Consider the following 113,091-nt stretch of genomic DNA (forward strand, 5'->3'; position numbering starts at 1 on the left):
AACTGCGAAATTCTGTTGACGGATGAAAAAGGTGCGGAAAAGTTCCGCTACCGTGTCCCTTATGGTGCGCGTCTGCTTACCACGGAAGGGGCATCGGTATCACGTGGTCAGAAGCTGGCCGAGTGGGACCCCTACACCCTGCCGATCATTACCGAAAAAGCCGGTAAGGTCGAATATCTGGACCTCATTGACTCCATCACGCTTGTCGAGCGTATGGACGAAGTGACCGGCCTGACATCCAAAGTTGTGGTTGACTACAAGCAGGCAGGTAAGGGCGTTGATCTGCGTCCGCGGTTGCAGCTTAAGGATGCCAACGGCGAGGTGATCAAGCTGGATAACGGGGCTGAAGCGCGTTACTTCCTGTCGCCTGAAACGCTGCTGTCCATTGAAAATGGTGCAGAAGTGAACGCAGGTGACGTGTTGGCCCGCCTGCCGCGTGAAGGCTCCAAGACGCGTGACATTACCGGTGGTCTGCCACGCGTTGCGGAACTGTTTGAGGCGCGCCGTCCTAAAGACCACGCTATTATCGCGGAAATGGAAGGGCGCGTTGAATTCGGCAAGGACTACAAGTCCAAACGTCGGATTGTCGTTAAAAACGATGAGTCCGGCCATGAGCAGGAATATCTGATTCCCAAAGGCAAGCACATTTCCGTTCAGGAAGGTGACTTTGTGGAAAAAGGTGATCCGCTGGTCGATGGTCCCCGCGTTCCGCACGACATTCTGAAGGTCATGGGGGTTGAGGCTCTCTCTGACTACCTGATCAACGAAATTCAGGATGTCTATCGTCTGCAGGGCGTGAAGATCAATGATAAGCACATTGAGGTGATCGTTCGTCAGATGCTCCAGAAAGTCGAAATTCTGGAGCCGGGTGATACGACCTACCTGATTGGCGAGACGGTTGACCGGCTTGAGTTCGATGTTGAGAACACAAAGTGCCTCAATGCGAATGAACGGCCTGCGCTGGCCATGCCCGTGTTGCAGGGGATTACCAAGGCCTCTCTGCAGACTCAGTCGTTCATCTCTGCTGCGTCCTTCCAGGAAACCACGCGCGTTCTGACCGAGGCGGCAACAGCCGGTAAGGTCGACAAGCTTATGGGCCTGAAGGAAAACGTGATTGTAGGGCGTTTGATCCCCGCAGGAACGGGCAGTGTTATGAAGCGTCTGCGCGCTATTGCTGCAGAGCAGGACAAGCAGCGGGTAAGCCGTACGGCTGCGGAATAAACTCTACTACCAAACAAAAGAAAAGGCCGGGGCAAATGCTCCGGCCTTTTTTGTATGTTTATCAGGAGCAGAGTAGAGAATCGCGGGGTAAAGCTTGACTTCTGCCGGGGGGGGCTGTAGTTAGCAGCCCTCAGCTTTGCTTATCTTTGTGGATGAGTAAGGCACTCAGGTTCTCTGTATGAGTTTTAGCATGCGGTTGGCTTCCGGGGGGAAGCGGAACCGGATGCCAATATAGCCCCATTCGGGTTGTTACCTGATGGGATCTTTTTAATGAAAGTCGGCAGCCACAGAAAACGCGGCTTGCCGACCGAACTGTGTAAGGATCGGGAAAGGCGCATGCCGACCATCAACCAGCTCATTGCCAAGGGGCGTAAGCCTGCAGTTAAGCGGAACAAAGTGCCCGCTCTGCAGGGATGCCCCCAGAAGCGCGGCGTTTGCACCCGCGTTTATACGACGACACCAAAAAAGCCTAACTCCGCACTGCGTAAAGTTGCCAAGGTGCGTCTGACGAATGGCTATGAGGTGGTTAGCTATATTCCTGGTGAAGGTCACAACCTTCAGGAGCATAGTGTTGTGCTTATCCGCGGCGGTCGAGTCAAAGATTTGCCGGGTGTTCGTTACCACATCCTTCGCGGTGTTCTCGATACGCAGGGTATCGCCAAGCGGCGTCAGCGTCGTTCGCTGTATGGCGCCAAGCGTCCGAAATAAGAGGAAGTTAAGGTATGAGTCGCCGTCATCGTGCTGTTAAGCGCGAGATCCTTCCCGATCCGAAGTTCGGAGATGTCGTCATTACGCGTTTTATGAACGCGCTGATGTTCGACGGTAAGAAGTCCACAGCTGAAAAGATTGTCTATGGTGCGATTGACTCCATGGCCCGTCGCAATGGTGCTGCGTCCGATCCGATCGCGCTGTTCCATAATGCTCTGGACAACGTCAAGCCGGCTGTAGAGGTCCGTTCCCGCCGTGTTGGTGGTGCAACCTATCAGGTTCCGGTTGAAGTGCGTTCTGACCGTCGTCAGGCTCTGGCTATTCGCTGGGTCATCGACGCTGCGCGCAAGCGTGGTGAAAACACCATGCAGGATCGTCTGTCCAACGAACTTCTGGATGCCGTGAACAATCGTGGTGCGGCTGTGAAGAAGCGTGAAGACACGCATCGTATGGCTGAAGCCAACAAGGCATTCAGTCATTATCGCTGGTAATCCGTGAAAGTTCCGCTTTCCCTCTTGTCGAGGGATTGGGGCGCTTATAACAACTGCATCCCGGACATTTTTTGGGGCATGGAGTAAACAATGGCTAAGGCTAAATTTGAGCGGAATAAACCGCACTGCAACATCGGCACCATTGGTCACGTTGACCATGGTAAGACGTCTCTGACGGCTGCCATCACAAAGACGCTGGCAAAGACCGGCGGCGCTGTGTTCAAGGCATACGACATGATTGACGCAGCCCCTGAAGAACGCGCTCGCGGCATCACCATTTCCACCGCTCACGTGGAATATGAAACCGCAAACCGTCACTACGCGCACGTCGACTGCCCCGGACACGCTGACTATGTGAAGAACATGATCACCGGTGCAGCGCAGATGGATGGTGCCATCCTCGTGGTGTCCGCTGCTGACGGCCCGATGCCGCAGACCCGTGAACACATCCTTCTTGCTCGTCAGGTTGGTGTGCCGGCTCTGGTTGTCTTCCTGAACAAGGTTGACCAGGTTGACGATCCGGAACTGCTTGAACTGGTTGAAATGGAAGTTCGTGAACTTCTGTCTTCTTACCAGTTCCCCGGTGACGATATTCCTGTAATCAAGGGCTCCGCTCTGGTTACTCTGGAAGATGGTGATCCGGAAGTTGGTGAAAACCGCGTACGCGATCTGATGGACGCAGTTGATGCGTACATCCCGCAGCCTGAACGTCCGGTTGACCGTCCGTTCCTGATGCCGATCGAAGACGTGTTCTCCATCTCTGGTCGCGGCACTGTTGTGACCGGTCGTGTGGAACGTGGTGTTGTCAACGTGGGTGACGAAGTTGAAATCGTCGGCCTGAAAGACACCATCAAGACCACCGTTACGGGTGTTGAAATGTTCCGCAAGCTGCTTGATCGCGGCGAAGCAGGCGACAACATCGGTGCGCTGGTGCGTGGCACGAAGCGTGAAGACGTTGAGCGTGGTCAGGTTCTGGCCAAGCCCGGCTCCATCACGCCGCATAAGAAGTTCAAGGCAGAAGCCTACATCCTGACGAAGGAAGAAGGTGGCCGTCATACGCCGTTCTTCACCAACTATCGTCCGCAGTTCTACTTCCGTACGACTGACGTGACGGGTGTTGTGCACCTGCCCGAAGGCACGGAAATGGTTATGCCTGGCGACAACTGCGCTATGGAAGTCGAGCTGATTGCTCCGATCGCCATGGACGAAGGTCTCCGCTTCGCTATCCGTGAAGGTGGCCGCACTGTTGGTGCAGGCGTTGTTGCTTCCATTATCGAGTAATCGATAAGGGATTAGAGACTGAGTGGCCCCGGCCGATTATTCGGCTGGGGTCTTACTTGGCGGCCGGGATAACCCGGACAAGTAAAGTGTTGGACTAAGAAACAGATGGACAACCAGAACATCCGCATTCGCCTGAAAGCGTACGATCATCGGGTGCTTGATAACAGCACGAAAGAGATCGTGAATACGGCGAAGCGTACGGGTGCGCGGGTTCGGGGTCCTATCCCGCTGCCGACGCATATCGAACGGTTTACGGTTAACCGTTCTCCTCACGTTGACAAGAAGAGCCGCGAGCAGTTCGAAATTCGGACTCATCGTCGTTTGCTCGATATTGTTGAGCCCACTCCGCAGACCGTGGACGCTCTCATGAAGCTCGACCTCGCCGCTGGCGTGGATGTCGAGATCAAACTTTAAGGTCCAGACGATGCGCACCGGATTGATCGCAAAAAAGTTGGGCATGTCCCGACTGTTCAAGGAAGACGGCACACATGTGCCTGTCACCGTCCTGCATGTTGATGAACTGCAGGTGGTAGACGTTCGTACTCAGGAGCGTGATGGCTATGTAGCTGTCCAGCTGGGTATGGGCAACGCCAAGGTGAAAAACGTAACAAAACCCAACCGTGGCCATTTTGCCCGCGTGAAGGTCGAACCCAAGAAAACAGTGCGTGAATTCCGTGTGGCTGATGATGCCACGCTGGAAGTTGGTGCTGCTCTTTCTGCTTCCCATTTCGTTGTTGGCCAGAAGGTTGACGTGACGGGGACAAGCAAGGGTAAGGGGTTTGCTGGCGCCATGAAGCGCTGGAATTTTGCTGGTCTTGAAGCCTCGCATGGTGTGTCCATTTCGCACCGTTCGCATGGTTCGACCGGTAACCGCCAGGACCCTGGCAAAACCTTCAAGAACAAAAAAATGGCTGGTCATCTGGGCGATGAACGCGTGACCACCTTGAATCTGGAAATCGCAGCGGTCGATCCGGAAAAGAATCTGATCATGATTCGTGGCTCCGTTCCGGGAGCAAAGAATGGTGTCGTTCTCATTCGTGATGCGATCAAGAAAGCCCGCCACAGCGATGCGCCTTATCCGGCAGCACTTGTGAAGGCGGAGGCCTGAGATCATGGAAATCGAAATCAAGACACTTGATAACGGCACGGCTGGTTCAGCTACGCTTCCGGAAGAACTTTTCGGCGCAGCTCCCCGGGCGGACGTAATGGCACGCGTTGTGCACTGGCAGCTGGCAAAGCGCCGCGCTGGCACGCACAAGGTCAAGGGCATGGGCGAAGTGTCCGGCACGACCAAAAAGCCGTATCGCCAGAAAGGCACCGGTAGCGCTCGTCAGGGCTCCCTGCGTGCTCCCCAGTACAGAACTGGTGGCGTTGTGCATGGTCCTGTTGTGCGCGATCATGGGTATGACCTGCCTAAAAAGGTGCGTCGTCTCGGCCTGATCTCCGCTCTGTCACAGAAAGCGGCTGAAGGTAAACTGGTTGTTCTGGACACGGCTTCTGGCGTGACCAAGACCAGCGAACTGGCGAAGAAGCTGCAGGGTCTCGGCTGGGGCTCCGCTCTGATTGTTGATGCTTCTGTGGACGAAAACTTCGTACGCGCAGCGCGCAATCTGCCGAAGATTGACATTCTGCCGACCATTGGCGCGAATGTTTATGACATTCTGAACCACGAGGTGCTTGCCATCACGCAGGCAGGCCTTGAAGGACTGAAGGAACGCCTGGCATGACGAATATTCTTGCTATTCGCAAGAAAGCCGAGCGTCTTTCTCGGGAAGCTCTGTACGATATCGTACGGACGCCTGTCATCACCGAGAAGGCGACTGCGCTTTCTGAAAAAAATCAGGTTGTTTTCAAGGTCGCAATGACGGCTAGCAAGCCTGAAATCAAGGTTGCGGTGGAAACGCTGTTCGGGGTCAAGGTTGTTGGTGTCAACACCCTTGTCCAGAAAGGTAAAACCAAGCGCTTTAAAGGGCGTGTGGGTCAGCGTTCTGACGTTAAAAAGGCGTTCGTTCAGCTTGCAGAAGGTCAGTCTATTGACCTGACCGCGAAGCTGGCGTGACCAAGGGTAGAAACTAATGGCACTGAAGCACTTTAATCCTGTCACGCCGAGCCTGCGTGGTACGGTTCTGATTGATCGTGCTGACCTGTGGAAAGGCAAGCCGGTCAAGCAGCTCACGGAAGGTAAGAACAAGTCGGGCGGTCGTAACAATAACGGCCGTATCACGTCTCGTTTCCGTGGCGGCGGTCACAAGCAGTCCTATCGTTATGTGGACTTCAAGCGTCGTAAGTTCGACGTGCTGGGTACTGTGGAACGTCTTGAATACGATCCTAACCGCACGGCATTTATTGCGCTGGTGAAGTACGAAGACGGTGAACTGGCATACATTCTGGCTCCGCAGCGCCTGAAGGTTGGTGACAATGTCATCGCCGGTGCACGCGTGGACATCAAGCCGGGCAATGCCATGCCGCTGTCTGCCATTCCGGTGGGTACGATCATCCATAACATCGAGCTGAAGCAGGGCGCTGGCGGCAAGCTGGCCCGTTCCGCAGGGACGTATGCGCAGCTGGTTGGTAAGGATTCGGGCTACGCCCAGATCAAGCTGCAGTCTGGTGAATTGCGTGTTGTGCGCGGTGAATGCATGGCAACCGTTGGTGCCGTGTCCAATCCGGACAACATGAACCAGCATATGGGTAAGGCTGGTCGTTCCCGTTGGCTGGGTCGCCGTCCGCATAACCGCGGCGTGGTGATGAACCCGGTTGACCATCCGCACGGTGGTGGTGAAGGCCGCACATCTGGTGGTCGTCATCCAGTTACGCCATGGGGCAAGCCTACCAAAGGTTACAAAACTCGGGTCAACAAGCGGACGGACGGTCTGATTATCCGTCGCCGGAAGACCGGCAAGTAAGGGGCAATAGAAGATGGCACGTTCCGTCTGGAAAGGTCCGTTCGTCGACGGGTATCTGCTGAATAAGGCTGAAGTATCCCGCGCATCGGGTCGGAATGAAGTGATCAAGATCTGGTCGCGTCGTTCAACGATTCTTCCGCAGTTCGTTGGTCTGACGTTCGGTGTTTATAACGGTCAGAAGTTCCTGCCTGTGCAGGTGACGGAGAACATGGTTGGCCATAAATTTGGCGAATTTTCTCCCACCCGTACATTCCACGGGCATGGTGCTGACAAGAAGTCTAAGCGGGGCTAAGAGCAAAGATGAGCAAGCCGAAGCATCCGCGCACGCTCGCGGAAACAGAAGCGCAAGCTATCACGCGTAACATTCGGGTTAGCCCCCGCAAGCTGAACCTTGTGGCAGGCCTGATCCGTAATAAACCTGCATCTCAGGCAATTGCGACGCTGACATTCTCCAAGCGCCGTATCGCTCAGCAGGTTAAGAAAACGCTGGAAAGCGCGATCGCAAACGCTGAAAACAACCACCAGCTTGATGTTGATCAGCTGGTGGTGAAAACGGCCGAAGTGGGCAAGTCCATTGTCATGCGTCGTTTTCATGCACGTGGCCGCGGTCGTTCCGCACGCGTCGAAAAGTTTTTCAGTCACCTGAAGATTGTTGTAGCCGAACGGGCCGTTGTGTCCGACGCGGCTTCTTCCGAGCAGAAGGCGGCCTGAGGTATGGGGCATAAAGTCAATCCGATCGGGCTGCGGCTCGGCATCAACCGCACATGGGACAGCCGCTGGTACGCAGATGCGGATTATTCCCGTCTGCTGCACGAAGACCTCAAGCTTCGTGCATTCCTGCGCCGTAAGCTGGCAGGCGCGGGTGTTTCCCGCGTTGTCATCGAACGTCCGGCTAAAAAACCCCGCGTGACGATTTACGCAGCACGTCCTGGTGTTGTTATCGGCAAAAAGGGGCAGGACATTGATGCTCTGCGCAAGGAACTGACCCGTATGGCCGGTACCGAAGTCGCACTGAACATCGTGGAAATCCGCAAGCCGGAAATCGACGCGACTCTGGTGGCTGAAAACATTGCCCAGCAGCTTGAACGCCGCGTGGCCTTCCGTCGCGCTATGAAGCGCTCCGTGCAGTCCGCAATGCGTCTGGGTGCCCAGGGTATCCGAATCAATTGCTCTGGTCGTCTGGGTGGCGCTGAAATCGCGCGTATTGAATGGTATCGTGAAGGTCGTGTGCCCCTGCACACCCTGCGCGCTGACATTGATTATGGCACGGCAACGGCGAAGACCACCTATGGCACTTGCGGTGTGAAGGTATGGATCTTCAAGGGCGAAATTCTTGCTCATGATCCGTTGGCACAGGATCGCCGGGCGGCCGAACAGGCTCCTCAGCGCTGAGGAGAGGATAAAAAACAATGCTTTCCCCTAAGCGGACAAAATTCCGTAAAGCCCATAAAGGCCGTATTCACGGCCTTGCAAAAAGCGGTACCACACTTAACTTTGGTACGTTTGGTCTCAAGGCTCTGCAGCCGGAACGTATTACGGCGCGCCAGATTGAGGCATCACGTCGTGCCATTACCCGCGCCATGAAACGTGCGGGTCGTGTGTGGATTCGTATTTTTCCGGATATTCCGGTCTCGACAAAGCCCGCAGAAGTGCGTATGGGCTCCGGTAAGGGATCGCCTGAATTCTGGGTGGCCCGTGTGAAGCCAGGTCGTATCTTGTTTGAGATTGAAGGCGTTCCTCCTGAACTGGCGCGTGAAGCGCTGGCTCTGGGAGCTGCAAAGCTGCCGATCAAGACCAAGTTTGTGACCCGAATTGGAGATGCGTGAGATGGTAAAGGCAGTAAAGCCAGCTGATTTGCGCGCTAAAACGTCAGACGAGCTTGAAGCTCGTCTGGTTGAACTTAAGCGTGAACAGCTCAACTTGCGTTTCCAGCAGGCCACCGGGCAGACAGAAGCGCAGAGCCGTGTTCGTGCGGTCCGTCGTGAAATTGCGCGCATCAAGACAATTGCTGCGCAGAATGCAAAGAATGTAGCAGGTGCAAAAACATCTGCTGCCAATGCCTGAGGAGAGGTAGCCGATGCCGAGGCGCGTCCTGACCGGGCGTGTGACGAGCGACAAGATGGACAAGACCGTTACGGTTCTTGTCGATCGTCGCGTCATGCATCCAGTGTATAAAAAGTTCATTCGTCGCTCCAAGAAATACGCGGCGCATGATGAAGAAAACATCTGCAAGACGGGTGATTCCGTGCGGATTGTTGAATGTGCGCCTATTTCACGGCGTAAGACGTGGACCGTGATTTCCCGCAACGGTGAAGCCGTGGGCGTGGAAGCAACTGCGTCGGCCTAACGTAAGGATTTTAGGTTATGATCCATCCCGAGACCAACCTCGATGTGGCCGACAATTCCGGTGCACGTCAGGTGCAGTGCATTAAGGTGCTGGGCGGTTCCAAGCGGAAGTCTGCCTCGGTCGGCGACGTGATCGTCGTTTCCGTCAAGGAAGCCATCCCCCGTGGGAAGGTGAAGAAGGGCGATGTTCACCAGGCCGTTATCGTGCGTACCTCTTACCCGGTTCGTCGTCCCGATGGCAGCGCCATCCGGTTCGACCGTAACGCTGCCGTGCTGATCAACAAGCAGCAGGAGCCGATCGGTACCCGTATCTTTGGCCCGGTTGTGCGTGAACTGCGTGCGAAGAAGTTCATGAAGATCATCTCTCTGGCGCCGGAGGTGCTGTAATGGCTGCCCGTATTAAAAAAGGCGATACGGTTGTCGTCATCACCGGCTCTTCCAAGGGCGTGCAGGGTGAAGTTCTGGAGGTTCGTCCTTCTGAAGATCGCGCTGTTGTGCGTGGTGTTGCAATTGCCAAACGTCACCAGCGTGCGCGTCGTATGGGTGAAGAAGGTGGGATTATTGCCCGTGAGGCAGCCGTCCACCTCTCCAACCTGAAGCTGGTTGATCCTGCCTCCAAAAAGCCGACACGCGTTGGTTTCCGGGTGCTGGAAAACGGCAAAAAAGTTCGCGTTGCCAAGGCGACTGGCGAAGTGATTGAAGGTTGAGAGGCTAGGTATGAGTGCGAATCAGGAAGGGCGTTCCCTCCCGCGCCTTCACCAGCGCTATGAGAGTGAACTTCGTGCCAAGCTGCGTGAGCAGTTTGGTTATACCAACGAAATGCAGGTGCCGCGGCTTGAAAAAATCGTCCTGAATATGGGCGTTGGCGAAGCCGCTGGTGACCAGAAGAAGCTGGATGCAGCCGTTGCGGAAATGACCCTTATTGCGGGTCAGAAGCCGGTTAAGACGGTAGCCAAGAAGGCAATCGCGGGCTTTAAAATCCGTGAAGGTCTGCCGATCGGCTGTAAGGTTACGCTGCGTCGGGCTCGGATGTACGAATTTCTCGATCGTCTTGTGACGATTGCGATGCCGCGCATCCGTGACTTCCGTGGTCTCCCTGCGACAAAAGGCTTTGATGGCCGTGGCAATTTTGCCCTTGGTCTGAAAGAGCAGATCGTTTTCCCTGAAATCGAATACGACAAAGTGGACGAAGTCCGCGGTATGGACGTTGTGTTCGTGACCAGCGCGAAAACGGATGCTGAAGCTAAAGCTTTGCTGAAGGCATTTGATCTTCCCTTCTTGGGATGATACAGGCTGCTTTATTGTGTGATCTTGGAAAACCGTCGAAGGTTTTCGAAGGGTTCCGGAGGTAATGTTGTATGGCTAAAACATCTGCCATCCTGCGTAATGCGAAACGCAAGCGCATGGCGGCACGGGATAATGAGAAGCGTACCGCTCTCAAGAATATTGTAATGGACCGGTCTTTGCCCGTGGAAGATCGGTTTGATGCGTCTCTCAAGCTGGCAGAACTGCCGCGTAACGGTTCCCGTGTACGCGTGCGTCTGCGTTGCAAGCTGACAGGTCGTTCTCGCGGTAACTACCGTAAGTTTGAGCTGTGTCGTATCGCTTTCCGTGATCTGGCCTCTGATGGTCAGATTCCGGGAGTGGTGAAAGCTAGCTGGTAAGGGCTCGAGATGTCGCTTTCAGATCCTTTGGGTGATATGCTCACCCGTATTCGCAACGCTCAGCGTGCGCGTCACAACTCTTGCGTTGCTCCGGCATCCAATCTGCGTGTGAATGTGCTTGAAGCTCTGCAGCGCGAAGGTTACATCCGTGGTTACAAGCGTGAAGAAGTGCGTAAGGGCATTGCCCAGCTGCACATCGAGCTGAAGTACGCGGAAGGTGAACCGGTTATTCGTGAAATCCAGCGCGTTTCGCGTCCTGGTCGTCGCGTTTATTCCAAAATTAAAGAATTGCCGCGTGTCTGCGCTGGTCTGGGTGTTTCTATCCTGTCCACGCCCCGTGGTGTTCTGTCCGATGTAGAGGCCCGCGCCGCCAATGTTGGTGGTGAAGTCCTTTGCCGCGTCTTCTGAGGAGGGATAAATGTCACGAGTAGGCAAGTATCCCGTCGAAGTTCCGGCAGGGGTCACAGTTTCCATCGCGGACGGTGTTTTTAAGGCTAAGGGTAAGCTGGGTGAGCTTTCTCTGCCCATTTCCAGTCATGTTACGGCTGAAGTGAAGGACAATTCGGTTGTTGTGCAGCCGAATGGTACCGAATCTCAGGCCCGCATGATGTGGGGAACAACACGCGCGCTCATCGCTTGTGCGGTCAAAGGTGTTTCTGACGGGTTTTCCAAAACTCTGGAAATTACCGGGACGGGTTATCGTGCTGCAGTGCAGGGTTCTAACCTTGTTATGAACCTCGGCTTCTCTCACGATGTGATCTATCCAATTCCGGCTGGCATCAAAATTTCCACCCCACGTCCTACAGCGATTGTGGTGGAGGGGATTGATAAGCAGCGTGTTGGCCAGGTGGCTCTGGATATCCGTAGCTATCGTAAGCCTGAACCTTATAAAGGTAAGGGTGTGCGTTACGATACGGAAACCATCCGCCGTAAGGAAGGCAAGAAGAAATAATGAGCACTCAGCAGGAATTGCGGAACCGGCGGCGTGCGCGCCTCCGTTTTCAGCTCCGCCGCAAGGCTGGTGGCCGTCCTCGTCTGTCGGTTTTCCGGTCTGGTAAGAACATCTATGCTCAGGTGATTGATGATGCGCAGGGCGTTACCCTTGCTGCGGCATCAACGCTGGATAAAGAACTGCGTGAAGCCCTGAAAAATGGCGCCACGCAGGATAGCGCCGGTGCAGTTGGCAAGCTGGTAGCCCAGCGTGCTGTGGCTGCTGGTGTGTCTCAGGTCGTGTTCGATCGGGGATCTTATCTTTATCACGGGCGCGTCAAGGCCCTGGCGGAGGCGGCCCGTGAGGGCGGTCTCTCCTTCTGAGGAAAGGATCACGCAATGGCTCGTGAACCAAGAGAAGGCGGTCGAGGCGGCCGTGAGCGCGAACGCGAAGGCGATGAGCTGGTTGATAAGCTGGTAACCATCAATCGCGTTGCAAAGGTTGTTAAGGGTGGTCGGCGTTTTGCGTTTGCTGCTCTGGTTGTGGTTGGTGACCAGAAAGGTCGCGTGGGCTACGGTGCCGGTAAGGCTCGTGAAGTTCCCGAAGCGATCCGTAAGGCAACTGAACGCGCCAAGCGTGGGATGATTCGCGTTCCCATGAAGGAAGGGCGTACGCTGCATCATGACGTCGCTGGTCACTTCGGGGCTGGTAAGGTTGTGCTGCGCTCGGCGGAAGCCGGGACAGGGATCATCGCTGGTGGTCCTATGCGTGCGGTTTTTGAAAGCCTTGGCATTAACGACGTTGTGGCCAAGTCTTTGGGAACCCGGAACCCGCATAACATGGTCAAGGCAACATTCGATGCCCTGACGCGTTGTGCCAGCCCGCGTGCCGTGGCAAATCGTCGTGGCAAAAAAGTGGCGGAAATCTTTGGCAAGCGCGACCAGGCTGCTGGTGCGGAGGCTGCAGATGTCTGAGAAAAAAACTTTCAAGGTGATCCAGGTTGCGTCCGGAAACGGACGTAAGCCGGGTCAGCAGGAAACCCTGATCGGGCTTGGTCTGAACAAGATCGGGCGCGAAAAGGTTCTGGAAGATACCCCTTCCACGCGCGGTATGGTCCGCAAGGTGGCCCACCTGGTGAAGGTGGAGGACTGAAATGAGACTTAACGAACTTCGTGATAACGAAGGCGCTCGCTACCGTAAAAAGCGGCTTGGGCGCGGTATCGGTTCCGGCAAAGGCAAAACGTCCGGTAAGGGTGTGAAAGGCCAGAAAGCACGTGAGGGTGTGTCCCTCAACGGGTTTGAAGGTGGTCAGCTCCCGATTTATCGTCGTCTGCCGAAGCGGGGCTTTAAAAACATCTTCCGCAAGGTCTATGCTCCCGTTAATCTGGGTGCTGTAGAGCAGGCGTTGGTTGATGGTAAGCTGGAAAACGGCGTGACCATTACCGAAGAAGCGCTGAAGAAAGCTGGTCTGGTTGGGACTGGTAAGTACGCAGGTGTTCGTATTCTTGCTGAAGGCGAACTGACCAAAAGCGTTTCTTTTGAAGTGTCTGGTGTCTCTGCTTCTGCCAAGGTTGCCATTGAAAAAGCTGGTGGCAGCGTAAAGCTGCTGGCAGCGGCGCCTGTGGAAGCTAGCGCCTCCTGATTGCGTGGGAGAGAGAGCAGTGGGAGACCCTGTTCTCTCTTCCTTGCCCGGATCAGAACAGCTGTCTGATATTTTTCAGGCAATCATGCCAGCGTCTCCACGTTATGTGGCGGCGCTGTTTGTGTGAAAGGACGGATGCATGGCTTCCGCGGCCGAACAACTGGCTGCCAATTTTAACGTAGGCTCCTTTGCCAAGGCGACGGAACTCAAGAAGCGGATCTGGTTTACGCTGGGCGCGCTGATTGTTTATCGTTTGGGAACATATATTCCTGTGCCCGGTGTAGATGCTACGGTTATGGGGCAGCTTCTGGCGCAGCATCAGGGCGGCATTCTTGGTATGTTCAACATGTTCTCGGGGGGCGCTCTTGGGCGTATGACCGTGTTCGCGTTGAACATCATGCCCTATATCTCTGCGTCAATTATTGTGCAGTTGATGTCTACGGCGGTACCTTCTCTTGAGGCACTCAAGAAGGAAGGTGAGCAGGGGCGTAAAAAGCTTAACCAGTACACGCGCTACCTTACGGTCCTGATCGCTGTTTTTCAGGCTTACGGGATCGCAATCGGGCTTGAGAATGTTCAAAGCGGCGCTGCCGTGGTGAACCCCGGGCCGCTTTTTCTGGTGACCTGCGTTACGGCGCTGGTGGGTGGCACCATGTTCCTGATGTGGCTTGGTGAGCAGATTACGTCACGCGGGGTGGGCAATGGGATTTCACTCATTATCTTCGCCGGGATTGTCGCCAATCTGCCGCATGCCTTGGTAAGCCTTTTCCAGTTGGGGTATACGGGCGCACTGTCTTCGTTCTTTGTGCTGCTGTTCCTTGTGCTGGCTGGCCTGACCATCATGTTCATCGTGTTTATGGAGCAGGCGCAGCGTCGGGTTGTCATCCAGTATCCTAAACGGCAGATGGGACAGCGCATGTTTGGTGGAGACACCACGCATATGCCGCTCAAGGTGAACACTGCGGGTGTTATTCCACCAATTTTTGCATCATCAGTGCTGTTGATACCCGTAACACTTGCCGGGTTTATGAACGGTAAATCCCTACCGGGGTGGCTGTCATTTCTGGGTGAGGAGTTGGGGCAGGGGCAGCCTCTGTATCTGCTCTTTTACGCCTTGATGATTGTCTTCTTCTCGTATTTCTATGCGGCGGTGACCTTCAATCCTGCGGAGACCGCAGACAACCTGCGTAAGCAGGGTGGGTTTATTCCTGGTGTGCGCCCCGGCGCATCTACCGCATCGTACTTCGACAAGATCCTGACGCGTCTGACGACGATTGGCGCGGCCTATATGGTTGCGGTGTGTTTGCTACCGCAGATTTTGATCAGCCGTTACAATGTGCCGTTCTACTTTGGCGGGACGAGCCTGATTATTATTGTCTCGGTGACGATTGATACGGTGACACAGGTGCAGTCTCATCTTGTAGCGCATCAGTATCAGGGTTTGATGCGCAAATCTCGTGGTGGCAGGAAGCAGAGGATCATCAGACGATGAACATTATTTTTCTGGGCCCACCGGGAGCGGGAAAAGGAACACAGTCCAAGCTGCTGGAAGAGCGGCATGGACTGGTCCAGATTTCCACCGGGGACATGCTGCGTGCGGAAGTGGCGCGCGGCTCCGAGATTGGTAATCAGGCTAAGGCGTTGATGGTTGCGGGCAAGCTCGTGCCGGATGCGCTGATTATTGCCATGCTCAAGGACCGCATTGCCCAGCCGGACTGCCAGAATGGCTTCATTCTGGATGGTTTTCCACGCACTCTGGCGCAGGCCGAGGAACTGGATACCATGTTGTCGGTTGATGGAAAGAGCATTGATGTTGTGCTTTTTCTAGACGTGGATGAAGAGATTCTTGCCGATCGTATTTCTGGACGTTTCACCTGCGCCAACTGTGGGCAGACTTATAACGAAGCGTCCAACCCGCCTGCAAAGGAAGGGGTGTGCGATGCCTGCGGGAGTCATGAGTTCAAACGTCGGGCAGACGACAAGCGCGAGACAGTTGTTGAGCGCCTGAAAGAATACCGCAATCTTACCGCGCCGATTCTGCCGTTTTATGAAAAATCGGGTCGTTTGCGTAAGGTAAACGGCATGCTTTCGACTGCTGAAGTGACGGCAGAAATTGAAGCAGCGCTTGAAGATAGCGGCGTGATCACGAAGAAGTGATCAGTTTTCGTTGACTTGTAACGGTGGTCGGTATATTTCGCGGCCACCAAGTGAAATCCGCCCAGTCAAAGCAGGGCTATGAGCCGTTCGCTGTAAAAGCGGGCGAACAGGAGTATAAGGCGTGGCACGTATTGCCGGCGTGAATGTCCCGACAAACAAGCGGGTTGTGATCGGGCTTCAGTATATTTATGGAATTGGCGCAACTAAGGCGGCAGAAATCTGCAAGTCCTTGGAAATTCCGGAAGCAAAGCGGGTTAACGAACTCAGCGACGATGAAATCATGAAGCTCCGTGAGCTGATTGATGGCAATTATCGCGTTGAAGGCGACCTGCGTCGTGAAATTGCGATGAACATTAAGCGCCTGATGGACCTTGGTTGCTACCGCGGCCTGCGCCATCGTCGTGGTCTGCCGGTTCGTGGTCAGCGGACGCACACCAACGCCCGTACCCGTAAGGGTAAGGCAGTGGCGATTGCCGGTAAGAAGAAAGCAACGCGTTAATCCAATTCGCTAAGGCGACCAGCCTGCAAGCGCAGGCTGGATAGGGACTGAGGTAGAAAAGACATGGCGAAAGCCGCAACACCGCGTGTTCGTAAAAAAGAGCGTAAGAACATTATTTCGGGCGTGGCGCATGTGCTCTCCACGTTCAACAACACCATGATCACCATCTCCGATGCCCAGGGGAATGCTATTTCCTGGTCGTCCGCTGGTGCGCAGGGCTTTAAGGGCTCGCGGAAATCCACGCCGTATGCGGCGCAGGTTGCGGCTGAAGACGCAGGTCGTAAGGCCCGCGAACACGGCATGGAAACGCTGGAAATCGAAGTTTCCGGTCCTGGGTCGGGGCGTGAAAGCGCACTGCGTGCCCTTCAGGCTGTTGGTTTCACGATTACTTCTATCCGTGATATGACACCTGTCCCGCACAACGGTTGCCGCCCGCGCAAGCGTCGCCGCGTCTGAGCTTACGAGCGGAGAGATGGCCTGCGAGCAAGCCATCTTTCCATTTGTTGTGTCCACTTCAGAGAAATCGCTGTGAAAGCAGTGGTTTTTCCTATTGAAAGGCCGGTCCATTGGTCCTTCAGAAAAACTGGCAATCTCTGATCAAGCCCGAAAAGCTTGAAGTTGAATCCGGAGTGGAGCCCGCTCGTATCGCAACCGTAGTGGCTGAGCCGCTGGAACGCGGTTTTGGTATGACGCTTGGTAACGCGCTGCGTCGGGTTCTGCTGTCCTCACTTCAAGGTGCTGCGGTCACGGCGGTTCAGATTGACGGCGTTCTGCACGAGTTTTCGTCTGTTGCCGGTGTACGGGAAGATGTGACTGACATCGTCCTGAACATCAAGCAGCTGGCGTTGCGCATGCACGGTGAAGGGCCGAAGCGTATGGTGCTGACGGCCACCGGCCCGGGCGAAGTGCGCGCAAGCCAGATCCAGACCGGTCATGATATTGAAATCATGAACCCGGACCTGGTCATCTGCACGCTTGATGACGGCGTTAAGCTGGGCATGGAATTTATTGTCAACACCGGAAAAGGCTATGTTCCTGCGGCGGCTAACCGTCCGGAAGATGCGCCGATCGGCCTGATCCCGGTTGATGCAATCTATTCGCCCGTCAAGCGCGTGTCTTACAAGGTGGAACCGACCCGCGTTGGTCAGGTCACCGACTATGACAAGCTGCTCCTGACGGTTGAAACAAACGGTGCGGTAACCCCTGAAGATGCAGTGGCACTTGCTGCGCGCATTCTGCAGGACCAGCTGCAGCTGTTCATCAACTTTGATGAGCCGCGTCCTGTGCAGGCTGAAGAGCCTGAGGATGATCTGCCGTTCAACCGTAATCTGCTGCGCAAGGTGGATGAGCTTGAATTGTCTGTTCGTAGCGCTAACTGCCTTAAGAACGACAATATCATCTACATCGGGGATCTGGTTCAGAAGAGTGAGCAGGAAATGCTGCGCACACCGAACTTTGGCCGTAAATCCCTGAACGAAATTAAGGAAGTCCTGACCTCCATGGGGCTGTCCTTGGGTATGAATGTCCCGGCATGGCCGCCGGAAAATATTGAAGAGTTGGCAAAGCGGCTTGATGAGCCGTTTTGATCTGACTTTTCTCGATACTAGGAACTGAACCATGCGTCACCGGATTGCCGGCAGAAAGCTCGGCGTTACCTCTTCTCACCGTGCAGCCATGTTCCGCAACATGGCTGTGGCTCTTATCAAACATGAGCAGATCACCACCACGCTTCCCAAAGCGAAGGAACTGCGCCCGTTTGTTGAAAAGCTGATCACCCTTGGCAAGCGTGGCGACCTGCACGCACGTCGGCAGGCTTTTGCCGTGCTGCGTGATGATGTGATTGTCAAAAAGCTGTTTGCTGCCGTGGCTGAACGCTACAAAGCACGCAACGGTGGTTACACCCGCGTTCTGCGTGCTGGTGTACGTTACGGCGATGCTGCCCAGATGGCGGTGATCGAACTGATCGACCGTGATGTGAGCGCAAAAGGGCAGGACAGCGGTCCGCGCCCGGAAGTGGAAGATAAGCAGGATCTTGCTGCTTAATTTTCGCTTTATAAGCCGAAATGGAAAAAGCTGGCCCTCTGGAGCCAGCTTTTTTTATGTTGTTCGGCTTGATTGGTGGAACACTGGCATTTGATAAAAATATTTCCTACGGCATGGTGCGTGATTGACAAATTGGGGAATATATCCACTATCTTGTTTGATAATTTATTTAAGTGAAAGCGATATGGTCATGAAACGTGCGTTGTTAAAAATGTTAACGCTCACCGCCGTGGCATTTAGTTGGATTGCCAGCCCGTCTCAGGCGGCGGAGAGTATTCGTATTGGGTATATTCCCGTTCTGGGCTCATCCGCACTCTTTGTCATCGATGGAGAGGGTTGGGCCAAACAGGCTGGGCTGGATGTGCAGCTTGTGCGCTTTACGTCTGGTCCGCAGGCTATTCAGGCGCTGGTTTCGGGGCGGATTGATGGTTATGTAGCGGGTGTGCTGCCATTGTTGCAGGCACGTGCACATGGCGTAGACGTCAAGGTTGTCGCCACCGCCTCTATTGAGGAACTGTCCGTTATTGCCCGTGGTGCTCTGGCTGATGGTATCAAGGCTGGTTCGGCAAACGGACCAACGCCAGATGCGGTCAAGGCGATTTTTGCCCGCTTCAAGCAGGATCAGAAGCGCCTTCCGCGTCTGGCTGCACAGCCTGCGGGGTCGGTGCCGGATACGCTGCTGCGTTACTGGTTGCAAAAACAGCTTGGGTTTGAGCAGGTCAACACAGTTGCTTCCATTGTGGGGGTGGATATTGATGCAGCACAGCAGGCATTTCTCGCCGGTGCTGTGGACGGCGCAGTCTTGCGTGAACCTGCCCTGACGGTTGTTAAAACCCGTCTGCCAGACGCACGTATTCTGGCGTCCGGGCATGATATGATGCCAGACCAGCCCGGTTCCGTGCTGGCAATTGTTAAACCGGATGCGCCCGAGCACAAGGCATGGGCCGCCACGCTGACAACACTGTTCGTCCGTGCGACAACACTGCTGGCCCAGCACCCTGACGATGCCGTGCCATTTGTGCAAAAAGCGCTGGGTGGTGGTATGCTGAACGATGATGTTATGAAAACAGCGTTGGAACAGTCGGCCTCCCGTTTTGTCAGCGATCCGGCGCGTATTGTCGAAAGTGTTAAGCAGTTGCAGGAATTTGAAGTGTCTCAGGGCCTGTTGCGCAAGGCCGAACCCGTTGGAGACCTGTTTGACACGGGTCTGTGGCAGCAGGCCAAGCAGTGAGTAGAAAACTCTCTGGGTCTGTCCGCCTGGGGCTTGGGCTGGCAGGGCTTGTTCTGTTCTTTGGTTTGTGGGAGGCAGCAGTCCAGTCTGGGCTGCTGCCTTCTGGCATGGTGCCAGCGCCGTCGGCACTGGGTCCGGCATGGCTGGACGAGGTGCGTGGCGGTTTTTGGCAGCAGGCTATTCTGGACAGTCTGCACCACTACCTGCTTGGCCTGTTTATCGGCTCGGTGCTGGGGGCGGGGCTTGGCATCCTGTGCGGCATGCTGGATCTGCTTGATGGTCTGCTGGAAGGGGTTGTCCGCCTTTTGCGACCGGTGCCGGGTCTGGCGTGGGTGCCTTTTGCCATTTTGTGGTTTGGCCTGAGCACCGCAGGGGCAACCTTTGTTATTGCCATATCGGTCTTCTGGATCAATTTTTATGCTGCCCATAGCGCTGTAAAAAGCGTGGACCCTGAACTGTATGAACTGGCTTCGGCCTTTGGGCATGGCAGTTTTGTGGGGCGGTTGTTCAAGATTGTGCTGCCTGCATCGGCTCCGGGTATTATGGCGGGTCTGCGCACGGGGCTGGGGCAGGGGTGGATGTCTGTTGTGGCGGCGGAGCTGTTTGGTGTGCCGGGTATTGGAGCACGCATGATGCAGGCCTCCAGCCTTTTGGCAACAGACGTGGTGGTGGTGTACATGCTGACCATGGCCATGCTGTATGCCATTACCGATTTTCTTTTTGGATTTGTGCGCAAATGGGTTCTCAGATGGCAGCCATAAGTCAGGCAGATGTGGTTGCTTCCTTACAGGATGTGGGTCTCTCGCATGATGGGGGGGAACACTTTGTTCTGCGCCATGTCAGCCTGACGTTGGCCCGTGGGGAGTTTGTGGCCCTGCTGGGACCATCGGGGGTGGGTAAATCGACCCTGCTCAGGGTGCTTATGGGGCTGATGCACCCGACGGAAGGCCAGACAGGGGGCGCTGCCTGTGCGCCTGCCACGGGCAAGGCACATGCCACAGGGCGCAGTCGTGCCATGGTTTTTCAGGATGCGCGGCTGCTGCCCTGGCGATCAGTGCTGGGCAATGTCATGTTCGGGCTGGAAGGCCTGCATCTGAACAAAAGTGAAAAAAAAGCACGAGCGCAGGAAGCCCTGCGTCTTGTCGGGCTGGAGGACGCGGCAGACAGGCTGCCCCGCCGTCTGTCTGGTGGTCAGCGGCAGCGCGTCGGCGTTGCCCGTGCGCTGACAGTCGCCCCAGACCTGCTGCTTATGGACGAGCCTTTTGGTGCGCTGGACCCCATTACCCGCACAAGCCTGCAGGAGGAGTTGCAGCGGATATGGCAGCAGACGCATAAAACCGTCCTCTTTGTTACGCATGATATTGAGGAGGCTCTCCGGCTGGCGACCCGTGTTGTGGTGCTGGCGGGTGGCCCGCCTGCGGGCATTACGGGGGAAATTGTGCTGGATATGCCAGAGCGTAACCCGGATACCCCCGCTTTTCGCACATATGCCGCCCGCCTGCGCGCCATGATTGCAGGGGAGCCAGATCCGGGCGGGGAAGCCTACTGGCGCTCGGCTGAAATCTAGTCTTGCGCGTAAAAATCGTTCACATAGGCATCTTTATGGGGGCAACGCACGTTATCCCTTAATCCAGTATGGAGGACATCCTCATATGAGTGATGAGAGCAAGGCGGATTACGGTCTTGAGGACGGCATTGGCAATCTGAGCGATGGTGCGGATGGCCTGTTTGGCAAGTTGCCCAGCTATGACGCCCTGAATCCCGGCAAGCGGAGTGCCGCAGCCGAAGCATTGCGTGATGTTGTTATTGATCAGCCCTTATTTGCTGTGGCTACGGCAGGTCTGCTGGGGCTGGTACTGGGAATTTTTCTGCGTCGCAGAAAGTAAACGGGTCTAAAGCAGTGTACGCTTTGACCGGAGTAGAAATATAAGGGAGTGCGATATGCTGAGACTGGCGCTGTTTTTTCTGGTTGTTTCACTTGTTGCAGGGCTGTTTGGTTTTGGCGGCATTGCCTCGGCTTCTGCCGGAATGGCTAAAATCCTGTTCTTTATAGCCATCATGCTGTTTGTGGTGTTTCTGGTCGTGGCTCTTCTGGCGGGCCGTGCCATTCTCAAGTAACAGCACGTACGTATTGACCGGGTATAAAAAAACCTCCGGGGCAATAGCTCCGGAGGTTTTTTGTTGGGCTCCGCCCAGACCTGACTGAATGGGATCAGTTTTTGTTCTTCTGTATAAAAGAGGGCAGGAACGGGTTGTCTGTTTGCATGGACCCTTTGCTGGGCAGTTCGGATGCATCCCAGCCACCGCCAAGTGCCTGCACCAGACTGACAGAGTCCAGAATACGGCTCTGCTGGATTTGTAGGGCCGTCTGAGCGTTGGACAGGGCTGTGACCTCGGCAGTAATAACGGTTGTGTATATTTGGGTGCCAGCCATGTACTGGTTAAATGCGACTGTAACCGCCTTGTTTGAGGCCTCCAGCGCAACATGCTGCTGCTCCGCCTGATCGGCCAGAATACGCAGGTTGGAGAGTTGGTCTTCCACACCCTGCAGGGCGGTCAGCACGGTCTGGCGGTAGGTGGCTACGTAGGCATCGTAATTGGTATCGGCCTCACGGACCGCTGCGGTACGGGCACCACCCGCGAACAGTGTTTCCGTGGCCGATGCGCCAAGGCTCCATATCCGGTTTGCGACCTGCACAAGAGCGCCAACGGGGTCACCACTGTAAGAGTAGCTCGCTGTAAGTTTGACGTCAGGGTAAAAGGCGGCCATGGCCGCACCGATCTGCGCGTTGTATTCTTCCATCCGGCGTTCGGCGGCTGCAATGTCCGGGCGGCGCTGGAGCAGGGTGGCGGGCACCATAACTGGAATGGCGGGAATGGCGCGTGGCAGGGCACCATGTGGGATCGACAGGTCCGCAGGAGCCTTGCCAACAAGCACGGCAATCGCATGCTCGTACTGTGCGCGGGCGATGCCGGTAGCCGTAGTTTGTGCGCGGGTCTGCTCCAGTTGTGTGCGGGCCTGTAGCAGGGTGGTCGGGTCTGCTGTGCCGGCGTCATACTGGTTTTTGGTAATCTGGTAGGACCGCTCATAAAACGCCACGTTTTTGTTCAGCAGGTCGTACAGACTGTCCTGATAACGCAGGTTGAAATAGGCCGTGGCCAACTGCGCCTGATAGGAGAGGCGGGCATTGGCCAGATCTGCGGCGGATGCCTGTGCTTCGGTCACCTGTGCCTGGATCTGGCGGCGGATCTTGCCCCACAAATCCAGATCCCACGATGCCGTCGGCCCCATGGCATAGGTGTTTTCGGTCGAGTTGGACGGGGTTGAGGACGTGCTTGAGGTCCCATCGCTCCCGTAGTTGATGATGGTGCCACTTGAGCGCGACCCACGCCCGGAACTCTGGCGGTTGAACGAGAGGGCTCCGCTGAGAGTAGGGTAGAGTTGCGCCCTTACGGAATTAATGGTGGCGCGGGCGTTACGGTAGCGTGCCTCGTACTGCACGATGTTCTGGTTGTTAATGTCCACCTGTGCCTCAAGGTCGTTCAGCACGGGGTCATTGTAGAGTGTCCACCATGTGCCTTTGGGCAGGCTGGCCATGTCTGGAGCGGTATAACGCCACCCCACGGCTGGGCGCAGTTCCTTGAAGCCAGGTGAAATAATGGGGGTAGGTGCTTTGTAGTCAGGCCCGACCATACAGCCTGTCAGAATGACAGGGGCCAGCAGCAAGGACAGGTTACGGGAACGGGAAGGGCGAGAAGAAGGCATTCAGCTATCCTGCCTGAAACTGCGGAAAAACGGAAACGAGCGAATAAGGGAACCAGCACGTGCCTGCCATCTATCGAACATCAGATAAATAACAGGTGTTGTATAAAGCGTAAGCGCCTGACTGACGATAAGCCCGCCAACAATGGCAATACCCAGCGGGTGCCGCAACTCTGCCCCATACCCGTTGGCGACCATAAGGGGGGCCGCACCAAGGGCTGCTGCAACCGATGTCATCATAATCGGGCGGAAGCGGAGCAGGCAGGCAGTGCGAATGGCGTCATGGGGGCTCATGCCCTGTTCACGCTCGGCCATAATGGCAAAATCGACCAGCATGATGGCATTTTTTTTAACAATGCCAATCAGCAGGATCACCCCGATCAGGGCAATGAGGGAAAACTCCTCCCCCGCCAGTTGCAGGGCCAGCAGCGCGCCGACCCCGGCGGAGGGCAGGGTGGAGAGAATGGTCAGCGGGTGTACGTAACTTTCGTACAGCACGCCTAGCGTAATATAGACTGCCACAAGAGCTGCCAGAATAAGCAGCGGCTCATCATTGACGGCTTTTTGGAACTGCGCGGCATTGCCCGCAAAGCTGCCGTGAATGGTATTGGGCATATGCAGGGTGACCTGCGCCGTATTGATGATCTGTGTGGCCGTTCCCAGAGAGACACCCTTGGCCAGATTGAACGAGAGCGTTGCCGCAACCGCCAGCCCCTGATGGTTGACCGAAAGCGGTGTGCGGCTAGGCACCAGACGGGTAATCAGGGTCAGCGGGACCATGGCCTCCGATGCGGTGCTGACAGCCGAACCGTTGGAGGCTCCGGCTCCACCGGCCAGAGCGTTGGCTATCTGGTTTTTAAAAGATAGCGAACTCTGGGTGGTTGCTGTGCTGCTGGTCGCACCCGTGCTGGATGTGTTGCGGACCCGAACGGTGTTTGACTTGGTGCCCCCACCAGCAGACCCCCCGGCCACACTGACCCATACCTGCATCAGGCTTTGGGGGTCTGACCAGTTTTTGGGGTCGGCTTCCATGATCACGCGGTACTGGTTCAGCCGGTTATAGATCACGGAGGCAGCGCGCTGGCCAAATGCATCGTAAAGCGTGTTGGAGAGGAGTTGGGGTGTGATGTTGACGCGCGCAGAAGTATCGCGGTCGATTTCGGTGCTGATGGCAGAGCCGCCAAGCTGAACATCGGAGGAGAGGGATGTCAGCTCGGGGTGGCGGCGCAGTTCCGCCAGCAGGCGGTCTGTCCATTCGTACAGTTCGGAGGAGTTCTCCCCCTCCAGCGTGTACTGGTAGGCGGCATTGCTCTGCCGGGCACCAGCACGGATGGCGCCGGGCTGCATAAGAAAAAAGCTGGCCCCGACCAGATTGCGCAGCTTGCGGTTAACGCGGGCGATCAGGTCTGTCGGTGTGTCATTGCGCAGGGATTTGTCCTTGAGCTGCAAGAACAGCCCCGCCTCGTTGGAGGAGCCACGACCACCGATAAAGGAAGACACACTCTCCACGTCCCGGTCGTGCATGAGAATATTCTGCACATTGGTCAGTTTTTTGGCCAATGCTCCAAAGGAGACTGACTGGTCCCCCTGCAGGTGCCCCATAAGCATGCCGGTGTCTTCTACCGGAAAAAAGCCCTTGGGCATGAGCATGAACAGGGCGGCTATAAGGGCCAGTGTGCAGGGCAGGCTGAGCAGGACGGTCTTGTGGTAGCGCAGGGCAATGTCAAGCGAGCGGGCGTAGCCTGACTGCATGCGGTCCAGAAAGGTGGTTATGGCAGCAATGGCGTGGCGCATCAGCCCGCTGGAGCCGGTTGTGTGCGGGGTCGTACCATGGGGGGCCAGCAGGTAGGCCGCCATCATGGGTGTAAGCGTCAGGGAGAGCACCATGGAGATAAGGATGGTGATGGAGACCGTCATGGCAAACTCATGGAACAGACGGCCCGCAAGCCCGCCCATAAGCAGAATGGGCAAAAAGACGGCAATCAGGGAAATTGAGATGGACATAACCGTAAAGGCCACCTCACCACTGCCTTTAATGGCCGCATCACGCGGGGTAAGACCTTGCTCAATGTAGCGGGCAATGTTCTCCATGACCACAATGGCGTCGTCCACCACAAAGCCGGTGGAAACCGTAAGCGCCATGAGTGACATGTTGTCGAGCGAAAAACCAAGCAGACGCATGACGCCAAAAGTCGCAACAATGGAGGTGGGCACCACCACGGCGGGTATGAGCGTCATGCGCCATGAGTGCAGGAAGAGCAGCACCACCAGCACCACCAGCACGACCGAGATCAGCAACGTCAGCTGCGTATCAGTCAGGGCTGCGCGAATGGTCAGTGAGCGGTCCAGTCCCACGTGCAGCGCCACCCCACCGGGGAGTGCAGACTTGAGCATGGGCATTTCGGCATTGATCTGGTCTACCGTGTGGATCACGTTGGCCCCGGCCTGAGGGAACACAACGGCAATGACGGAGGCCTGACCGTTATAGTAGCCTGCGTTGCGCAGGTCTTCCACGCTATCGTGCACCTGCGCTACGTCAGCCAGCCGCACGGGGCGGTTTTTGCGCCATGCAATAATCAGGTCGCGGTAGTCCTGCGCGGTGCGGACCTGATCGTTGGTGTCCAATGTGTAGCGCGTGCCGTTCTGGTCAATAATGCCTTTGGGGGTGTGGGCATTGGCGGAGGCAAGGGCTGCGCGTACGTCCTCAAACCCGATCCCGTATTTGAAAAGGGGGAGCGGGTTTATTTCCGCCCGGATGGCAGGCAGCGCACTCCCGCTGATTTCAACCTGCCCCACACCCTGTATGGCGGACAGGTGCTGCACCAGCACATTGGTTGCGTAGTCATAGAGCTGGGGGCGGGTGTGGGTGTCTGACGTCAGGGTCAGGATAAGGATTGGCGCGCCATTGGGGTTGGCTTTGCGGTAGCTGGGGTTCTGCCGCAAGGAGGAGGGCATGTCCGCGTGGGCGGCTTGCAGGGCGGCCTCCACATCGCGCGCAGCGCCGTTAATATCGCGCGAGAGGGCAAACTGGAGCGTAATGCGGGTGCTGTTCTCGGTTGACTGGGATGTCATTTCCGTAACATCGGCAATCTGGCCCAGATGCCGCTCCAGCGGGGCGGCAACAGCGCTTGCAATTTCCTCCGGGGAGCCACCAGCCTGCCGGGCCTGAACCTGAATGACCGGAAAATCCACATTGGGCAGGTCGGCTACCGGCAGGCCGCGATAACCCAGAAGCCCCCCAAGGAACAGGGCTACGCTCAGCAGAATGGTGGCGACAGGCCGGTCAATAAAAATCCGGCTGATGTTCACGGCACAGCTTGCCCGTTAGGGGGCGAGCCTGTGCTGGCATGGCGTAACCTGCTCCATTTTTGCGCCCATGTATCCAGTGTCAGGTAAATGACCGGGGTTGTAAACAGCGTCAGCAACTGGGAGAGGGCAAGCCCGCCAATAATGGCCAGCCCCAGCGGGTAGCGCAGTTCGGAGCCTGTTCCGTGCGAGAGCACCATGGGCACAGCCCCCAGCATGGCGGCAAGCGTGGTCATGAGAATGGGCCGAAACCGCAATGTGGCCGCCGTGCGGATGGAGCGCAGGCTGTCCATCCCATGTTCGCGCTCCGCCTCCAGTGCGAAGTCGATCATCATAATGGCGTTTTTCTTGACAATGCCAATCAGCAGCACAATGCCGATAATCCCCATGATGTCCAGATTAACGCCCGCCACCATCAGGGTCAGCAGCGCGCCAATAGCGGCTGATGGCAAGGTGGAGAGAATGGTCACAGGGTGGATGAAGCTCTCATACAGGATGCCCAGCACAATATAGACGGCAATAATGGCCGCAGCGACCAGAAACAGCTCATTGCTGAGCGAGCCCTCGAATGCTGCGGCTGTCCCCTGAAACGAGGTCTGGAACGCGGAGGGGAGGTGAATGTCCTGTTCCGCACGGCGGATGGCGGCCGTGGCATCCCCCAGCGCGTAGCCCGGAGCAAGGTTGAAGGAAATGGTCGTAGCCGGGAACTGGCCAAAATGGGTCAGCAGCAGGGGGGCTGTCTCCTGCGTGACTTTGGTCACGGCGGGCAGTGGCACCAGCCCGGAGGTGGGCGAGCGTGTGGGGCCGGACGTGCTCTCCCCCGCATTACCGCTGATGCCGGGCAGGTAAAGCTGGTTGAGCGAAGACAGGTTGGACTGAAAGCGCGGATCAGCCTCCAGAATAACGCGGTACTGGTTGGACTGCGTATAGATGGTGGAAATCTGGCGCTGGCCAAAGCTGTCATACAGCACGTTATCCACCGTCTGGGGCGTGACCGAGTAGCGTGCCCCTGTGGCGCGGTCGAGAGTTACGCGTGCGACCAGCCCTTCGGCCTGAAGGTCTGATGTCACATCGGCCAGAGCGGACTCACGCTGCAAGCGCTCGATCAGCTTGGGAACCCAGACCTTGAAGGCGTTATAATCCGGGTTTTCCAGCAAAAACTGGTATTGCGTTGCAGAGACCGTGGTGTCGAGCGAGAGGTCCTGCACAGGCTGGAGGTAGAGCTTTATGCCTGTAACCTGCGCGGTCTCCTGCTCCAGTCGTGCGGCAATTTCGGTAGCGGAGGAGGAGCGGCTGTCATGCTCCTTGAGGTTGATAAGGAAGCGGCCCTGATTGAGCGTTGCATTCTGCCCATCCACCCCAACAAAGGAGGAGAGGGAGGCCACATCCGGGTCCTTGAGAATAACACTGGCCAGTTCCTGCTGATGCACCTTCATGCTCTCGAACGAGATTGACTGCGCGGCAACGGAAATACCCTGAATAACTCCCGTATCCTGCACGGGGAAAAACCCTTTGGGAATATACCAGCCCAGAACGCCGGTGAGCACCAGCGTGCCAACAGCAACGCCCAGAGTGAGCTTGCGCCATTGCAGTACCACATCAAGCATGCGGTCGTAGGCGGCAATCAACCGCTCGGTTGCGGTTTCCATCCGGGCAGACCAGCGCAGGAACGGTGTTGCCGCAGCCCCTGCGTCATGCGGGCGTTCGGAGAGAATACGCGCACACATCATGGGCACGAGTGTCAGGGACACTACGGCAGACAGGATAATGGTGGACGCCAGCGTTAGTGCGAACTCATGGAACAGCCGCCCCACCACATCGCTCATGAACAAAAGCGGGATCAGCACCGCAATGAGCGATATGGTCAGGGAGATAATGGTAAAGCCAATTTCCCCCGCACCTTTGAGCGCAGCACTCATGCGGTCCTCGCCCGCTTCCACATAGCGCGAGATGTTCTCGATCATCACAATGGCATCGTCCACCACAAAGCCGGTGGCGATGGTCAGAGCCATGAGCGACAGATTGTCGAGCGAGAAGTCCAGCAGATACATGATGGCCAGCGTGCCGATAATAGAGAGCGGTACGGACAGGCTGGGAATAATGGTTGCGGGGATATTGCGCAGGAATACAAAAATAACAGCCACAACCAGCACAAGCGCAAGGAACAGTTCGAACTGCACATCCGCCACGGAGGAGCGTATGGTTGTTGTGCGATCAGTCAGGGGGACAATGTCAATGCCCGGTGGCAGGGTCTGGCGCAGGGTGGGCAGGGTGGCCTTAACATTGTCCACCACGGCAATAACATTGGCACCGGGCTGGCGCTGCACGTTCATGATCAGGGCCGGGGTCTGGTTGGACCATGCGGCAAGCTGGGTGTTTTCCGGGCCGATCACCACGCTGGCCACGTCACGTATGCGCACGGGGCCGCTGCTCTGGTAGGCAATAACCTGATTAAGCAGCATTTCGGGGCTGGTAATCTGGCCATCTACCCGCAGCGTAGCCGAGCGTTGCGCACCGTCAAACGTACCCGTGGGGGAGTTGACGTTGACATTGCCAATTGTGGTGCGCAGCGTATCAAGGTCAATGCCGTAGGATGTCAGTTTGGGAACATTGACCCGTACCCGGTAGGCCTTGCGGTTCCCGCCCGAGAGCGTGACTAGCCCTACGCCCGAAATCTGGCTGATTTTTTGGGCAAGCCTTGTATCCACATAATCTTCCACCTCCGGTAGGGGGATGGTGGCGGAGGTAATACCCAGCGTCAGCACGGGGGTGTCTGCCGGGTTGACCTTGGCATAAACCGGGGGGGCAGGCAGGTCGGTCGGGAGTAGGGAGTTGGCCTGATTGATGGCCGCCTGCACCTCCTGCTCCGCCACGTCCATGGACATGGACAGGTCAAACCGCAAGGTAATGACCGATGCCCCGCCAGAGGAGCGGGATGTCATCTGGTCCAGACCGGGCATCTGCCCCAACTGGGTTTCCAGCGGTGCGGTGACCGAGGTCGCCATTACATCCGGGCCGGCACCGGGGTAGAATGTTTCCACCGTAATGGTGGGGTAATCAACCTGCGGCAGGGCCGAAATGGGCAGAAAATGGTAGCCCAGCAACCCGGCCATAAAAATGGCCAGCATCAACAGCGTGGTTGCAACGGGCCTGCGGATGAAAATGGCAGATGGGTTCACGGTGCGGCATGGTCCGGTGTGTGGGAGGAGGCCGCAGCGGGGATACTGACCTTGATGCCAGCCCGCAAATGGTCTGTGCCGTCAGTCACCACCCGGTCACCCTCTTTTAACCCGGAGGTGACAACGCTGAGCGTACCGTTGGAAATACCCGTGGTGACGGGCTGCACGCTCACTGTGTCATCATCCTTCACAACATAGACAAACAGGCCGGAGGGGCCGGTCTGCACCGCCGTTGTGGGCAGGAGCAGCACGTGGTCCAGTGTTTTGACCAGCAGGCGCGCATTGACAAACTGGTTGGGGAAGAGGTGTTCGTCCTCATTGGTAAAAATGGCGCGCAGGCGCACGGTACCGGTGGCTGTGTCTATCTGGCTATCCAGCGCGCTGACCGTGCCATCCGCGATTTTTTGTGTGTTGGAACTGTTCCATGCCGAAACAGACAGCGCTTTATGGGCCTGCAACTGTGAGAACACTTCTGGCAGTTGGTCCTGCGGCAGTGTGAAAATGACCGAGATCGGCTGCATCTGGGTCAATATTGCCAATCCGCCGGACTGGCCTGCGCTAACATAGTTGCCCTGATCGACGGCGCGGATACCAATGCGCCCATCCACAGGGGCAATGATGTGGCAGTAAATCAGTTGCAGCTTCTGGTTATCCACCAGTGCCTGATCGGCCTTGACCGTGCCTTCCAGCTGCTGGACCGTAAATTGCTGGTCGCGGGCAGTTTTGGCGTCAATACTGTCCTGTTTTATCAGGCGCTGGTAACGCCCGTTGTCCACGCGGGCCTGCTCAAGCTGGGCCTTGGCCTGCGCAAGCTGGCCTTCGTACTGTTCCAGTTGTACCTGGTAGGGGCGGGGGTCGATCAGGGCGAGCAGGTCGCCTTTGTGCACATGCTGCCCTTCCGTAAACAGCACCTGCGCCAGATAACCTTCCACGCGTGTCTGCACGGTTACGTTGGTAATGGGCACAACCGTACCCAGCTCAGTCAGTTCCACGGGCATGTTGCCTGCATGGACTGTCTGCACGGCTACGGGCTGATTCTGGTTGGAATCAGCAGCACTGTGGTGCGTTTTGTGGCTTGCGTGCGGGCGCAGAAAAGCAAAGCCCAGAATACAGGCCGCGACCAGTGCACCCCCCGTCAGGAGCAGGCGTTTTCTGGAAGAACGCGGTTTGGAAGGGGCGGTCGAGGGCGGAGAATTATCGTCCATGAGGTGCGCTGTTCGTTAACCTAAGTTGCGTCAGAAAATGCAGGGGAACGCTGTGCATAGGGGCACCCTGTTTTGTGGGAACCAACTGTGCGGAACTCTGCGCACAAGTGCAAGCCTCCTCATCGGAGCCGTGTATAAAATAACATTTCTTCATGTAATCTGTGCGTTAAATCCGCGCAGTTAGCGGTGGTTCCCGCTCATGTTGGCCCCGGCTGAAGGCGAAAGTGTGGCGCATAGGGGAACAGCAAGCAGGGAGATAACGCCGGTCACAACAAACCCCAGTGCAAAATCTGTCATGTTTGCAGGGGTGTTGTGGTGCAGCTTGCTCAAAAGCGTCAGTGTGCCTGCGGCGATGCAGATACCGGCAGAGAGCATGATCTGCTGCATGGTGGAGTACAGGCTGGTGGCCGCACTCATCCTGTCCGCAGGAATATCGGCATAAGCCACTGTGTTATAGGCCGAAAACTGGAGTGACTGCGCAGCCCCCGCCAGTGTGAGTACAAGAGAGAGCAGCCAGAGCGGGTAGGTGGGGCGGAAGGCCGCGATCATGGCAAAAACCAGTGCGGCGGAGGAGCCGTTGGCCATAAGAATGGTGCGGAAGCCCCAGCGTTTGAGCAGCGCTGGCACAAAGGGGCGCATGGCAATGGCCCCAAGGGGGGCGACAAATGTGACAAGCCCGCTCTGCGCCGCGCTCAGCCCCGCCCCGATCTGGAGAAATGAGGGGAGCAGAAAAGGCAGCGAACCCACGGCAATGCGCGATGCAGCGCCCCCAAACACGGAGATGCGGAAGGTTTGAAAGCGCATTAACCGCAGGTCCAGCAGAGGGAAGGGGGTGCGCCCCGCGTGGTAGGCATACATCCCGAGCAGGACCAGCCCCACGCCCAGAAAGCTCGCAACCAGAGCGGGCGAGCCCGTACCATGGCTGAACAGTTCGGCAAAAATGGACAGGACTGCCAGCCCGCCCCCGGCCAGCAGAAGGCCCTTGAGGTCAAACGGCGGGGGGCTTGGCTCGCGCACTTCGGGGATAAAACGATAGGTCAGGAACAGCCCGAGCAGGCCCACGGGGATATTGAGGTAGAAGTTCCACCGCCATGTCAGCCATGTGGTGATGTACCCCCCCACCACAGGCCCCAGCAGCGGGCCAAGGGTTGCTGGCAGCATCATCCACGTCATGGTGCGGACAAGCTGGTCTGTGGGGGTGCTGCGGATAACCGCAAGGCGGCCTACGGGCACCATGAGTGCCCCCCCAATGCCCTGAATTGTGCGCATGATGGCAAGGAACAGCAGGGAGTGTGCGGTGCCGCAGAAAATGGAGCTGCCCACAAAAATGCAGATCGCCAGCATAAGCAGCGTACGGCTGCCCAGACGGTCCGCCAGTGCGCCCGATGCGGGAATGAAAATGGCCAGCCCGATAATGTAGGATGTCAGGGCAACGGATGTGGCGACCGTATCCACGTGCAGGCTGTGGGCAATGGCTGGCAGAGCGGTTGCCAGAATGGTGCCATCAAGCTGCTCCATAAAAAACATGGAACCAACAATGAGTGCGGTCAGTTGTGTGGAGGTCGGAGAAGGCATGCCTAGTCAGAGACGCGTTTTTGCGGTCTGATGCAACAGGCGATCGTGCAGATCTCCGGTCGCTCTCATGCGCGGACCGTTACAAAACGGTTCAGAAAAGGAGAAAGTCGTCATGGCTAAAGATAAAATCGACACTATCGAAAACAAGATTGAAGCCAAAGTCAGGGACGTTCAGGGACATGTCAAGGATGCCGCTGGCGGTCTGACGGGTGACATCGGCCTTCAGCTTGACGGAAAGTTCGATCAGTTCGCAGGGCATGCGCAGGAAGATTTTGCCGACCTGTATGAGGAAGGTGAAAGCGCTGTAGAAAAAGCAGTGACCTTTGTGCGTGATAAGCCTTTGCTTTCATTGGGAATTGTTTCGGTTGTGGGGGTGCTCCTCGGCTGGCTTTTCTTCCCCCGTCGTAGCCGTTCCTGAAAAATCATTTGACCGGGACTCTTGCGCACCCGGGTAAAAAAATGCTTCTCCTTCCCTACGGAGTCGCAATTGCTGCGACTCGGTAATTTTAACCGAGTCGTTTCAAGCGGCAGGGAAGGGATGCAATGCCGGATTTCAGGCACGAACAACAGCATGGCGGCCTGGTCGCCGGAGTGGATGAAGTGGGCCGTGGCCCGCTTGCCGGTCCGGTTGTGGCTGCCGCCGTGGTGTTTGCCTGCGGCGTGCCTGCCGACCTTGCCGCCATTATTGATGATTCCAAAAAATTAAAACCCGCTGTGCGTGAGGCCATAGCCGAGCGCCTGCCCCATGTGCCCGGTGTGGCCATTGGCGTGGGAGCCGCCTCCACGGCGGAAATTGACCGCATCAACATTTACCATGCGTCACACCTTGCCATGCAGCGCGCGGTGGCGCGTCTGCCGGTCAGGCCGGACCATGTGCTGGTTGACGGTAACAAAATTCCAGATTTCGGGTGCAGTGCGCAGGCCATTGTTGGTGGGGACGGGATCAGCTTGTCCATTGCCGCGGCCTCCATTATGGCCAAGGTGGTGCGTGACCGCATTATGGCGCGGCTGGATATGCGCTGGCCCGATTATGGATGGGAAAAAAATGCAGGCTACGGCACGGCGGTGCACCGTCAGGCCCTGCTGCATGCTGGTGTGACCCCGCACCACAGAAAAACATTCGGCACAGTGCGCCGGCAGATGGAACATTCGAAAACGGAGATGCGGGCATGAGCGGCGCAAAAGCACTTTCCATGGACCTCCCACTGGACCAGATCCTGCGGGGCGAATGTGTGGAGACCATGCGCACCCTGCCTTCGGGCTCTGTGGACTGCATTTTTGCTGACCCGCCATACAACCTCCAGCTCCGTGGGGAACTCCGCCGCCCAGATGACAGCGTTGTCGATGGCGTGGATGATGACTGGGACAAGTTTTCTGACCTGCAGGAATATGACCGCTTCACGCGTGAATGGCTGAGCGAGGCCCGCCGCCTGCTGCACAAGGACGGCACAATCTGGGTTATTGGCTCGTACCATAACATTTTCCGCCTTGGCGCCATTTTGCAGGACCTGGGGTTCTGGATTTTGAACGATGTGGTCTGGCGCAAATCCAACCCGATGCCCAACTTCCGTGGGCGGCGTTTTACCAATGCGCACGAAACGCTCATCTGGGCCGCCCGCAGTCAGGACAGCCGCTACCGCTTCAACTATCAGGCCATGAAGGCGCTGAATGATGATGTGCAGATGCGCTCGGACTGGTACCTGCCGCTGTGCACGGGCAATGAGCGGCTACGTAATGAACATGGGCTGAAGCTCCACCCCACCCAAAAGCCCGAGAGCCTGCTCCACCGTGTGCTGCTGGCCTCCACCACGGTGAATGACGTGGTACTGGACCCGTTCTCCGGTTCGGGGACAACAGCAGCCATGGCCCGCCGTCTGCGCCGCCACTTTGTGGGCATTGAGCGCCACCCGGACTACGTGGAGGCCGCCATGGCCCGCGTTGCGCGTGAAGTGCCGCTTGATGATGACGCCATACAGACAACGCAGGACAAGCGCGAAGCCCCCAAACTTCCCTTTGGCAGTCTGGTTGAGCAGGGTACGCTTGTGGCTGGTACGGTCCTGAGTGATAAAAAACAGCGGATTCAGGCAACTGTTGCAGCCGATGGTACACTGGTCAGTGGCGCCAAGCGTGGTTCAATCCACAAAATGGGTGCCATGTTGACCAATGCCCCTTCATGCAATGGCTGGACATTCTGGCACTTTGAGCGCGAAGGGGTTTTGTTGCCGCTTGATGTGCTGCGGCAGGAAAGTCTGGCGGCAACTGCCAGCCAGTAAGGTATTATAAAACAGATCAGACGATTGAACGGGGGCGTATGCCCCCGTTGTTGTATCTGGCGTAAAGCGCCTTAGCTGCCGCCAAAACCCAGAAAGCCGATGGAAGGCTGCGCGGCACCACCCGTGCGGTCATAGCGCGGGTCATTTGCCTTGCTTTTTGTGTCGTCCTCAATATCCACGCTGCCGCTGCTGACGTGCAGGCCAGAGGTGCTGACAGTGCCCACGCTGTCATTGCCCGGTGTGTTGCTGGAGTTGCGCAGGGACAAAAGCAGGAAGGTAATGGGGTTGCGGTTCAGGTCGATGGACATGTCCAGTGGGGTCTGGCCCAGAATGTTGTGCCCGTTCAGGTCCGCACCACGGTTGATGGCATCACGCGCGGAGGAGACACTCCCCCGGTTGATGGCCTCAAACAGTGCAACCGTAGGCTCAATATCCTTGTTGGGGTGCCCGCCACCTTCACCTGCTTCATCATCCCCACCTTCCGCACCGGGAATAGCGGTGGGCGGGGCTGCGCGCTTGGCGGCCTTGGCGCTCTCCGACTTTTCAGCGGATTCCGATGCGGCGGCCTGATCTTCGGCCTCATCAGCAAAAGCCGGAACCGCCACAAGCAGGGTAAGGCTGCTGAAGAGCAGAGCGGATGAAACAAGGCGTGGAAAACGGGTCATTGTCTGTCCATCAATACAGGTAGTCTACAGCCTATCACACCCCATGGAAGGGGAAAAGACGGCCCTGCCTATCGGGTTCGGCCTTCACGCCACCAGGCGGCAAACAGCAGTATGAGTGCAAGCGCCATGGCAAGTGGGGCGGGGAGCAGGGGTATGGGCGTTCTGCCGGTAACCAGATGTGCGTCCCGCTTGGCAAAAGCCAGCCAGTCCGCCCCGTGCAGCGCGCCAGAGCCGGCAAGCCGAAGGGTAGGGACATGCATGCTGGATGGTGCGTCACCCAGCCAGAACACACCGCCTCCGGTTTTGTTGGCCATATCGGTTACACGGCTTGCTGTGGCGCGCAGGTCCGTCATTTCATGCGTGTTGTCCTGCTCGGGGGCGGCGTAGGTTGTGCGGGTGCCATCGCTAATGCGCCAGATGCCGGATTCTGTTGCTGGCACATGTGCTGTCTGCGTTCCTTCGTCCTCGCCAGCATGCAGGGCAATGGTGCTGCTCTGCCCTGATGGTGCTGTCAGCGTGACAGAGGCAGGGGCAGGCGCGCCAACACTGTGGCGGGTTATGCTCAGCGTACCATCGGCTATGCCTGCGCTCAGTTGCTCTTCCTCCAGCTCCGGTTCCTTCATCAACCAGTGCGAGATACGGCGGAGCAGCTCGGCCTGCGGCCCGCCTCCATCCTCCCCGCGTGACCAGAGCCATATCTGGTCGGAGAGCAGGAGGGCGATCCGCCCTTTTTCCACCCGGTCCAGCACCAGCAGGGGGCTGTTGTCGGGGCCGTTCATCAGCACCTCACCATGTGTGCTGTCAGGGTGGAGGGCGCGGTACCATGGCCCCCACAGGCCGGGAATGGACGCAGGGCTGCTCAGGTCCGCACCGGCTTTTGGTGCACCGGGGAGGGAGGCCGTAACCGGGTGCCTGCGCCCGGTGTCGGTCAGGGTCGGGCGGAAGCGGCTGACAAGCATGCTGTCCTGCCCCGGAGTAACGTGGGCTGGCAGAACGTCACCCACCGGTGTGTCCTGCAAGGAGCCGGGGCCAATAAATTCGGGTCCGGCAGTCAGCAGTAGCCCGCCCCCCTGCCGTACGAAGCTGGCTATGTTTTCCAGATAACTATGTGGCAGGATGTGCCTGTTTTCAAAACCATCAAGAATAATCAGGTCAAACTGGTTGATCTTTTCCTGGAACAGTTCGCGCACGGGAAAGGCGATGAGCGCCAGATCAGACAGCGGGGTGCCGTCGTCCTTTTCGGGGGGACGCAGAATGGTAAAGTGGATCAGGTCGACCGAAGGGTCAGCCTTGAGCAGCCTGCGCCACACCCGCTCTCCCTGATTGGGGGTGCCGGAAATCAGCAGAACCTTCAACCTGTCCCGTATGCCGGTAATATGGGCCACGGTCTGGTTGTTCAACTGCGATGTCTCTCCCTCCAAAGGGGAGGCGGACAGGCTGACAAGCAAAGGCCCCGGCTGTGCGACGGGGATGGTGATGTCCTGCGCAGTGCCACTCAGGAGCGGGATGTGCCGGGCCTCTTCCCCATTCACTCGTATGCTCAGGTCCACGGGGGTGCCAGCCTGTGTACCCGGCCCCGTGTCATCAACCTGCACGCGCAGTTTGGCGGTCTGGCCTGCTATGGCGTAGGGCGGGGCTTGCAGAATACTCAGCTTGCGGTCTTTTTCCTCCCCGCGTGCACTCAGCAGGATGTGCAGGGGCAGGAGCGCTCTGCTGCCATTGTCCTGCATGGGGCGCAGGCGTTCGGGCACTGTTGCTGGCACGTCCGTAATCTGGCCGTCCGTTACCATCATGGCGCCAGCAAAGCGGGCGGGGGGAATGTCTGCTGCCGCCTGCTCCAGTGCGTCAAACAGGTTTGTGCCGTCATGCGCGTTGCTGCGCACGGTTACGGTGCGTATGTCCAGCCCTGCAACCTTGTTCTGGGCCAGCACATCGGCCGCCTGCCGTGCAATTGCCGCGCGCTGGCCAAGAGACATGGAGGCAGACTGGTCCACCACCAGCAGGGCGGTTTGCGGGAGGCTGCGCCGCTGCTCATGGTAGCGCTGTGGCCCGGCAAGCCACAGCAGCACCACACCTGTTGCGCACAGGCGCAGGACAGTGCCGCGGCTCCGGCTGAACAGCCCCCATCCGCACAGGGCTACAGCCCCAAGGCCCAGTATGGCCAGCAGCCACAGGGGCAGCAGGGGGGCAAAGCCAATGGTGGTAAAGAGGGCGCTCATGGTTTGTCCTCCAGCCGTTTGAGCAGCATGGGAACATGCACCTGATCTGCCTTGTAGCTGCCCGTCAGGGCGTAGATAACGGTGTTCAGCCCAAACCTGTAGGCTTGCAGGCGCTGGTCGCTGCCGCCGGGAATAACGGCAAAAGGCGTATTGCCTGCGCTATCTACCGCCCATGCATGCGCCCAGTCTGCCGAGCCGATAATGACCGGGCTGACATCATCATTCTCCGCGTCTCCCTCCTTGGCGACCCATATGGGCTGCCCCGCATATCGGCCGGGAAAGTCATGCAGAAGGTAAAAAGTGTGGGCCAGCAGATGGTGGTCGGTCATGACCACCAGAGGGGGGATGACCAGACCAGCCGTAACCCGGCGCAGGGCTGCTGTGGTGCCGGGGGCATCGGCGGCAAAAGTTGTATCGGTGCTGTTTGTGCCGTCCTGCCCCTGTGTGTCTATCAGCAGGATGCCGCCATGGGCCATAAAGGTGTTGAGTGCTGCCGTCATGGCGGGTGTGGTGGTGGCGTCTGCGGTAATCGGCCAGTACAGCAGGGGGTAGTAAGTCAGGTCATCCGTGCCGGGGTGCACGCCATCGGGGTGGCCCATGACGGCGGAGGTGCGAGCATTTACAAAGTCGGACAGGCCCTGCAACCCCGCGCGGGAGGCTTCGTCTACATCCTCATGCCCGCTTACAATATAGCCCAGCCGGGTTTCCAGTGCGGCTGCAGGCACATGTGCCTGCGCCGTGGCATCCTGCGTTTGGGCGGTGGAAGGGGTTGCGTACAGTGCGCCGAGCAGCGCAAGCAGGGGGGCTGCCCTGCGTGGAGCAAAAAGCCTGCCCGTACGCATAAGCCCGACAAGCACACCGTCCAGCAGAGCAAGCAGAACAAACCCCAGCAGGCAGTAACGCCCAAGAGGCAGGTCTGGCCTCTGACCAGATGCATCTGTCAGGGTACCCACGGGCTGTGCGGCTTGCAGGCTCTGCATGCCAGCAGCAGCGTTAAGAGCCCGGCGCCCGTCCGGGGGGCCATACAGGCCCGGCGGATGGATGGGAGAGACTACGGTACCGGCCAGTGCCGTACCCTGTATGGCCCGCGCGGTGGGAGGGGGCGGCCCCGCCATGCCCTCACCATCCAGCGTTATGGCAGGGGCGAGCAGCGTTGTGTCGGCTGGGGTGCTCAACCCGTTGGCGTGTTCAGTCAGGCGTTGGAGCATGGCAACAAACAGGCCCGACAGCGGCAGGTTTGACCAGTCTGCCGTGCTGCTGACATGGAACAGAACAACCTCGCCACGCCCCAGTTCCATATGGGTGACAAGGGGTGTGCCATCGGCCAGCCGCGCCCAGACATGCGCCCCCAGATCGGCCGAAGGACTGGCCAGCACCTGACGGGAGACAGTGACATCTGCCGGAATGCTCAGACCGCGGAAAGGGGATGTCTGCTCAAACGGTGCCAGATGCTGCGGGGTGCCCCATGTCATGGAGCCACCAAGCTGACGTGCACCATCAAGCAGGGGAACGGGCAAAAGGTCCCGTGCTGCATCCTGTGGCGTGGGGGTGCTGGTCTCTGCATCACGCTGGCTGCCAGCCAGGGCTGGCCCTGCAAAGCGGATGAGCATGCCACCGTTTTTTATCCAGTCCTGTACGGTTTTCTGGCTTTGTGCTCCGGCCAGAGTACCATCTGGTGCAATCAGTACGGATAAGGGGCGGGCCAGCAAGGCATCCAGCGTTCCCTCATGCAGGTCGGAGAGCGGAGCAAGTGCGCGGCGGAGGTAGAAAATGGAGCCGATCAGCGGTGTGTCTGCTCCGCCGCTGGATAGCAGGCCAACGGGGCGCAGGCGCGTGTTTTCGTCCAGCAGCACGGTGGTGGCGGCACTGGCCACGCCCTGAACATTCAGCGTGTCTATGCGGTTGCGCACGGCTATGGGCAGGTTGATCTGCACATCTGCCTGTGTGGCGCTGGCGGCAACCGGCACGGGCACAACGGCAAGTGTGCCACCATCCGTTGTGCGGGCAGCAACATGCACAAGGCGTGGCTGGGGGGAGGGCAGAAGTAACAGACGCGCCAGTGCTCCCCCTTCCGCCGCCGGGGTGGAGGGGGCCAGCGCCATGCTGTTCTGTGGTGCAAAGCGGATTTCCTGCACCGTGCCGCGTGCGTGTAGGGCTTTGGCAAAGCTGTCCACATCGCCTTGGGCTATGCCGTCGGCCAGATAGACCACACGGGCAAAAGGTGTTTGGGGCAGGTGCTCAAGCTGCTGGGCCGCACGTGCCCGGTCCACGGGCCAGGAGCTGGGATGGAGGCTGTTGAGCATCTGCCGCACAACCGCTGCGGGCTGGAGTTCTGGTGCTGTGGATGGGGCCTCCGCCTGAGGGGCGGTGGTCAGCACAAGCAGGCGGGACTTTGTACGCTCAGCATCGTCCACAATGGATTGTGCCGCATTCAGGCGTTCGGTCCAGTCTTGCGCACTCCACATGCCATCATCCATGACCAGCAGAACAGAACCGCTGGCCACAGCCCCATTATGGCTGCCGGGAATGAAGGGGCGTGCAAACCCCACAATCAGCAACCCTGCGACCAGAAGGCGGAGTAACAACAGCCATGGTGGGGAGCGTGCGGCTTCCGTCTCCTTCGGGTGTAGCCGGGACAGGACGGTAACGGGGGGGAAAACCTGCTGGCGCGCGCGTGGTGGCGTTGCGCGGAGCAGCCACCACACCAATGGTAGGCAAAGCAGGGCAGAGAGCAGCAGAGGGAACTGGAAGATCATACGCGTTGGCTCATCTGGGCGTGGAGCGCCAGCAGCGTGGGGAGTGGTGCCATATCGGTCTGGTGGCGGGTGAGCGTGTGGCCAGTCCGGCCTGTGGTCTGTTCAAGCCACCGGGCGCGGGCGGTTACCAGATTTGTGTAGTCGGCCCGCAGGCTCTGCACATGCGGCAGTTCCAGCGTGGGTTCGTGCTCCAGACCAGAAAACTCGGTGCGCCCGGAATAGGGGAGTGTGTTCTCCGCCGGGTCACTGATGTGGAGCACATGGGCGCGGACGGGATGGGCCGCCAACTGGCGCAGGCAGTCATCCAGTGCCGTGTCGGGGCAGAGCAGGTCGCTGGCAAGCAGCAGGCGGGCGTGTCGGGGCATAAGGGCCGGGGTGGGCAGGGCAGCAGGTTGGGCGGGACTGCTGGCAGCCAGCCCGCAAAGCCCAAGGGCCAGCCGCTCCAGAGCCGAAGGTGCCGGGGGTAGGGGCACAATCCCTGCGGGGGACAGGAGCTGAACCCGCTCTCCATTGCGCAGCAGCAGGGCGGCCATGCCCAGTAGCAGCAGGGCGGCACGGTCAAGCTTGCCGGGCAGGGCCTTGGCTGAGCGCCACTGCATGGAGCCTGAAAGGTCACACCAGAGCAGGACTGTCTGCGCGGCTTCTGCCTCGGTTTCGCGCACATGGGCGCGGGTGGTGCGGGCGGACTGCCGCCAGTCAATCCGGTTGGCGGGTTCACCCGGCTGTGCAGGGCGGTACTGCCAGAATGTATCCCCCCATCCCGCACGGCGCTGTGGGTGCAGGCCGGATGCCAGTGTTGTGGCCATCTGGCTGGCATGGAGCAGCAGGTCGGGCATGCGCGTGGCCAGAGCCTGTGCCGCACAGGCTACATCCGCTGTGGCTACTGGTGGGCTGGTTGTGGCGCTCCCTGTCGTGCGTGGTCCACCGGCTGCGGGTTTTTCCACGCCGTAAAACCAGCGCAACAGGGTGTTTGGCAACAGTCTGGAGCGGCTCACGGGGTCAGCCCAGCGTCTTGACCAGCCGGGCCACAATATCTTCCGTTGTCACGCCTTCGGCCCGTGCGGCAAAGGTCAGCGCCATACGGTGGGCCAGTACGGGGCGTGCCAGTGCGGCGACGTCATCCAGTCCGGGGGAGAGCCTGCCATCAAGCAGCGCACGTGCACGGCTGGCCAGCATGAGCGTTTGTGCAGCGCGTGGGCCGGGGCCCCATGCAATCTGCTCACGCAAGGTGGCGTCGGGTGTGCTCTGGGGGCGGGCCGAGCGGACGAGGTGGAGAATGGAATCCACCACTTTTTCACCCACCGGCATGCGGCGGACCAGCGCCTGTGCGAGCATGAGCGTCTGTGCGTCCATGACCTGCTTGGCCTGCTGCGTCTGTGCGCCGGTTGTGGCCAGCAGCATGGCACGTTCGGACGCGGCATCGGGGAAGGTCAGGGCAATCTGGAGCATGAAGCGGTCAAGCTGCGCTTCGGGTAGGGGGTAGGTGCCCTCCTGCTCCATGGGGTTCTGGGTCGCCAGCACATGGAAGGGTTGAGGCAGCGGATACTCCACCCCGGCAACGGTCACGTGGTGTTCCTGCATGGCCTGCAACAGGGCGGACTGGGTGCGCGGGCTGGCCCGGTTGATTTCATCCGCCATCAGCAGTTGGGTGAACACGGGGCCATGCACAAAGCGGAAGCTGCGGTGCCCGCTGGCATCCTCGTCCAAAATCTCGCTGCCGGTAATGTCGGACGGCATCAGGTCAGGGGTGAACTGAACGCGCCGTGCGTTCAGCCCCAGTACGGTGCCAAGGGTGTTGACCAGCAATGTTTTGCCCAGACCCGGAGCTCCGACAAGCAGGGCATGGCCACCAGCCAGAACGGTGGTCAGGGTCTGGCGGATAATCTGCTCCTGCCCGAAAATGAGGGTTGAAATTTCCTGCTGGACGGCGGCAAGCCGTTCACAGATACGATCTGCCTCCCGCACTTCTGGGGGGGAGGAAGGTTGTTGTGCCGGAAACGGTGCGTCTGATGTGGTCATGGATCCAGTCTGAATTACATGCAGGGCTTACATCAAGCGGGGTAAGCTCCCTATATCATTGTGCACAACACAAGGACACGTATTAACAGGATGGTGAGTCAGTGAAAGGTGAACAGGCAGCCGGTGTGCAAGGCCTTTCGTGCCACGATAAGCATGGGACCGATACCCCCGACGGGGCGGAAAACAGGCGTCTGCCTTTTTTGATCAGGCGGGATGGCACATGGCTTTACCGTGGGTCCGAGATCAGGCGTAAGGCCATGTCCTGCCTGTTTGGCTCCCTGCTGACGCGGAACGCACAGGGGGCTTACCTGCTGCGTACCCCCTTTGAGAGCGGGCTTATTGAGGTAGAGGACGTGCCTTTTCTGGCGGTGGAGCTGGACTGGAGCGGCATGGGGCGCATGCAGCGCCTGAGTTTTCGTACCAATATGGACGAGGTGGTGGTGGCGGATGCCGAGCATCCGATTCGGACTGTGTGGGATATTCCCCCCGAAGCCTGCCCCGAGGGATGCCCCCCTTATCTGACCATCCGCGCAGGGGAGGGGGCATACCCGCTGGAGGCACGCCTGTCGCGCGCTGTGTGGTACGAGCTGGCGGCTCTGGCCGAGCCGGGGGCCTGTCAGGGTGTGCCCTGCATGGGGGTGTGGAGCTGTGGCAGCTTCTTCCCCATCGCGCGCATGGTGGTGGACAGTAGTGGCGGATAAACTGCTGATCAACCGGCTTGAACCGCGCCAGCAGGCGGCGCTGGCGCTGCTGTGGTCGGTACTGCCTGCCATGCGTCTTGTGGGTGGCGTTGTGCGTGACTTGCTGGCGCAGCGCCCGATAGCCGATATTGATCTGGCAACGCCCGAACCACCCGAGCAGGTCATGCAGGACCTGCGTGCGCATGGGGTGCATGTGGTCGCAACCGGGCTGCAACATGGCACGGTAACAGCCGTGCTGGATGGCGCACCCTACGAGATTACCACCCTCCGGTGTGATGAAAAAACAGACGGCAGGCACGCAGTTGTGCGCTGGACGCAGGACTGGCGGCAAGACGCAATGCGGCGGGACTTCACCATCAACGCCATGTCGTGCGATCGGGCGGGGGTTCTGTACGACTATTTTGCAGGGCAGGCTGATCTGGCGGCAGGGCGTGTCCGCTTTGTGGGCGATCCTGCCCTGCGTATTCATGAGGATGCTCTGCGTATCCTGCGTTTTTTCCGGTTTTATGGGCGCTATGGGCAGGGGGCGCCAGACCCGCAGGCGCTCGACGCCATAACCCGTGGCGTGGCTTTGCTGGATGGCCTGTCGGTCGAGCGGGTATGGATGGAACTGCGGCGGATTCTGGCAGGTCCGAATGTTGCCGCCATTGTGCGCCTTATGGAGCAGGCAGGGGTTCTGGCCCGTATTCTGCCCGAAGGTTACACCTGCGACAGGTTTATAAGACTGTTGGCCGCAGGTGCGCCGGACAATGCCCTGCTGCGGCTGGCCGGGCTGAGCCGGAATGCCCCTGCCACCGCCCGCCGCCTGAAGCTGTCCCGGGCCGAGAGTGGGCTGCTGGCCGCGTTTGCCATGCCCGCTCCCGTGCCGGACGTGGGCATGGGGGATGATGCCCTGCGCCGCCTTGTGGCGGTTGAGCCGCCTGATGTGCTGGTGGGGCGGTTATGGCTGCATCAGGCCGCACAGGCCCGTACGGATGCGCAGAATAGGGCATTTGCACAACTCAGGAGCAGGCTGCTTGGAATGGATGTTCCTGTTTTTCCTCTGGCCGGGCGGGACGTGGTGGCCATGGGGGGGCAGGCCGGGCCAGAGATCGGGCGTATTATGGGCCTTGTCCGGCAATGGTGGCTGGATGGAGGGTGCCTTGCGGGGGCGGCGGAGTGCCGCGAGCGGATAAAACACTATCTGAACGCAAAAACGGCACAAAGCGGACCCCGGCCCCTTACATGACCGGGCGGGAGGCTGGTAGAGAACAGGGTATGACATCCGTGCAAAATGCCGCTCCCTCCCGCTCTTCCCGCCAGATGCCGCCTGGTGATACGCGGCTCCTGCTCAAAAGACTGTGGCACACACAGGTCAGCCGCTACCCGGGCCGCATTGCGGGCGTTGTGGCGGTTACGGTGCTTATGGCGGTGCTGACGGCCCTGTACCCGCTGGTTATCCAGCGGGCACTGGATATGTTTGCCGCACATGACCCACGCATCCTGTATCAGGTGCCACTGCTGGTGGTGGTGATTACGCTGGCCAAGTCTGTGGCCCAGTATGGGCAGACACTGGCAACACAGGGGCTGGTGCTGCTGGTCATCCGGGGTTTGCAGGAGCAGATGTTTGACCATCTGGTCAGCACGGATATTGCCCATGTGGAGCAGGAGGCCCCGGCCAAACTGGCTGCCCGCTTTACCACAGATGCGGTCTGTATCCGTGATGCCCTGATCCGCGCCGTTAATTCCGTGGGTGATGTGGTGACAGTCGTGGGGCTGATTATTTCCATGCTGTATATGGACTGGGAACTCAGCCTGATCGGTGCGCTGCTCTACCCCATAGCGGCTGTGCCCGTGCAGCGGCTGGGCCGGCGCGTGCGCCGTGCATCCAGCGGCATGCAGGAACGGGTGGGGGATACCGCAGCCTTCCTGACCGAAAGTTTTGCACAGGCCCGCACGGTGCGCGTGTACAGGCTGGAGGATAGCGAGCGCGCGCGGGCCGCCTTGTCGTTTGACCATCTCTATCAGGCCATGCTGCGTATTACCCGTGGCCGCGCAAGGGTAGAGCCTCTGCTGGAGGCACTGGGCGGGGTGGCTGTTGCTGCCGTGCTCGGTTTTGCAGGTTGGCGTGCGGCCATGGGGGGCGCAACACTGGGTGACTTTTCCGGCTTTGTTGCGGCCCTGCTTCTGGCCTCACGCCCCTTGCGTGCCCTTGGCTCGCTTAACGCTGCCTTGCAGGAGGGGCTGGGCGGGCTTGTGCATGTTTTTGCCGTGCTGGATGACCCCCCGGCTGTCACTGACGGCCCCCACGCCCGCCCACTACCCGCAGGTGACGGGCACCTTGTGTTTGAGAACGTGAGCTTTGTGTATGGCGATGGCCGGGTAGGGCTGGAGCAGTTGAGCTTTGATGCACGGCCTGGCTGCACGGTGGCGCTGGTCGGGCCATCGGGCGCAGGCAAGTCCACAGCACTCTCCCTTGTCCCGCGCCTGCATGATGTCACATCGGGGCGTATTATGCTCGATGGGATGGACCTGCGTGACGTGCAGTTGCAAAGCCTGCGTGCTGGCATGGCATATGTCAGCCAGGACCCTTTGCTGTTCGACCTTTCGGTGCGGGAGAATATTCTTATCGGCAGGCCCGGTGCATCACAGGCGGAGGTGGCGGCTGCGGCCCGTGCGGCGGCGGCAGAGCAGTTCATACAGGCTCTGCCCAATGGGTATGACACGGTGGTGGGGCCGGGGGGGCAGCGCCTGTCTGGCGGGCAGCGCCAGCGTGTGGCCCTTGCGCGCGCCCTGCTGCGCAACCCCCGCCTGCTGTTGCTGGATGAGGCAACAAGTGCGCTCGATAGCGAGAACGAGGCACAGGTGCAGGATGCGCTGGCCACGTTGCGGCGTGGGCGCACGACTCTTATTGTCGCGCATCGCCTGTCCACCGTGCGCTCGGCCGATATGGTTGTGGTGATGAAGGACGGACGTGCCGTGGAATGTGGCACCCATGATGAGCTGATGCGCCATGACGGGCTGTATGCCCGGCTGGTCAGAACTCAGGGGCTGGACCGTTAGGCGGCAGATCGGCAGCGGTTTTCAGGTACATTGCGGGAAAAAACGGGCATGAGCCCATGTGGCGCTTGATGCAGGGGTATGAACGTGCCACATACTGACCGAACTGGTCGGTCAGCGCTGCTGGCCGTAAAAAACGCCGCGCAGGACGTGTGTGAGAGGGCAAGGAACAGAATGGCCGACGACCATAGCGAACAGTCTTTACCACCATCCTCTGCGCAGGAGCCCAGCCCCCCACGGGGGCCAGCCAAAAAAAGCAGTCGTGGCAAGGTCATCCTTTCCGGCGTTATTGGCTGTCTGGTAGTGGCTGGCGGGCTGTACTGGTTCATGACCCGTAATGAGGTGGAAACGGACGATGCCTTTACCGCAGGCCGCTCCGTAACCATTGCCCCGCATGTGGAAGGTTACGTGACCGAACTGCTGGTGAACGATAACCAGTTTGTGCGCAAAGGGCAGATTCTGGCCCGGATTGACCCGCGTGACTGGGTGGCCCAGAAGGACCGCGCCGCGGCACAACTGGCCAATGCACAGGCTGCCGCACAGGCAAGTGACATGATGCACCGCGTAGCACTGCTGGAATTCCCCGGTAGGCTGTTGCAGGCGCAGGGGCAACTGGCCGATGCCAGAGCCCAGCTCTTCAAGGCGCAAACGGATTTCCGCCGCCAGCGTGGTGTGGAACGTGCAGCAACCTCCCAGCAGGATATAGATTACGCAAAGGCTGCGCTGGAGGCGGCACAGGCACGGGTCATGGCGGCCGAAGGTACGGTGCAGATGGCTCAGCCCGTCCAGCCGAATATTGAAAATGCAGCCGTGCAGATTTCGCAGCAGGAGGCGCAGGTCAAGGCGGCGCAGGCCAGCCTTGTATCCGCTGCACTGAATGTGGAATGGACTGTTATCCGCGCCCCGCATGACGGCTGGATATCCCAGCGTAATGTGGAGCAGGGCAACTACGTCCGTCAGGGGCAGAGCCTGTTTGCCATTGTAGAGCCAGAAGTCTGGGTTGTGGCAAATTACAAGGAAACACAGATAACCAGAATGCGCCCGGGCCAGAAGGTGGACATCCACGTGGATGCCTACCCAAGCCTGAAGCTGCATGGACATATTGATTCGCTGCAAAAAGGCACGGGGGCGACCTTCAGCGCTTTCCCGCCTGAAAATGCGACCGGCAACTATGTCAAGATCGTGCAGCGTGTGCCGGTTAAAATCCTGATTGATGATGGTCTGGACCCGGACCAGCCGCTGGCCCTTGGTCTGTCTGTTGAGCCAACCGTCCATGTGGACACGCAAGGCCACTCCGATGCTCCCCCGCGTGGCGGCGTGGACAATAGCGGGCAGGTTACTCCATGAGCGCACAGGCTGCCGACGCGCCAGCAGGGTGGAAGCCAAAATATAACCCATGGACCGTGGCCTTTGTGGTGACCATGGCCGCGTTCATGGAAATTCTGGACACCACCATTGTCAACGTGTCCCTCCCGCATATCGCGGGCAGTCTGTCCAGCACGTATGATGATTCAACATGGACGCTTACGGCCTATCTGGTCGCTAACGGCATTGTGCTCACCATTTCGGGCTGGTTGGGAAAAGTGTTTGGTCGCAAACGCTATTTTCTCATCTGCATTACCATGTTTACCGTCTCGTCCTTTTTGTGCGGGATGGCAACAAGTCTGGGCGAACTGGTTGTGTTCCGCCTGATGCAGGGTTTTTTTGGTGGTGGGCTTCAGCCTAACCAGCAATCCATTATTCTGGATAGCTTCCCCCCCGCCAAACGGGCTGCGGCATTCGGGCTGACAGCAATTGCCGCCGTGGTCGGCCCGGTTATTGGCCCGACCCTTGGGGGGTGGATTACCGACAACTTCTCATGGCGGTGGATATTCTTCATTAACGTGCCGTTTGGTTTTTTGACCACTGTTGGGGTCATGACCGTGGTGGAGGACCCGCCATGGGCGCAAAAGCAGAAGGCCCCGGTGGATGTGATCGGCATTAGCCTGATTACTCTTGGCTTTAGCTGCCTTGAGGTCATGGTGGACCGTGGGGAGGATGCGGACTGGTTTGGGTCCAACTTTATCCGCATTATGGGTGTTCTGGCTTTTCTGGGGCTTACCGGGGCTGTCTTCTGGTTGTTGCACACGGATCGGCCTGCAGTGGACCTGCGTGTTTTCAAAGACCGCAATTTTGCCGTGGGTACCGCTCTTATGGGGGCCATGGGCGCGCTGCTGTATGCATCGGCCATTGTGGTGCCGCAGTTTGCCCAGCAGGTCATGGGCTACACCGCAACCCTGTCCGGCCTGCTGCTCTCCCCCGGCGGGATTGCCGTGATCGTGCTGATTCCCGTTGTGGGCAAGTTGATGACATTGACCAGCGTACGCAACGTGATTGCCATAGGCTTTGGCCTTATGGGTGTAGCGCTGTTCTATTCAGCCCAATTGCTGCCTTTGCTGGATTTTAGGCATCTTATGCTTTACCGCATGAGCCAGACAGCCTGCCTTGCCTTCCTGTTTGTTCCACTTTCAACCATCGCCTATTCCACCATTCCCGAGCGGTTGAACCCCGATGCCTCGGCCCTGTTCAGCATGGCGCGTAACGTGTTGGGGTCTTTGGCCATTTCGGGCGCAACGGCCTTGCTGACCGAGCGCAAACAGGCGCACCAAGCCTATATGGTGCACTGGATGACACCCTTCCATCAGCCGTTCAATGCGTATCAGGATCAGGTCAGGCAGGCGGCAACCGCGCGGGGTGCGCCAGAGGGACTGGCAGATTCTGTAGCCCAGCACGCGCTTTTTAAGGAATTCTCGCGGCAGGTGGCCATGCTGTCCTATAATGAGGTCTTCATGATTTTGGGGATCGGCGCGTTCCTGTGTGTGCCGCTGTGCTTTTTGCTCTCCCCCATCCGTGGGGATGGCAAGGCCAAGGGCGCGCATTAAAGCGGGTACTGCCGTTGTGTATTAAAAAACCACCTGCCGGAGGGCACTTTGCCTTCCCGCAGGTGGTTTTTTGTTTTGTAGCGGTGGTATTTTTTGGGCGAGTGCTGCCCCGGTGTGTCAGCCCGGCACTGCAAAGTGGCTGAATGCGCGGACCAACTGTTCATAAATCGGTTTTTTAAAACCAACAGACTGTTCGGGCAGAGATGCCAGTTCCACCCACATCCATGCATCAAATTCAGCAGGGAGGTGGCGGTTCAGGCAGATATCAGCTTCCGTGCCGGTAAAGCGCAGGGCAAACCATTTTTGTGTCTGCCCACGGTAACGCCCGCCAAGGGCTTTGCCGATCAGTGCGGCAGGCAGGTCATACTGTATCCATTCCGGGTGTTCAGCCAGAATGCGAACATGCTCTGTGCCAAGTTCCTCCCCCACTTCACGCAGGACAGCGGTATGCGGGTCTTCCCCATCGTCTATGCCGCCCTGTGGGCACTGCCATGTGCCTTGGGTCAGTGGGCCACCTGCACCGGGCATGTCGGTGCGTCGGGCAATCAGCACATGGCCATCCGCGTTAAAAATCAGTGCACCCACGTTGGGGCGGTAGGGCAGGGTTGTCGGGTCAACCGGCATTAGTGGTTGCCTCCCATCATGCGGGGGGCGGTGTTGGAAAGGTTGACGCGCATCTGGCCATTGCTGGCTGGTGGGGGCAGGCTGGCCGGGTCGGGCGGCAGAATAAGCTGGCTAACTGGCACAAGCGTTATGCCAACGTCCTTGAGATGTGGCAGCCATGCCCGCAGGCAGGCCAGTGCTACGGGGCGTAAGGGACCAAGCACCCCTATGGCGCGCCCGTTCTGGCGGGCAAGCTGCTGGAGTTTGAGCAACTGGATATCAATATTAACAATATCTTCGTCGGTGTTGATGCTCACATCCGCCGTGCCAACGGCATTGCTGCTGTCCAGATGTGTTTGTGGTGTTGCGTTCAGGTACAGCAGGCCGCGCTGGTCCAATGTTGCCAGAATGGACTTGAACCCGCTGGAATTGGGGAAGCCGCCGCCATTTTGCCCGTCAAAAGCATTGGTGACACCCACATACCCCGCCAGATGGGAGAGGGACCAGTTGAGGTTGTCCATATTCTGTTTGGCAGAGAGCAGAACACCCAGCGCTTTGGGGCCTTCGCTATTGCTCGGGCTGTCCTTGCTGCCATTGGCGGGTTTGTCTGCATCCCCCTGCATGGGCAGGGAGAGCAGGAGTTCATGCTGGTGCTGGCGGGCGGCCTCCATAATGGCGTCCGGGTCCGCCACATAAGGTGATACGGCGAGCGACACCTGACCGGGGAGTGCGGCTATGGCATCCTTGGTCAGGTCTTCGGACTGGCCAACACCGTCAACCAGCAGCGCAACCATGGGGGTGCCGGGGGGCACTTCCACAGGTGGTGCGGCGTATACCTGCCGTGGCAAAGCACCATGCGCCCCACGAATGGGGAGGGGGAAGCCCCCCGGTCCGGGGCTTTTTTCAAGCAGAGCGGCCTGCGGAGGGGGAATGTTAACCAGATGCCCCCCCGTACCATCTGCCCGGCTGCCGCTTTGGGCTACGGTATCAATATCATCCCCCCCTGCAATCAGGTGGGGTGGCCCCATGATCTGCAGGGTCAGGGCCAGTGCAGAGGTTGCCGCAAGGCAGCCCCCCCAAAAGCGGATGAACAACCGGCCATTGGCCGGAAGCTGCTGCCATAGGGTGGAATTCTGCATGGCCACTGTCTTATCCCTGCTCCGTGTTAGTTATGCGCCGCACAGTCAGTTTTGGCTGCGGGCTTGAGTGGCGGCAGGGATGCCGTGGGGTCGGGTGCTGGCAGGCCAGCCATGGAGCGTACAACCCGCAGACCTTCCTGTAGCTGGAAGTCCGTACCGGGTTTGTTGTATTCGAACTCCGGCCAGTTGGCAGGGGGCTGGTCAGGAATGATCTTGGCAATGGCGGGCAGGTCCGTGCGTGGCTGCGCCTTGGTCTGGTTGCCGCCCTGATTTTTGAGAATATGCTCCAGATCAGCCTCCCGCAGGCTGAAGCCGGGGTCCTCACGCGTTTCCTTGACCACAATATCGGGGGTAATGCCCAATGCCTGAATGGAGCGGCCAGACGGGGTGTAATACCGCGCGGTGGTCAGGCGGACAGCACCATTGCCGGGGATGGGGATAATGGACTGCACGGACCCCTTGCCAAAGCTGCGCGTGCCAAGCAGCACGGCACGGTGGTGGTCCTGCAGGGCGCCAGACACGATCTCCGATGCAGAGGCCGAGCCGCCATTGATCAGCACCACCATGGGCAGGCCATCGGTAATGTCTGTTCCATGCGCATCCCAGCGCTGGCTGTCCTTGGGGTGGCGTGCGCGGGTGGAGACAATCTCGCCCGAGCGGATAAAGCTGGAGGAGACTTCCACCGCCTGATCAAGCAGGCCGCCGGGGTCGTTACGCAGGTCCAGCACCAGCCCGCCCAGCTTGCCACCGGCCTGCTGCTTGAGGGTGTTGTAGCCCTTGAGCAGTTCTTTTTCCGTGGTTTCGTTGAACTGGGCAATCCGCAGGTAGCCAATCCGGTCGTACAGGGCGGATTTGACCACATCAATGTGGATGATCTCGCGCGTCAGGGTGACCGTAATGGGCTTGGGTGTTTTTTCACGCACAAGGGTCAGGGTAATTTTTGTGTTGGGCTTACCCCGCATTCTCTTGACCGCTTCGTCCAGCGGGGTGCCGTCTATTGTGTGCCCATCCACGGCAATAATGTAATCGCCCGGCTTGATCCCCGCGCGAAAGCCCGGTGTGCCATCAATGGGGGAGACAACGCGGATATGGCCATCCTGCTGTTGCAGCTCCAGACCCAGACCGCCAAATTCGCCCTTCATCTGGACCATCATGTCGTCATACTGTTTTTGCGTCATGTATGAGCTGTGGGGGTCCAGACCGCTGAGCATGCCGTTCAGGGCGTTGGTAATCAGGTCCCGGTCGGAAACAGGCTCAACATAGTCGGCCCGGACCAGATCCAGCACCGTGCCAAACAGGGTCAGCAGGCGGTAGGTTTCCGCATGGTTGGTGGTGGGGGAGGCGTCCGTTGTGGCGCTTTCCGCCCGCGCCGGTGTGCCAAGCAATCCCGCGCCATTATTGTGTCCGGGGTGAAAAGTCAGGGCAAGGCCGGTCATGGCTGCGGCGCCGAGCATCAGACCTGTGCGGAACTTCATGCGATCTTGTCTCCTGTCGCAGGGCCTTGGCCCGTGCGCTTGTGCTTCCTGTCTTTTCAAATACGGGCGCCAGTCTGGGCGACCGCGCGGCCAGCCATGCCCGAGCATGGCGGCATACTGCGCAAGACTAGCGTGTTCCGCAACGAAGGGGAACAGCCAGCACGCGCAACCCGCCCCACTCTTTACAGAAATGGCGCGGGGTTGATGGTTTTTTGTCCGTTACGTAACTGAATGAACAGTGTGGACGCATTCCCTGTTGCACTCATGTGTCCCAGTGGCGCGCCTTTTGTCAAACTCTGTGCGGTATCCACACTCAGTTCCGAAAGGCCAGCAAGAATAAAGCGGTAGCGCCTGCCGCAGTTCAAAATCACCATCTGCCCGTAGCTGCGGAATGCCCCGGCAAAATCCACGCTGCCAGAGCATGGGGCACGTACACTTGCACCCGGCGGTGTGCGGTAGGTCATGCCGGTTGTGGGGCCGGAATCGCTGGCGACGCCCCAGCCAGAGACCAGCCTGCCCGCCACGGGTTGCGCCCCCGTGCCTGCGCTGCGTTCGGCAAGGCCGGGTCCTTCTTGCTGGTTGAGTGTGGCCTGCTGCCTTCGGGCTGCCTGTGCGCGTTCAGCCTGATGGGCCTGTTCGGCGGCGGCAATTTCGTGCTGCAGGGCAGTGCGTGCGTTATCTTCCAGCGCATCCAGTCGGGCAATGGCGTCCTGCAGGCTGGATGCGCGCTGGGTCGCGGCAAGGAGCTGCTGTGCCGTATTCTGTGCTGCCCTGCTGGCCTGCTGCTGGGCAATGCGGGCGCGGGCTGCCTGCTGGCGCACCGTGTCACGCTGTTGGCTCTGGGTCTGCTTGAGCTGGGCAAGCGTTGCGTACTGGGCCGAAAGGTCTGCATCCACAGCGCTCAGGCGTGCCTGCTGGGTGCGCATGGCCTGAGCCTGCACCTCCATCTGGCGTGAAAGGCCGCGCAGGATCAAAAATCCGGTGACCGCATCCCCCTGCGGCACAGGTGCAGCCAGTAGCGTGTCGGATGGATAAAGCGACAGGCGCTCGGCTAGTGGCAGAATGGGGCCAAGAGCGCGGGCGCTGGTGTGCAGGGTGGTTTGCAGGGTGCGCTGTTCGTCACGGATTGTGCCAATGCGATCACTCAGGTCAGATATCTGCTGTTCCGTATCCTGTAGCTGACTGGTGGCGGCAATGGTTGCAGCAGACAGTGCTTGTGCCTGCGTGCTGGCCTGTGTGGCGGCAGCCTGAGCGGCTTCATTTTTAAGGCGTGAGGCCTCAATGGCGCCTGCCTGCTTGGCTTTTTCCATTTCCATGGCGGCGTGCCGTGCGTGTGCGGCCGCTACCGCTGCCTGTGCCTGCTGGACCGAGCGGGGTTGCGGGCCAGCGGGGGAGGGGGGCGTATCGGCCGTGCCAGCCACCGCCTGTGTGCCCCGCCGTGGGGTATGGCGTTTTTTATGTGTGGGGACAGATTGTGTCTGCCGGGTGGTCGTGGCGCTAGTCCCGCCCTTGTGCTCAGCACTCCATGCCAGTGGGGAGTGTGACGCCACAGCCATACTCCCCACCAGCAGTACAGCCCACCCCCCTTTGCGACCCATGGTCATGCGGCGCAGGGGGATGCGGGTCAGGGGCGGGCGGCGGGTCATTTAGTGTTCAAGCAGGGACTGGCCTGTCATTTCCGCAGGTTTGGGCAGGTCCATAATATCCAGCAAGGTAGGGGCAAGGTCTGCCAGCTTGCCACCATCATGCAGTTTTGTGGCATGGCTGCCTGCGACAATAAACGGCACAAGGTTGAGGGTATGCGCCGTGTGTGGGCCGCCTGTCTGGGGGTCTTTCATGGTTTCGCAGTTACCGTGGTCGGCGGTGACCAGCAGAACACCCTGTTCTTCCTCCAGTGCCTGGGCAATGCGGCCCAGCCCGGTATCCACGGCTTCTACTGCGGTAATGGCTGCGGCCAGTACCCCGGTGTGGCCGACCATGTCCGGGTTGGCAAAGTTGAGGACAATCAGGTCGTATGTGCCGCTTTTAATGGCGGCCACGGCTTTGTCCGTCAGCTCAGGGGCCGACATTTCGGGTTGCAGGTCATAGGTGGCCACTTTGGGGGAGGGGACGAGAATACGGTCCTCACCTTCAAACAGGTTTTCACGTCCACCGTTCATGAAGTAGGTGACATGGGGGTATTTTTCGGTCTCGGCCATACGGAGCTGGCGCAGCCCGGCCTGAGCAACCACCTCGCCCAGCAGGTTGGTCAGTTCCTCCGGCGGGAACAGCACGGTCATGCGGGCGGCCAGCGCATCGCTGTAATGGGTCATGGCAAGGGCTGCGGCAAAGTGCACAACCTTGCTGCGGGCAAAGCCGTTAAAATCCGGCTCAAGCATGGCGTCCATCAACTGGCGGATGCGGTCCGCGCGGAAGTTGAAGGAGAGAATACCGTCTCCATCGTGCATGCCAGTGTAGCCGGTCAGCACGGTGGGGAGGATAAATTCGTCCGATACATCCTGCGCGTAGGCCGCACTGATAACCTCCTCGGGGCTTTGTGCCTGAGGGCCTGTTGCGCTGAGCAGGGCGTTATAGGCTTTTTCCACCCGGTCCCAGCGTTTGTCGCGGTCCATGGCGTAATAGCGGCCGGAAATGGTGGCAAGCTGCACGGCAGAAGGGAGTGCAGCCCGGAGCTGTTGCAGGTAGTTGGCGGCTGAACGGGGTGCCGTGTCACGGCCATCGGTAAACAGATGGAGGGCTACAGGGACCCCGGCATCGCTGACAATACGGGCAAGGGCTGCTGCATGGTCCTGATGTGAATGTACACCCCCCGCGGAGATAAGCCCCATAAGGTGGCAGGTGCCGCCGGTTTTTTTGAGTGCGGCAATAAAATCGGTCAGTGCTGGGTTGCGCGCCAGAGATCCATCCTCAATAGCCGCAAAAATGCGGGGGAGTTCCTGCATGACCACCCGACCGGCCCCGATGTTGAGGTGCCCGACCTCCGAGTTGCCCATCTGCCCGTCCGGTAGCCCCACATCTTCCCCGCTCGTGCGCAAAAAGCTGTGCGGGTTATTATGCCATAGCCGGTCAAAACTGGGGGTTCTGGCCAGATGCACAGCATTGTCCGACGAGTCTTCACGCCAGCCAAATCCGTCAAGAATGACCAGCATAGCAGTGCGCTTGTGGGGGGGGCGGGGAGATGGCATGGCGTTGGACCTCATTTTTTTATGTTTTTTGGGTTGTGGTGGAATAATGCCACCAAAACGCAGGGAAGATAAAGAGGTCACAGAGCGGGTTGGGGTGGATATGAAAACGGGGTGGTGGAACAGTGTCCACCACCCCGTTGCAGGGCCAATATGGCAAAGCGGGTAACGCGCTCAGGCTCTGCGTACGATGTAGGACAGACCAAGGGCCTTGGTAATCAGCGCTGCATGTTCGGGGTCGCGCGCCTCGATCATGACTTCAAGCTGCGCTGCCTGCACGGAGGGGGCGGCAAAGAGCCGCTGGTGTGAGACCTCGATAATGTTGCCGCCCGCCTCCCCAATGGTTTTGGAAATATCGGCCAGCACACCCGGCCGGTCGGGAATTTCCATAATCAGGCGCAGGATGCGTCCATCCCGCAGCATGGCACGCAGCAGCGTGTTGGCCAGAATGCGGCTGTCAATATTTCCGCCAGAAATGGGGAGGGCGACCTTTTTGCCACGGAACAGGTCGGGGTAGGTCAGCACAGCGGCAAGGGCTGCAGCACCTGCGCCCTCGCTGACCTGTTTGGCACCTTCTGCCAGCAGGGTAATGGCGTTTTCGATCGCACATTCGGAGACGACAAGAACCTTGTCCACCTGCTTGCGAATAACCTCGTCCGTCTGCCTGCCAATCTGGAGCACGGCAATGCCTTCGGCAATGGTGGAGCCACCATTGGGGTGCGTTGCAGGGCCGGGAAAGGCGGCGAGGGAATCGAAGGATTCAACCTGAACACCAATCAGCTCCATGTTCGGGCGCATGGTGCGGGCCGCCACAGCACAGCCAGACAGCAGGCCGCCCCCCCCAATGGGGGCCACCAGCATGTCCAGCTCCCCTGCATCTTCCAGCAGTTCCAGCGCGCAGGTGCCTTGCCCCGCCATAACCGCAGCATCATCATACGGATGTACAAACGTGCGGCCTTCGCGCGCCTGAAGGTCCTGTGCGAACATCAGCGCTTCGGCAAAGCTCTCCCCTTCAAGCACCACGCGTGCGCCCCAGTTGCGCGTACGCACCACTTTGCCTGCGGGGGTGAACTTGGGCATGACAATAACCGCGTCAATACCCAGCAGGCTGGCATGGCGGGCAACCCCCTGTGCGTGGTTGCCAGCCGATACGGCTATAACACCGCGTGCGCGCTCCTCCGGGGTCAGCAGGGCCAGCTTGTTGGCAGCCCCGCGCTCCTTGAAGGAACCAACAGCCTGAAGGTTCTCCAGCTTGAGCGTAATCTCCGCCCCCGTTGCGCGTGATAGCGCGTGGGAGGGCACTGTGGGCGTGCGGAGAACACGGCCCTGAATACGCTTTGCCGCGGCGGTAACGTCGTCGAAAGAGATCATGTCAGATAAATTTGACGGACAGGATTTCGTAAGTTCTGTCACCACCGGGGGCGGGAACAGATACGGTATCGCCTTCCTGCTTGCCAATAAGCGACTTGGCGAGCGGGGATGAGATGGAAATCTTGCTCTGTTTGATGTCCGCCTCGTGCAGGCCAACGATCTGGTAGGTGATTTCCTTGTCCGTATCCTCGTCAACAAGGCATACGGTTGCACCAAATTTGATATGGCTGCCAGACAGGGAGGAAGGTTCGATCACCTCGGCGGTGGAGATCAGCTCTTCCAGCTCCTGAATACGCCCTTCAATAAAGGACTGGCGCTCGCGCGCGGCGTGGTATTCGGCATTTTCTGAAAGGTCGCCGTGGCTGCGGGCTTCCGCAATGGCGCGGATAACAGCAGGGCGTTCTTCTGATCTCAGCTTGCGCAGCTCATCTTCAAGCTGAAGCAGGCCCTTGCCCGTCATTGGAGTTTTCTGCAAGACGTGTCCCCAGAATAAAAGCTGCCGGACCTGCTGGCCCGGCGCGGTAGTTACAGCAATAGTCGCGTCGGGTGACGCCTCACACTCGTGGGGTTTGGCCCGGCATGGAACGTAAGGGGCAGCCGGTCAGGCTACCCCCAGTGTTCAGAACGAACCACTAAAGTATGACTGAAGTGGCGCAACATCAAGCGGTCCTTCGCGCATTGCCGCAATAGCATGGATTGCAGCACGTGCGCCCGCCATGGTGGTGTAGTGCGGAATACCCAGCACAAGGGCGGAACGGCGGATGTCAAAACTGTCGGCAACCGACTGCGCACCCTGTGCGGTGTTGATGACCATCTGCACTTCGCCCGAGCGGATGGCGTCCACGCAGTGCGGGCGTCCTTCAAGCACCTTGTTGACCACGCTCACTTCAATGCCGGACTCACGCAGCTTGCGCGCCGTGCCCCGTGTCGCCACGATTTTAAAGCCCATGGAGGCCAGCAGGCGGCCCAGCGGGGGCAGTTGCGGCTTGTCGCTCTCACGCACGGACAAGAACACCGTACCACTCATGGGCAGGCGTACACCCGCCCCAAGCTGGGACTTGGCAAAGGCACGCTCAAAGGAGGTATCCAGCCCCATGACCTCACCCGTGGAGCGCATTTCTGGCCCAAGAATGGTGTCTACTTCCGCAAAGCGGTTGAAGGGGAACACGGCTTCCTTGACCGCCACATGCGGCACAACCGCCCGGTCGTCCAGATTAAAGCCGCTCAGCTTGCTGCCCGCCATGACCCGTGCGCCAATTTTGGCTACGGGAACCCCCGTTGCCTTGGCCACGAACGGCACGGTGCGCGAGGCACGCGGGTTGACCTCCAGCACAAAGATCTCCTGATCCTTGATTGCGTACTGGACGTTCATCAGCCCCACAATACCAAGCTCGCGCGCCATGGCCTCGGTCTGGGCCTTGAGTTCGGTCACAATGGCGGGGGAGAGCGTGTAGGGCGGAAGGGCGCATGCGCTGTCGCCCGAGTGAATGCCCGCTTCCTCAATGTGTTCCATTACCCCGGCCACGTACACATCCGTGCCGTCGGCAATGCAGTCCACATCCGCCTCGATCGCCTCGTTCAGGTAGCGGTCAAGCAGGATGGGGCCGGAGGAAATTTCATGCCCTGCGACCCGCAGCACGTCACGCATGTAACGCTGGAGGGAGGCACGGTCATACACAATTTCCATCGCCCGGCCACCCAGCACGTAGGATGGGCGGACAACCACAGGGTAGCCCACGCGTTCGGCCACGGCCTCGGCCTCTTCGGGGCTGCGGGCAATACCGTTTTCGGGCTGGCGCAGGCCGAGCTTGTGCAGCATGGCCTGGAAGCGCTCGCGGTCTTCTGCACGGTCAATGGCGTCAGCCGGGGTGCCCAGCAGCGGAATGCCTGCGGCTTCCAGTGCGCGGGAGAGCTTGAGCGGGGTCTGCCCGCCATACTGCACAATGCAGCCCTTGACCGTACCGTTACGCTGTTCGCAGCGGATCAGGGCAATGACATCTTCTGCCGTCAGCGGTTCAAAATACAGCCGGTCGGACGTGTCATAGTCGGTGGAGACCGTCTCGGGGTTACAGTTGACCATAATGGTCTCATACCCGGCCTCACGCAGGGCGTAGGCGGCATGAACACAGCAGTAGTCAAACTCGATCCCCTGACCAATACGGTTGGGGCCACCACCGAGGATGATGATCTTTTCCCGATCCGTCGGGTTGGATTCACAGACCGGAGGGGCAAAATGCCCTTCGTAGCTGGAATACATATACGGTGTTGCGGAGGCGAACTCGCCCGCGCAGGTGTCGATCCGGCGGTAAACAGGGTTTACGCCTGCTTCTGCCCGGAGCTTGGCCACTTCCTCCGGCTGGGTGCCGGACAGGCGGGAGAGCTGCACGTCGGAGAAGCCAAGTGCTTTGAGGCGGCGCAGGCCCTGTGCGTCTTTGGGCAGGCCGTGGTGTTCCACGTCACGCTCGGCGCGGATGATTTTTTCCATCTCACGCAGGAACCACGGTTCAAACTTGCAGGCCTCGTGAATGGCCTCGACCGACAGACCCGAGCGCAGCGCCTGCGCAGCCATGAGAATACGTTCCGGCCGCGGCTGGGAGAGTGCAGCACGGAAAGCGTCTTCCCCGCCATCACCGGGGACTTCCACCGGGTCCAGCCCATACAGGCCGGTTTCCATGGAGCGCAGGCCTTTTTGCAGCGCTTCGGGGAAGGAACGGCCAATGGCCATGGCCTCGCCAACCGACTTCATGGACGTGGAGAGCAGGGCGGGTGCGCCGGGGAATTTTTCAAACGTAAAGCGCGGGATCTTGACGACAACATAGTCGATTGTCGGCTCGAAGGACGCAGGCGTTGTGCGTGTGATGTCGTTCTTCAGCTCATCCAGCGTGTAGCCCACGGCCAGCTTGGCTGCGACCTTGGCAATGGGGAAGCCCGTTGCCTTGGAGGCCAGTGCTGAGGAGCGCGAGACGCGGGGGTTCATCTCGATCACCACCATGCGGCCATCAACGGGGTTGATGCCGAACTGCACGTTGGAGCCGCCGGTTTCCACCCCGATGGCCCGCAGGCAGGCCAGAGAGGCATCACGCAGCCGCTGGTATTCCTTGTCGGTCAGCGTCAGGGCCGGGGCGACCGTAATGGAGTCACCCGTATGTACCCCCATGGGGTCGATGTTCTCGATCGAGCAGATGATAATGCAGTTGTCCGCCGTGTCGCGCACAACTTCCATTTCGTACTCTTTCCAGCCCAGTACGGACTCTTCGACCAGCACTTCCGTGGTGGGCGAGGCATCAAGGCCGGAGAGGACAATCCGCTCGAATTCTTCGCGGTTATAGGCAATGCCGCCACCTGAGCCACCCATGGTAAAGGAGGGGCGGATAATGGTGGGGAAGCCAATCTGCTTGAGTGCCTCGTGCGCTTCGGCCAGCGTGTGGGCAATAAAGCTGCGCGGGCTTTCAATGCCAATGGCGTCCATGGCCTCGCGGAACTTCTGGCGGTCTTCGGCGCGGTCGATCACATCGGCCTTGGCACCGATCAGCTCGACATTATGCTTTTCCAGAAAGCCCGAAGCATGCAGCGCCATGGCCGTGTTCAGCGCTGTCTGCCCGCCCATGGTGGGCAGCACCGCATCGGGTTTTTCCTTAAGGATAATGCGCTCGACCACTTCTGGCGTAATCGGTTCCACATAAGTGGCGTCCGCAAGGCCGGGGTCGGTCATGATGGTGGCGGGGTTGGAATTGACCAGAATGACCCGGTACCCTTCCTCCCGCAGGGCCTTACAGGCCTGCGCGCCGGAATAGTCGAATTCGCACGCCTGACCGATAACAATGGGACCGGCGCCGATGATGAGGATGGAGCGGATGTCTGTCCGTTTGGGCATGATGCGTTCGGTCCTGTTAGTGTTTGACGCCGTTGGTGTCGATCAGGGTGACAAAGCGTTCGAACAGATAGAAGCTGTCGGACGGGCCGGGGCTTGCCTCGGGGTGGTACTGCACGGAAAACGCTGCGTATTTGTCGGACGCCAGTCCCTCGTTCGAGCCATCAAAAAGGCTGATGTGGGTGACATGCGCATCTTCGGGCAGGGTTGCTGCGTCCACGGCAAAGCCGTGGTTCTGGCTGGTAATTTCCACCTTGCCGGTTGCAAGGTCCTGCACGGGCTGGTTGGCGCCGCGGTGGCCGCGTTCCATCTTGTAGGTTTTGGCGCCCAGTGCCTGTGCCAGCAGCTGGTGGCCAAGGCAGATGCCAAACAGCGGTATGCCCGCTTCCAGCACGGTGCGGATGGCAGGCACGGCATAGCTTGCCGTCGCCGCCGGATCGCCCGGACCGTTGGAGAGGAACACCCCTTCGGGCTTGAGTGCGAGAATCTGCTCACCCGTGGTGGTGGCGGGCACTACGGTTACGTCGCACCCGGCACTGACAAGGCAGCGCAGGATGTTGCGTTTTGCACCGTAGTCCACTGCCACAACCTTGCGGCGCTTGCCTGTGGGGGCGGCGGTGTTGTCCGGCCATGACCATACACCCTCGGACCACGTATAGGGGGCGGCGCAGGTGACTTCCTTGGCAAGGTCCATGCCTTCCAGCCCCGGCCATGCGGCCACTTCGGCAGCAATGGCGTCCAGATCAAACCTGCCATCGGCGGGGAAGACAAGAGCTGCGGTCTGCGCACCGCCATCGCGGATTTTCAGCGTCAGGCTGCGGGTGTCCACACCGGCAATGCCGGGGGTGCCGTGCTGCTTGAGCCACGCATCCAGGCTGCTGGTGGCGCGCCAGTTGGCCTGTTCGGTCGGGTCTTCCTTGACCACCAGACCAAGGGCTGCGGGGCGTGCGGCCTCATCATCCAGCGCGTTTGTGCCGACATTGCCAACATGCGGAAAGGTAAAGGTGATGATCTGCCCGGCAAAGGAGGGGTCGGTCAGGGTTTCCTGATACCCGGTCATGCCGGTGGAAAAGCAGATTTCCCCAATGGCGGGCTTGGGTGTGAAGGCGCCAAAGCCTTTCCCCCACAATACGCTGCCATCTGCGAGAACAAGAGCGGCGGTCGCGCCATCCGGGCGGGCTTGAGGCATGGATGATCCTGTCTGGCTGCCTCCCGCAAGGGGGGAGGGTCTGTCTGTAACTGCGGGGGTGGGCTGAAGGTCCTGAAGGGAAAGACCCGTGGCCTGTGCAATGGCAGGCCAATGGCGGGAGGGAATGGCCTGCGCCTGTCGCCATTTGCGAATGGCCTCGGTGCCAACGCCGGTCAGCCGCGCCGTGGCCTCCGGGCCGCCAATGCGGGCGATAATGGAGTCGATTGACATGGGCATGGGCAAGATGGTTCCTCCTCCAGATGCTCTTTTAGCAGCATGTCACGGAGGTGGGAAGAAATTTCCCACTCAGGGGGCGGGGTGCGCGGGGTGTGTGGGAAGTTTTTTCCCATATGGGGATTTATCGCCACATTCCAGCGTCTGTCTTTAGGCGTGGTCTTTTTTGCGCCGCCGGGTGATATGGTGCTCAACGACGGCAAGACTGTAATACGGATATGGAGTGTAGAGAAGCATGACCCTTCGTGAAAGCCTGATGGCAGACCTGAAAACCGCAATGAAGGCGGGAGAAAGTGCCCGGGTTGCAACCATCCGCATGGTAACGGCCAAACTCAAGGATGTGGAAATCGCAGGCCGTGCAAAGGGGCAGGAAGGGCTGAGCGAGGAGGACGGTATTTCCGCCCTGCGCGGCATGATCAAGTCCCGCACGGAATCCGCCACGTTGTACCGCGATGCCGGACGCCCCGAACTGGCGGACAAGGAAGAGGCCGAAATTGCGGTGATCCGTGGCTACCTGCCCCCTGAGCTGGATGAGGCCACTCTGGCCGCAGCAGTCAAGGAAGCTGTTGCCTCTACCGGTGCCGCGTCCATGAAGGATATGGGCAAGGTCATGGGTGTGCTCAAAGGCCGCTTTGGTGCAGCTCTGGACATGAGCCGCGCGAGTGCCGCCGTAAAGGCGCTGCTGGGCTAGGCGGCGGGGCGGCGCGCGGCATATGGCCATTGATTCCAATTTTCTGGACGAACTGCGCGCGCGCACGCCCATAACGTCTGTTATCGGGCGCAGGGTCAAACTCGCCCGCTCAGGCCGGAACTGGAAAGGCTGCTGCCCCTTCCACGGGGAAAAAACGCCCTCGTTTTATGTGTATGACGACCACTTTCACTGCTTCGGCTGCGGGGTGCATGGGGATGTGATCTCCTTTGTCATGCAGATGGAGGGCAAGAACTTCCCCGAGGCGGTGGAGGAATTGTCCACGGCCGCAGGCATGGAGGTGCCAAAAGACACCCGCACCACGCGGGAGGAGGTGGCCCGTGCGCGCTCGCTGGAGGATGTGCTTGAGGCTGCTCAGGCAGTGTGGTCAGCAGCCCTTTACAGGCCCGAGGGGCGTGCCGGGCTGGACTACCTGCTCGGGCGGGGCTTAACGCGGGAGACCATTGCCGCCTTTGGGCTTGGCTGGGCCAGCGCAGGGCGCGGGCATCTGGTGGAGGCGCTGGCCCCGCAGGGCATTACCCCTGAGCAGATGGCCGAAGCGGGGCTAATGCGCGTGGACGAGGATGGCCGCCCCAAGGGCGAGCTGTTCTGGGGCCGCGTGACTTTTCCCATACGTGACCGCAAGGGGCGGCTTGTCTCTTTTGGGGGGCGTATTCTGGGCGATGGGCAGCCCAAATACCTGAATGGGCCGGAAACCCCACTTTTTTCCAAGCGCAGGCTGCTGTTCGGTCTGGACCGTGCGCGCGCGGCCGTGCGTGCGCTAAGGCCCAGAGGAATGGCAGCCCCGGACCTGATTGTGGTGGAAGGGTATATGGACGTCATAGCCCTGCATCAGGCTGGTTTTACGGGGGCGGTGGCGCCACTTGGCACGGCGCTGACCCCTGAACAGATGGAGGTGCTGTGGCAGGTCGACCGTGCGCCTATCCTGTGTTTTGATGGCGATGGCGCGGGTCGGAGGGCGGCTGTCAAAGCGGCGGAAACCGGCCTGCCCCTGCTGGCGCCAGAGCACAGCCTGCGCATCTGTCTGCTACCAGATGGTGAGGACCCCGACAGTCTGGTTCGCCAGCGTGGCGCGCCCTTTGTGGCAGAGCTTTTTGCCGGAGCGGCCCCTCTGTCGAACGTGCTGTTTGATCTGCTGGTGGGGGGCATAAGCAATCCGGGGCCGGAGGAAAGGGCCGCCCTGCGGCGCAGGCTGAGCGACGTTGCAGCCCTTATTCCAGACAAAGCTCTTGCCGCAGAATACCGGGTTACGCTGCTAGACCGTTTTTTTGCCACCTTCCGCCAGCAGGGGCGTGGGCGGCAGAAGGGTGGGGCGCAGGCGTTTGCCACACAGGGCGCTGTGCGGGATTCGCATACAGTGGACATGAACCACGAGCGGGAACTGCAACGGCTGATGCTGCTGCTGCTCGTGGAGCATCCACAACTGGTGCAGGAAATGGAAGAAGCCTTGTGCCGCCTTGACTTACCGGTAGATTTTGCGCCATTGCGTGGTGTGCTGCTGGACCTGTCGGCCGATGGGCGTCTGCCCCAGACGGGGGATGACCTGCGGACATGGCTGGAAGAACATGGGCAGGCGGCAACTCTGGCGCCTCTCATGCGTGTTGATGGCACGGGCCTGAGCCATGGAGATGTGGAGACTGTTGCCGCCAGAACACGATGGTGGCATTTTTATGGCTTGCTGTACCGTGACCAGTTCATACGTGAGGTTACGGACGATGTGGCCCGTTTTTTTTCGGAAAAAACGGGAGATACCAGCCAGTGGCAGAGATTGCAGGCGCGGCTGGAAGCCATGGAGCGTCTGCGCCGTGGCGGACTGGATGATGCGGATATCTGAGCGGCGTTTGAATGTTCCTGAGGGTGTTCCTCTTGACTTCGCGCTCAGTATATCCCACGTCCTGCCCGCCCCGAATAACGTGAACAGTGTAGTGTGGTAAACTGGTCGTTCTGTATTCTGTCCGGAATACAGATGGGGGAGGGAGCAGGTCTGGCATGGCGACAAAAACGGCATCAACGAACGCAGCGCAGGAACAGGATGGTGATTCCAGCCTGTTGGATACACAGTCATCCGCGGTCAAAAAGCTGGTCGCAAAAGGGCGCGAGCGGGGATGCATCACGTTTGATGAGCTGAATGCCGTTCTGCCGCAGGATAAAATGTCCTCCGAACAGATCGAGGACATTATGGCCAACCTGTCCGAAATGGGCATTCAGGTGGTCGAAAGCGAAGAGAGCGAGGAAGGCGAGGCCCAGAAGCCAGCCGAAGACGACGAGGAATCGGACGAGGAAGAAGCCGAATCCGAATCTGATGCAGAAAGTCCCGCCGCCGGTAATGTGAACGAAAGTGCCGGTCGCACGGATGACCCCGTGCGCATGTACCTGCGTGAGATGGGTACGGTCGAGCTACTCTCCCGCGAGGGCGAAATCGCCATTGCAAAGCGGATCGAGGCTGGCCGGGACGAAATGATCGGCGGCCTGTGCGAAAGCCCGCTGACCTTCCGCGCCATTATCTCCTGGCACGAAAAAATCCTGAACAATGAAATGCTGCTGCGTGACATTGTGGACCTGGAGGCCATGCAGAGCGGTGGCCCAATGGAAGAGGGTGCCGAAGGCGAAGGGTTTGCTGAATCCGAATCCGAAGCAGAGGAAACGGAAGAAGCCGAAAGCGAATCCGAAGGTGATATGGAAGGTGAGGGCAGTGGCCTGTCGCTTTCCGCGCTGGAAGAAAAGCTCAAGCCGGAAATTCTTGCGCATTTTGCCGAAATTGAACCGCTTTACGAAGCCCTGCGCAAATTGCAGGTCCACCGGATCGAGGCTCTGACCTCCGGTGAGGACGTGGACGGGACGTTTGAGGAAAAATACATTGCGCTGCGTGACCAGCTGGTCAGCAAGGTTGAGCAGGTGCATCTGCACAACAACCGGATTGAAGATCTGGTGGCCCAGCTCAAGCAGATGTTCCAGCGCCTGAACGTGCTGGAAGGGCGGATGCTGCGTCTGGCAGAAAGCTGCCGCGTCTCCCGCGATGACTTTTTGCTGAAGTATCGCGGTCGCGAGCTTGATCCGGGCTGGATGGACATGGCCTCCGCATTGCCGGGCCGGTCATGGAAAAACTTTGTGGCCAAGCATGCGCCAGCAGTTGTGGACCTGCGTAACAATGTGGCCGGTCTGGCGCAGGAAACCGGGTTGCCAATTGGCGAGTTCCGGCGTGTGTATGCAACGGTTGCCCGTGGCGAGCGCGATTCAGCACGCGCCAAAAAAGAAATGATCGAGGCCAACCTGCGGCTGGTTATTTCGATCGCCAAAAAATACACAAACCGTGGCCTTCAGTTCCTTGACCTGATTCAGGAAGGGAACATCGGGCTGATGAAGGCGGTGGACAAGTTCGAATACCGCCGTGGCTACAAGTTCTCCACCTACGCCACATGGTGGATCCGGCAGGCCATTACCCGCTCTATCGCCGATCAGGCGCGCACAATCCGTATTCCTGTGCACATGATCGAGACGATCAACAAGCTGGTTCGCACGTCGCGCCAGATGCTGCATGAAATCGGTCGCGAACCTGCGCCCGAGGAACTGGCAGAAAAGCTGGGCATGCCGCTGGAAAAAGTGCGCAAGGTGCTCAAGATCGCCAAGGAGCCGATCTCTCTCGAAACCCCGATCGGGGATGAGGAAGACAGCCATCTTGGGGACTTTATTGAGGATAAAACAGCGGTCATTCCTCTGGATGCTGCAATCCAGACCAACCTGCGGGAGGCCACAACGCGGGTTCTGGCATCGCTCACCCCGCGTGAGGAGCGTGTGCTGCGTATGCGCTTTGGTATTGGCATGAACACTGACCATACGCTTGAGGAGGTGGGGCAGCAGTTCAACGTGACCCGCGAGCGTATTCGCCAGATTGAGGCCAAGGCGCTGCGCAAGCTCAAGCACCCCAGCCGCAGCCGCAAACTGCGCTCCTTCCTGGATGATAACTGATCTAGGCTTTCTTCAGCCGGTTACGCGCATGAAGGTTGTTGTGACCTTCATGCGCATGAACACCCCACCCGCAACGCCAGCCCTGACGTTGCCAGATGGGTGGATGCTTGAAGATGACGTGCATCTCTCCGTGTCCCAGTACCGTAGCCTGCATTTTGGTGTAGGGCGGCAGTGTTGCTGGTGGATGCGGCAGGCTCTGTCGGACAAGGCATTGGGCCAGTTGCTGGCCACAGCCCCTATAAAAATTGGCCTGCTGCGCGAGCATGGGCACATTCGTGGTTTTTACGAGCTGAATCTGACAGACCCGCAGAATGTCAATCTGGCTTATTTTGGCCTGTTGCCAGAGGCAATAGGGCAGGGAGTCGGGCGGGCTTTCCTGGATGGGGTGTTGCGTCGCGCATGGGCCACGCAGCCCAGAACCGTGCGGGTCAATACCTGCACAGCCGACCATCCCCGTGCCCTGCCGCTGTACCAGCAGATGGGCTTTGCAGTCATTCGCCGGGTGGAGGAGGAGTGGGATGTGCCAGACCGATTGGGGCTGGACATTCCAGCACATCTGCGCGGCTGAAAAAACCTTGCTTTTTTACGCTGGCTGTGGTTGAGACTGCCTTTCCCTGCCGGGCTCAGGCATTGGTCCGGCTATACCCTTAGTTTCTGGCGTGTTCAGAGGCACCGCTGCCGAAAGGGTTCGGCGCGGGTGGGTTGATTGTATCCGAAGGGAGCAAACATGCCACTTTACGAAAGCGTGCTTATTGCACGTAATGACATTTCTCAGCAGCAGGTGGACGCTATTCTGGACGGTATTGCCGCTCAGATCGAAGCAGACGGCGGTGCCGTTCGCAAGCGTGAATACTGGGGCCTGCGCAGCCTTGCATACCGCATCAAAAAGAACCGTAAGGGCCACTATGCTCTTCTGGGTCTGGAAGTGCGCTCGGAGCTGCTCAAGGAAATTGAACGCCAGCTGTCCCTCAACGAAGACGTCCTGCGTCTGCTGACGCTGCGTGTCGATGAAATTGACGAAGCACCGTCCCCCGTTCTGTCCCGCAAGGGCGAAGACCGTGGCGAACGTGGCAGCTTCCGTGGTGGCGCCAAGCCAGCCGGTGGTCGTTTTGAAAGCGGCCGTGGTGGCCGTCGCGGTGGCGACGACCGGATTGCTGACCAGCCAGAAAACGCAGCGGAGTAATTCAGATGTCTGAAACAACAGAAATCAACCCCGCCGCCCGTCGTCCGGCTGTTGGTGCGCGTCGTCCGTTCTACCGTCGTCGCAAGTCCTGCCCGTTCTCCGGCCCCAACGCGCCGAAGATCGACTACAAGGACGTCCGTCTGCTCAGCCGCTTCCTTTCCGAACGTGGAAAGATCGTGCCGAGCCGTATTACGGCGGTTTCTGCAAAAAAGCAGCGTGAGCTGGCGCAGGCTATCAAGCGTGCCCGCTTCCTGGCTCTGCTTCCTTACGTTGTAAGCTGAGGGGAACAACCATGGCTGCTACAGAAGTAATCCTGCTCCAGCGCGTAGCGCATCTGGGTCAGATGGGTGATGCGGTAAAGGTTCGTCCGGGTTATGCCCGTAACTACCTGCTGCCGCAGGGCATGGCCATTCGTGCGAACGAAGCCAACCGTGCCCGTTTTGATCGTGAACGTGCACAGCTTGAAGCACAGAACATCAAAAACCGTGAAGAAGCAGAACGTCTGTCCGAACGGATGGAAGGTCTGGCGGTTGTTCTGATCCGTCAGGCTGGTGACAGCGGCAGCCTGTATGGCTCCGTGAGCACCCGCGACGTGGCACAGTCCGTGACGGAAGCTGGTTTTACCATCTCCCGCCAGCAGGTCTCCCTTGCGCACCCCATCAAGTCCCTGGGGCTGTATGAGGTCAAGGTTGCACTGCACCCGGAAGTGATCGTGTCTGTTATCGTTAACGTTGCCCGTTCGCAGGAAGAAGCTGAACGTCAGGCACGTGGCGAAGCGACCTCCGTGGAAGAAGAAGCCACGCTGGCCGGTGACGAAGCCTTTGTTGAAGGCGAAATCGTTGCTGACGCTGAAGAAGTTGAAGCTCAGGACGCAACGGCCTGAGTTTTCGCTTTCGCGAGACTGTGAAAAAAGGATCGGCTTTGGCCGGTCCTTTTTTTTTGTCGGTTTGTCCGTTACGCTCTATGCAGTGACAGGATATTTTTCAAATATAGGGAAATTTCAGCATGAAGCGCGTTCTGGACCCGATCTTACGGCATTTTGTGGAATCCGGCTCCTTGCGCGTTTTGTGGCCGGATGGCACGACCAGCACCTATAGTGGCAAAAAAAGCGGACCACATGCAGGAGTGCATTTAAAAAACGCAGCAGCGGTCAAATCTTTAGTGTTCAATCCCGGTCTGGCATTTGGCGAGGCTTATATGGATGGCGGGCTTGCTCCGATGGAGTGCACGCTCTACGACCTGCTGCACCTGCTCATGCTCAATGCCATGAACCCCTCGGGGCATATTACCGAGCAGCTTTCGGCGGCATTGCGTTATGTGCGGCGCGGCTGGATCCAGTTTAATTCCACTTCCCGCTCAAAGCAGAATGTTGCCCACCATTATGATCTGGGGAACAGTCTGTACGAACTCTTTCTGGACAAGGACTGGCAGTATTCCTGCGCCTATTTCCAGACTGGGGAGGAAACACTGGACGAGGCACAGGAGGCAAAAAAACACCATATTGCCGCCAAGCTCAAACTCGACCGATCGGGGCTGGAAGTGCTGGATATTGGCTGTGGCTGGGGGGGCATGGCCCTGACTTTGGCCAAAGACTACGGCGCGGTTGTAACCGGCATCACCCTTTCGGAGGAGCAGCTTGCTTTTGCCCGCCAGCGCGCGCAGGACGCAGGGCTTGCAGGGCAGGTTACGTTTGAACTGCTGGATTACCGCCATTTGCGGCGCAGGTTTGACCGTATTATCTCGGTCGGTATGTTCGAGCATGTCGGGGTGGGGCATTACAAGGCGTTTTTTGAAACCGTTCGCAACAGCCTGAACCCCGATGGCATAGCCCTGATCCACTCCATCGGCCGGAGTGATGAGCCGGGGACGACCAACCCATGGATGAATAAATACATCTTCCCCGGTGGGTATTCTCCCGCATTGAGCGAGGTGTTTTCCGCCGTGCAGCAGACCGGCTTATGGGTTACGGACTGCGAAATCCTGCGCCTGCATTATGCCCGGACCATTGCCATCTGGCGTGAGCGTTTTGCCTCCCGCCGTGCGGAGGCCGTGGCCATGTATGATGAGCGCTTTGCCAGAATGTTCGAGTTCTATCTGGTTGCGGCTGAACTTGCTTTTCGTGTGCAGGGGCACATGAACTTCCAGTTGCAGCTTTCCCCCTCCATCAGCGCGGTGCCCTATACCCGTGACTACATGGTGGATGCAGAAAGAGCCAAAACCACCCGCTAAGTTTTAGTCAGCCAAGTGCCAGATGCGCCTGCGCCAGTTGGTCGAACTCTGCAATGCTCAGGGTTTCGGCCCGGCGGGTGCCATCTATATTTGTAGCAGCCAGCAGCTTTTCTCCATTCAGGCTTTTCAGCGACCCCCGTAGCATTTTGCGCCTCTGGCCAAAAGCTGCGGCGGTCACGCGCTCCATGGCCTTGAACAGGGCTGGGGAGGGCTGGTTACGGTGGGGGGTAATGCTGGCAACGGCTGACCAGACTGCGGGAGGGGGCGTAAAGGCTCCGGGGGGGAGCTTCATCACCACAGCGCAGTCGGCACACCATTGGCTTAAAACAGCCAGACGGCCGTAATGGTCACTATCGGGGGCGGCACATATCCGCTCCGCCACTTCCCACTGGAACATCAGGGTCAGCCTGTCCCATGCCGTACCCTGACGCAACCACCCTATGAGCAGGGGGGTGGCAACATTGTAGGGCAGGTTGGCCACAACCTGCCTTGGGGCGGGGCAGAGTGTTGTCAGGTCCAGCTTCAGGGCGTCGGCTTCTACCACGCTCAGGCGGTCTGGGTAAAACTGTGCCAGCTCCTTAATAACAGCAACGGCGCGGCTATCCAGTTCCACGGCAGTGACCGTACTGGCACCTGCGGCCAGCAAAGAGCGGGTCAGACCGCCGGGGCCGGGCCCTACTTCTACCACATGCCGCCCGGCCAGAGAGCCTGCAAGGGCTGCAATATGGTCGGTAATGCCCGGGTCGAGCAGAAAATGCTGGCCTAGTGCCTTGCGGGCATCCAACTCATGCCGGCGAATAACATCGCGCAGGCTTTCCAGTTCGGGAGGCAGGGTTACGCCCCTTTCAGTTTAACGCGCATGTCAATCATGGCGCGGCGGTGCAGGTCGCTGTCAAGCTGGCGGGCTGCCTGCTCCACACGCTCGTTCATCAACTGGTCTGCAATTTCGCTCGGGGAGCGGTTGGAAAAGTTCTTTTCTGTTTTGGAGCAGACCATGAGCAGGGCAATCCCCTCACGCGAGACCATGGGGCGGGAGACCTGATTGAGTGGAAGCTCGCTCAGCACGGACTGCATCTGCGGGTTCAGGCGCTCCAGCGGCAGTTCGCCCGGATTGCCCGGTCGTTTCTCGCCTTCGGCTTTGTTCGCCACTTCCATTTCCGCACAGTTATGCGTTGTCTGGCTGATGTGCATGGCTTTTTGCAGGGCGGCTTCCTGCTGCGGGGTAACATGCTGGGGGTCCAGCGGCGTGTCAAACCCGACAAAAACCTGCCGGATATCAACCATATGGCCCATTTCCTTGCCGACCACGCGCTTGCCGTTCAAGGTGACAATTACAAACCCGCCGGGCACGGTAATGGGGTTGGAGACAGCGCCAACACCAACGGGCATCTGCCGCACAATATCGACCACGCTGGGGTCGAGTTCGTCTTCCTGCACCCAGCCCATGGAGCCGCCGTCAAGCGCTGTCTGGCTCTGGGAGAACTGGGCCGCAACAATGGGGAAGGGCGCTCCCTTGTGCAGTTCCTCAATAACCGTGTTGGTAAAGGCCAACTCGTCTTCCGCGTGGCGTGGGTCATCCACCTTGACGAAAATTTCGCTGATTTCGTATTCCGTCCGGCCTTCTTCGCGCTTCAGGGCTGCCTGACGCTGGGCAATATCGCCAGCGGCCACACGGGAGCGGGGGCCAAGCTCCTGCCGTAGAACCTGAACCCAGCCGATCTGCACCCGCAACTGGTCAATGAGCGTGGTGAGCGAGACGCCATCCTGCGCAAGGTGGCTGCGTAGAGTTCCCTCGGGCATGCCATTGCGTTTTTCAATATTCCCGATGGCAGCGGCAATCTGTTCGGGCGCAATGTTGATGTGGCGGCTCAGAATTTCCTGCGTGCGCAGTTTTTCGTCAATCATCTGGCGAATGATCTGTGGGCGCAGGCGGGCCATCAGATCATCGGAGACAGGCAGCCCCGTGGAGAGGGCAAACAGCTTGCCACGGTTGTCCACGTCCCTTTTGGTCAGGGGAATGCTGTTTACCACCGCCACGATCATGTCGTCGGGTTCGGGCTGCGTCTGGGCGGGTGTTGCGGGTTTGCCAGATGGTGTGTGGTGGTGTGTAGCCGCCAGTGCCGCATGGGGCGCGGCCGCGCAGAGTGGCAGAGCCAGCGCGGTAAGGGAACAACAAGCCAGTGTTAAGGAGCGCAGACGCATACGGAACGGTCTTTCAGCTTTCTGCCATATCAGAACGATCTGTTGGTGATACCGGAGATGACACTATTTTTGAAGCAGTTCTTACTTGAGACCAAAAGCCCCCAGCGTTTTAAGGCTTACCGTGACAAGGTAGGTCGAGTTACGCTGCTGCCCGCCAACGTACGTGTATTGCTTGAGGTACATGATGTCGATGCCAAAGCAGTCGTTGCTGTACCCCACATCCCCCCCGACCGAGACAAAGGTCTTGCGTGACAGACTGCGCCGCGAAAAGGCGGAGGCATACCAGTTCCGCCAGTCCACCGAGGCGCCGCCGCTGAGCTCACTGGTTTGCTGCGTGTAGAGCTGGGTAGGGGAATAGGCGCGGTAATTGGTGGCAAAGTAATAATACGGGGTAACGGGTTCATAGACATAACCACCACGAATATGGAAATGCGGCACACCAGCACTGAAAAGCGCATCACCAAAATTGATTTTGGTTGTGTGCGGGTCCAGCCGCATGCGGGCGGTAAAGTCAAAATACTGGGTGGGAATAAAGCGCGCCCGTGCCACAATGTCGGAAGCATGGTGGTCAAGCCCCGAGTTGGGGACCCTGTCGCGGGTGATGTGTTCTTGAAAACTTTCCCCCGCCAGCAGGTCCACGACATGGCCGTCCCATGTCCAGTTGGCGTGAATGCCTACGTTGCCGCGCAACCCGCCATCCAGCCGGTCAGTGCCCTGATAGCGGTTGAGGGAAAAGAGCGTGCTATCGGTAAATTCGTAAGCCAGACTGTCTTCATTCGGGATCAGATCATTGACCCCTGCACCGGTGTTGGGGGCATAAATACCCTGCACAATCGGTTCGATCAGTTGCGTACCCCGACCGTGCATAAAGCTTCGCACAAACGGCCAGTTGGTTTTAAGGGCAATGGTCGGTAGTACCTGCCCGCTGACCACCGTATGCATCGCATTGTAGTAGGTTGGCTGCTGGTAGAGCTTGTTGGCGCGGTAAATCATTGAATCCAGCCGCAGGGTCAGCAGGAACTGCTGGCCCATTTTGGTATGGAAGGGTCGGTTCCAGTTAAGCTGGAGCTCCCCGCGCTGGTCGGAAACCCCATTGTCACGCCTGAGGTTGAAGTCTGTTGTGTCCACACTCAGCCGACCGCCCAGAATATCGGGCTGTCCGGTAAAGCTGTAGGTGTAACGGGGCAGAACAAAAGGCAGGTCCGTATTGTGGATAACGCCCTGGTTCAGGCCCTGATAGTACTGCGCGTCCAGGCGGCTGTAAGCGCCAGTGCCAAAACCTTCAAGATAAGCGTTGGAGGCAAGCACGTCCGACCCGTAACCCGGCACACGGTAGTCGCGCATGTAGTTGGCGGAGCTTGCAAGCTGGATGTTGGCCCCACCGCGCCAGTACCGGTTGATGGAGAAGTCACCGCTGGCAAAAATATGGCCCTGCAAACCGTGGCTGGTGCTCCCGCTGTCTACGGGCTGGCCAAAGTTGTTGGTGTAGTTCTGGCCGCGCAGGGTGTCATAGGCAACGCCTCCGCGGATGTTCAACTGGCCAAAGTTCAGGCGGTTGCGGTAAAGGCCGGTGATCTGCGGTGCCGTCCGGGTGGCAAACAGCCCCTGCACGCTCAGGTCAGACTGTTCGTTGATGACCCAGTAATAGGGGATTGTAATATAGGTGCCCAGGTAGCGGTCATGCGGGGTGATGCCGGGCATGAGAAAACCGCTGCGCCGTTTGGCCGAAGGGTCCGTCATGGAAAAATAGGGGAAGTAAATGACCGGGATACCCAGAATATCCAGATAGGCGTCACGGAAATCTATCTTCTGGTGTTCAACGTCCTGCGTCGCGTTAAAGGCACGGAACTGCCAGAAGGGGGGCCGAGTTTTATCTTTTTCACAGATTTCGCAGGCGGTGTAGACGACGCGGCTCAGCTCATTGATCTTGCCGCCAGTGCGGCGCATGCCATTGGCTGCCAGCTTGGCGTTGTCCGGCATGGTGGAGTTGACATGGAGCATGATGCCATCCTTCATGCCGCCTGTCAGTTCAGCATAATGGGCATAAACGACCGATCCGTCGGGTTGGACAGTTGCCACATTGCCCCGTGCGGCAATAACGCCCGTATCCCTGTCATAGACAATTTTGTCGGCCCGCATGACATGGTCGCCCTGCCAGACCTGTACGTTACCTGTCCATGTTACGGTATGCTCGACATCGTTGTAATCGACCTTGTCGGCCTGAAAGGTTGCCGGATCATCGGGGGAGGATGAGCGACCCGTATTGATGTGCATGGTCTGGGGTCTGAACTGGGCAAACGCCACCTTGGGTTGGCTGACCACCAGACATGCCGCAACGCTCCCCAGCGCAGTTGCTGCGCTAAGGGCGGAGCGGCGGTGCAGCAAGGTGCTGCAAAAAGGCCGGAGCGCCAGGATCAATCAGCCATCCTCCAGATGAAGAAGTAGTGCAACAGCAAGGCAGAGCCCGGCAAGGGTGGGCGCCCAGGCAGCCAGAATGGGGGGGAGTGCTCCTGACTTTCCAAACTGCTCGGCGACTTTGGATATGGTGAAAAGCAGAAAACCCGCCATAACGCCAGACCCAACCATTTTGGCGACCCCACCCCGGCGCGACGGACGCATGGAAAAGCCGGCGGAAACCAGCGCCATGGTGCCTGCCAGTATGGGCAGCGCCAGAAGGGACTGAAAGTGAATACGGTGGCGTATGGACGAAAAACCCGAATGTTCCAACAGTCTTATAAAGCCGGGTAATGTCCAGACAGAAAATGCGTCGGGTGATGCAAAACTTTCCTGCACCCGTTCAAAGGTCAGGGTTGTTGGCAGCACGAGCGTGCCAACGGGTTGCAGAATGCTGTTTGGCTTGGCAACGGTTGCATGATGCAACATCCACGCATGGGTTTTGAGAAAGCCATCCGGAGATTCGATTCGCATAATCAGCCGATTTTCATGGTCCAGCCTGAAAACACTGACATTGCGGATGTGGAGTTGCCCGTCTTCTACTTTCACATCCCCCGCGTGCAGCATGGCCACGCCATGGGGGTCATATTGGGTATCTGCCTGCCGGAGCCATAGGGCGCCGCCAAAAAGGCTGAGTGGCCCTCCATCGGAGCGCAGGTACTGTTGGTCCAACTCCTCCGCGCGGTGGTACATGGCGGAGGAGAGGGGGGAGATCAGGCAGGTTGCAATTGTGCCAATAAGAATGGCGCAGGCAAGGGGGGCTGCAAGGAACTGCCAGGCAGAAATACCCGCCGCACGGGCGACAATCAGCTCGGATGAGCGGGTCAGGCGCCAGAAGCACACAATCCCCCCCAGCAAAATGCCAAAAGGCAGGATTTCCATAGTAAAATAGGGAATGTGCAGCCCTGCGATTTCGGTCACAATATTGGTGGACACATTGGGCCGGGTAGCAACCCGGCGGACCAGATCAATAAAGTCGAACAGGCAGACAACCCCTGTGAGCGAGGCGATCATGGCCAGTACAGACAGGACGAACTGCCGCGCAATATAGCGCGAGAGGGTCATGGCAATACTCATGCGGGCGTGCGTCCTCTCATGCCTGTTGGCGCAAGCGCAGGAGTATTTTTATTTCTGGCGCGAACAGCAGGTACGAGCAGACCAGCCCCGGCAGAATGGCCAGTAGGGGAATAAGGGGAATAAGGCTGACATTGCGGCCAGCCAGATTTTGCACCAGCAGCGTAAGGGCCAGCAGCCCCACAACACTCAATATGGCCACAAGCGGGCGTGTGATGCCGCCATGGCGGGAGAACCCCCCGCTCAGCACGGCAAACAGGCCGACCATGGCAAAAGAGAAGCATGTCAGCGGTGATGTCAGCCTACGCCAGCCTTCTACAATGAACTTTCCCCTGTCGCGCGCAGCCACTTCATCCGGGTCGGGGGAGAGTAGCTCGCTTACCGACATTTCGGCCGAATCACGGGCACGCTGGCTTTCCTGATGTGCAGTTGCAAGGTCCATGGTATCCTGTTGGAACACAAGCATGTTCAACCGGCCTGTTTTGCGGTCAATGACCTGCCGTGAGCCATCATAAAGCACGACGCGCGGAATATCATCGACGGTAATCATATTGCCATGGTTTGCCAGAATTGTGGCGTGGCTGTCTGGCTGCCGGTCATCTTCTACCATAATCCCCCATAAAATCCCGTTCTGGTCGCGCGAGCGGATGTACACGGTCATGGTGTCGGAGACTTTGGTAAAAACACCTTCTTGCAGCATGAAGGCCGCCATTTTGTTCCGTATCTGGAGCTCATACTGGCGGAATGCGTGATAGGAGGAGGGGACAATCCACATATTCAGAACGAATACGGTCAATGCCGACAAAACTGCACAGATTAGCCCCGGCCGGGCCAGCGCAAGGGGGGAAAGACCGGAGGCCCGCATGACTGTCAGTTCACGGTCGCCTGCCAGCCGCAGGTAAATGAACAGGCAGACCGCAAAGGTTGTAATGGGCATGACAACCGCCACAAAGGACGGCACCAGCAGGCTGGTCAGGCTGATGAACACCCGCAGCGATAACCCCCGGTCCACGACCAGAGAGACAAAGTGGAGTGACTGCATCAGCCAGATAAGTGCCGCCAGCCCCCCCGTTGTGGCCACCAGTGCAATGAGCAGCTGGTGCAGCACATAACGGTCCAGCGTTATAAGGCGGCGCATGGGCCACAGGAGAGGGAAGCGGACAGTCATGGTTCGCTTATCTACCTCCGAGATGCCAGAGGCAACTGTTCCGTTTGTTATCCCGATGTAAAATAGGAATTACAAACGGTTTTAAGCCAGACTAGAACATCAGCATCACACCGCCGGATGCGGTATTGTCGCTTTCCTTCCCGCCGCCATGCGCGGCTGAGGAGGTATGGGAGTATTCCCCGATCACGGTCAGCCAGTCGGTCATCTGGTAGTACGCGGCCCCGACTTCGGACTGGTTGCGGCGCACCAGCCCTGCCGAGCCCAGAGCACTTTCCGCCGCCGTGTTCTCGCCCCCGGCAAGGTACAGGTTGCTTACCCCATAGCTGCCAACCAGACGGAATTTTTTGGTAATATGGTAAGCGCCCTGCACGTAGTAGCCTTCCGAGCTACGTTTGCGACCGTTGGCGGCAACGCCATCAAAGAACAGGCCGGTCGTACCCAGCCCGCTGCCCCGGTAGTAATAGGCAACACCTTCGAGTGGGCCGTAGGTGAGCTTGGTGCCAATATCGCCCGCTTCCACCATGGCGCCGTGGTGCTGGTCTTCGCCCAGCAGTGTGCTGCCATCGGGGCGCGTGCTGTTAAGCCCCTGCATGTGCTGGATCAGGAAGCTGGCCCAGATGTGGACCTGCAGGTCAGATACCGAAAAATCATACACGGCGCGGCCCTGCACCATGGGGGAGGAATGCTGGCTGGCACCTGCGGAATACTGGCTGGGCGTTTTGGCGGCAGTGGGGTTGGTGGCATCGGCATAGCCGAATTCATCCAGCGGCTGGAAAATACCCACAGACCCCTGAAAGCCCCCCAGCTTGGGTGAGGTATAGGAAATCTGCGGAATCCAGTCTGCGTACACATAGCCCACGCCAATACGACCAAGCGAGGTATTGCCCGGCGCGGAGTTGCTGCCTGTGGAGCCCACGCTCAGCAGGGTTGCGTCGTTCATGATCGCGTCGCTGGCGAACAGCGCCAGATCACGACCGATCTTGAATGTCCCCATGTCCTTGTTGCCAAACGTCATGTAAACCTGACGCAGGTCAATGCCTGCTGTGCCAAGCCCGACCGGGCTGCCACCAGAGTTGGCGTTAAAGGCGGCGGGTTTTGCGTTGTCCAGCCCCGGATACATGCCCAGCACGGCGGAAATATCCATCCCCTGCTGTACGGTGTTCATTTTCAGCACGAACCCGGCGGGGAGCAGCCCGTTCCGCACAGCCGATGAATCAAAACCCGACGAGCCGGAGGAAACACCACCCGCAATGGGGCGGCCGCCAGCAGGGCTGTTATAGGTGTAAAAACCGTTCACAAAACCGGAGAGGTTAATGTCAATGGGGCCAGCCTTGAAGGTCAGCCCTTTGCCCGGCACATATTTGGCGACACGGACAAAATTGCCGCTGTTCAGGGCGTTGGCGGCTTCCTGCGCGGAGCGGGCGCTGGCTTCTGCGCGGGTGGCGGCGTCCTCTGCGCGCAAGGAGACATCGTTTGCTTCCGCTCCCGCATCAAAGCGGATGCCCGGTTCATAGCCAGCCTGTGCACCATGCCCAGCATGGGCGACGGCGGTACGGGTGCCACTGGTGGCACCACGGACGGCGTGGGTTGCATGGGGTTCGGCTGCAAGGGCAGCATGGTGGACATGCTTGGCCAGCAGCGTGTCGTATTCATGCCGGGTCAGGCTGCCTTTGGCACGCAGGACATCCAGAAGATCCGCGTAATCATCCGCGTAGGCGGGGGCCCAGAGCAGATGCGGCATCCCGGCAACTGATGCCGCCATGACAGTAGCCAACAGTGCCTTTTTTCCCGACGCCATGATAATCTGTACTCCCTTGAATTCTTCTGTTCTCTGTGGAAGCCAAGGGTTGCTGTCGTCAATATGTGGATATGGGGGGCAAACCTGTGCACATACGCCCCCAGCTTTCGGCCATTTGCCGGGGTGGTTGGTGTATTGGAGCTGGTGGAGGGGGCGTGTGGTGTTTGTCTGTGTCGTGTATTCCGGTTGTTGATTTTAAAATAATTTAGTAATTTCAATACATTAAACGTGTTGTTGCCTGCGTGGTGGTGGCAAAATTCTGTGCAGGGCGCTGGTGTCTCAACGCGGGAGGAGCGATGCTGCGCAGGTGGGGCGTGTAAAAAACAGGGACAGCGTGGGTCCTTCAGGTTGCCAGTCATCACGTAGTTTTTATCGTTATAACAAAGAGTTCTGGTGCCCTGAAGGGGAGTGCAACGCAGCACGCATGCCCTTACACCCGGATTGACGGTGCGACATATCCGGCAAAAAGGGGGGATGTGCGCAGGGCCTATTGTGGGCGCAATGTTCCCTCATGTACAAACTTTGCTCTGGCAAGGCGGGGTATGCTGGCCCAGTATTGCCGCCCGCACAGATGTGTTGTGCGGGGCAGCAGAGCTTGGCGAATTTCAATACAGGGTATGTGCGTGGACGACCAACAGAACAAAGCCGTAGCGGACCAGCCTGTGGCCGCACATGTGACCGTACCCGACACGGAATTGCCCCGCTATGCGGGTAGCCCCGTACGCTTTTTGCTGCGGTACATGCGCGCCCGTCTGCTGGGGCATGCGCTGGTGTTTGGCGCCGTGACAGGGGCCATAAGCTGCATTGTGCTGTCCTCCTATGGTATTCGTCATCTGGTGGACCTGATGACCAGCCACACGGGCGCGTCCGCCGTATCTTCCGTATGGGCTGCCGTGGGGGTGCTGATCGGGCTGATCGTGGCGGACAACATATGCTGGCGTATTGCAGGCTGGTTTGCTGCACGCACGTTTGTCGCAGTTACGGGGGACATACGGCAGGACCTGTTCCGGTTCCTGACCGGGCATTCCCCCGCCTATTTTGCAGACCGTATGCCCGCATCCCTTGCCGCACGCATAGCAACGGCAGGCAATGTCAGTTTTACCATTGAAAACATGCTGGCCTGGAACGTGTTGCCCCCAAGCCTGAATGTTCTGCTCTCTGTTGTGCTTATGCTGTCGGTCAGTTTGACCATGGGTGGTGCGACCGTACTGCTGGCTGGCGGGTTGTGCCTGATTATGTTCCGCCTTGCACTCAGGGGGCGGCGCCTGCATGGGCATTACGCAGTGGCCGCCGCCGGGCTGGAGGGCGAGACACTGGACGTTATGGGCAATATTGCTCTGGTCCGCGCCTTTGGCATGCGCAACCGTGAGCGCCAGCGCTTTAACGCCCTGACCGAGCGCGAGATGGGGGAGCGGCTCAAGTCCTTGCGGTATATGGAGCAGCTACGCATGATCCATGCGGGCATGACTGCTGTGCTGACTGCTGGTCTGCTGGTCTGGGCGGTCCTACTGTGGCAGTGGCAGCAGGCCAGCGTGGGGCAGGTGGTCATGGTCATTACGCTTGGCTTTGCCATTCTGCACGGTACGCGCGACCTTGCCCTGGCGCTGGTGGAGACGATCCAGCACAATGCGCGCCTGTCCGAGGTGCTGTCCTCCCTTCTGGTCCCGCATGACATGCCTGACCCGCAGAGTGCGGCAGACCTGCCAAGCCCCGTGCGCGGCGATGTACGGTTTGGCGATGTGACCTTTGCCTACCCCGGTGGGGAGCCTGTTCTGGCGCATTTTAACCTGCACATTACCGCAGGCAGCCGCGTGGGGCTGGTTGGGCGTTCGGGCTCTGGCAAAAGCACGGTGCTGGCCCTGTTGCAGCGTATGCGCTTTGTGCAATCTGGTTCCGTACTCATAGACGGGCAGGACATCCGGGACCTGACGGATGACGCCCTGCGGGCCTGCCTGTCTGTTGTGCCGCAGGATGTCTCGCTCCTGCACCGTAGCGTTATGGAGAACATCCGCTATGGCCGCCCTGATGCCAGTGATGAGGCGGTAAGGGCTGCCGCGGCGGCTGCCGGGTGCGCCACGTTTATTGATGCACTGGCTGAAGGGTTTGAGACGATTGTAGGCGACCGGGGGGTCAAGCTTTCGGGCGGGCAGCGCCAGCGCATTGCCATTGCCCGTGCCTTTTTGCGCAATGCTCCCATTCTGGTGCTGGACGAGGCAACCAGCGCGCTGGATACCGAAAGCGAGGAGCACGTGCAGCGTGCCCTTGACCGGCTTATGGTCGGGCGCACGGTTATTGCCGTGGCGCACCGCCTGTCCACCTTACGAAATTTTGACAGAATCGTTGTTATGCAGGATGGCAGAATTGCTGAGGATGGCTCTCCTGCGCAACTTGAGCAGCAGAACGGTCTCTACAGCCAGTTTCTGAACAGGCAAATGGCACATGCGCAATGACAAATAATACAATAACCATACCAGCGCAGGGTGAAAACAGACCCGAGGGACGGGGCGCTCTGGCAGCGTACGCCTACCAGCAGATCCGTGACCAGCTTATCTATTGCCGTTATCAGGGTGGGGAGCGTCTTGTGCTCCGGCCGCTGGCGGCATCGCTGGGGTTAAGCCCGACCCCTGTGCGTGAGGCGTTGCTGCGCCTTGTCTCCGAGCAGGCACTGGTGCTGGATGAGCGGAATACGGCCTGCGTACCGCTGACCTCCCGTTCTGTGTTTTTGGATATTCATGGTGTGCGTGAAGTGCTTGAAGAGCGCGTGACCCGCGACCTGGCCACGCACATCACGTCCGAACAGATTGCTGTGCTGGAAGAAAAGCACAAAGCCTTTATTGCCGCTTACGCAGCGGGGGAGCCGCATGCAACTGCGGTGACCAATGTGTATTTTCATAGCACCGGGGCCAGTTTTTCCAGACTATCGGTGACTGTGGGGCTGATCCGGGGCTTGTGGGCACGCATGGGGCCGATTTATGCGGCGGCAAATGGCCTGCCCACAATCAGCCCCGCCAACCCGGACCACCCACACCTGCAATTGCTGGAGGCCTTCCGCGCGGGCGATGCGGATGCAGCGGTCAGGGCGTTGAAGAGAGACTTTATGCAGGCCAAGGAATGGCTGGAGCCCCTGCTGCCCAACTAGGGAGTACATAAAAAAACGCCCTGTTGCTGCCAGTATAAAATGGCGGCAACAGGGCGTTGGTTCCGGCCCACCCAGTGCCAAGGCGTGGGTGGCTGCTACGGAGCGTTTAGTCTTTTTTGGCGTTTTCTGCCCTGTCGGTCAGGCCGGGGACTTCAACGTCAATTTCCAGAACAGAGCACTGAGCGCCCCGGTCCATTTTGATCTGCACCTTGTCCTGATCGACCGCGACATGGCGTTTGATCACTTCCATAATCTCGCGGTGCAGCTTGGCGAGCAGATCGTCCTTGCCGTCCCCGACGGCAATCCGTTCGTGTGCAAGCAGAATCTGCAACCGGTCGCGGGCAACCGGTGCGGATGAGCGGCGCTTGAAGAGGCTGGAGAGGAATGTCATGCGACTCTCCGTTTAAACAGCCAGTCAAACAGACCCTTGCGTTCTGTGGGAATGGTGACTTCCACCTTCTCTCCCATCAGGCGGCGTGCGGCTTCGGTGTAAGCGCGGGCTGGCGCGCTTTCGGGTTCCGCAATGGTTACGGGCGCGCCCACGTTGGATGCCTTGAGCACATCCGGGCTTTCGGGGATAATGCCCAGCAGCGGGATGGACAGGATTTCCAGCACATCGTCCGTGCCCAGCATGTCCCCACGGGCGGCACGCTGTGGGTCGTAGCGGGTGATCAGGAGGAACTTCTCCATCTTCTCACCCGCCTTGGCTTTTTCCGTGGTGCTGTCGAGCATGCCGATAATACGGTCGCTGTCACGCACGGAGGAGACTTCGGGGTTGGTGACGATCACGGCCATGTCTGCATGGTGCATGGCCATTTGCGCGCCACGCTCAATGCCTGCGGGGCTGTCGCAGATCACCCAGTCGAACTTTTTGCTCAGGTCGGCAATGACCTTGGCCACACCTTCGGATGTCAGGGCATCCTTGTCGCGCGTTTGCGAGGCGGGGAGGAGGGAGAGGGTATCTACCCGCTTGTCCTTGATCAGGGCCTGAGCGAGGTTGGCGTCGCCTTGAATGACGTTGATAAGGTCGAACACCACGCGGCGCTCGGCACCCATGACAAGGTCGAGGTTACGCAGCCCAACGTCAAAATCGACCAGAACCACGCTCTGGCCCGCCTTGGCCAGCGCGGCCCCCAGAGCTGCGGTGGAGGTGGTCTTGCCGACACCCCCTTTGCCTGACGTGACGACCAGAACCTTTGCCATCAGTCTTCCTCTTCCTTTGTAAGCCGGTAAAGCCGTGTGCTTTATGCAACGGCGCAATCTGGCACAGACATTACAATCTGCACGGGAAAATGAAACTTATAATATGACATTCACACGGTTTTTGTCGGATGTTTTATGCAAACCCGCATCAGGGTAGGGGTTTGAATGCCAAAGTCTCCCCCGTGAGCAGAACCTGCGTGGGTTTGTCTGTGCATTTTGCATCCATTTCTTCCGCCGTGGCGTAGAATCCGTCAATGGCTACAAGCTCGGCGGCAAGGCTGCGTGTAAATATCCGTGCATCTGCATTGCCTCCGATCCCCGCAATGGCGCGCCCGCGCAGAGCGCCGTAAATATGCACGGAGCCGCCTGCCGTAACCTCAGCACCCGAAGACACGGCACCCAGAATAACCACATCGCCATCGGGCCATATGATATGTTGCCCCGAGCGCACGCTTTCCTCCACCACCAGTGTGGGGGGGAGTGTCGGGGTCATGTCATTTTCGGGGATGGTGACAGGGCCGGAGGCGCGGCCGCCCATCGGGCTTTCCGGCCACTCCCAGTTTGCAACGGCGGGCCAGGTTTTGTCCCCGCCTTCTATGCCCAGCACGCGTATGCCGCGTTCTTGCAGGGCGGGCAGCAGGTAGGGCAGGTCGGGTGTGCTGGCCTGCATCAGGCTAAGGTCGAGAATGACAGGTTTGCCCGCAAAAAAACCGGCAGCACGCTGGATCTGGTGGTCCAGTGCGGCCAGCCAGTCCGTGAGCGGTGCTTCCGGTGTCAGGGTCAGGGCCAGAAAGGAGCGCCCGGACATGCGGATGCGAGAAGGGGAGGAATGTGTGCCGGACAACGAACGGATGCTCTCTTCAAAATCAGGAACGCTGTGTAAGCGTGTAGAATAACAGGGTAGTATTGCAACAGAGAAGTTTGTGTTGCGTCTGGTTTTTGCCAACAGGAGGGGTATGTGCGGAAATTGATGGGCCTTGCCCGGTTTTCCCTCTGGCGTGGCTGCATGCAATGGCATAAAGCACTAGGGTATGCGTACCCTGTTCCATTTCCCCCTCTCTCCAGCCAGCCGGACGGTGCGTCTTGTGCTGGGCGAAAAACGCCTGCCGTTTGAAGCGATTGTTGAACGGACGTGGGAAAAACGTCCCGAATTCCTTGCCCTTAACCCTGCGGGGGATGTGCCCGTTCTGGTGGAAGATAACGGGCTGATCGTGCCGGATGTGCATGTGATCTGCGAATATCTGGAAGAGGCCTATGCCGATATTCCGCTCTTGGGCCGCACGCTGGCCGAGCGGGTGGAGGTGCGCAGGGTTGTGGCGTGGTTTGAAACCCTGTTCGCACGTGAAGTATCGGGCCGCTTTATTGATGAGCGGGCGATGAAGCGCCTGAGCGGGCGTGGCAACCCGGACGGTGGTGCGCTGCGCGAGGCTTATGCCGCCATGCGCCCGTTGATGAAATACGTGAACGATCTGGCCGAAAACCGGAACTGGCTAGGCGGGCATTTTTTGTCCCTGGCCGATTTTACGGCTGCGGCCCATCTGTCCTGCCTTGATTTTATTGGCGACATAGACTGGTCCAAGGTCCCTGCCGTGCGGGACTGGTACGCCAGAATGAAGTCACGCCCGTGCTTCCGCCCGCTGCTGAATGACCGCGTGTCCGGCATTACGCCGCCTGATTACTACACCAATCTGGATTTCTGATATTTTGATACCGAAAAATACCACGCCGATGTTTGATGTCCTTGTCATCGGCGGTGGGGCCGCCGGGTTGATGGCGGCGATAACAGCAGGCCAGCGTGGCCGCAGCGTGGCGGTTCTGGAGCATGGGCCGGAGGTCGGGCGTAAAATCCTTATTTCTGGTGGCGGGCGGTGTAACTTTACCAACCAGACCATGCGGGCGGACCGCTTTTTGTCTGCCAACCCGCATTTTGTAAAATCCGCCATCAGCCGCTACCAGCCATCCCATTTTCTGGACCTGCTGGCCAAGCACCGCATTGCATGGCACGAAAAAAAGCTGGGCCAGCTTTTTTGTGACAATTCCGCCCATGACATCGTGCATATGCTGCTTGATGAATGTGCAGCCGCACATGTGCGGGTCCTGACCGATGTGCGGGTTTACGATATTGGCAAATCCGACTTTTTCCGGGTCCAGACATCCCGGGGGGATATGACAGCCCGCGCCGTGGTGCTGGCAACGGGTGGTCTGTCCATACCCAAGCTGGGGGCCAGCCGCTTTGCGTATGAGATGGCGCGGCAGTTCGGCCTTACCGTTGTTCCACCCGAACCAGCCCTTGTGCCGCTGACCTTTGGTGGGGAGAGTGATGAATGGGTGCGCTCCCTTGCCGGGCTGTCGCTCCCCGTGCGGGTCACATGCGGTAAAGTAGCGTTTGATGAGGCCCTTTTGTTTACGCACAGGGGCATGTCTGGCCCCGCCTTGCTGCAAATTTCGTCTTACTGGTCTGCCGGGCAAACTCTGTCTGTGGACTTTCTGCCCGGTCAGGACCTTGCGGCTCTGTTGCTGAAGCTGAAAAAAGAAGGCTCCAAGGCAAAAGGGGCAGGCGCGCTTGCCCGCTGGCTCCCCCAGCGTCTGGCGCACGCCATGGTAGAGCTGGGCGCACCGGAGCGCACACTGGCCGAATGGGCTGACAGGGATATCCGGCTCATGGCCGAGCGGGTACACCGTATGCAGCTTAAACCACAGGGGACGGAGGGTTTTGCCAAAGCCGAGGTCACGCGTGGTGGGGTGGATACCAAAGGTCTGTCCTCCCGTACCATGGAGGCCACGTCCGTGCCGGGTCTGTATGTGGTGGGCGAGGCTGTGGACGTTACCGGCTGGCTGGGTGGCTACAACTTCCACTGGGCATGGGCCAGCGGCCATGCCGCGGGGGAAGTGGCCGGGGCGGAGTAGCCTTGCCACCCGCCTTGCCAGCCATGCCGGCCCTATGGGGGCTTACTGGTTTTTGATCTGCCCCGCCAGTTCCAGTTCCAGTGCCCGGGCATAGACCGTGCGTTTGGGCAGGCCAGCAGCGGCTGCGGCCAGCGCTGCGGCATCCTTGACCGAGTGTGTGTCCAGCAGGGCGCGTAAGGTGGTGTCCAGATCATCGGCGGAGGTTTCAACCTCCGGGGCAGGGCCAAGGAGCACCGTAATTTCGCCGCGTGGTGGGGTCTGGGTGTAAAAATTAGCCAGTTCTTCCGCCGTGCCGCGTTTGACCTCTTCAAAGCGTTTGGTCAGCTCCCGTGCAACAGCCGCGGGGCGGTCTGGGCCAAAGACGCTGGCCATGTCCACCAGTGTTTCGGCCAGGCGGTGTGGGGCTTCATGCCAGATGAGTGTGGCGCTTAGGCCTGCACGCTCGGCTGCGTGCAGTCTGGCAAAAGCCTCCTTGCGGGCTGCGGAGCGTGGGGGCGGAAACCCGACAAACAGATAAGGATGCGGGGGCAGGCCAGACAGGACAAGCGCAGTCAATGCCGCATTGGGGCCGGGGACAACGGTTACGGGAATATCCGCATCAATGGCGGCGCGGGTGAGCCTGAACCCGGGGTCCGAGAGCAGGGGCATGCCTGCGTCCGATACAAGAGCAATATGTGCGCCCTCGCTCAGGCGGCGGATCAGGTTGGGAACACGCTGGCGTTCATTATGTTCATGCAGCGCTTCTGTCCGGACGGAAATTCCCCTGTCGGACAAAAGGCGGGCCGTCATGCGGGTGTCTTCGCACAAAACCAGATCAGCCCGTGCCAGTGCCTCGGCCCCTCTGGGGCTAAAATCACCCAGATTGCCAATGGGCGTTGCCACCAGTACAAGCCCACCGGAAGAACGCGCATGACTTGGCGCATCCGCTTGGGTATGCAAAGGTTCGATCCCATGAGAAGACGCTGCCTCGGACGGGGTGTTGGTAGAGGATGATCTGGATGATGACGCGTGCATACTCGCTCCTGTCAGGGCTTTCCCGTCAAGGTCTGGCGGCAAACCGGGCATTGTGCAAGACCGGAGTGGCTGCTCTTGGTGTTACGGGGCTGGTTCTTGCCGGATGTGCCGACCAGTCCACATCCACAGGGTCTGGCTCGGTTCAGGCTCCTGCCCAGCAGGCTGCCAGCCACAAGGTCGGGGTGCTGCTGCCCCTGAGCGGCACAAACGCCACGCTCGGGCGTGAACTGCTTGCAGGCGCGCAACTGGCCCTTGGTGGGGCAGGGCTACCCGCAGACATGCAGATGGATGTGCATGATACGGCGGCAATAGGGGGGGCTGAACAGGCGACCTCTGCTGCTATTCAGGCGGGGGATGGCATTCTGCTTGGCCCGCTGACCAGTGGGGACACTGCTGTGGCAGCACCTGCCGCGCAGGCTGCGGGTATTCCCGTTCTAGCATTTACCAGCGATATTGGGCAGGGGCGTCCGGGTGTGTGGGTTATGGGCATAACCCCCGAGGAGCAGGTGCAGCAACTTGTTGCCCAAGCCAAACGGGATGGCCGGCAGCATTTTGCAGCCCTTCTGCCAGACAATGCTCTGGGTCACGCTCTGGGCAATGGGCTGATCAGCGCATGCCGTGATCAGGGGCTGGCAGCGCCGAGTATTGCCTACCACAATGGCACGGCGGACAGCATCAGCCTGACATTACGTCAGCTTTCCAATTATGATGCACGTCTGGCGGCTGTCAAACAGGCTATGCCCACAACTCCTGTGCCGGGTGCGACCACAACCAGCGGCAACCCCAGCGAGGTTCCCACGCTGACCGAATTGCCCCAGCTCCCGTCCAGTCTGGCAACCGCTCTGGGCCAGAATGTTAACCAGCCAGCCCCGCAGCCTGCCGCTGGAGCCGATGCGCCGGTAGCCGCACAGCAACTGACACTGGGCAACCCGCCGTTTGACGCGCTGCTGCTGGGGGATATCGGGCTTGGGCTCAAGAACGTGCTGGACGCGGTGGCGCTGACGCAGGTCAGCATGCCCTACGTCCGTATTATGGGGCCGGGGCTCTGGGCCTCCTTTGCCTCCAAGCTGGGGGCGATCAAGGGGGCGTGGTACGCAGCGCCCGACCCCACATCGCGTCAGGCTTTTGTCTCGCGCTTTATGGCGCGTAACCACCATATGCCCAAGCCTTTGGCAGATATGTCCTACGATGCGGCAATGGCGGCTGTGACCGTGGCCCGCAGTGGCGAGCCCGGATTCCCGGTCAAGGCGCTCACCCGGCCGGGTGGCTTTGCCGGGGTGGATGGCACCTTTACACTTCTGCCCGACGGGCGGGTGCGCCGCGCGCTTGCTGTGTTTGAGGTGATTGGTAACGGGAGTGATGCCCGCATGATCTCCGCTCCGGTGCAGATGCGTACAGGGACATCAGGTTAACCGGAACAGGCCGGGCCGCTTAAGGCCCGGGTGGTCATTTAAGGTAAAGGCGGCTGCACACCATGTGGGCCGCCTTTTTTGTTCAGGTGCCAGCACCGGTCATGCTGTTCAGCACCTGCGCTACGCGGGCCACAACATCCTGCCAGTGCCGTGGCGTGGTCTGGCGGATAATGCGCAAGCTCGGGTACCACGGGCTGTCCTCGCGCCCATGTAGCCAGCGCCAGCAGTTGTCATAACGGTCCATCAGCAGCACGGGTTTGCCCAGAGCCCCCGCCAGATGCACAACGGCTGTATCGACCGAGACAACCACATCCAGCGCCATGATAAGGGCTGCGGTATCCTCCATTGTATGCAGGCTGTCGGTTGGGTCATACAGAGCCATGCCTTCTGGCGGGTCCATCATCTGCTCGGCATAAGGGCCTTTTTGCAGGCTTATCAGGTTAATGCCCGGTATCTGGCCCAAGGGAGCCAGCGTGTGCAGGGGCATGGAGCGCCTGCGGTCAACCATATGTGCGGTGTAAACGCTTGGGCGCGGAGCACCGCCCCAGACCAGCCCCACGTTCAGTTTGCCATTACAGGGCACAAGTGGGGCTAGCGCCTTAACCTTGGTTGTATTGGCTTGCAGGTAAGGTACGGGCGCGCCCCAAGGTTGAGATGTCTCGGTAAAAACCCGTGGCAGGCTTATAAACGGGCAGTGCCAGTCGTATGTGGGCGGTGTGCTGCCAACATGGACTGTGTGGACTTCTGGCATTGTACGGCACAGGTCGGCCAGACCGTCTGGCACCCATAGGTGGATTATAGCGCCACGCCCGGCCAGCGGCCGAACATAACGCAAGAACATGAGTGTATCCCCCAGCCCTTCCTCATGAGTCAGCAGGACATGCTGGTTCTTCAGGCTGGTGTTGGGGCCAAGGGTTGGTAACAGGCGCTCCATGGGTAGGGGCGCGTGGCCGGGCAGGTGGCAGCGCCATTCGTGCTCCTTCCAGCCCTGTGCGTACTGGCCAGCCTTGAGCAGGGCAACGGAGTGGTTGACCCTGATCCGTGCGTCCTGCGGGCGTAGGGCCAGAGCCTGCTGGTAGTAGGCAAATGCCTTTACCATCTGCCCTTGTGCAGCCAGAACAGAGCCAATATTGGCCAGTGTGGGCACATGCTCTGGCGCGTTGGGCAGGCAGTCTGTCAGATGTGTAAGGGCTGCATCCAGTGTGCCCTGCTCGGTATGGGCCATGGAGAGCAGGTTGTGGGCATGCATGTTGCCCGGCTGCTGGCTGGTTGCCTGTGTCAGGGTGGTTATGGCGGCCGCAAACTGCCCGGTCTGTACCAGCAGATCCCCCAGAATGGTGTTGATGCGGTTGTCTGCCGGGGCAAGTCTGGCTGCTGCGCGGCAGACCGCAATGGCTGCCGGGCGCTGGTTCAGGCTTGCCATAATATTGCTCAGGTCCTGCAGGGGGTGCAGGCTGTCGGGGTGGTGCAAGCCTCTGGCGGCCAGAATTTGGGCGGCTTCGTCTACATCTCCCTCACCACACAGGCAGAAGGCATGCAGGATAAGGGCCTGTTCGTTTTGCTGCGCGACAAGGGGGGCGAGCAGGGCGCGGGGGGTGGTGAACTGACCTGCCTGAATAGCCTGCATGGCGTGGCGCAGGGTGCTCAGGTCCAACCGGCTTACGGGGGTGGGGGCTGGCATGGTATCGGGTCCGTATGGGTTACGGGGTGGGGTGGTTGTTTGCACGGCGCGGCAGGGTATAAAAAAACCCGGCAAGGCTGTGCGCCATGCCGGGTGGGGTACACTGGACCAGAAGAAAAAATGGCTTGGCCCAAAAACCTCAGGCGGCTTTCATGACCGCGGTCAGTTCTTCCAGAACCGCGTTGGGTTCTTTCTTTTCCAGCACGGCAACCTCGGCCACAAAACGCTCCTGTGCGGCTTCAAACAGTTTGCGCTCGCTAAAGCTGCCGTCCAGACTATCCACATTGCGGCGCAGGTCGCGCAGAACTTCAGCAATCTGCACCAGATCGCCGGAGTTGATTTTTTCCTGATAGGCAACGGCGCGCCGTGCCCACATACCCTTGCTCACATGGGGCTTACCCTTGATGATGGACATGGCCTTGTCCACAATCTCGCGCGAGACAATTTTGCGCAGGCCAGACTTGCGGGCCTTGGACAGCGGGATGCGCAGGGTCATCTGGTTGCCGGGGAACGAAATCTGGATCACTTCCAGCTTGGTCCCGGCAATTTCATCAATCCCGATCCGGTCTACACGCCCGACGCCATGAGCGGCATAGACAATAGCATCCCCTTCCTGAAAAGGATCTTCGTCTTTCACCTTGGTTTTGGCCTGGGCCGCAGTCGTGGCGGCAGCGGTGCGTGCCATTGCATCTGTCACGCCGCCTTTTGGAGGTGTTCTAAACGTGTTCATGGTCAAGACCTGTAGCATAAAATACGCTGTTTGTCTGCACTATAAAGAATAGGGGCGGGAATACCCCTATTGCTGGACGCCATCATGTATTTGCAGGGGTGGGGCGGTCTGGTCGCCTGTGGGCTGGACCACGTCAATTTCAATATTGCGGGCCATGGTGGCCATGGGCAATGCGTGGGGGGTGCCTGAAAAGGGGTTTTGCAGGTCGTCGGCACTCTTGTCCAGAATAAGGAACAGACACCCGACGAGTGAGGAGCCAAGTGGTGTAATCCATTCCAGCGTCTGCACCATGGACAGGGGCAGAACAATGCAGAAAATATTGACCAGCGCACGTGGCAGGACAGAAAACTGCATGGGCAGGGGCGTGTTGCGTATGCGCTCAAGCCCACCCTGTGCATTGGCTATGTCGGATAAAATGCGGTCAATCTGCCCATGGACTGCACCATCTATGCCCTTGCGCGTGACTTCCTCCGTAACGCCCAGACCAATCTGGTAGAGAATGGCATTGGGTTTGTTGCGGTAGGGGGCAATGGCGGCCAGCATGGCCGGGGGGAGCAGGCGTTCCACATCCTGTGTGGCATCTACCGGACCCAGCGCCATGCGCAGGGCATGGGGGTACGCGGCTATGGCGTACATCAGGTCATGGCGGTCCCCCAGCAGGGTTCCCGCCTGACGGCCAAAGGAGCGGCAGTTGTTGGTAATGGCGCCCCAGAGTGTTCGTGCCTCCCACCAGCGTGCATACGCACTGTTGGAACGAAAGCCCATGAACAGCGCCAGAGCCGAACCAATGAGCGAGACGGGCAGGCTCGGCTGTTCCATCCATTCCTGATGAAAAATCTGAAAGAGAATGACAACAACCAGATCCCACGCAGCCATAAGCAGGATGACCATCAGGATTTCCCGCGTGATAATGCGTAGGCCGACCTTCTGGTCAACAATCATTCAAAAATCTCCGGCTCTGTGTGCAGGGGGCGGAATGCCCGGTGTCATTTTAACACACATGATAACACAGGGTTGCCTGCAACAGTATGGTTTGTGCATGCTGGGCAATGGTAATCATGCGGATGTGGCGCCGAGCAGACGGAAAGGATAGCAGGGTATGACACAGACAACAGGGCTGACGCTGCTGGAGGAGCACAAGACCCACGGCGGGCGTGTCATGTTTTATGAGCATCCCTCCAGCGTGCTGGGGCTGCCTGCACGCTTTGGCGTGTTTTTGCCGCCATCGGCTGGCAATGCAGGCAAGGTGCCGGTGGTGTACGCCCTTGCCGGGCTGACCTGCACGCAGGAGACTTTTCTGATCAAATCCGGTGCTTTGGCCGAGGCCACCCGGTTGGGCATAGCCCTTGTCACCCCCGATACATCCGCCCGTGGTGCGGGCATAGAGGGCGAGGCCACGGACTGGGACCTGGGAACAGGAGCGGGGTTTTATCTCGATGCCACACAGCAGCCCTGGGTCGGGCATTACCGGATGGGGAGCTACATAGCGCAGGAACTGCCACTGCTGGTGGAAGCCGCTTTGCCGCTGGATGGCGCGCGGCGTGGGATTATGGGGCATTCCATGGGTGGGCACGGCGCACTTGTGCATGGGTTGCAGGCACCGCTGTTCTGGAAATCCGTGTCCGCATTTGCGCCCATTGTGCATCCGTCGGCGGTGCCGTGGGGCAAAAAGGCTTTTACGGCCTATCTGGGTACGGACCACGCGGCATGGCGTGCGCATGATGCCGTATGCCTGCTGGAGGATGGATATACCCATCCCGCCTCCATTCTGGTGGATACAGGGCTGGTCGACCAGTTTTTACAGCGCGAGCTGCAACCGTGGCATCTGGTCGATGCCGCAAAAAAAGCAGGGCAGGCACTGATCTGCCGTGAGCATGAAGGGTATGACCACTCGTACTGGTTTGTGCAGAGTTTTGTTGCAGACCATCTGCGCCACCATGCAGGCGTGCTGGGCGCGGGCTGAAGGCTGGCCACAAGAGTAAGCTGGCCTCGTGCAAGGTGGTTTACACGCGGGTGTTTAAAAAGAGGGGTTGCGCGTCATACCTGCCAGCGCCCCAAGCCATTTTATGTACTCCATGCCCATCAGCCGGATGGTGGAGAACCGCCATGGATGCTCCATGGCCGGGGGCATGACCGGGTAGGGGGTCAGCGCCACATCTGGCAGTGTGCGCCCCAACTCCAGCATGGCGCGGCGCATATGGTAGCCTGCGGTTACAATAATCAGGCTGTTTATGTGCTGGTCCGCAACCCATACGGCGGTTTCTGCCGCATTGCCAATGGTGGAACGGGCCTGATAACCCAGCGTAATCCGGGCCAGCATGGCTGGCGGGGTCGATGGGGGCAGTAGTGCCCGCCCCGATGTTTGCAGGTCCACGCCAGAAATAAGCAGACGTGCCTTCGGGTTGGCGGCCAGAAGGCGCAGGGATGTTTCTACCCTGCCGGTGCCCCCTGTTAAGGCAACAATGCCATCCGCCTGACCTGTGGGGGCGGGGGGCTGGCGGGCGTCATGGATAAACCAGACAAACCCGCCCAGCCAGCACACGCACCCCAATAAACAGATTTTGCGTAATAACGAGCCAAGTCCTCTGGTCAGTTTTGGCTGGAGCATGGCGCGGCGCATTACGGCAGGCGGAGCAGCCACAGGCGGACCATGACCTGTGTTGTAAACCAGCAGATAAACGCTGCGACAAATGGCAAAAGCGCCAGTGCCAGCGCCATATCCGGTGGTATGGTGTTGGCCAGAGCCTGCCAGTCCACGGGCAACAGCCGTTCGGTGGTCGCCAGTGGCGCACTGGCAAAGGGGGCCGCCATTTGCAGGAGCAGCAAAAGGGGTACGCAGGCAGCCAGTGTGCCGCTTAGCCCACCACCAAAGCCCAGAGTTGCGGTGCGCCACGCAAAACGGCCTGCAATATAACTGTCTGATGCACCCAGCCCGTGCAGGGTTTTGATAATGTCCTTACGGGTGGCAAGGCCGGTGCGGGTGGCAAGGCCCGTTATCATGGTGGCAATGCCGCCTACGCTCAGCAGGGCCAGCCCGGCGCAGGCCAGCAGGCTGTTGGCCAGTGCGCGCAGGCGCTCGCCCCAGCGGGCGTTGTGCTCCACTATGGTTCCGGGCACATGGGCGTTTAGCGTCTGTTCCAGCGTGTCAGGCACAGACGTGTCTGGCGGGAGCCGGACGCGGATAATGGCGGGTAGGGGCAGGGCGGTGTTATCTGTCTCGCCCAGCCATGGCTCCAGCAGGCGGGCCAGTTCGGGCGGGGTGAGCCTGTGCACCTGAGCACCATCGGGCAGGCTTGCCAGATCGGCCAGAACAGCCTGCACGCGCGTGGTGCTGGTGCCATTGGGCGTGCTCAGTGGCGTATCTGCCTCGGGCACCTGAATAGTCAGCAACTGGGCCGCACCGCCTGACCAGCGGGCGGAGAGTGCTCGCGCGCCACTCGCCCCGGCCAGCGCGAGTGCTGCGAGAAAACCCATCATGGCGACCAGCATGAACAGGCTGCGATCCGGCAGGGCTTCGGAGAGGGAAAGCCCGTCCTTGCGGCCGGAAAAGGGGCGGGTCATGGCTGTTCCCCTCCATCGTCCACCAGACGTCCGTGTTCAAGGAACAGAAAAGGCCGCTCCAGCCTGCGAACAAGGGATTCGTTGTGGGTTGCCACCACCACAGTCGTTCCCATGGCGCTGAGTTCAGCAAACATGTCGAGCAGGCGGCAGGACTGGCTTTCCTCCAGCGCATTTGTTGGCTCGTCTGCCAGAATAAGGCCGGGCCGGTGAATAATGGCGCGGGCAATGGCCGTGCGCTGCTGCTCCCCGCCGGAAAGCCGGTTTGCTGGCACATCCGTGCGTGAGCCCAGCCCCACCCATTTGAGAATGGCGTGGACTTCGTCCTGAATTTCGTCCTCTGGGCGGTTTTGCAGGCGCAGGGGCAGGGCTACGTTATCAGCGACCGAAAGGTCGGGCATAAGCTGGTAGTCCTGATGCACCATGCCGATTCTTTGGCGCAGGCGCACAAGGGCTGCGCGCTTTTCTTCCTGCGCAACGGTTTTGCCCAGAATGGTCATCTGCCCATCGGTCGGCAGGTTCTCAATGTGCAGCAGGCTGAGCAGGCTGCTTTTGCCAGCACCGGACGGCCCAAGCAGCCAGCGGAACCCACCTTGCGGCACCATAAAGGACAGGTGCGCCAGAACAGGGGCGCTGTCTTTTTTGCCTCGGCGCCAGGAAACATTGTCCAGATGAATCATTTACCGGCTTCCGGGTGCGCGAGCATGACAATAAAACCGTTTCCACATGCCCCCAGTGTAGCGGAGAGTCCGGAGGGCTGTCGATTGAGAAGCAGCATTAAGTGCTGAATTGAAAAAGGTGTTTTGTGCCTTTAGAATACACGTGCTGGCACGGTTCGCCCTTTCCTGTGTTAGGATGGGGCATTATGTCTGTTATCCGCCAAGAGCCTTGCGTGCCGTTCCAGCCAGAGCGGGGCAACGCAAAAAGGCCCTGCTAAGAGAGTGTTCATGAAGATTGTCTGTCCTTCCTGCGGTGCGGCATATCAGGTTCCCGAAGCTCTTTTGGCTAAAAGGCACGCGCTCAAATGTTCTGCCTGTGGCGTCAAATGGCGGCTTGCGCCCCCGGAGGCGGAAGGGGAGACACAGGTAAGCACTGCTGCGGAGGCTGTGGCGCAAACGGGTGGGGAGGTAGCAAAACCTTCCGCCACGCCGTCACTGCCCGCTGATGACACAGTCACATCCCCAGTTGTAGAGGAGGCTCCTCCCGCTCCGGTGCCTGTGGCGGCAGCCCAACCCGAGGTTGTTGTTGCAGCGCCCCCCCCGCCCACTCTGGCAGCGACGCGTGAAGAAGGGGTTGCTTTTTCGGCCACTCAGCCCGCAAACGAGCCAGAGCCAGAGCCAGAGCCAGAGCCAGAGCCAGAGCCAGAGCCAGAGCCAGAGCCAGAGCCAGAGGCGACTGTTGCTGAAGTGCCAGCCGTGCGGGAGACTGTTGTAGCGCACCCCGCCCCACCCGTAGTGGTTGCGGCTCCGGAGGAGGAGGTGGTGGTTGCCCCCGTATTGGCAGCATCCTCTCCCATGGTTGGCGTTGCACCCCAACGCCATGTTGAAAACCCGGAGGTGGTTGCGCCCCCTCTGGCAGCGCATATTGCCCGTCCTGCTTATCTGCCAACATCCGGCTCGTTCTTGCAAAGTGTGCAGGGTGCTGTGGCGGGTGGGGTGCGCAAACTTGCTGTTACAGACGTACGGGCTTTGCTTGTGAGCGAGCGGTTCTGGCGTGGTGCGTGGGTTGTAAGCCTTGTACTGGCTGTTCTGGTCGTATTGGGGGCGTGGCACTGGTGGGCGGCAGTTGTGCAGGCATGGCCTGCTGCGGCACGGCTCCACCAGCCGGGGTAACCGGGCGTTTATCCCCCTTTTGTATTCAGGCGGGGGATTACGGTGCTAGTCAGTTAAAGCTTGCGGCCAACCAGCATGGCCAGCGTGGCGCCAACCGCAGCTACGGCCATAAGCCCCAGACCATCACAGATCAGCCCGCTGGCTGTCAGCTCGTGCCCAGCCAGCGTAATCTGCTCGGGAATGGCATTGGCAACGCTGGCAATAGCGTCATGGGCCTGCGGATCGGCCGATGCGGTGCTGCGGGTCAGGGTTTTGACCAGCGCTGGCAGCGCCGCCCATGCGGCACCCGCAATGAGCAGCAGGGGGGCAAACAGTTCCGCCATCTGCTGGACAAAGTAGAAAACAAAGTAACAGACCGCCCCTATGGCCGTTTGCAGCAGCCGTAACCCGGCAGGGGCCGCCACGGCCCTGCGTGAGGACATGGCAATGGGTTGCTGGGAGGCGGGTAAGGGTGTGCGCGTGTCCATGAACCTGTGTTCCTTCAGGTAATCCGAGGCGGAAATATCAGCCAGTCCGCTATCAGGGCAGAGTGCCGAGCGTAAAGTCCGTATCTTTATACCGTTCTTGCGTGTGTCTTGCCACCATGCTTGCCGGAGGGCAGATACCGGCTGGTTACGCCGGTAACGCATTCGAGAGCAGACGAGGGCTGTTTTTGTTTGGTATGCCTTTTATAACCGTATGAAGTTAAAGAAGGATGGGCCTTGGGCGTCCAGCTAGAGGCATAATTTATGGATTTTCTTTCCTGCACCATCCTGTTCGCGGGGGTGGATGCCGCGTGCGAACAACGCCTTGTGGCAGAACTGGACAAACGGGGGCTGAGCGGGCGCATAGCCGCAGATGGCCGCACCGTTTTTGCCGGGTTTGATAGTGAACTCCCCAATCTGTTGGTTGTGCAGGACCCCCTGCCAGATATGTCTGCCGCACAGCTATGCCAGCGCTTGCGCCTGACATCGGCCACGCGGGGCATACCGGTGGTTGTGCTGGTCAGCCAGCATGACGCGGTGCAGGAGCAGGAAATTCTTGAGCGCGGGGCGGACGCCTGTTTTTGCGTCACCGATGACCCGGTTTTTCTGATCTTCAGGATATGCGCCCTGCTGCGCGAATTCGGGGATGAAACAGCCGAGCGGGAAGGTGCGGTCTTTCGTCAGCCGCGCGTATCTGTTGTGACTGCGCCGGGTGGTATTTTATGGGCATGGCCCGATGGGGCGAGCGTTGGCAAAACCCCCCGCATTGTCAAAATGCTACGCCATAATGGCGAGGACGCCACACTGGTAGAGGACCCCGACAGGCTGGAACTCTCCAATATTGGGGCGGGGCGGATCCAGCCAGACTGTATTGTGGTGGACCTGAGCTGCCCTGCCTTTAACGGGCTGGCGCTGGCCCAGACTGTTGCGGCTTTCAGGCGCCGGAGCCGCCAGTGCACCCGTGTGCTGGGGGTTGTGGAGCGTGGCCAGCTCACGGCAGAAAAAATCCGGCTGGCCTTCAACGCCGGTGTGGATGACCTGACGGATTCGGAAATAGCCCCCGACCTGCTTGTTGCGCGCATAAGCAGCCTTGTACGCCGCAAAACCTTGCAGGACGAAGCCCGGCGCGAGGAAGCGCACATAGAAAGTGCGCGCGCCCGTATGGCGCTGGCCGACGCCCTGCGCCGGGTGAATGCAGACCTTGCCGCTGCTAACCGTAAATTGATCGATGCACAGGTCAAGCTGGTGCAGTCAGCCAAAATGGCGTCTCTGGGGGAGTTGGCGGCAGGGATTGCGCATGAATTCAATAACCCGCTGGCCTTTGTTCTTGCGCATGAAAACACGGTCAAACGGAGCATGGCGCAGGCTTTGCAGGCGGTAAGAGAGGGCAACACGGTGGTGGCAGAGGCCGCACTGACCAAGGGCTCGGAGCGTCTGGCCTCTTCCCTTGTTGGCCTGTCCAGACTGCGTGAACTGGTAGCCAGCCTGCGGCGTTTTTCCCGTCTGGAGGAGGGGGAATTCCGGCGGCTGGACGTGCCGGACGCCATTGCCATGGTGCTGACGCTTCTGGCCCCCAAGCTGGGGCAGGAAATAGCCGTGGAGTGCCGTCTGGAGGCACCGCCGGAACTGGTCTGTCAGGCGGCACTGGTTAATCAGGTGGTCATGAACATTGTCAGCAATGCTGCTGACGCCATTCTGGAAAAGCACGAGGCAGCCAGAAAACAGGGCGGTCCGGCCCCCACGCGGCGCAAGGACCAGATTTTGATCGCCTCCTATCTGGAACCCAGAGAGGGGACAGAGGCGGAAGAGTACGTGTTGCAGATATCGGATACAGGGCCGGGTGTGCCGCAGGAATTGCAGGAACGCGTTTTTGAACCATTTTTTACAACAAAACCTGTAGGCTCAGGGACCGGGCTTGGTCTGGCTACAGCGTACGGGGTTGTTCAGGCCCACGGCGGCAGTATTGCCATAACAAATTCCGGGGGGCTGGGTGGGGCCTGTTTTACCATTCGAGTACCCTACAAAACAGGGGAGGAGAGGCGCGGTGAGCACGTTATATGAACCAACACAGCGCCCTTTTGTGCTCGTTGTTGATGACGAGCCCGAAATTCTGGTCGCTCTGTCCGATCTGCTGGAGAGTGCCTACACGGTCCTGACCGCCTCTTCGGGGGAGGAAGGGCTGGAGTGCCTGCGCGCCAACCCCGGAGTTGCGGTTATTATCTCCGACCAGCGCATGCCGGGCATGACGGGTGATGTGTTTTTGGCACATGCGCGCGACCTTTCCGCTGCCGGGGCTATCCTGCTGACCGGGTATGCCGATATTTCCGCCGTGGAAGCCGCTTTGAACCGGGGCCAGATTTCCTTTTTTGCGTACAAACCGTGGGATGATGAAACACTGCTCTCCATGGTCGGGCAGGCGGCTGCGCGGTATTTTCTGGAAAAAGAGCTGGAGTGCGAGCGTCTGCTCCTGCGTGGCCTTCTGGACAATCTGCCCTTCGGGCTGGCGGTCAAGGATCAGGCAGGCTGTTTTGTGCGGATCAACCAGCAGATGGCCAGCCAGATGGGCCATACAATCGAGCAGTGCATCGGCCGCCGCGAGGAAGATCTGGTGGACGGGCAGCGGTTGGAAAGTCTGAAGGAGGCGCAGGAGCCGCTGGCACAAACGGGGCGCGACCAGCAGGTGCTCCAGCTCCCCGCTCAGGATGGACCGGCCCGTTGGCATGACCTGACCCGTGTACGGCTGGACAGCCTGCGGAATGCTCCTGTGCAGTCGGCCATGCTCTCCGACTATTCCATCCTGATTGATCGGGACGTGAGCGAACTTTTAAGTCTGGAGCAAAGACTGCGACAGGCGCAGAAAATGCAGGCCATAGGCACGCTTGCTGGCGGCATTGCGCATGACTTCAATAATCTGTTGACTGCCATTCAGGGGTCTTTGGAGCTTGTGCAGGACCTTGAACCCCCGCGTGATGCCTCTGTCGCACGGTTGTATGAGAACGCCATGGAGGCCGCCCGGCGTGGGGCGGTGCTCACCCGCAAGCTGCTGGACTTCAGCCGTCCGCGCCATCTGGTCTGCCAGCGGGTGGACATGCATGACGTGCTGGAGAACCTCCAGAATTTTATGAAACAGGGGAAAGTGCCGGACGAAATCCGGGGTGCACTGGACACCACCCGGCTGGAGGGGCTGAGCCGCTTCAGTAGTGTGCGCTTCAGCATCCCCGATGAGCCTCTGCCCCCGGTCTGGACAGATGCGGTGCAGCTTGAACTGGCTGTGTTCAGCCTGTGCATTAACGCGCTGGATGCGCAGCCGGAAGGGGGCACCACCTGTGTTTCCGTTCGGCAGGTGGCGCGCCTTCTGGGCCGGCAGGTCGGGCGTGAGCATACGGGGGCATGGCTGGTGGTGCAGGTGAGCGACCGCGGCATTGGCATGACGGAGGATATTCGCGCACGTATTTTTGACCCGTTCTTTACCACCAAGGATACAGGGCAGGGCGTTGGGCTTGGCCTGTCCATGATTTACGGCTTTATCAGCCACTGTGGGGGCGAGGTCCGGGTGGACAGCGCACCCGGTGGCGGCACCTCCGTGGAGCTGTGGTTCCCCGCTATGGATCAGGAAATGGCGGCGGCCATTCCCGCCGTACCTGCCAATGCAGTGCAGACCATAGCCCGCGTTCTGCCAGAAAACGGCGCAGGCAGCACTATTCTGGTTGTTGATGACGAACCGGGCGTGCGTGCGGTGACAACTGGCTTTTTGCGCCGTGCAGGGTATGCGGTCATGGAGGCAGCGAGCGGCGCAGAAGCCGTGGAAAAAGTCCAGTCTGCGCCGGGTATTGCCCTTGTCGTCATGGATGTGATGATGCCGGGCATGAATGGGGGAGAGGCCGCACGGCGTATCCACGACGTACGTGCCGACCTGCCGGTTCTGTTTGTCACCGGTTATGCAGATTTTGGCGTGCTCCCCGAAGGCGTTGCCATTCTGCACAAGCCATACACGCGTGATGCGTTGCTGGGAGATGTAAGGGCTATGCTCGCAGCATAGCCCGCCCCCTTGTGTCCTGCGCCAGAACGCCTATTTCTTGGTGTTATGGATAGTTTTCATTCTGCTTCGTCTTCGCATGATCCCGTCGGCTGGCACGGGACCACCATTCTTTGTGTGCGCCGTGGCGCGCAGGTTGCCATGGCGGGGGATGGCCAGGTCACACTGGGCAGCACCGTTATCAAGGGTAACGCGCGCAAGGTGCGGCGTATTGGGCCTTCTGGCACCATTCTGGCAGGTTTTGCCGGGGCTACGGCAGATGCCTTTACGCTGCTGGAGCGGCTGGAGGCCAAGCTGGAGCGTTACCCAAACCAGCTAGAGCGCGCCTGTGTGGAACTGGCCAAGGACTGGCGCACGGACCGCTACCTGCGCAGGCTGGAAGCCATGATGGCCGTGGCCGATGCGGAACACTCTTTTACCCTGACCGGCAATGGTGATGTGCTCGAACCCGAGGATGGCATTATCGCCATTGGCTCGGGTGGCAATTACGCCTTGTCCGCCGCCCGCGCCCTGCTGACGGTGGACGGGCTGGATGCAAGGGAGATTGTGACCCGCGCCATGAAGATTGCCGGGGACATCTGCGTCTACACCAACCATTCCGTACGGATAGAAACACTGGACGCCAGCACTGCGGGAGATCACGCCTGATGCAAGCCCCCCATTTTTCCCCGCGTGATATTGTTGCCGAGCTTGACCGTTACATTGTGGGGCAGGCGGATGCCAAACGTGCCGTTGCCATTGCCATGCGCAACCGCTGGCGGCGGGCACAACTCCCCGAATCCCTGCGTGAGGAGGTGGTGCCCAAGAACATCCTCATGATCGGGCCAACCGGTTGCGGCAAAACCGAGATCGCCCGCAGGCTGGCCAAATTGGCGCAGGCGCCGTTCCTTAAAGTGGAAGCGACCAAATTTACCGAGGTCGGCTATGTCGGCCGGGACGTGGACAGCATTGTGCGCGATCTGGTGGATGCCGCCATTGCCATGCTCAAGGACCTGCGCCGCAAGGATGTGGAGGTGCAGGCTGCTCAGGCGGCGGAAGAGCGCATTATCAATGTTCTGGCCGGGGAAGGGTCTTCGGCAGATACCAAAAGCAAGTTCCGCAGCATGTTGCGCAGCGGGCAGCTTGAGGACAAGGAAATTGATATTGCCGTAACCGACCCCGCTCCGGCTGGGCCGGGCGATATGCCCGGTATGGTGCCGGGGAGCGTGATCAATCTGGGCGAGATGATGAAAGGTTTTATGAACCGCGCGCCCAAGCAGAAAAAACTCCGTATTTCCGTCGCCCGTGAGCAGTTGCAGCGCGAGGAAGCCGAGCGCCTGCTGGACAGCGAAAGCCTGACGCGGGAGGCCGTGGCCCATGTGCAGAACAACGGCATTGTTTTTCTGGACGAAATAGACAAGGTCTGCGCCCGTTCATCTGAAAGTGGGATGAAGGGTGGCGATGTCTCGCGCGAAGGGGTGCAGCGTGACCTGCTCCCCCTGATTGAAGGGACAACCGTCTCCACCAAACATGGGCCGGTCAAGACTGACCACATCCTGTTTATTGCCTCTGGTGCGTTCCATCTGGCCAAACCGTCTGACCTGCTGCCCGAATTGCAGGGGCGACTGCCCATCCGTGTGGAGCTGCAACCCCTCTCGCGCGATGATCTGCGCCGTATTCTTACCGACCCGGAGCATTCCCTGCTCAAACAGTATACCGCCTTGATGAAAACTGAAGGCGTGGAACTGACATTTGCGGATGATGCAGTAGATGCGCTGGCCGAGCTGGCGGCGGATATTAACGAGCGGGTTGAAAATATTGGTGCCCGGAGGCTTGCCACAGTGCTGGAAAAACTGCTGGAGGATATTTCCTTCACCGCATCCGAGCGTGCGGGGGAAGCTGTTGTTGTCGATGGTGCCATGGTGCGTGACAAGGTGGCACCGCTGGCCCGCAAGGGTGATCTGAGCAGGTTTATTTTATAATGGAAGCACCATTTGTTAATCCGCAGGAAGACACTGCGGCAGAAGCGATCGAAGCCATTGGCGACGAACTGGACGTGTTTGATGACTGGATGGAACGCTACCAGTACATCATAGAAATGGGGCGCAAGCTGCCCCCGTTCCCGCCAGAATGGTGTAACGATGCGCACCGTGTACCCGGCTGCCAGAGCCAGGTCTGGCTGGAAGAAAAAGAGGAGGACGGCAGGCTCTACTTTGCTGGCCTGTCCGATGCCGCCATTGTGTGTGGGTTGGTAGCGCTGCTCCTGCGCGTCTATTCCGGCCGCACGCGGGAGGAAATTCAGGCCACGGACCCCGGCTTTTTGCGTGATCTGGGGTTGGTACAGGCTCTTTCCACCAACCGTGGCAACGGGGTGGAAGCCATGGCCCGCGCCATTCGTACAGCAGCCGCTGTTTCTGCTTGAGCAGAGGGCGCTTGTTGGGTTGGGGCGTTCAAAGAGTTCCGGAGTCTATGGTATGCATGGGCTCCGGAGATTTGCAGGTGGGCATGCCTATACACTCAATAATCGGCAATGCCCGGGTTAAAACAGCCGACAAGATGTTCAATAATCGGCTTGTAACGGGCTTTTTCCGTTTTGGGGTATATCAGCTTGAAAATGGAAAACTGGTGTTTTTTAAAGACTATTTTTTCATAAAACTCTGATTTTCCGCCATCATCTCCAGAAAAAACCGCCCAGTCTTTGTGAACGCTCCTGTAGCTTATCGTTCCTTTTTTTTCGGTCAGGTCTGCCAGCGCATACGAGATTTCCTCACCAAGAGTATTGGGGGAAAAACTGCCAAATACGGTAAGGTCTCCTCCGTCGGGGGCTAAAAAGTGCTGGCCGTCTCTATTGTCAGGCTCACCTTGAGGCACAAAAACATCGGCCGGGTAGCAGATCTGATACCCAAAACGCTCATTTGTGTAGGTTTGCCATTCGGTGGTGGGGCGGAGGATATCTGCGACACGGAGCGGCGCTGCATGGCAAGTATTTCCCGCCGGCAAGGTAGCTAAGAGCAGCCCCGGCAGGAGCAATGTTTGCAAACGACAGAACATTTATAGCCCCCAAACCGTTTTCTTCCGTGAGGACGGTATAAGTGCAAGCGGGTTAGCCAGCCATGCCTGCTTTATAAAAAAAGGGGGCTGATCCACCTTAAAGATGGATCAGCCCCTTTGCAGGACAGGAGGCCTGTGGGTCAGGCGTTCCCTTTTTCCTTCAGCGCTTTGAGCACATCCGCCGGGCGAATGGGCAGGTGGCGCAGACGTACACCAACCGCGTTGAAAATGGCATTGCCTACAGCAGGGGCAATGGTGGTCACGCCCGGTTCGCCCAGACCCATGGGTTTTTCCGTGCTGGGCAGGAACTCCACATCCATCTCCGGCACATCGGCAATGCGCAGGGGGGTGTAGGTGTTCAGGTTGCGGTCGCGCACGTTGCCGTCCACAATTTCCGTGCCTTCAAACAGGGCCATGCTCAGCCCCCACAGTGCACCGCCTTCGGTCTGTGCGGCTGCACCATCGGGGTCGATAATGGTGCCTGCATCAAGCACCAGCCAGATTTTCTGGCAGGTCACAACGCCCGTCTTGCGGTCCACATGCACCTGCACGGCCCCTGCGGTCCATGTGGGCATGGCGCGTTCCTGCCCAAAGGTGGTGGCAATGCCTATGGCCGTATCGGCAGGCAGGGAGACCTTGCCGTACCCACATTTTTCCACCAGATGCCGCAGCACATTGGCCTGACGGCTGGCACCACCGACCGAGTTGGGGCTGCTGCCCGCATTGCGGCCTTTGCTGTCCAGCAGGCTCAGGCGGTAGTCCGCGGGGTCCAGTTTGCGCGCATGGGCAATTTCGTCCAGAAAACTTTCATGCGCCCATGGCGTCCAGCCGGAACTGACCGAGCGCAGCCAGCCGGGACGGAAGGTCTCGCTCGCCAGTTCGTTGTCCAGTGCCCGCACCCGCATGGGGCCGACATCGTACCAGTGGTCGGCACCGGCGATGGCAAACTGGTCATAGGGCTTGCCATCCACGCCTTTTTCCATGAACGCGCTGGCCATAACACGGGTTGGCCAGCCAGCGGAGGCATGGTGCTGCCACGCGGTAATTGCGCCGTCCTGGCCCAGTGCCGCACGGACCGTCTGCACGGATGGGGAGCGGATGGAGTCAAACAGCACATCGTCCGAGCGGGTCAGGATCAGCTTGACCGGTTTGCCGCCAATGGCCTTGGAAATAAGGGCCGCAGGCACTGCGTAGTCGCCGTTCAGGCGGCGGCCAAAGCCCCCACCCAGCAGGTAGCTGCGCATGACCACTTCGGATTCAGGGACCTGAAGAGCCTTGGCAATCACGGGCAGGAAGAGCGACTGCCACTGGTTGCCGCAATGGACCTCCCACTTGCCCTCGTGCTGGCGGGCCAGCGCGTTCATGGGTTCAAGCTGGTAATGCAGCACGGAGGAGCAGGTGTATGTCTGCTCCACCACCTTGGCAGCTTTGGCGAATGTCTCGTCCACGCCGGGGTCGTTGAACACGCACGAACCACCGGCCTTGTTGGCGATCTGCTTGCGGCCGTAGTCCAGAATGTCCTGCTCGGTTACATTGGCGGTCTTGCCCGGTGTCCACACGACCTTGAGCGCGTCTGTCGCACGGATGGCCGCAGGGTAGGAGGACGCCAGCACCGCAACCCAGCCCGGAACGGTGTCCGATGGGTCTTCGAGCACAATGTAGCGGATATAGCCTTTGACCTTTTTGGCCTCGCTGTCATCAACCGAGACAACTTTGGAGCCATAACGCGTGGGGGGCAGCTTGGGGCGGGCATACACCATGCCGTCCAGCTTGGCGTCAATGCCGTAAATGGCCGTGCCATCGGTTTTGGATGGAATATCCAGCGCCTTGACATCCTTGCCGATCAGCCGGTGCTCGGAGGCAGGCTTGAGCGGCAGTTTGGCCATTTCTTCTGGCGTGTAGGTTTTGGTCGGGTGTGCGCGACTGACAATATCGCCGTAGCTGATGGAGCGGTTCCCGGCGATTACCTTGCCATTGCGGGCAATACAGGCGGCGGGGGCAACGCCCAGCAGCTTGGCGCCCTGTTCCACCATGACCGTGCGTGCCGCAGCACCGGCCTGACGGAACTGGTCCCACGTCATCCACACGGACCATGACCCACCGGTCACCATCAGGCCCCATTTGGGGTCTGTATCCACGTAGGTAATGCGGACCTTGTCCCAGTCGGCTTCCATTTCATCCGCAATAATACGGGCAAGGGCCGTGCCAATGTGCTGGCCCATTTCCGCACGGATGATGTTGACGTTCACCCACCCATCGGGTGCGATGGAACACCAGATTGTAGGCTCAAACGCGCCTGCTTCCTTTAAAGCGGCGGGAGCGCTCTGGGGGTAAACCTGTGCAGCGCGGCCCTGACGGGCAAACCCGAACAGAAAGGCAGAGCCTGCGGCAGTCAGCAGAAAGCTGCGGCGTGAAGGCCCAAGACCTGCGGCACGGTCCTGCTGTGCGGCAATACGTTCAAGCTTACCCATGGGATGCCTCCTCCTTGCGCAGGGCGGCAGCTGCTTTTTTAATGGCTTTGCGAATGCGGACATAGGTCATGCAGCGGCACAGGCTGCCGCCCATAACGCCGTCAATTTCCTCATCCGTTGGGTCTGGGTAGTCCTTGAGAAGACTGACCGCCTGCATGATCTGGCCGGACTGGCAGTACCCGCACTGCGGAACCTGAATGTCCTTCCATGCTTCCTGCACGGCGTGCTTGCCGTTGGGGTCCAGCCCTTCAATCGTGGTGACGTCTGCCCCTTCCAGCGAACTGAGCGGGGTAATGCACGACCGGGTTGCCCGGCCACCAACCAGAACGGTGCAGGCACCACACTGGCCAACGCCACAGCCAAATTTTGTGCCCGTCAGATCAAGATCATCGCGCAGTGCCCACAGCAGGGGGGTGTCGTCTGGCACATCGACTGTCACGTCACGGCCATTGAGTTTGAATTTTACCATCTCGTGCTCCGTGGTCCGTGCTTAGTGCGATGAATTGACAGGAATGGTGGTAATGGTCTTGCGCACTGCGGCTGCTTTCTTTTCCAGATCAGTCCATGGCGGCAGGGTGGTGCGGGTGCGGCGCAGATACGCTGCAATCCGTGCCATATCCTGGTCGGACAGGGCATTGTAGAAGCTGGGCATGGCAACGCCGGTCTGCCCTTCTTCCGCCGTCAGACCATGCAGGATGACCTGATAGAGGTTGGTCGGCTCGTCCAGCCACAGCGCATTGTTCAGCGCCAGATCGGGGCGGCCAAGCACGGGGGAGGGGGCTGCGTTGTAATGGCAGGCCGCACATGCGCCCTGATAGAGTTTGGCGTCCGGGTCCACAGTGGGGCCGACCAGATCGATCTTGGACTGTTCCATGGCGCGGGCAAGGGCGGCCTTGTCGTGTTTTTCACGCTCGGCAGCGTGGTCCACATCGGCAAAGTAATGCGCAATCGCATGCACGTCCTCTTCCGGCACGGTGGAGAGGAAGCGGTGCGGAACGGGGGACATGGGGCCACCAGCCGGGCCATGCAACGGAGCCACGCCAAAGCGCAGGTACTGGAAGAGTTCGTCTTCGGTCCATGTGGTGGGGGTGGGGTTATGCTCGTTCAGCGGTGGGGCAATCCAGTTGTCCACCACGGCGCCATCATAAGGAGCACTCTTCTTTTCCGCCCCCATGAAGTCACGCGGGGTGTGGCAGGCGCCACAATGTGCATTACCTTCGGACAGGTAAGCGCCACGGTTCCACAATGCATCATGCCGTGGGTCGGGCTTGTACACACCGGGCGTGAAGTACAGCAGCTTCCACCCGGCCTGCAGCAGGCGCAGGCTGAGTGGGAAGGGCAGCTCGTTGGGGCGGCGCGTCATATGCACGGCGGGGCGTGTCATCAGGTAAGCGTAAAGATCAGACACGTCCTGATCGGTCATTTTGGTGAAATGATCGAACGGGAAGGCCGGAATCAGATGTACGCCCTTGCGCGAAACGCCAAGGTGCATGGCGCGCTGGAAGGCTTCTTCCGACCAGTTGCCAATGCCGGTTTCCGGGTCTGGTGTAATATTAGAGGAGTAGATGGCCCCGAACGGGGTATCCATCTTATAGTCCCCGGCCAGTTCCGGGCCGCCACCGTTGTCGGTGCGGGTATGGCATTCCGCGCAGTATCCTTCTGCTGCCACAATGCGGCCGCGTTCAATCTGCTCGGCGGAAAAGCTGCCACGATCGGGGGGCTCAACCGGTTCTATGGGTGGGTACCAGGCATAATAAAGAAAACCCAGCCCACCTATGGCGCCAATGGCGGCGGCTCCTGCTAATAGACGTTTGATCACTCTATCCCCACCTTATGTGTAAACGTCCCGTCTGGCGGGCAGATGGATCAAGTCTGCCCAACACAGCCAGAGGAACAGCATCTGCGGTCTGTCGTTGATTGGGGACCAGTCTTATCTGGATTTGCATCGCAGATAAACGCATAGATCCCGCGTTATTACACGGAAGCGTGTATATGATTTATATATATCGCAAGAATATTACAAAAAACGGCTTTTTCTGAGAATTATCTATATTTCACAAGATATAGATAGGCGGATATTTGCATGCACGTCATGCATTTTCTTCAAGGTGTGGGGATGTGCCGGGGCGTTCCGGTGAGCGTGTGGGGGTAAAGAATCCGACCGGTCGAAGAATCGGGCGCTGGCCGTGTTGCACATTTGTTGCAAGGTAAGGGTTGAAAGCAACGCACCTTTCTTTTAAGGAAGCGCATTCGCGCACGCGACCGGGCCTGTGGGGCATGCCTGGCCGTGCAGAAGCCGCTCAACCCTGTTTGGGGGCGGGCGGTTATGTCCAGCGTAGTTCAGGAGTAAAGAAATGCCCAAAATGAAGACCAAATCGTCGGTCAAAAAGCGGTTTAAAATCACCGCGACCGGCAAGGTGCTCTCCGGTCCGAGCGGCAAGCGTCACGGCATGATCAAGCGTACCCAGAAGATGAAGCGTTCCGCTCGCGGCACGCAGGTTCTTCAGCCGCAGGACGGCCGTACGGTTAAGCAGTGGGCCCCCTACGGGCTTTAAGGAGCATCTGAGATATGGCACGTGTCAAACGCGGTGTAACCACACTCGCACGCCACAAAAAAGTTCTGGAACTGTCCAAGGGTTACCGCGGCCGGTCTTCCACCAACTATCGTATTGCTCTGGAACGCGTGGAAAAGGCGCTCCAGTACGCATATCGTGACCGCCGCAACAAGAAGCGTGAATTCCGCGCTCTGTGGATCCAGCGTATTAACGCCGCCGTGCGTGAACACGGCCTGACCTACAGCCGTTTCATCAACGGTCTGGCCAAGGCAGGGATCGAGATCGACCGCAAGGTTCTGGCCGCCATCGCATTTGATGACGCAGCAACCTTTGCCGAAATCGTTAAAAAGGCACAGGCCGCTCTGGCTGCCTGATTGCCGTTTTTGGCTGATACGGTTTACAAGAAGGTCGTCCATTACCGGGCGGCCTTTTTGTTTTTGGGCGGATGGTTTTTGGCTCTGGGGGGTTTTCTCCCTTCGTGGAAGACTGTATCCGCCCGGTAGCATTTTTTCCTCAGCGCGGGGTTCCATGAGCGACGATCTAGAAACTCTTCGGCAGGACGTCCTGTCGGAACTGGCGGGTGCCACAGACCTGCGGGCATGGGATGCCGTGCGCGTTGGCACTCTGGGCAAATCCGGTCGGCTGACCGGCCTGCTCAAAGCACTGGGGAAAATGCAGCCCGATGAACGCAAGGCCCGTGGCGTTGCGCTCAACCGGCTGCGTGACGAGCTGACACAGGCTGTGGAAGCACGCGGGCGCGAGCTGGAAGCGGCGGCCCTGCAGGCCCGCCTGATTGCGGAACGGCTGGATGTTACCGCCCCCCCACCGGCGGAAGTTGCAGGCTATATCCACCCGATCAGCCGCACGATTGAGGAAATGACGGCCATTTTTGGCGTTATGGGTTTTCAGGTGGCAGAAGGGCCGGATATCGAGACCGACTGGCATAATTTTTCGGCTCTGAACACGCCCGACCACCACCCCGCCAGAACCGACCACGACACGTTTTACCTCCCGCCCTCTCCGGGGCTGGACGTGACCCGCGTACTGCGTACCCAGACCTCGGGCGTGCAGATCCGCACCATGCTTGGGCAAAAGCCCCCCATCCGTATTATTGCACCCGGCCGCACCTACCGCGCGGACCACGATGCAACGCACTCCCCCATGTTCCACCAGTGCGAAGGTCTGGTTGTGGGGCAGGGGATTACTCTTGGGCACCTCAAAGGCTGCCTGATCGAGTTCCTGCGTGCATTCTTTGGCAAGCCGTCCCTGCCGGTGCGCTTCCGCTCCTCCTACTTCCCGTTTACCGAACCCTCGCTGGAGGTGGATATCGGCTGGTCACGCAAAACGGGTGAGATCGGGGCAGGGGAAGACTGGCTGGAGGTGCTGGGGGCAGGCATGGTGCATGCGCGCGTTCTGGCCAACTGCGGTCTGGACCCGCGCGAGTGGCAGGGCTTTGCCTTTGGTATGGGGGTCGAGCGTCTGGCAATGCTGAAGAACGGCATTCCCGACCTGCGCTCGTTCTATGAAAGCGATATCCGCTGGCTGCGACATTACGGGGCAGACCCGCTCGCACCCGCACTGCTGCACGAAGGGGTGTGAGAGTATGAAGTTCACGCTGTCATGGCTGTATGACCATCTGGAAACACAGGCAACGCTGGCCGAAATCTGTGCAACGCTCAACCAGATCGGTCTGGAGGTGGAAAGTGTCGAGAACAAGGGCGCAGCTCTGGCACCTTTCCTGACGGCCCGCATTCTGGACGCGCAGCCCCACCCCAATGCGGACCGGCTACAGGTTTGCAGGGTTGATGCCGGGCCGGGCTTTTCGGACGTGCAGGTCGTGTGCGGTGCCCCCAATGCGCGCAAGGATCTGGCGGTCATTTTTGCACCACCGGGCGCTTATGTGCCGGGGCTGGATGTGACCATCAAGGCCGGTAAGGTGCGGGGCGAGCTGAGCGGGGGCATGCTGTGCTCCCTGCGTGAGCTTGGGCTGGGGGAAGAAACCAGCGGTATTGCCGAGCTGCCAGCCGATACACTCCCCGGCCAGTCCTACCCCGATTTTGCCGGGCTGGATGATGTGGTGATCGACATTGCCATTACCCCCAACCGGGGTGATGCGCTGGGTGTGCGTGGTATTGCGCGGGATCTGGCGGCTGCGGGCCTTGGCACATTGCGCCCATGGCTGGCCGAAACGGTGGAGGGGACGTTTGCCTCCCCCGTGGAGTGGGCCATTACCTACCCCGAAGCCTGCCCGTGGGTACTGGGGCGGACCATTCGCGGTGTTAAAAACGGTCCCAGCCCGGAATGGCTGCGCAACCGGCTGGAAAGTGTTGGCCTGCGCTCCATTTCCACGCTGGTCGATATTACCAACTACTTCTGCTTTGATCTGGGGCGCCCCCTGCATGTGTTTGATGCGGGCAAAATTGCAGGCGGCAAATTGACCCTGTGCCGTGGCGCGGGCGAGACCTTCCGCACGCTGGACGGGCAGGAATGCACGGTCACGGCCGAAGACTGCGTGATTGCGGACCAGAATGGTGTGCAGTCCCTTGCCGGGATTATGGGGGGGGAGGCAACAGGTGCCACCGAGAGCACGACCGATGTGTTCGTGGAGTGCGCTCTGTTTGACCCCGTGCGCGTGGCTTTGAGCAGCCGCAGGCTCGGCCTGTCGTCCGATTCCAGCTACCGCTTTGAGCGGGGCGTGGATCAGGCCCTGCCCGTGGCGGCTCTTGAGGCCGCAACCCGTATGATTATTGAGCTGTGTGGCGGTCGGGCCAGCGAAGTTGTCTCCGCCGGGCAGCAGCCTGCATGGCAGCGCACGGCAACCCTGCGCTTTAACCGTGTGCGTGACCTCGGCGGGCTTGACGTGCCTGCGGACGAGAGCGTGGCGCTGCTGGAAAAACTGGGTTTTGAGGTACGGGCACGTACCGCAGAACAGGTGGAATGTGCCGTGCCTGCATGGCGTAATGACGTGGCGCAGGCTCCTGTTCTGTCACAAGGTGCAAGCCTGCCAGCCGATGTGGCAGCGCAGGCGGCTCAGGGTGTTGCAACCATTGAGGCCGAGAGCGATCTGGTTGAGGAGGTTCTGCGGCTCAAAGGGCTGGATGCAGTACCTGCCGTGCCGCTGCCGCCCATTAGCGTGGTACCCGGTGCTTCCCTTACCCCTGCGCAGGGGCGGTTTGCGCTGGCACGCCGCGTGCTGGCCGCGCGTGGGTTAACGGAGACGGTGGGTTTTTCCTTTGTCTCACACGAGGAGGCCGTACATTTTGGCGGCGCGCCCGAAAGCCTGCGCCTGCTCAACCCCATTGCCTCCGATCTGGACCAGATGCGGCCGACACCACTGGTTAATCTGGTCGCGGCGATCCGGCACAACAGCGTGCGTGGCTGGGGTGATATCGGGTTGTTTGAAATTGGTCCGGCCTTTGCGGAGGCTGCACAGCAGACATTGGCCGCAGGTGTGCGCGCAGGCCACACGCAGCGTTACCCCGGCATGGCCAGCAATGCTGTCTCCCTTTGGGCCGCCAAGGCGGATGCGCTGGAACTGCTGCGCCAGTTTGGCGTCAACTCCGATGCCATAACAACCACGGCGGATGCACCAGCATGGTACCACCCCGGTCGTTCCGGCGTGTTGCGGCAGGGGCCCAAGAACATTCTGGCGTATTTTGGCGAGCTGCATCCTTCGGTGTTGCAGGCGGCCGATATTGATGTGCCGGTGGTGGCGTTTGAAGTGTTTGTGCAAAACGTACCGCAGCCCAAAAAGAAGAAGAAAAGCGCACCTGCTCTTTCTGCCTTCCAACCTGTGCGGCGTGATTTTGCGTTTGTGCTTGCGCAGGATATTCCGGTGGAAAGCGTGCTGCGTGCCGTGCGCGGGGCGGACCGCCAGCTTGTGAGCGATGTCAGCCTGTTTGACATATACACAGGCCCGCATGTGGCAGAAGGCATGCGCTCGGTCGGGGTGGAAGTCACCCTCCAGCCAACCGACAAAAGCCTGACAGATGCGGAGCTTGAGGCCGTGTCCGACCGTATTGTCGCGGCTGTTGGCAAGGCAACGGGCGGCGTTCTGCGCTAACAAGACACCGGCCGCATAAGGAGCAGATCATGGCCTGTTATTCCTCCGCTACCGCGCGTTCCCCGTTCAGGGCCGGGTTTGTTGCTCTGCTGCTGTGTGGTGGGCTGGCCTTGTCCGCCACGGCACGGGCGGAGGAGGTTACGGGGGCAGGCTCCAGCTTTGCCGCGCCCCTGTATCAGGCGTGGTCTGCGGCAGCGCCTGCTTCGGTGGATGTGCTGGTCAATTACCAGACCATAGGATCGGGTGCCGGGCAGAACCAGATTCTGGCAGGGACTGTAGATTTTGGGGCATCCGATGCCCCTATGGCTCCGGCACGGCTGAAGGCAGGCAACCTGCTTCAGGTACCAACAGCCATTGGCGGGGTGGTGATTACGGCCAATGTTCCCGGTATTGCCAGCGGGGATTTGC

109 protein-coding genes (2 of these 109 only partly in view) are annotated in these 113,091 nt (G+C 59.3%); 69 read left to right on the plus strand and 40 right to left on the minus strand.

From position 1 onward, the window contains the following. The 36 genes from rpoC to HK26_RS03450 form a co-directional block, all read left to right on the plus strand. Nucleotides 1-1,221, plus strand: the 3' portion of a protein-coding gene (rpoC, locus tag HK26_RS03275; protein ID WP_086638717.1) for a DNA-directed RNA polymerase subunit beta'. 2,955 nt of this gene lie to the left of the window's left edge; 1,221 of the gene's 4,176 nt are visible here — the last part of the coding sequence; its start codon lies off the left edge, out of view; its stop codon occupies nt 1,219-1,221. Between the two features lie 336 nt (nt 1,222-1,557). Next, on the plus strand, nt 1,558-1,929 hold the full coding sequence (gene rpsL / locus HK26_RS03280) for a 30S ribosomal protein S12 (protein ID WP_003622698.1): 372 nt from the start codon (nt 1,558-1,560) through the stop codon (nt 1,927-1,929). A 14-nt stretch (nt 1,930-1,943) separates the two neighbouring features. Beyond that, entirely contained in the window at nt 1,944-2,420 is a 477-nt protein-coding gene (rpsG, locus tag HK26_RS03285; RefSeq protein WP_086638473.1) for a 30S ribosomal protein S7, read from the plus strand. A gap of 90 nt (nt 2,421-2,510) precedes the next feature. After that, complete coding sequence (tuf, locus tag HK26_RS03290) at nt 2,511-3,701, plus strand: elongation factor Tu (RefSeq protein WP_025826974.1); 1,191 nt, start codon at nt 2,511-2,513, stop codon at nt 3,699-3,701. Between the two features lie 105 nt (nt 3,702-3,806). After that, a complete protein-coding gene (rpsJ, locus tag HK26_RS03295) occupies nt 3,807-4,115 on the plus strand; it encodes a 30S ribosomal protein S10 (protein ID WP_007282720.1) in 309 nt (102 codons plus the stop codon). A gap of 10 nt (nt 4,116-4,125) precedes the next feature. Continuing rightward, nucleotides 4,126-4,809 carry a 50S ribosomal protein L3 gene (gene rplC, locus HK26_RS03300; RefSeq protein WP_025826972.1) on the plus strand — a complete coding sequence of 228 codons (684 nt, stop codon included), beginning with the start codon at nt 4,126-4,128 and terminating at the stop codon, nt 4,807-4,809. Between the two features lie 4 nt (nt 4,810-4,813). Beyond that, nucleotides 4,814-5,428, plus strand: a complete 615-nt coding sequence (rplD, locus tag HK26_RS03305) for a 50S ribosomal protein L4 (protein WP_025826970.1) — start codon at nt 4,814-4,816, stop codon at nt 5,426-5,428. Further along, a complete protein-coding gene (locus HK26_RS03310) occupies nt 5,425-5,760 on the plus strand; it encodes a 50S ribosomal protein L23 (protein ID WP_025826968.1) in 336 nt (111 codons plus the stop codon). Before rplD ends, HK26_RS03310 begins: the two co-directional genes overlap by 4 nt. A 16-nt stretch (nt 5,761-5,776) precedes the next feature. Beyond that, nucleotides 5,777-6,607 carry a 50S ribosomal protein L2 gene (gene rplB, locus HK26_RS03315; RefSeq protein WP_025826966.1) on the plus strand — a complete coding sequence of 277 codons (831 nt, stop codon included), beginning with the start codon at nt 5,777-5,779 and terminating at the stop codon, nt 6,605-6,607. 13 nt (nt 6,608-6,620) lie between these two features. Beyond that, complete coding sequence (gene rpsS / locus HK26_RS03320; protein WP_012812769.1) at nt 6,621-6,899, plus strand: 30S ribosomal protein S19; 279 nt, start codon at nt 6,621-6,623, stop codon at nt 6,897-6,899. 8 nt (nt 6,900-6,907) lie between these two features. After that, complete coding sequence (gene rplV, locus HK26_RS03325; protein WP_048852981.1) at nt 6,908-7,318, plus strand: 50S ribosomal protein L22; 411 nt, start codon at nt 6,908-6,910, stop codon at nt 7,316-7,318. Between the two features lie 3 nt (nt 7,319-7,321). Continuing rightward, the gene (gene rpsC, locus HK26_RS03330; RefSeq protein WP_025826959.1) at nt 7,322-7,999 is read left to right on the plus strand and encodes a 30S ribosomal protein S3; all 678 of its coding nucleotides are present in this window, start codon (nt 7,322-7,324) and stop codon (nt 7,997-7,999) included. A gap of 17 nt (nt 8,000-8,016) precedes the next feature. Next, on the plus strand, nt 8,017-8,433 hold the full coding sequence (rplP, locus tag HK26_RS03335; protein ID WP_025826957.1) for a 50S ribosomal protein L16: 417 nt from the start codon (nt 8,017-8,019) through the stop codon (nt 8,431-8,433). Nucleotide 8,434: 1 nt separating this feature from the next. Then, the gene (gene rpmC / locus HK26_RS03340) at nt 8,435-8,671 is read left to right on the plus strand and encodes a 50S ribosomal protein L29 (RefSeq protein ID WP_025826955.1); all 237 of its coding nucleotides are present in this window, start codon (nt 8,435-8,437) and stop codon (nt 8,669-8,671) included. Between the two features lie 13 nt (nt 8,672-8,684). Further along, complete coding sequence (rpsQ, locus tag HK26_RS03345; RefSeq protein WP_025826953.1) at nt 8,685-8,954, plus strand: 30S ribosomal protein S17; 270 nt, start codon at nt 8,685-8,687, stop codon at nt 8,952-8,954. A gap of 17 nt (nt 8,955-8,971) precedes the next feature. Next, nucleotides 8,972-9,340 carry a 50S ribosomal protein L14 gene (gene rplN, locus HK26_RS03350; RefSeq protein ID WP_025826951.1) on the plus strand — a complete coding sequence of 123 codons (369 nt, stop codon included), beginning with the start codon at nt 8,972-8,974 and terminating at the stop codon, nt 9,338-9,340. Then, complete coding sequence (gene rplX, locus HK26_RS03355; protein ID WP_025826949.1) at nt 9,340-9,660, plus strand: 50S ribosomal protein L24; 321 nt, start codon at nt 9,340-9,342, stop codon at nt 9,658-9,660. Before rplN ends, rplX begins: the two co-directional genes overlap by 1 nt. A gap of 10 nt (nt 9,661-9,670) precedes the next feature. After that, nucleotides 9,671-10,240, plus strand: coding sequence for a 50S ribosomal protein L5 (rplE, locus tag HK26_RS03360; protein WP_086638474.1), 570 nt, complete (start codon nt 9,671-9,673; stop codon nt 10,238-10,240). A gap of 71 nt (nt 10,241-10,311) precedes the next feature. Beyond that, entirely contained in the window at nt 10,312-10,617 is a 306-nt protein-coding gene (gene rpsN / locus HK26_RS03365; RefSeq protein ID WP_025826945.1) for a 30S ribosomal protein S14, read from the plus strand. 9 nt (nt 10,618-10,626) lie between these two features. After that, complete coding sequence (rpsH, locus tag HK26_RS03370) at nt 10,627-11,025, plus strand: 30S ribosomal protein S8 (protein WP_025826943.1); 399 nt, start codon at nt 10,627-10,629, stop codon at nt 11,023-11,025. Between the two features lie 10 nt (nt 11,026-11,035). Beyond that, nucleotides 11,036-11,569 (plus strand): 50S ribosomal protein L6, encoded by a 534-nt coding sequence (rplF, locus tag HK26_RS03375; protein WP_025826941.1) that lies wholly within the window; start codon nt 11,036-11,038, stop codon nt 11,567-11,569. Continuing rightward, nucleotides 11,569-11,931: a 50S ribosomal protein L18 gene (gene rplR / locus HK26_RS03380; protein ID WP_086638475.1), complete on the plus strand. Its 363-nt coding sequence runs from the start codon at nt 11,569-11,571 to the stop codon at nt 11,929-11,931. The genes rplF and rplR overlap by 1 nt, the downstream gene beginning before the upstream one ends. A gap of 15 nt (nt 11,932-11,946) precedes the next feature. Further along, nucleotides 11,947-12,522: a 30S ribosomal protein S5 gene (gene rpsE, locus HK26_RS03385; RefSeq protein ID WP_048852990.1), complete on the plus strand. Its 576-nt coding sequence runs from the start codon at nt 11,947-11,949 to the stop codon at nt 12,520-12,522. Further along, entirely contained in the window at nt 12,515-12,700 is a 186-nt protein-coding gene (rpmD, locus tag HK26_RS03390) for a 50S ribosomal protein L30 (protein ID WP_025826935.1), read from the plus strand. Before rpsE ends, rpmD begins: the two co-directional genes overlap by 8 nt. Nucleotide 12,701: 1 nt before the next feature. Beyond that, a complete protein-coding gene (gene rplO, locus HK26_RS03395; protein ID WP_025826933.1) occupies nt 12,702-13,190 on the plus strand; it encodes a 50S ribosomal protein L15 in 489 nt (162 codons plus the stop codon). A 139-nt stretch (nt 13,191-13,329) separates the two neighbouring features. Beyond that, nucleotides 13,330-14,682 (plus strand): preprotein translocase subunit SecY, encoded by a 1,353-nt coding sequence (gene secY / locus HK26_RS03400; protein WP_025826931.1) that lies wholly within the window; start codon nt 13,330-13,332, stop codon nt 14,680-14,682. Next, complete coding sequence (locus HK26_RS03405; protein WP_086638476.1) at nt 14,679-15,347, plus strand: adenylate kinase; 669 nt, start codon at nt 14,679-14,681, stop codon at nt 15,345-15,347. The genes secY and HK26_RS03405 overlap by 4 nt, the downstream gene beginning before the upstream one ends. Before the next feature lie 121 nt (nt 15,348-15,468). Continuing rightward, on the plus strand, nt 15,469-15,846 hold the full coding sequence (rpsM, locus tag HK26_RS03410) for a 30S ribosomal protein S13 (RefSeq protein WP_025826928.1): 378 nt from the start codon (nt 15,469-15,471) through the stop codon (nt 15,844-15,846). A gap of 63 nt (nt 15,847-15,909) precedes the next feature. Next, nucleotides 15,910-16,302, plus strand: a complete 393-nt coding sequence (gene rpsK / locus HK26_RS03415; protein WP_025826926.1) for a 30S ribosomal protein S11 — start codon at nt 15,910-15,912, stop codon at nt 16,300-16,302. A 110-nt stretch (nt 16,303-16,412) separates the two neighbouring features. Continuing rightward, nucleotides 16,413-17,432 (plus strand): DNA-directed RNA polymerase subunit alpha, encoded by a 1,020-nt coding sequence (locus tag HK26_RS03420; RefSeq protein ID WP_025826924.1) that lies wholly within the window; start codon nt 16,413-16,415, stop codon nt 17,430-17,432. Between the two features lie 31 nt (nt 17,433-17,463). Next, complete coding sequence (rplQ, locus tag HK26_RS03425) at nt 17,464-17,889, plus strand: 50S ribosomal protein L17 (RefSeq protein WP_025826922.1); 426 nt, start codon at nt 17,464-17,466, stop codon at nt 17,887-17,889. Between the two features lie 184 nt (nt 17,890-18,073). After that, complete coding sequence (locus tag HK26_RS03430; protein ID WP_086638477.1) at nt 18,074-19,120, plus strand: ABC transporter substrate-binding protein; 1,047 nt, start codon at nt 18,074-18,076, stop codon at nt 19,118-19,120. Beyond that, the gene (locus tag HK26_RS03435) at nt 19,099-19,881 is read left to right on the plus strand and encodes an ABC transporter permease (RefSeq protein WP_374188207.1); all 783 of its coding nucleotides are present in this window, start codon (nt 19,099-19,101) and stop codon (nt 19,879-19,881) included. The genes HK26_RS03430 and HK26_RS03435 overlap by 22 nt, the downstream gene beginning before the upstream one ends. Then, nucleotides 19,857-20,687, plus strand: a complete 831-nt coding sequence (locus tag HK26_RS03440; RefSeq protein WP_374188208.1) for an ABC transporter ATP-binding protein — start codon at nt 19,857-19,859, stop codon at nt 20,685-20,687. Before HK26_RS03435 ends, HK26_RS03440 begins: the two co-directional genes overlap by 25 nt. An 85-nt stretch (nt 20,688-20,772) precedes the next feature. Next, nucleotides 20,773-21,006 (plus strand): hypothetical protein, encoded by a 234-nt coding sequence (locus HK26_RS03445; RefSeq protein ID WP_086638480.1) that lies wholly within the window; start codon nt 20,773-20,775, stop codon nt 21,004-21,006. A 55-nt stretch (nt 21,007-21,061) separates the two neighbouring features. Continuing rightward, entirely contained in the window at nt 21,062-21,238 is a 177-nt protein-coding gene (locus tag HK26_RS03450; RefSeq protein WP_086638481.1) for a DUF1328 domain-containing protein, read from the plus strand. A 94-nt stretch (nt 21,239-21,332) separates the two neighbouring features. On the opposite strand, the gene HK26_RS03455 is transcribed toward HK26_RS03450, so the two are convergent. From HK26_RS03455 to HK26_RS03475, 5 genes are all read right to left on the minus strand, one after another. Beyond that, a complete protein-coding gene (locus tag HK26_RS03455; RefSeq protein WP_086638482.1) occupies nt 21,333-22,886 on the minus strand; it encodes an efflux transporter outer membrane subunit in 1,554 nt (517 codons plus the stop codon). Then, nucleotides 22,887-26,192 carry an efflux RND transporter permease subunit gene (locus HK26_RS03460; RefSeq protein ID WP_086638483.1) on the minus strand — a complete coding sequence of 1,102 codons (3,306 nt, stop codon included), beginning with the start codon at nt 26,190-26,192 and terminating at the stop codon, nt 22,887-22,889. After that, entirely contained in the window at nt 26,189-29,368 is a 3,180-nt protein-coding gene (locus HK26_RS03465) for an efflux RND transporter permease subunit (protein WP_086638484.1), read from the minus strand. Before HK26_RS03465 ends, HK26_RS03460 begins: the two co-directional genes overlap by 4 nt. Further along, nucleotides 29,365-30,573: an efflux RND transporter periplasmic adaptor subunit gene (locus HK26_RS03470; RefSeq protein WP_086638485.1), complete on the minus strand. Its 1,209-nt coding sequence runs from the start codon at nt 30,571-30,573 to the stop codon at nt 29,365-29,367. Before HK26_RS03470 ends, HK26_RS03465 begins: the two co-directional genes overlap by 4 nt. A 180-nt stretch (nt 30,574-30,753) precedes the next feature. Continuing rightward, nucleotides 30,754-32,148 carry an MFS transporter gene (locus HK26_RS03475; RefSeq protein ID WP_086638486.1) on the minus strand — a complete coding sequence of 465 codons (1,395 nt, stop codon included), beginning with the start codon at nt 32,146-32,148 and terminating at the stop codon, nt 30,754-30,756. A 112-nt stretch (nt 32,149-32,260) separates the two neighbouring features. Between HK26_RS03475 and HK26_RS03480 the strand changes: the two genes are divergently transcribed. The 3 genes from HK26_RS03480 (at nt 32,261) to HK26_RS03490 (ending at nt 34,421) form a co-directional block, all read left to right on the plus strand. Then, on the plus strand, nt 32,261-32,566 hold the full coding sequence (locus HK26_RS03480) for a CsbD family protein (RefSeq protein WP_086638718.1): 306 nt from the start codon (nt 32,261-32,263) through the stop codon (nt 32,564-32,566). A gap of 125 nt (nt 32,567-32,691) precedes the next feature. After that, nucleotides 32,692-33,321, plus strand: a complete 630-nt coding sequence (locus tag HK26_RS03485; protein ID WP_086638487.1) for a ribonuclease HII — start codon at nt 32,692-32,694, stop codon at nt 33,319-33,321. Continuing rightward, complete coding sequence (locus tag HK26_RS03490; RefSeq protein WP_086638488.1) at nt 33,318-34,421, plus strand: site-specific DNA-methyltransferase; 1,104 nt, start codon at nt 33,318-33,320, stop codon at nt 34,419-34,421. Before HK26_RS03485 ends, HK26_RS03490 begins: the two co-directional genes overlap by 4 nt. Before the next feature lie 71 nt (nt 34,422-34,492). On the opposite strand, the gene HK26_RS03495 is transcribed toward HK26_RS03490, so the two are convergent. The 5 genes from HK26_RS03495 to HK26_RS03515 form a co-directional block, all read right to left on the minus strand. Then, a complete protein-coding gene (locus tag HK26_RS03495) occupies nt 34,493-35,086 on the minus strand; it encodes an ankyrin repeat domain-containing protein (protein WP_086638489.1) in 594 nt (197 codons plus the stop codon). 68 nt (nt 35,087-35,154) lie between these two features. After that, nucleotides 35,155-37,305, minus strand: coding sequence for a hypothetical protein (locus HK26_RS03500; protein WP_086638490.1), 2,151 nt, complete (start codon nt 37,303-37,305; stop codon nt 35,155-35,157). Continuing rightward, nucleotides 37,302-40,061, minus strand: coding sequence for a DUF4159 domain-containing protein (locus HK26_RS03505; RefSeq protein WP_086638491.1), 2,760 nt, complete (start codon nt 40,059-40,061; stop codon nt 37,302-37,304). Before HK26_RS03505 ends, HK26_RS03500 begins: the two co-directional genes overlap by 4 nt. Then, a complete protein-coding gene (locus HK26_RS03510; RefSeq protein WP_257640838.1) occupies nt 40,058-41,056 on the minus strand; it encodes a DUF58 domain-containing protein in 999 nt (332 codons plus the stop codon). Before HK26_RS03510 ends, HK26_RS03505 begins: the two co-directional genes overlap by 4 nt. A gap of 4 nt (nt 41,057-41,060) precedes the next feature. After that, the gene (locus HK26_RS03515; RefSeq protein WP_086638492.1) at nt 41,061-42,080 is read right to left on the minus strand and encodes an AAA family ATPase; all 1,020 of its coding nucleotides are present in this window, start codon (nt 42,078-42,080) and stop codon (nt 41,061-41,063) included. 101 nt (nt 42,081-42,181) lie between these two features. On the opposite strand from HK26_RS03515, the gene HK26_RS03520 reads away from it, so the two are divergent. The 5 genes from HK26_RS03520 to HK26_RS03540 all read left to right on the plus strand — a co-directional run bounded on the left by HK26_RS03520 (nt 42,182) and on the right by HK26_RS03540 (nt 48,741). Next, entirely contained in the window at nt 42,182-42,781 is a 600-nt protein-coding gene (locus HK26_RS03520; RefSeq protein WP_086638493.1) for a DUF1285 domain-containing protein, read from the plus strand. Further along, nucleotides 42,729-44,009 (plus strand): CCA tRNA nucleotidyltransferase, encoded by a 1,281-nt coding sequence (locus HK26_RS03525; RefSeq protein WP_374188209.1) that lies wholly within the window; start codon nt 42,729-42,731, stop codon nt 44,007-44,009. Before HK26_RS03520 ends, HK26_RS03525 begins: the two co-directional genes overlap by 53 nt. Nucleotides 44,010-44,038: 29 nt before the next feature. After that, complete coding sequence (locus HK26_RS03530; protein ID WP_086638721.1) at nt 44,039-45,823, plus strand: ABC transporter ATP-binding protein; 1,785 nt, start codon at nt 44,039-44,041, stop codon at nt 45,821-45,823. Nucleotides 45,824-45,994: 171 nt separating this feature from the next. Then, nucleotides 45,995-47,167, plus strand: a complete 1,173-nt coding sequence (locus tag HK26_RS03535; RefSeq protein WP_086638494.1) for an HlyD family secretion protein — start codon at nt 45,995-45,997, stop codon at nt 47,165-47,167. Next, entirely contained in the window at nt 47,164-48,741 is a 1,578-nt protein-coding gene (locus HK26_RS03540; RefSeq protein WP_086638495.1) for a DHA2 family efflux MFS transporter permease subunit, read from the plus strand. Before HK26_RS03535 ends, HK26_RS03540 begins: the two co-directional genes overlap by 4 nt. A 117-nt stretch (nt 48,742-48,858) precedes the next feature. On the opposite strand, the gene HK26_RS03545 is transcribed toward HK26_RS03540, so the two are convergent. The 9 genes from HK26_RS03545 to carA form a co-directional block, all read right to left on the minus strand. Beyond that, a complete protein-coding gene (locus tag HK26_RS03545; protein WP_086638496.1) occupies nt 48,859-49,365 on the minus strand; it encodes an RNA pyrophosphohydrolase in 507 nt (168 codons plus the stop codon). Further along, nucleotides 49,365-50,483: a divergent polysaccharide deacetylase family protein gene (locus tag HK26_RS03550; protein WP_086638722.1), complete on the minus strand. Its 1,119-nt coding sequence runs from the start codon at nt 50,481-50,483 to the stop codon at nt 49,365-49,367. Before HK26_RS03550 ends, HK26_RS03545 begins: the two co-directional genes overlap by 1 nt. A 26-nt stretch (nt 50,484-50,509) precedes the next feature. Then, a complete protein-coding gene (locus HK26_RS03555) occupies nt 50,510-51,958 on the minus strand; it encodes a S41 family peptidase (protein ID WP_086638497.1) in 1,449 nt (482 codons plus the stop codon). A gap of 182 nt (nt 51,959-52,140) precedes the next feature. Further along, on the minus strand, nt 52,141-53,604 hold the full coding sequence (locus HK26_RS03560) for a murein hydrolase activator EnvC family protein (RefSeq protein WP_086638498.1): 1,464 nt from the start codon (nt 53,602-53,604) through the stop codon (nt 52,141-52,143). Continuing rightward, entirely contained in the window at nt 53,605-55,158 is a 1,554-nt protein-coding gene (gene gpmI / locus HK26_RS03565) for a 2,3-bisphosphoglycerate-independent phosphoglycerate mutase (RefSeq protein WP_374188210.1), read from the minus strand. Between the two features lie 156 nt (nt 55,159-55,314). After that, nucleotides 55,315-56,511, minus strand: coding sequence for a threonine ammonia-lyase (locus HK26_RS03570; protein ID WP_086638500.1), 1,197 nt, complete (start codon nt 56,509-56,511; stop codon nt 55,315-55,317). Between the two features lies 1 nt (nt 56,512). Continuing rightward, nucleotides 56,513-56,986, minus strand: a complete 474-nt coding sequence (greA, locus tag HK26_RS03575; protein ID WP_025827198.1) for a transcription elongation factor GreA — start codon at nt 56,984-56,986, stop codon at nt 56,513-56,515. 144 nt (nt 56,987-57,130) lie between these two features. Beyond that, nucleotides 57,131-60,385, minus strand: a complete 3,255-nt coding sequence (carB, locus tag HK26_RS03580) for a carbamoyl-phosphate synthase large subunit (protein WP_086638501.1) — start codon at nt 60,383-60,385, stop codon at nt 57,131-57,133. A gap of 16 nt (nt 60,386-60,401) precedes the next feature. Beyond that, nucleotides 60,402-61,808, minus strand: a complete 1,407-nt coding sequence (gene carA, locus HK26_RS03585; protein ID WP_086638502.1) for a glutamine-hydrolyzing carbamoyl-phosphate synthase small subunit — start codon at nt 61,806-61,808, stop codon at nt 60,402-60,404. Nucleotides 61,809-62,040: 232 nt separating this feature from the next. On the opposite strand from carA, the gene HK26_RS03590 reads away from it, so the two are divergent. From HK26_RS03590 to HK26_RS03625, 8 genes are all read left to right on the plus strand, one after another. Beyond that, nucleotides 62,041-62,496 (plus strand): GatB/YqeY domain-containing protein, encoded by a 456-nt coding sequence (locus HK26_RS03590; protein WP_025827195.1) that lies wholly within the window; start codon nt 62,041-62,043, stop codon nt 62,494-62,496. Nucleotides 62,497-62,518: 22 nt separating this feature from the next. After that, nucleotides 62,519-64,348 (plus strand): DNA primase, encoded by a 1,830-nt coding sequence (gene dnaG, locus HK26_RS03595; protein WP_086638503.1) that lies wholly within the window; start codon nt 62,519-62,521, stop codon nt 64,346-64,348. Between the two features lie 155 nt (nt 64,349-64,503). Next, nucleotides 64,504-66,480 carry an RNA polymerase sigma factor RpoD gene (gene rpoD / locus HK26_RS03600; protein ID WP_086638504.1) on the plus strand — a complete coding sequence of 659 codons (1,977 nt, stop codon included), beginning with the start codon at nt 64,504-64,506 and terminating at the stop codon, nt 66,478-66,480. Further along, on the plus strand, nt 66,470-67,048 hold the full coding sequence (locus tag HK26_RS03605; protein ID WP_086638505.1) for a GNAT family N-acetyltransferase: 579 nt from the start codon (nt 66,470-66,472) through the stop codon (nt 67,046-67,048). The genes rpoD and HK26_RS03605 overlap by 11 nt, the downstream gene beginning before the upstream one ends. 159 nt (nt 67,049-67,207) lie before the next feature. After that, nucleotides 67,208-67,663 carry a 30S ribosomal protein S6 gene (gene rpsF / locus HK26_RS03610; protein ID WP_025827192.1) on the plus strand — a complete coding sequence of 152 codons (456 nt, stop codon included), beginning with the start codon at nt 67,208-67,210 and terminating at the stop codon, nt 67,661-67,663. Between the two features lie 5 nt (nt 67,664-67,668). Next, nucleotides 67,669-67,944 carry a 30S ribosomal protein S18 gene (rpsR, locus tag HK26_RS03615; RefSeq protein ID WP_025827191.1) on the plus strand — a complete coding sequence of 92 codons (276 nt, stop codon included), beginning with the start codon at nt 67,669-67,671 and terminating at the stop codon, nt 67,942-67,944. A gap of 11 nt (nt 67,945-67,955) precedes the next feature. Then, nucleotides 67,956-68,546 carry a 50S ribosomal protein L9 gene (gene rplI, locus HK26_RS03620; RefSeq protein WP_025827190.1) on the plus strand — a complete coding sequence of 197 codons (591 nt, stop codon included), beginning with the start codon at nt 67,956-67,958 and terminating at the stop codon, nt 68,544-68,546. Nucleotides 68,547-68,668: 122 nt separating this feature from the next. Next, nucleotides 68,669-69,892, plus strand: coding sequence for an SAM-dependent methyltransferase (locus HK26_RS03625; protein WP_086638506.1), 1,224 nt, complete (start codon nt 68,669-68,671; stop codon nt 69,890-69,892). Nucleotides 69,893-69,899: 7 nt separating this feature from the next. On the opposite strand, the gene rsmA is transcribed toward HK26_RS03625, so the two are convergent. The 6 genes from rsmA to HK26_RS03655 form a co-directional block, all read right to left on the minus strand. Further along, nucleotides 69,900-70,676, minus strand: a complete 777-nt coding sequence (gene rsmA / locus HK26_RS03630; RefSeq protein WP_219337079.1) for a 16S rRNA (adenine(1518)-N(6)/adenine(1519)-N(6))-dimethyltransferase RsmA — start codon at nt 70,674-70,676, stop codon at nt 69,900-69,902. Between the two features lie 50 nt (nt 70,677-70,726). Further along, complete coding sequence (locus tag HK26_RS03635) at nt 70,727-72,094, minus strand: peptidylprolyl isomerase (protein WP_086638508.1); 1,368 nt, start codon at nt 72,092-72,094, stop codon at nt 70,727-70,729. A gap of 81 nt (nt 72,095-72,175) precedes the next feature. Next, on the minus strand, nt 72,176-74,506 hold the full coding sequence (locus tag HK26_RS03640) for an LPS-assembly protein LptD (RefSeq protein WP_086638723.1): 2,331 nt from the start codon (nt 74,504-74,506) through the stop codon (nt 72,176-72,178). A gap of 6 nt (nt 74,507-74,512) precedes the next feature. Next, nucleotides 74,513-75,625, minus strand: a complete 1,113-nt coding sequence (gene lptG / locus HK26_RS03645) for an LPS export ABC transporter permease LptG (protein ID WP_086638509.1) — start codon at nt 75,623-75,625, stop codon at nt 74,513-74,515. A gap of 16 nt (nt 75,626-75,641) precedes the next feature. After that, a complete protein-coding gene (gene lptF, locus HK26_RS03650) occupies nt 75,642-76,790 on the minus strand; it encodes an LPS export ABC transporter permease LptF (protein ID WP_374188211.1) in 1,149 nt (382 codons plus the stop codon). 91 nt (nt 76,791-76,881) lie between these two features. Further along, nucleotides 76,882-78,588, minus strand: a complete 1,707-nt coding sequence (locus HK26_RS03655) for a hypothetical protein (protein ID WP_086638510.1) — start codon at nt 78,586-78,588, stop codon at nt 76,882-76,884. A 617-nt stretch (nt 78,589-79,205) separates the two neighbouring features. Here HK26_RS03655 and HK26_RS03660 point away from each other — a divergent pair. Together HK26_RS03660 and HK26_RS03665 are read left to right on the plus strand one after the other, a co-directional pair. Further along, nucleotides 79,206-81,038 (plus strand): ABC transporter ATP-binding protein, encoded by a 1,833-nt coding sequence (locus HK26_RS03660; protein WP_086638511.1) that lies wholly within the window; start codon nt 79,206-79,208, stop codon nt 81,036-81,038. Next, on the plus strand, nt 81,035-81,727 hold the full coding sequence (locus HK26_RS03665; protein WP_086638512.1) for a GntR family transcriptional regulator: 693 nt from the start codon (nt 81,035-81,037) through the stop codon (nt 81,725-81,727). Before HK26_RS03660 ends, HK26_RS03665 begins: the two co-directional genes overlap by 4 nt. A 106-nt stretch (nt 81,728-81,833) precedes the next feature. On the opposite strand, the gene minE is transcribed toward HK26_RS03665, so the two are convergent. The 3 genes from minE to minC all read right to left on the minus strand — a co-directional run bounded on the left by minE (nt 81,834) and on the right by minC (nt 83,774). Continuing rightward, nucleotides 81,834-82,118 carry a cell division topological specificity factor MinE gene (minE, locus tag HK26_RS03670; protein WP_025827173.1) on the minus strand — a complete coding sequence of 95 codons (285 nt, stop codon included), beginning with the start codon at nt 82,116-82,118 and terminating at the stop codon, nt 81,834-81,836. Further along, complete coding sequence (gene minD / locus HK26_RS03675) at nt 82,115-82,930, minus strand: septum site-determining protein MinD (RefSeq protein WP_025827171.1); 816 nt, start codon at nt 82,928-82,930, stop codon at nt 82,115-82,117. Before minD ends, minE begins: the two co-directional genes overlap by 4 nt. Before the next feature lie 148 nt (nt 82,931-83,078). Then, on the minus strand, nt 83,079-83,774 hold the full coding sequence (minC, locus tag HK26_RS03680) for a septum site-determining protein MinC (protein WP_180539297.1): 696 nt from the start codon (nt 83,772-83,774) through the stop codon (nt 83,079-83,081). A 187-nt stretch (nt 83,775-83,961) separates the two neighbouring features. On the opposite strand from minC, the gene HK26_RS03685 reads away from it, so the two are divergent. Continuing rightward, nucleotides 83,962-84,630, plus strand: coding sequence for a glutathione S-transferase family protein (locus tag HK26_RS03685; RefSeq protein ID WP_025827166.1), 669 nt, complete (start codon nt 83,962-83,964; stop codon nt 84,628-84,630). A 28-nt stretch (nt 84,631-84,658) separates the two neighbouring features. After that, the gene (locus HK26_RS03690; RefSeq protein ID WP_086638514.1) at nt 84,659-85,837 is read left to right on the plus strand and encodes a BaiN/RdsA family NAD(P)/FAD-dependent oxidoreductase; all 1,179 of its coding nucleotides are present in this window, start codon (nt 84,659-84,661) and stop codon (nt 85,835-85,837) included. A 42-nt stretch (nt 85,838-85,879) separates the two neighbouring features. On the opposite strand, the gene rsmI is transcribed toward HK26_RS03690, so the two are convergent. Continuing rightward, nucleotides 85,880-86,851 (minus strand): 16S rRNA (cytidine(1402)-2'-O)-methyltransferase, encoded by a 972-nt coding sequence (gene rsmI / locus HK26_RS03695; RefSeq protein ID WP_086638515.1) that lies wholly within the window; start codon nt 86,849-86,851, stop codon nt 85,880-85,882. Here rsmI and HK26_RS03700 point away from each other — a divergent pair. Continuing rightward, nucleotides 86,839-88,263: a penicillin-binding protein activator gene (locus HK26_RS03700; RefSeq protein WP_086638516.1), complete on the plus strand. Its 1,425-nt coding sequence runs from the start codon at nt 86,839-86,841 to the stop codon at nt 88,261-88,263. The two genes, rsmI and HK26_RS03700, sit on opposite strands and share 13 nt — an antisense overlap. An 82-nt stretch (nt 88,264-88,345) precedes the next feature. Here HK26_RS03700 and HK26_RS03705 read toward each other — a convergent pair whose 3' ends face one another. The 3 genes from HK26_RS03705 to HK26_RS03715 form a co-directional block, all read right to left on the minus strand. Next, the gene (locus tag HK26_RS03705) at nt 88,346-89,944 is read right to left on the minus strand and encodes a tetratricopeptide repeat protein (RefSeq protein WP_086638725.1); all 1,599 of its coding nucleotides are present in this window, start codon (nt 89,942-89,944) and stop codon (nt 88,346-88,348) included. A 139-nt stretch (nt 89,945-90,083) separates the two neighbouring features. Further along, nucleotides 90,084-90,674, minus strand: coding sequence for a CarD family transcriptional regulator (locus tag HK26_RS03710; protein WP_025827163.1), 591 nt, complete (start codon nt 90,672-90,674; stop codon nt 90,084-90,086). Between the two features lie 66 nt (nt 90,675-90,740). Further along, nucleotides 90,741-91,616: a bestrophin family protein gene (locus HK26_RS03715; protein ID WP_086638517.1), complete on the minus strand. Its 876-nt coding sequence runs from the start codon at nt 91,614-91,616 to the stop codon at nt 90,741-90,743. A gap of 157 nt (nt 91,617-91,773) precedes the next feature. On the opposite strand from HK26_RS03715, the gene fghA reads away from it, so the two are divergent. Continuing rightward, on the plus strand, nt 91,774-92,637 hold the full coding sequence (fghA, locus tag HK26_RS03720; RefSeq protein WP_086638518.1) for an S-formylglutathione hydrolase: 864 nt from the start codon (nt 91,774-91,776) through the stop codon (nt 92,635-92,637). A 54-nt stretch (nt 92,638-92,691) separates the two neighbouring features. Here the strand turns inward: fghA and HK26_RS03725 are convergent, their stop codons facing one another. The 3 genes from HK26_RS03725 to HK26_RS03735 are packed head-to-tail and all read right to left on the minus strand — an operon-like array spanning nt 92,692 to nt 94,912. Continuing rightward, nucleotides 92,692-93,282, minus strand: a complete 591-nt coding sequence (locus HK26_RS03725; protein WP_086638726.1) for a YdcF family protein — start codon at nt 93,280-93,282, stop codon at nt 92,692-92,694. Between the two features lie 11 nt (nt 93,283-93,293). Then, on the minus strand, nt 93,294-94,235 hold the full coding sequence (locus HK26_RS03730) for a cell division protein FtsX (RefSeq protein WP_086638519.1): 942 nt from the start codon (nt 94,233-94,235) through the stop codon (nt 93,294-93,296). Beyond that, nucleotides 94,232-94,912, minus strand: coding sequence for a cell division ATP-binding protein FtsE (locus tag HK26_RS03735; protein ID WP_086638520.1), 681 nt, complete (start codon nt 94,910-94,912; stop codon nt 94,232-94,234). The genes HK26_RS03730 and HK26_RS03735 overlap by 4 nt, the downstream gene beginning before the upstream one ends. Nucleotides 94,913-95,179: 267 nt before the next feature. Between HK26_RS03735 and HK26_RS03740 the strand changes: the two genes are divergently transcribed. Continuing rightward, complete coding sequence (locus HK26_RS03740) at nt 95,180-96,064, plus strand: zinc-ribbon domain-containing protein (protein WP_086638521.1); 885 nt, start codon at nt 95,180-95,182, stop codon at nt 96,062-96,064. Nucleotides 96,065-96,117: 53 nt separating this feature from the next. Here the strand turns inward: HK26_RS03740 and HK26_RS03745 are convergent, their stop codons facing one another. Further along, nucleotides 96,118-96,531, minus strand: a complete 414-nt coding sequence (locus HK26_RS03745) for a hypothetical protein (RefSeq protein WP_086638522.1) — start codon at nt 96,529-96,531, stop codon at nt 96,118-96,120. Between the two features lie 261 nt (nt 96,532-96,792). Here HK26_RS03745 and HK26_RS03750 point away from each other — a divergent pair, with 261 nt between their 5' ends. From HK26_RS03750 to HK26_RS03770, 5 genes are read left to right on the plus strand one after another with little or no spacing between them, the layout of a single operon-like run. Continuing rightward, nucleotides 96,793-98,589, plus strand: a complete 1,797-nt coding sequence (locus HK26_RS03750) for an ATP-binding protein (RefSeq protein WP_086638523.1) — start codon at nt 96,793-96,795, stop codon at nt 98,587-98,589. Beyond that, the gene (locus HK26_RS03755; protein WP_180539299.1) at nt 98,573-100,567 is read left to right on the plus strand and encodes a response regulator; all 1,995 of its coding nucleotides are present in this window, start codon (nt 98,573-98,575) and stop codon (nt 100,565-100,567) included. The genes HK26_RS03750 and HK26_RS03755 overlap by 17 nt, the downstream gene beginning before the upstream one ends. Before the next feature lie 45 nt (nt 100,568-100,612). Beyond that, nucleotides 100,613-101,212 (plus strand): ATP-dependent protease subunit HslV, encoded by a 600-nt coding sequence (hslV, locus tag HK26_RS03760; protein ID WP_025824921.1) that lies wholly within the window; start codon nt 100,613-100,615, stop codon nt 101,210-101,212. After that, complete coding sequence (gene hslU / locus HK26_RS03765) at nt 101,212-102,525, plus strand: ATP-dependent protease ATPase subunit HslU (RefSeq protein ID WP_025824922.1); 1,314 nt, start codon at nt 101,212-101,214, stop codon at nt 102,523-102,525. Before hslV ends, hslU begins: the two co-directional genes overlap by 1 nt. Further along, nucleotides 102,525-102,965: a SufE family protein gene (locus HK26_RS03770; RefSeq protein ID WP_086638524.1), complete on the plus strand. Its 441-nt coding sequence runs from the start codon at nt 102,525-102,527 to the stop codon at nt 102,963-102,965. Before hslU ends, HK26_RS03770 begins: the two co-directional genes overlap by 1 nt. A gap of 95 nt (nt 102,966-103,060) precedes the next feature. Here the strand turns inward: HK26_RS03770 and HK26_RS03775 are convergent, their stop codons facing one another. The 4 genes from HK26_RS03775 to HK26_RS03790 all read right to left on the minus strand — a co-directional run bounded on the left by HK26_RS03775 (nt 103,061) and on the right by HK26_RS03790 (nt 107,884). Then, nucleotides 103,061-103,594: a hypothetical protein gene (locus HK26_RS03775; protein WP_086638525.1), complete on the minus strand. Its 534-nt coding sequence runs from the start codon at nt 103,592-103,594 to the stop codon at nt 103,061-103,063. Nucleotides 103,595-103,734: 140 nt separating this feature from the next. Then, complete coding sequence (locus HK26_RS03780) at nt 103,735-106,065, minus strand: xanthine dehydrogenase family protein molybdopterin-binding subunit (protein WP_086638526.1); 2,331 nt, start codon at nt 106,063-106,065, stop codon at nt 103,735-103,737. After that, nucleotides 106,058-106,534 carry a (2Fe-2S)-binding protein gene (locus HK26_RS03785; protein WP_025824926.1) on the minus strand — a complete coding sequence of 159 codons (477 nt, stop codon included), beginning with the start codon at nt 106,532-106,534 and terminating at the stop codon, nt 106,058-106,060. The genes HK26_RS03780 and HK26_RS03785 overlap by 8 nt, the downstream gene beginning before the upstream one ends. A 21-nt stretch (nt 106,535-106,555) precedes the next feature. Next, a complete protein-coding gene (locus tag HK26_RS03790; protein ID WP_086638527.1) occupies nt 106,556-107,884 on the minus strand; it encodes a c-type cytochrome in 1,329 nt (442 codons plus the stop codon). A gap of 535 nt (nt 107,885-108,419) precedes the next feature. On the opposite strand from HK26_RS03790, the gene rpmI reads away from it, so the two are divergent. The 5 genes from rpmI to pstS form a co-directional block, all read left to right on the plus strand. After that, complete coding sequence (gene rpmI / locus HK26_RS03795) at nt 108,420-108,620, plus strand: 50S ribosomal protein L35 (protein ID WP_086638528.1); 201 nt, start codon at nt 108,420-108,422, stop codon at nt 108,618-108,620. 14 nt (nt 108,621-108,634) lie between these two features. Next, nucleotides 108,635-108,994, plus strand: coding sequence for a 50S ribosomal protein L20 (gene rplT, locus HK26_RS03800; RefSeq protein ID WP_025824929.1), 360 nt, complete (start codon nt 108,635-108,637; stop codon nt 108,992-108,994). Between the two features lie 154 nt (nt 108,995-109,148). Continuing rightward, nucleotides 109,149-110,219, plus strand: coding sequence for a phenylalanine--tRNA ligase subunit alpha (gene pheS / locus HK26_RS03805; RefSeq protein ID WP_086638529.1), 1,071 nt, complete (start codon nt 109,149-109,151; stop codon nt 110,217-110,219). A gap of 4 nt (nt 110,220-110,223) precedes the next feature. Next, nucleotides 110,224-112,683 carry a phenylalanine--tRNA ligase subunit beta gene (pheT, locus tag HK26_RS03810; RefSeq protein WP_086638530.1) on the plus strand — a complete coding sequence of 820 codons (2,460 nt, stop codon included), beginning with the start codon at nt 110,224-110,226 and terminating at the stop codon, nt 112,681-112,683. A 29-nt stretch (nt 112,684-112,712) separates the two neighbouring features. Next, nucleotides 112,713-113,091: the start of a phosphate ABC transporter substrate-binding protein PstS gene (pstS, locus tag HK26_RS03815; RefSeq protein ID WP_086638531.1), read on the plus strand. It continues 659 nt past the right edge of the window; 379 of the gene's 1,038 nt are visible here — the first part of the coding sequence; its start codon is at nt 112,713-112,715; the stop codon falls past the right edge of the window.

The sequence above is a fragment of the Acetobacter okinawensis genome (assembly GCF_002153655.1).
GTDB classification, from domain to species: domain Bacteria; phylum Pseudomonadota; class Alphaproteobacteria; order Acetobacterales; family Acetobacteraceae; genus Acetobacter; species Acetobacter okinawensis_A.

Excerpts from the sequence above, each read along its gene's own strand:
- rplC (WP_025826972.1), top strand. The coding sequence starts at position 4,126 with ATGCGCACCGGATTGATCGCAAAAAAGTTGGGCATGTCCCGACTGTTC.
- HK26_RS03475 (WP_086638486.1), bottom strand. The coding sequence starts at position 32,148 with ATGCCTTCTCCGACCTCCACACAACTGACCGCACTCATTGTTGGTTCC.
- HK26_RS03545 (WP_086638496.1), bottom strand. The coding sequence starts at position 49,365 with ATGCCGGTTGACCCGACAACCCTGCCCTACCGCCCCAACGTGGGTGCA.
- minE (WP_025827173.1), bottom strand. The coding sequence starts at position 82,118 with ATGACATTCCTCTCCAGCCTCTTCAAGCGCCGCTCATCCGCACCGGTT.
- HK26_RS03710 (WP_025827163.1), bottom strand. The coding sequence starts at position 90,674 with ATGAACACGTTTAGAACACCTCCAAAAGGCGGCGTGACAGATGCAATG.
- pheS (WP_086638529.1), top strand. The coding sequence starts at position 109,149 with ATGAGCGACGATCTAGAAACTCTTCGGCAGGACGTCCTGTCGGAACTG.
- rpsQ (WP_025826953.1), top strand. The coding sequence starts at position 8,685 with ATGCCGAGGCGCGTCCTGACCGGGCGTGTGACGAGCGACAAGATGGAC.
- HK26_RS03505 (WP_086638491.1), bottom strand. The coding sequence starts at position 40,061 with ATGATCTTCCAGTTCCCTCTGCTGCTCTCTGCCCTGCTTTGCCTACCA.
- rplF (WP_025826941.1), top strand. The coding sequence starts at position 11,036 with ATGTCACGAGTAGGCAAGTATCCCGTCGAAGTTCCGGCAGGGGTCACA.
- rpsL (WP_003622698.1), top strand. The coding sequence starts at position 1,558 with ATGCCGACCATCAACCAGCTCATTGCCAAGGGGCGTAAGCCTGCAGTT.
- fghA (WP_086638518.1), top strand. The coding sequence starts at position 91,774 with ATGACACAGACAACAGGGCTGACGCTGCTGGAGGAGCACAAGACCCAC.
- HK26_RS03550 (WP_086638722.1), bottom strand. The coding sequence starts at position 50,483 with ATGCAGAATTCCACCCTATGGCAGCAGCTTCCGGCCAATGGCCGGTTG.
- rplB (WP_025826966.1), top strand. The coding sequence starts at position 5,777 with ATGGCACTGAAGCACTTTAATCCTGTCACGCCGAGCCTGCGTGGTACG.
- HK26_RS03785 (WP_025824926.1), bottom strand. The coding sequence starts at position 106,534 with ATGGTAAAATTCAAACTCAATGGCCGTGACGTGACAGTCGATGTGCCA.
- HK26_RS03780 (WP_086638526.1), bottom strand. The coding sequence starts at position 106,065 with ATGGGTAAGCTTGAACGTATTGCCGCACAGCAGGACCGTGCCGCAGGT.
- HK26_RS03660 (WP_086638511.1), top strand. The coding sequence starts at position 79,206 with ATGTGCGTGGACGACCAACAGAACAAAGCCGTAGCGGACCAGCCTGTG.
- carB (WP_086638501.1), bottom strand. The coding sequence starts at position 60,385 with ATGCCCAAACGGACAGACATCCGCTCCATCCTCATCATCGGCGCCGGT.
- HK26_RS03730 (WP_086638519.1), bottom strand. The coding sequence starts at position 94,235 with ATGACCCGCCCCTTTTCCGGCCGCAAGGACGGGCTTTCCCTCTCCGAA.
- rsmI (WP_086638515.1), bottom strand. The coding sequence starts at position 86,851 with ATGCACGCGTCATCATCCAGATCATCCTCTACCAACACCCCGTCCGAG.
- HK26_RS03310 (WP_025826968.1), top strand. The coding sequence starts at position 5,425 with ATGACGAATATTCTTGCTATTCGCAAGAAAGCCGAGCGTCTTTCTCGG.
- rpsC (WP_025826959.1), top strand. The coding sequence starts at position 7,322 with ATGGGGCATAAAGTCAATCCGATCGGGCTGCGGCTCGGCATCAACCGC.
- rpsN (WP_025826945.1), top strand. The coding sequence starts at position 10,312 with ATGGCTAAAACATCTGCCATCCTGCGTAATGCGAAACGCAAGCGCATG.
- HK26_RS03740 (WP_086638521.1), top strand. The coding sequence starts at position 95,180 with ATGAAGATTGTCTGTCCTTCCTGCGGTGCGGCATATCAGGTTCCCGAA.
- rplE (WP_086638474.1), top strand. The coding sequence starts at position 9,671 with ATGAGTGCGAATCAGGAAGGGCGTTCCCTCCCGCGCCTTCACCAGCGC.
- HK26_RS03570 (WP_086638500.1), bottom strand. The coding sequence starts at position 56,511 with ATGATCTCTTTCGACGACGTTACCGCCGCGGCAAAGCGTATTCAGGGC.
- secY (WP_025826931.1), top strand. The coding sequence starts at position 13,330 with ATGGCTTCCGCGGCCGAACAACTGGCTGCCAATTTTAACGTAGGCTCC.
- HK26_RS03455 (WP_086638482.1), bottom strand. The coding sequence starts at position 22,886 with ATGCCTTCTTCTCGCCCTTCCCGTTCCCGTAACCTGTCCTTGCTGCTG.
- HK26_RS03405 (WP_086638476.1), top strand. The coding sequence starts at position 14,679 with ATGAACATTATTTTTCTGGGCCCACCGGGAGCGGGAAAAGGAACACAG.
- rpmD (WP_025826935.1), top strand. The coding sequence starts at position 12,515 with ATGTCTGAGAAAAAAACTTTCAAGGTGATCCAGGTTGCGTCCGGAAAC.
- HK26_RS03445 (WP_086638480.1), top strand. The coding sequence starts at position 20,773 with ATGAGTGATGAGAGCAAGGCGGATTACGGTCTTGAGGACGGCATTGGC.
- HK26_RS03745 (WP_086638522.1), bottom strand. The coding sequence starts at position 96,531 with ATGGACACGCGCACACCCTTACCCGCCTCCCAGCAACCCATTGCCATG.
- HK26_RS03735 (WP_086638520.1), bottom strand. The coding sequence starts at position 94,912 with ATGATTCATCTGGACAATGTTTCCTGGCGCCGAGGCAAAAAAGACAGC.
- rplO (WP_025826933.1), top strand. The coding sequence starts at position 12,702 with ATGAGACTTAACGAACTTCGTGATAACGAAGGCGCTCGCTACCGTAAA.
- HK26_RS03625 (WP_086638506.1), top strand. The coding sequence starts at position 68,669 with ATGAAGCGCGTTCTGGACCCGATCTTACGGCATTTTGTGGAATCCGGC.
- rplP (WP_025826957.1), top strand. The coding sequence starts at position 8,017 with ATGCTTTCCCCTAAGCGGACAAAATTCCGTAAAGCCCATAAAGGCCGT.
- rplR (WP_086638475.1), top strand. The coding sequence starts at position 11,569 with ATGAGCACTCAGCAGGAATTGCGGAACCGGCGGCGTGCGCGCCTCCGT.
- rplI (WP_025827190.1), top strand. The coding sequence starts at position 67,956 with ATGGCTGCTACAGAAGTAATCCTGCTCCAGCGCGTAGCGCATCTGGGT.
- HK26_RS03715 (WP_086638517.1), bottom strand. The coding sequence starts at position 91,616 with ATGATTGTTGACCAGAAGGTCGGCCTACGCATTATCACGCGGGAAATC.
- HK26_RS03535 (WP_086638494.1), top strand. The coding sequence starts at position 45,995 with ATGGCCGACGACCATAGCGAACAGTCTTTACCACCATCCTCTGCGCAG.
- HK26_RS03635 (WP_086638508.1), bottom strand. The coding sequence starts at position 72,094 with ATGCGTCTGCGCTCCTTAACACTGGCTTGTTGTTCCCTTACCGCGCTG.
- dnaG (WP_086638503.1), top strand. The coding sequence starts at position 62,519 with ATGGCCATTGATTCCAATTTTCTGGACGAACTGCGCGCGCGCACGCCC.
- HK26_RS03430 (WP_086638477.1), top strand. The coding sequence starts at position 18,074 with ATGGTCATGAAACGTGCGTTGTTAAAAATGTTAACGCTCACCGCCGTG.
- rpmI (WP_086638528.1), top strand. The coding sequence starts at position 108,420 with ATGCCCAAAATGAAGACCAAATCGTCGGTCAAAAAGCGGTTTAAAATC.
- HK26_RS03705 (WP_086638725.1), bottom strand. The coding sequence starts at position 89,944 with ATGCCAGCCCCCACCCCCGTAAGCCGGTTGGACCTGAGCACCCTGCGC.
- HK26_RS03530 (WP_086638721.1), top strand. The coding sequence starts at position 44,039 with ATGACATCCGTGCAAAATGCCGCTCCCTCCCGCTCTTCCCGCCAGATG.
- rplX (WP_025826949.1), top strand. The coding sequence starts at position 9,340 with ATGGCTGCCCGTATTAAAAAAGGCGATACGGTTGTCGTCATCACCGGC.
- HK26_RS03485 (WP_086638487.1), top strand. The coding sequence starts at position 32,692 with ATGCCGGATTTCAGGCACGAACAACAGCATGGCGGCCTGGTCGCCGGA.
- HK26_RS03440 (WP_374188208.1), top strand. The coding sequence starts at position 19,857 with ATGGGTTCTCAGATGGCAGCCATAAGTCAGGCAGATGTGGTTGCTTCC.
- HK26_RS03470 (WP_086638485.1), bottom strand. The coding sequence starts at position 30,573 with ATGGACGATAATTCTCCGCCCTCGACCGCCCCTTCCAAACCGCGTTCT.
- rpmC (WP_025826955.1), top strand. The coding sequence starts at position 8,435 with ATGGTAAAGGCAGTAAAGCCAGCTGATTTGCGCGCTAAAACGTCAGAC.
- HK26_RS03560 (WP_086638498.1), bottom strand. The coding sequence starts at position 53,604 with ATGACCCGCCGCCCGCCCCTGACCCGCATCCCCCTGCGCCGCATGACC.
- HK26_RS03450 (WP_086638481.1), top strand. The coding sequence starts at position 21,062 with ATGCTGAGACTGGCGCTGTTTTTTCTGGTTGTTTCACTTGTTGCAGGG.
- rpsG (WP_086638473.1), top strand. The coding sequence starts at position 1,944 with ATGAGTCGCCGTCATCGTGCTGTTAAGCGCGAGATCCTTCCCGATCCG.
- HK26_RS03540 (WP_086638495.1), top strand. The coding sequence starts at position 47,164 with ATGAGCGCACAGGCTGCCGACGCGCCAGCAGGGTGGAAGCCAAAATAT.
- rplT (WP_025824929.1), top strand. The coding sequence starts at position 108,635 with ATGGCACGTGTCAAACGCGGTGTAACCACACTCGCACGCCACAAAAAA.
- rplV (WP_048852981.1), top strand. The coding sequence starts at position 6,908 with ATGAGCAAGCCGAAGCATCCGCGCACGCTCGCGGAAACAGAAGCGCAA.
- HK26_RS03690 (WP_086638514.1), top strand. The coding sequence starts at position 84,659 with ATGTTTGATGTCCTTGTCATCGGCGGTGGGGCCGCCGGGTTGATGGCG.
- HK26_RS03685 (WP_025827166.1), top strand. The coding sequence starts at position 83,962 with ATGCGTACCCTGTTCCATTTCCCCCTCTCTCCAGCCAGCCGGACGGTG.
- HK26_RS03700 (WP_086638516.1), top strand. The coding sequence starts at position 86,839 with ATGACGCGTGCATACTCGCTCCTGTCAGGGCTTTCCCGTCAAGGTCTG.
- HK26_RS03655 (WP_086638510.1), bottom strand. The coding sequence starts at position 78,588 with ATGGCGTCGGGAAAAAAGGCACTGTTGGCTACTGTCATGGCGGCATCA.
- HK26_RS03605 (WP_086638505.1), top strand. The coding sequence starts at position 66,470 with ATGATAACTGATCTAGGCTTTCTTCAGCCGGTTACGCGCATGAAGGTT.
- tuf (WP_025826974.1), top strand. The coding sequence starts at position 2,511 with ATGGCTAAGGCTAAATTTGAGCGGAATAAACCGCACTGCAACATCGGC.
- rplD (WP_025826970.1), top strand. The coding sequence starts at position 4,814 with ATGGAAATCGAAATCAAGACACTTGATAACGGCACGGCTGGTTCAGCT.
- rpsK (WP_025826926.1), top strand. The coding sequence starts at position 15,910 with ATGGCGAAAGCCGCAACACCGCGTGTTCGTAAAAAAGAGCGTAAGAAC.
- HK26_RS03480 (WP_086638718.1), top strand. The coding sequence starts at position 32,261 with ATGGCTAAAGATAAAATCGACACTATCGAAAACAAGATTGAAGCCAAA.
- rpoD (WP_086638504.1), top strand. The coding sequence starts at position 64,504 with ATGGCGACAAAAACGGCATCAACGAACGCAGCGCAGGAACAGGATGGT.
- HK26_RS03490 (WP_086638488.1), top strand. The coding sequence starts at position 33,318 with ATGAGCGGCGCAAAAGCACTTTCCATGGACCTCCCACTGGACCAGATC.
- HK26_RS03750 (WP_086638523.1), top strand. The coding sequence starts at position 96,793 with ATGGATTTTCTTTCCTGCACCATCCTGTTCGCGGGGGTGGATGCCGCG.
- HK26_RS03515 (WP_086638492.1), bottom strand. The coding sequence starts at position 42,080 with ATGACCACATCAGACGCACCGTTTCCGGCACAACAACCTTCCTCCCCC.
- HK26_RS03770 (WP_086638524.1), top strand. The coding sequence starts at position 102,525 with ATGGAAGCACCATTTGTTAATCCGCAGGAAGACACTGCGGCAGAAGCG.
- lptF (WP_374188211.1), bottom strand. The coding sequence starts at position 76,790 with ATGACTGTCCGCTTCCCTCTCCTGTGGCCCATGCGCCGCCTTATAACG.
- rplQ (WP_025826922.1), top strand. The coding sequence starts at position 17,464 with ATGCGTCACCGGATTGCCGGCAGAAAGCTCGGCGTTACCTCTTCTCAC.
- rpsH (WP_025826943.1), top strand. The coding sequence starts at position 10,627 with ATGTCGCTTTCAGATCCTTTGGGTGATATGCTCACCCGTATTCGCAAC.
- rpsF (WP_025827192.1), top strand. The coding sequence starts at position 67,208 with ATGCCACTTTACGAAAGCGTGCTTATTGCACGTAATGACATTTCTCAG.
- hslU (WP_025824922.1), top strand. The coding sequence starts at position 101,212 with ATGCAAGCCCCCCATTTTTCCCCGCGTGATATTGTTGCCGAGCTTGAC.
- rpsS (WP_012812769.1), top strand. The coding sequence starts at position 6,621 with ATGGCACGTTCCGTCTGGAAAGGTCCGTTCGTCGACGGGTATCTGCTG.
- HK26_RS03590 (WP_025827195.1), top strand. The coding sequence starts at position 62,041 with ATGACCCTTCGTGAAAGCCTGATGGCAGACCTGAAAACCGCAATGAAG.
- HK26_RS03500 (WP_086638490.1), bottom strand. The coding sequence starts at position 37,305 with ATGAGCGCCCTCTTTACCACCATTGGCTTTGCCCCCCTGCTGCCCCTG.
- gpmI (WP_374188210.1), bottom strand. The coding sequence starts at position 55,158 with ATGAGGTCCAACGCCATGCCATCTCCCCGCCCCCCCCACAAGCGCACT.
- rpsE (WP_048852990.1), top strand. The coding sequence starts at position 11,947 with ATGGCTCGTGAACCAAGAGAAGGCGGTCGAGGCGGCCGTGAGCGCGAA.
- HK26_RS03665 (WP_086638512.1), top strand. The coding sequence starts at position 81,035 with ATGACAAATAATACAATAACCATACCAGCGCAGGGTGAAAACAGACCC.
- HK26_RS03775 (WP_086638525.1), bottom strand. The coding sequence starts at position 103,594 with ATGTTCTGTCGTTTGCAAACATTGCTCCTGCCGGGGCTGCTCTTAGCT.
- carA (WP_086638502.1), bottom strand. The coding sequence starts at position 61,808 with ATGCCCATGTCAATCGACTCCATTATCGCCCGCATTGGCGGCCCGGAG.
- HK26_RS03495 (WP_086638489.1), bottom strand. The coding sequence starts at position 35,086 with ATGACCCGTTTTCCACGCCTTGTTTCATCCGCTCTGCTCTTCAGCAGC.
- rplN (WP_025826951.1), top strand. The coding sequence starts at position 8,972 with ATGATCCATCCCGAGACCAACCTCGATGTGGCCGACAATTCCGGTGCA.
- hslV (WP_025824921.1), top strand. The coding sequence starts at position 100,613 with ATGGATAGTTTTCATTCTGCTTCGTCTTCGCATGATCCCGTCGGCTGG.
- HK26_RS03555 (WP_086638497.1), bottom strand. The coding sequence starts at position 51,958 with ATGAAGTTCCGCACAGGTCTGATGCTCGGCGCCGCAGCCATGACCGGC.
- HK26_RS03725 (WP_086638726.1), bottom strand. The coding sequence starts at position 93,282 with ATGCTCCAGCCAAAACTGACCAGAGGACTTGGCTCGTTATTACGCAAA.
- rpsR (WP_025827191.1), top strand. The coding sequence starts at position 67,669 with ATGTCTGAAACAACAGAAATCAACCCCGCCGCCCGTCGTCCGGCTGTT.
- rpsJ (WP_007282720.1), top strand. The coding sequence starts at position 3,807 with ATGGACAACCAGAACATCCGCATTCGCCTGAAAGCGTACGATCATCGG.
- pheT (WP_086638530.1), top strand. The coding sequence starts at position 110,224 with ATGAAGTTCACGCTGTCATGGCTGTATGACCATCTGGAAACACAGGCA.
- minD (WP_025827171.1), bottom strand. The coding sequence starts at position 82,930 with ATGGCAAAGGTTCTGGTCGTCACGTCAGGCAAAGGGGGTGTCGGCAAG.
- lptG (WP_086638509.1), bottom strand. The coding sequence starts at position 75,625 with ATGAGTATTGCCATGACCCTCTCGCGCTATATTGCGCGGCAGTTCGTC.